Source organism: Rhizomicrobium sp. (genome assembly GCA_037200385.1).
In the GTDB taxonomy this organism is placed as follows: Bacteria; Pseudomonadota; Alphaproteobacteria; order Micropepsales; family Micropepsaceae; genus Rhizomicrobium.
Genome location: JBBCGL010000001.1, coordinates 2,896,396 through 3,004,311, shown reverse-complemented (window position 1 = coordinate 3,004,311; position 107,916 = coordinate 2,896,396). Strand labels below are relative to the sequence as shown.

Sequence of the window (107,916 nt, the reverse complement as noted above, 5' to 3'; positions counted from 1 at the left end):
GTCACGACCAGATCCGTCTCGCCGAACGACAGCTCTTCGAGCGTGAAGACCATCGGATAGTCGCAATTCGCGTCGGCGCCGCGCCACTTGCCTTCCAGCACCTGCGCCGCGATCCGGGATTCGCTGTGCTGGTGGTGATGGAACAGCCAGCCGGCGATGATCATCGTCACGACCGCGCCGCTCAATATGCCCCACGGCTTGTCGCCGCGGGCAAAGACGTTGAGGGCACCCAGGGCCATGGAGCCCGCGATCAGGAAGATGGCGGCTATCCCCGTTCCGGCCGGGCCGACCAACCCGTATATGTGGTGCAATATGTCGATCAGTTCGAACATCGCGTCCCGCCTATTCCCAGTGGAAGTCGATGGAGAACAGCACGCCGTCGAAATGGCCGTCGCCGTGGCTGTATTCGACTTCGTAGCTGTTGTGGAATTTGCCGTCGCTGCCCTCGTCCCGCAGCGACACGATCGCGCTTCCGATGGAATTCACCGGTCCGTTGTCGGCGATATAGTTGTAGGCGACGCTGGTTTTCATGCGCCAATGGTGCCCTACGGGGAAATCGACGCCTGCGACGGACAGGTTGGCGAAGGTCGCCTGGCTCTTGCCCGGACCCGGGATTGCGGTCGTCGCGGTCTCGACGCCCGTATAGGATGGCGTGTCGTCCAGGATGATCCGGACGTTCCTGTTTCCGAACGCGGGAAGATTGGCCTCTATGGCGACTTCGCCGCTTTCCACGGCGTCCGTTTCGCCGAAGGGGAAGTGATCGAATCCCAGGCGGGCCAGCGGGATGACGATGATCTCGTCCCACAGCTTGAACTCGTATCCGACCCCCAGCAGCCCGGAATAGGCCACGCCCCCCGGCTGCGAAACGGCCGAGAGTGTGCCTTCGAAATCCCAGCGGGCGTTCCGGTTCGGGTCGCATGTCGTGTAGACGCCGGCCACCGCGCCGATCTGCTGGTGGACCGCGCCGAAATCATTGAGCGCCAGTTGCGGGACGACATCCACGATATCCGGACCGTTCGTGCCGGGCGCGCAGGCGATATCGTTGTCGAGAACGCGCGCCGCCTCGGCATGAGCGGTTGCGCAGCCGAAACCGATTGCCACGCAGGCACAGGCCAGCGTCCGCCATATCGCCGTATTGTGCATGCCCTGGCCCCCGCCGCAGGGCAGCAGACTGGCATGTTAGTCAGACACAAAGCAATATTGGGGGAGGCGCGCGAAGTATTGGGGGCCAAACAGTCGCACAATAGAACAAGAAGCACTTCCGTTTCGGGCGGCTTTGCTTCGTGTGCTGCGTCCCGTCAATTGGATGAAGAGGAGACAGGTCCCGCGCTCGGCAGCTCGACCGTGGCGGCGAAGCCGCGGCCCGGCTCGCTCTCGATGCGCAGCGCGCCGCCATGCAGCTCGGCGAAGGCCTTGACCAAGGTGAGGCCGAGACCCGCGCCGTTGGTGTGGTCGGTGGTCGAGCGGCCCGCCTGCTCGAACGGTTCGATGACGCGGGCGAGATCTTCCGCCTTCACGCCCGGGCCGCTGTCGGCGATGCGCAGGCCGATCTGCGTGCCCGCCGTCGTGGCGCTGAGCCAGATGGTGCCCCCTTCCGGCGTGAACGCCACCGCATTGTCCATGAGCTGCGTGACGATCTGCTCGAAGGCGTGTTCGTCGGCCAGCGTGACCAGGCCGACAGGGGCGCCGTCCGCGTCGATCGTCAAGCCCTTGGCTCCGGCCCGTTCGGCATAGCCGTCCTTGGCGAGCCACAGCGCGCCGCCGACATCGATCCGCGCCGGCCGCGGCTCATAGCGTCCCGCCGCCAGCTTGGTGAGGTCGAGGATCTGGTTGATCAGGCGCAGCAGGTTGCGGCCTCCGGCATGGATCAGCGAGGCGTATTCGCGGACCTGCGCGGCGTCGAAGCGCTCCGCCATCTGCTCCAAGAGGTCGGAGAAGCCGATGATCGCGTTGAGCGGCGTCTTGAGCTCGTGGCTCATGGTGCGCAGCAGCGTTTTCTTGGTCGTGTCGGCCGAGGTCGCGGCGGCATCGAGGCGCCTGGTCAGATCCGCCAGATAGGACGCCTGGCTTTCGGCCCGGCTTTGGCTGTGCGCCAGCTCGGCCTTGGTCTTGACCAGCGCGGCTTCGACGCGGCGCTCGTCGGTGATGTCGGTCAGCACGGTGACGTGGCCGTCGCGCGTGCGGCGGTCGCGCACCAGATAGGCGATGCCCGAGGTCAGCTCCAGCGTCATCGCGCCGGCCGGCGAACGGTGCAGGTCGAGGCGGCGCTCGATCCAGGCCTCCGCGTCGCCTTCGATGCGCACCCGGCCGCGGCCCACGGCGTCGGCCAGCAACTCGCGGAACGAGGCGCCGCGTATGCTCTCGAGCTTGCGGCCGTGCAGCGCCGCATAGTCCCGGTTGCACACGACGAGGCGGTCGGCGTGGTCGAAGAAGGCGAAGGCGTCGGCCGACAGCTCGATGGCGCTTTCCAGCCGGCCCAGCGCGTGCCGCGCCAGCGTCACGTCGCTCCACAGCGCGATCCAGCCGCCCGCGGCGGTGCGCCGCGACTTGATCTCCAGGATGCGGCCGTCGGCGAGCGGCAGGTCGAAAGGCCGGAAGTCGCCGCTGACGAGCTGGCCGCGCCGCCGCGCCACGAAGGCTTCGACGCCGCCGCTCAAAGCGCTGTCGGCGATCTCGCCGCCGGCCGCTTCCAGCCGCACGATGTCGCCATAGCAAAGCCCGAGCAGCGCGTCGCGCTTGGGCAGCTTGCGGAACAGGTAGTCGAGATGCTGATTGGCATAGACCAGCCGCTCGCCCGCATCGTAGATCGTGATCGCGATCCGCAGGCAATCGAGTGCATCCGGCAATATGCCGGTCAGCGGCGCCTCATCGGCGACCGCGCGCACTTTCTGTGCATTCGCCAGCCCCACGGCCATTCCTTTCGACGGCCGGCAGCTTCGCGGGGGAGTCCTTGCGGATTGGTTAGACGATACCGGACTCCTCCCGAATCGCGCCATCATCGCTAACGGAAGCTGAATCGCCGCCCGCCACAGGTGTTGCCAATTAACGAATGAAGTTCCCGCGCGTTCAAGGTTCGTTAAGTTTGCCGACCCATGCTCGGCCGGCCCATGAGTCGACGAAGCCTAATGCCCGTTAACGACAAAAAGCCCGGATATGCTGGCGATGGCCGCGCGTTGCGCCGTCTCTTCATTTCCGTGCAGGCCTCCAAGGCCGCGGTGGGCTCCGTCCTCTCCTTGGTCTTCGTATCGGTCGTCGGCCGGCCGGACGCTGCGGAAGCCATCGCCATCGCCGGTTTGATGGCGCCGGCGCTGCTGGCGCTCCTCGCCTTCACGCGCCTTCCGCTGGGCTGGCTCGAATCCGCGGCGCTTGCGGTGTTCGCCTCGCTGATCGGCTATCTCGCGGCGCTGACCGGCGGCGTGCTGTCGCCGCTGGTCGTGTGGTTCGCGCTCGTCCCGGCCGAGGCCGCCCTGGCCGGTGGACGCCCGGCGGTGCTGCGGGCCGCGGTCGCGGCCGCCGCCGCGGTGCTGGTCGTGGCCGCGATCGGCGCGGTGGGGGCGCTGCCCGTCTCGCGCCTGCCGATCCCGCTTTGGGAGATGTATGCCGCCTCGGTGCTCGCCGCGGTGATCCAGGCGGCGCTGATCGCCGCCGCGGCCCAGGACCGCCAGCGCGCCGCCGACGAGGCGGCCGCCGAAGGCGCCGCGATGTACCGCTTCCTCGCCGACAACGCGATGGACCTGATCACGCGCCATTCCTCCGACGGCCGCATCCGCTTCGCCAGCCCGGCGGCGCAGGCGATCCTCGACCTGCCGCCGCAGGAGCTGATCGGCATGGCGCCGGCCAGCCTGGTGCATCCCGACGATCTCAGGATCATGCAGGCGGCGATCATGGAATCGTCCTACTACGCCCGTGCCGCTTCGGCCGAGGTGCGGATGCGGCGGCGCGACGGGTCTTATGTCTGGGTCGAGATCCGCTGCCGTCCCGCGCCGCGCGGCGCCGGGGAGGCCTCCGACATCGTCGCGGTGACGCGCGATATCTCCGAACGCAAGGCGCAGGAGCGCGAACTGATCGCGGCCCGCGACGCGGCGGAGGGCGCCAACCGCGCCAAATCGAGCTTTCTCGCGAATATGAGCCACGAGCTGCGCACGCCGCTCAACGCCATCATCGGTTTCTCCGAAGTCATGACGCGGGAGATGTTCGGCCCGGTCGGCAGCGCGAAATACCTGGAATATTCCCGGCTGATCCACGAATCCGGCAATCACCTGCTCGAGCTGATCAACTCGGTGCTCGACATGTCGAAGATCGAGGCCGGCAAGCTCGACCTGTTCGAGGAGGTCTTCGATCTCGAAGAGACCGCCGAAGCCGCGATCCGGTTCGTCAAGCTGCATGCCGAGCGCGCCGGCGTCGCCCTCAAGCTCGGCGTCGCGCCGGGCGCGCGCATGGTCTTCGCCGACAAGCGCGCCATCAAGCAGATGCTGATCAACCTGCTCACCAACGGCGTGAAGTTCACCCCGCGGGGCGGCGACGTCCGGGTACGGGCGACCCTCGACCATCGCGGCATCGAGATCGCCGTCGCCGATTCCGGCGTCGGCATCTCGGCGAAGGATCTCGAGCGTCTCGGCAGGCCCTTCGAGCAGGTCGAAGGCGAGCATGTCCGCTCCAAGGAAGGCACCGGGCTCGGCCTTGCCCTCGTCAAGGCCTTGGCCGCATTGCATGGCGGCGAGGCCACCTTGGAGTCGACGCTTGGCGAGGGCACGACGGTACGCATCCGCCTGCCCTTCGCGGCCGTCGGCGAGGACGGCGAAGCGGTCCGCTTGCGCGAAGCCAAAATCATCCCGTTCAAGGGCGCGGCCTGAGAAGCGCGAGCGCCCGTCGGGCCGCAGCGGACCGACGGCAATTTCGCCGAATTGCCGGCTTTTCCGCGGTCTTCCGTGCCGGGAACGTTGCGACAATTTGAGAGAAAAATTTAAGTTCGTGCCGGAACCCATTCTACGCTTGTTCGTTGGCCGAACGTCGCGTAGTACAAATCACGACTGCGTATCCTGCTGCGCGCTCATTGGGGCCAATGACCGACGTCAGTCACCGCAACTCGAATAGCGTCGCCCTTGCGCGTGCCGTGGCGTTTGAGATGGAATCACATCACGTAAATGCCAGCAAGGATCGCCGCGCGCGGCTGATCGCGTCGGTTGCTTCCGCGATCGTGTCGCGCACGGCCGGACTGCTCGTCCAGGTCATTGCGCTTCCCATCGTGCTCGCGGTGCTCGGCACCAGCCACTACGCCGCTTACATCCAGCTGCAGGCGTCGTTCGGCTGGTTCGGATTGCTGGGCCTCGGCATTGCCATCGCGCTGCCGCGGTTCCTCTCGGCGGCCGCGATCCACGACGACCGCCACGAGGAACGGCAGCTCGTGCTCACCACCACCGTCCTCGTGGTCCTGGTCGGCGCGCTGGCTGCAGGCGCGACGTTCGCGATCGGCATGCTGATCGGGCCGCAGCGCCTGCTGCACCTGCCGGGCGGGCTCCGCGCGGGCGAGGTCGCGAACGGGTTCGCCGCCATCGCGTTCTTCATCGGCTTGCGCTTCATGGTCTCGATCGTCACCGCCGTGCGCAGCGGCTATCAGGAATTGTCGCGCGTCTATGTCATGACGACGCTCGCCAATCTTCTCGTGATCGGCCTGGTCGTCTTCGCGTTGCCGCCGGGAAGCCCGCTCTGGCTGGTGTTCTGCTACAGCTATGCGCCGATCGTGACGTTGCTCGCGCTCGACTACGTATTGCTGCTCGTGCGGCGCCCCTATCTGGTGCGCGGCGACTGGCACCCGGTGCAGACGATGCGCCGGTTGCTGCCCGTTTCGCTCAATGCCGTGCTCAAGCAGGTGTCCTTCTTCCTGATGTCGTCCGGTGCGGTCCTGGTCCTGGGCCATATGCAATCGGCGCAGAACATCGCCGCCTTCGGGACGGTGATCACCTTGATGATGCTGGCGGCGAGCGGCTTCGCCGCGATCTATCAGCCGCTGCTGGCGGCGATGGCCAATGCGCACAGCCATGGCGACAAGCGCTGGTTCCGCAAGGCCTATTTCGGCGGCCTCGGCCTGACGGTCGCGGTCACCGGCCTCGTCGCGATCGTATGCGGCCTGGCGGGCCCCTGGCTCGCGCTCCACTGGATGCGCGCCGATCTCGGCATCACGCGCTTCTTCATCAGCGCGATGGCGCTGTATTTCATGGTCTGGATGCTGTCGGATTATCACTTCAACGTGCTGGCGGCGATGGCCAAGCTCGGCGGTCTCGGCAAGATCTATGTGCTGGAGGGCATTGCCGCGCTGCTGTGCGGCAGCCTGCTCGCACCGCGTTTCGGCATCGAGGGGATGGCCGTCGGCCTGGCGGTCGGTACCGCGGCCTTCTCGCTCTTCTATCTGCCGCTGCGCGCCTGGGCGATCATCCAGCATGACGGCTGGGTGTGGCACGCCGAAGTCGAAGCGGTTCCCCCCACGGCACCGGCCGGCGCGGGCCTCGAGAACTAGCGCCGGCAAGCGGACAGGCGCGCCGCTCTCCCCTATGATGCGCCATGCTCCCACGCCTCAAATCCGGCCTGTTCGTACGTGCCCTGATCCGCCGCGCCGAAGTCGCCGGCGCCCAGGCCTATGTCGCGCGCAAGGGGATCGAGGAGTCCGGCGCGGTGCTGCTGAAGATCAACCGTCTCGACGGCAGCATCCTTGTCCTCACCCAGGCGCGCGACGGTGCGGGCGCGCTTATCTGGGCGCGGCCGCTCGGCGACTGGACGGATGAAGAGAAGGCGCGGGGCTATCTCGAGCGCCAGATCGGCTACGATCCCGATCTGTGGATCGTGGAGATCGAGGACCGCGCCGGCCGCAGCTTCGTCGACGAACCGATCGTGTGAGGGCAGCCATGGAGGTCGTCGGGATCACCCGGTCCAAAGGTGCGCTCTGCGCCGAAATCCTCGCTGCGCTGCCGGACTGGTTCGGCAGCGCCGAAGCCAATGCCGCCTATGTCCGCGCGGTCGAGCATTTGCCGGTGTTCGCGGCGCTGGAGAATGGCGTCGCGCAAGGCTTCCTGGCCCTGAAGCGCCATACCCCGCATGCCTTCGAGATCCATGTGATGGGCGTCCGGCCGGCGCAGCATCGCCGCGGCGCAGGCCGCGCGCTGGTGCAAGGCGCGGCCGCCCATGCCGGGCAGGCCGGGGCGCGGTTTCTGACCGTGAAGACGCTCGCGCCATCCCACCCCGATCCGGCCTATGCCGAGACCCGTGCCTTCTACGAAGCGTCGGGATTCCTGGCCCTCGAGGAATTTCCGCTGCTGTGGAATCCCGAGAATCCGGCGCTGATGCTGGCCCTCGCGCTGTGATGCCGCGGGAAGAATCTTCGCGTGAATGCCGCGCGGCCGGCAGCTAATCTCCTGCGATGCGAATCTACAACATCATTGCGGGGCGCAACCGGGAACGGCTCGCCGCGCTGTCGGACGGCGTCTTCGCCTTCGCGATGACCGTGCTGGTGCTCGACATCCGCCCGCCCGCGCTGGCCGGCATCGCGGACGAGGCGGCGCTGGCGCATGCGCTGTGGCAGCTCGGCCCGCGCCTCCTGACCTTCGTGATGAGCTTTATGACCTTGGGCATCTTCTGGGTGGGGCAGCAGACCCAGCACGATGCGCTCAGCCACAGCGACCGGTCCTACACCTGGCTGCATCTGGGCTTCCTGATGGCGGTCTGCGTGCTGCCCTTCTCCACCGCGTTGCTGGCGGAGTTCATCACCTTCCGCCTCGCGCTGCTGGTCTACTGGTTCAACATCCTCGCGCTGGGCATGCTGCTCCTGGCCGGCTGGTACCGCGCCAAGGCGTTCGGCCTCGTCAGCGCCGAGGCGCCCCAGGGCGTCGACGACGCCTTCCTGAACCGCGTGCTGCGGGCCCAGGCGCTCTACGCCGTCGGCGCGGCGCTCTGCGTCTTCTCGACCTGGTGGAGCATCGCGATGATCTTCACCGTGCAGCTGATCTACGTGATCGGGCCGCGCTTCTGGCCGCTCGACCGGCTGTAGCGTCCGCGCTACTCGAAGGTCGCGGTGAAGCTGCCCTGGATGTCGGCCTTCACCGACGGCACGCAGATATGGATCCTGCCCGGGATCGCGTCGCCCTTGCGCACGCCCCATTCGACGCGGATCGAAGCGGTGGTCTCGGTGAAGCTGGTGTCGACATGCGCCGCTTCGAGTTCGATGCTCCAGCCCTGTACCTCGGGCGTGCCCTCGGCGGCCGCCGGCTGCGCGCTGATCGAGTCGATCGGCAGCACCCGGAAGGTGCGCCCGTCGGCCTTCTTGCCCAGCGGCACCAGCATGTCGACGGTCGCCTCGTTGAAGATGCCGTCGGTGATCAGCGAGAGCACGTAGCGGTCGAATTTCGCGCTGCCGACCTCCATGCCGTCCTTGGTGATGTGGACGGTCGCCTGCTTGGGCAGGAAGGGCGCCCCGTTCACGGTGCCGGAGAGCGGCTTGTCGGCGATCGGCCCGGCGCTGCAGTCGACATGCCGGGTCGGCGAGTCGGCGGCGGCGGGGCGCGCGGGCAGCAGGAGCAGCAGCGACGCCGCAAGGCCGGTTCTCAAAAATCCCATCGCGCCGGCTCCCCCAAATCGGCCGTTCGTGCTACACTACCAGCGTAGCGTCCCGCGGCATACGGCCATGAAGCACGAGCGCATCGAGGTCAATCCCGAGGTGATGATGGGCAAGCCGGTCATCAAAGGCACCCGTCTGACTGTCGAGCACATCATGCGCGAACTGGCAGGCGGAATGACGGCCGGTGAGATTCTTGATGCTCACCCGCGTCTGACCGCGACCGATGTCGAGGCCGCACGCCTGTTCGCGGATCTATATATGACGTTGCCGGCGGCCGAGTAGCCGTCTTGCGCTGGCTCGCGGACGAATGCCTGCATGCCGAAATTGTCCGCTATCTTCGCGCAAGTGGCCACGATGTGGTGTATGCGGCTGAGGTCGCGCGTCAGACATCCGATCGCGCGCTGGCTGATCAAGCGGCGGCGGACGGCCGCATACTGCTGACGGAAGACAAGGACTTCGGAGAGATCGTCTTCGCCGAACTCCGCAAGACGCTGGGCATCGTTCTGCTTCGTATCCCGCCCAGGCTCTGGGCAGTCAAATGCCGGCGACTGCAAGACGCGATCACCTCTGAAGGCGATGCCCTGTATGCGCGGTACACCGTCATAGACGAGACGCGTACGCGGTCGCAGCCGTTGCCCGGCGACTGACGGGTGCCCATGCGCCGGGCCGCCGCCCCGCCGGGCACGAAAGAGATTGCCCGCCCGCTCTGGCCCCGCTAAACCCCGCCCACCATGAGCCTCGCCCACGAAGCGGCCCGCCGCCGGACCTTCGCGATCATCTCGCACCCGGACGCCGGCAAGACCACGCTGACCGAGCACCTTTTGCTGCTCGGCGGCGCGATCCATGCCGCGGGCCGGGTCAAGGCGCGCGGCGAGGCGCGGCGCGCCAAGTCCGACTGGATGAAGATCGAGCAGGAACGCGGCATCTCCGTCACCTCCGCGGTGATGACCTTCGAGTTCGAGCACGCGGTGTTCAACCTGCTCGACACGCCGGGCCATGAGGATTTCTCGGAAGACACCTACCGCACGCTGACCGCGGCCGACAGCGCGGTGATGGTGATCGACGCCGCCAAGGGCATCGAGGCGCAGACCCGCAAGCTGTTCGAGGTCTGCCGGCTGCGCGACATCCCGATCATGACCTTCGTCAACAAGATGGACCGCGAGGCGCGCGATCCGCTGGAGCTGCTGGACGAGATCGCCGACCAGCTCCAGCTCGAATGCGCCCCGATGGTCTGGCCGGTCGGCATGGGACAGAATTTCCGCGGCACCATCGATCTGTATACGGAGAAGTTCACGCCGTTCGGCGACAACACGCTGGCGCGGCTTTCCCCGGAAGAGAAGGACAAGCTCGACGAGGACGTCGAGCTGGCGCGCGCCGGCATGCCGCGCTTCGACCACGGCACCTATCGCGAGGGCCACCAGACGCCGGTCTATTTCGGCTCGGCGCTGAAGAATTTCGGGGTGCGCGACCTGCTCTCGGCGCTGGCGAAGAACGCGCCGCCGCCCGGACCGGCGCCGACCCAGGCGCGGTCCGTCGAGCCGACCGATGCGGAAGTCACCGGTTTCGTGTTCAAGGTCCAGGCCAACATGGATCCCAACCACCGCGACCGTGTCGCCTTCCTGCGGCTCGCCTCGGGCCGCTTCCGCCGCGGGATGAAGCTCACCCAGTCGGGGACGAAGAAATCCATCGGGGTGCACAATCCGATCCTGTTCTTCGCGCAGGAGCGCGAGACGGTGGACGAGGCCTGGCCCGGCGACATCATCGGCATCCCGAACCACGGCGTGCTCCGGGTCGGCGACACGCTGTCGGAATCGGGCGAGGTGGTGTTCACCGGCATCCCGAACTTCGCGCCGGAGATCCTGCGCCGCGTCCGCCTCGCCGATCCGATGAAGCAGAAGCACCTGACGCGCGCGCTCGAGAGCCTGGCGGAAGAGGGCGTCACCCAGGTCTTCAAGCCGCAGATCGGCGCGTCCTGGATCGTCGGCGTGGTCGGGCCGCTGCAGCTCGACGTGCTCAAGTCGCGGCTCAACGCCGAATACGGCCTCGACGCCGATCTCGAGCCCGCGCCCTATGAAACGGCGCGCTGGATCGGCGGCAGCGAAGCGGAGCTGGAGAAATTCGCCGCCTCCAACCGCGGCGGCATGGCGGCGGACCGCGACGGCGCGCCGGTGTTCCTGGCCAAGAGCGCCTGGGAGGTCGGCTACGTCACCGACAAATTCCCGAACATCACCCTCGCCAAGACCCGCGAACGCCACGACGTCAACGCGGAAAAGTAAGGGTCTGCCTCGGAAGCGATCTACCGAGTTGATAGGTGGAAGTCCCGCATTCGCGCGTCTCCGCGGGCTCCGCGTGCCGATTCAGGCCTTGGTTGTTCGATCGAACCGGACCGCTCGGCCCGCGGGGTACCCATTTTGGGATGCCGGGAACCATGAGTCTGCGACCGTTCCTACCATTCCTTTACGCACGCAGCCGATACTGCCTGGGTAGAAGAACCGAGATCCATGAGGCACCACGCCGCCACGCGCAGCGCGACGTACGACACCGGCGAAGGGCCGCCCGGCCTGGACCTGTCGGTGGCGGTGTTCGATCGCGCCACGCGCCTGGCGCGCGGCCTGTTCGAGTCGGCCGACGCCTCCATCATCCTGGCGCAGGACGGCTGCCTGTGGCGCAGCCGCCACGCGGATGTCCTGCCGCCGCACGACCCCTTCATCGAGCAGGTGCTGCAGGGTGGCGCGCTGCGCTGGATCGAGGACGCGCGGCTGGACGCCACGCTGCGCGATCATCCGCTCGTCTGCGGCCCGCCCCATCTGTGCTTCACGGTCGCGGTTCCGATCCGCCTGGAGGACGGCTCGACGCCCGGCGTGCTCAGCGTCTCGGGGCGCCGGCCTCAGCCCTTCGATGCCGCCAAGGCGGCGCGGCTGGAGGACATCGCCGATTTCGTCGCCGACGAATGGCGGCGCGCCCGGGCGGTGGCGGCGCTCGCGCATTCGCTGCATGAGCGCGATCGCGCGCTCGAGCGGAGCGCGCAAACGGAATCGCGCCTGCAGATCGCGCTCGCGCTGGCCGACGTCCATGTCTGGGAGATCGATTACAAGCGGCGCGAATTGAGCAAGGCCGGGGCGGAGGACACGTTCTTCGCCGTGCCGCAGACCTTCGAGAGCCTCTCCCGGAACCTCTTTGCGACCATCGATCCGCGCGATCACGAGTCGGTGGCGGCGGCATGGCGGGATCATGTCGAGAACGGCACGCCGTTCCGGCCGGTCTACCGCATCTGCCGTCCCGACGGGGCGGAGGCCTGGGCCCAGGCGTCGATCAAGTTCTTCTTCGACGGCGACGGCCGGCCGCTGCGGATGGTCGGCGCCGTGCAGAACATCACCGCGCGCAAGCAGACCGAACGGGCGCTGATGGCGGCCAAGGAAGAGGCCGATGCCGCCAACCGCGCCAAGAGCGCGTTCCTCGCGACGATGAGCCACGAATTGCGCACGCCGCTGAACGCCATCCTGGGCTTCTCCGAGATGATCAAGGAGCAGATCGTGGGTCCGGTGCAGGATCGCTATGTCGACTATGCCAACGACATCCATGCGAGCGGGCAGCACCTGCTGGACCTGGTGAACGACGTCCTCGACATCTCCAAGCTCGAAGCCGGCAAGTTCGAGCTGCACGAATCCGAGTTCGGCCTCGGCAACATGCTGGCGGAGGTGATCGGGTCGTTCCGCGGCCTGGCGGAGGCGGCGGGCATAGCGATCCGCTCCGAATCCGCCGGTCTGCCGGCGTTGCGCGCCGACCGGCGCCTGCTGAAACAGGTCCTGCTCAACCTGATCTCCAACGCGCTGAAATTCACCGGCCGCGGCGGCGCGATAACCGTCGCCGCCGCGTCGGCGCCGGGCGCCGAGCTGGCGCTGCGCGTGTCCGACACCGGCATCGGGATGTCGCCGGACGAGATGGCGGTGGCGCTGATCCCGTTCGGGCAGGTCGAATCCAGCATCGCGCGCGAATCCAAGGGCACGGGCCTCGGCCTTCCCATCGCCAAGGCGCTCATGCAGCTGCATGGCGGCGATCTTTTCCTCGACAGCGCGCCCGGCCGCGGCACCAGCGTGACAATCACCCTGCCGGCCGCGCGCGTGCTGGAGCGGCGGGAGGCGAGCGGCGCGCTGCGATAAGCAGCGGTCCGCCGTTGGACAGCTATCCCGGCACCGTGTTCTCTATTTTTCCAGGAACGCCATCACCAGCGTCATCGTCGCCTCGGGATTCTCTTCCATGATCCAGTGGCCGCTGTCGGGAATGACGCCGCCGCTCACATTCTCCGCCACCGCGTGCAGCTCGTCGACCATGTGCAGGCCGTAGGATTTCGCCCCGCCCAGCGCCAGCACCGGCATCTTCAGCTTGCCGCCTGCCGCCAGCATCGCGCGATTGTCGATGCCGTCCTGCGGGAAGGCGACGAATTGCTCGAACGCGTCGTGGATCGCATGCGGCCTGGCATAGATCGCCGCATAGTGCCGCCGCGTCGCTTCGTCGATCCGCCGGGGATCGTCCGACAGCTCGTTCCAGAAGCGGTCGAGATAGATGCGCTCGCGGCCCGCCACCAGGCGCTCCTCGTCCGGGCCGTGGAAGTTGAAATGCCAAGTCTTGGGGTTGCTGAGCTGCGCCGCCCAATTGCCGACGCCGGGCAGCGGCGCGTCGATCACCACCCATTTGACGATGCGTTGCGGATACTGCGCCGCCAGCGCATAGCCGACCATGTTGCCGATGTCGTGGGTGACGAGATCCGCCTTCTCCACCTTCAGCGCGTCCATCACGCCGGCGATGTCGACCGCCTCGTTCTTCTTGGTATAGCCGGTGTCGGGATGCGCGGAAGATCCCATGCCGCGCAGGTCGGGCACGATCACGGTGTGGTCCTTCGCCAGCTTGATCGCGAGCGGCGCCCACATGTCGCCCGTGTCGCCGAAGCCGTGCAGCAGCACCACGGCCGGGCCGTGGCCGCCGCTGCGGACATAGAGCGTCGTGCCGTTGGTCGCGATCGTCTGCGCCTTGAAGCTCTTCGGGAACGGCGTGACCCCCGCCGCGGCCGGCAGGGCCGCCGCCAGAGCGAGAAGGATACCAAGCAGGAACCGGCGCATGCGAAATCTCCCCCCAAGTGAAATCGCCGCCATCATGACGCATGCGGGAGGGCGGACCTAGAACAATACCGCCGTGTCTTGTCAGGCCGCGGCTTCGCGGCCCGCGCCGTCATTGCGGCCGCGCCAATAGGCCACCAGGTGGCGCGCGCCGTTCTGCGGCACTGCGTCGAACAGCGCGAGCATCGCGAAATTCTCCGCCACGGAGCGCGCCGGCCCGGTCAGGATCGCCATCGCGGAGAAGGTCGGCCGGCTGATCCCCGCACCCTTGCACAGCGTCGCCAGCGCATAGGCGTCGGCGGCGATGATCGCGGCCAGGTCGGGCGGAATGCCGGTCAGGTGCGCCAGCACGGGCACGAAATCGCGCTGGCCGCGCGCCGCGCCCAGCACGGCCTGCGAGTCGACCGGCGCGACATCCGCCGCCTCGCCCTCGTCATTGCGCGACAGGATCGCCTGCTTCATGGCGGGCGAAGCGCTGGCGAAGAACGCGTTGAGCAGGCTCAAGGGGAAATCGGCGCGGCCTTCGAACCGCGCGGCGAGGGCGGCGCAGCCGGCGGTGTCGACCTCCCGCACGATCTTCTCGAGCAGCGCCTCGAAGGTTCCGCGCATCGCGGCGGGATATTGCGCCGGCCAGTCGAGCAGCAGGTCGGCGACCTCGCCGGCCAGCGCGGCGCGCTCCGCCGGACCCTGCGCGGCGAGTTCCAACAGATGGCTCAGGCGTTCTTTCGGTGTCGGCATACGGCTTTCCCCGGACGCACCCTAGCGTCCAGGAGTTAACGTTCGCCTTACCAAGAAGGCCCGCGCTCAGGGCGCGATCGTGCGCAAGGTTCCCGCGATCGCGTTCAGCAGCCGGATCAGCGCGGCGCGGTCGAACGGCCTGGACGCGCCCGGCGCGCCGGACCGGGCATAGATCAGGGTGTAGTGCACCGCGATGCAGGGCGTGCGCGACGCCATCACCACGATGTGCTCGACGGTGAACAGATCGCCCGGCTCGGCGATGGTCTGCACCGCCTCGGGCTTGTCGACGACGCGCTGCGTGACGTAGTCGGGCGGCGGATCGATCAGGAACGCCGCCGCGGTGCAGCTGTCGGCCGGTCGCGCCCGCTCCACCACCAGCGTGAGCTGGTTGCTCTGCAGGGTCGTGCCCGGCGCCAGGTCGGCGGTCGGCGACAAGGCGACGCCGTCGCGCGTATCGTCCGTTTCGCCCTGGAAGAAGCGATAGCCCTTCTCGACATAGGCCGGGTTCACCTTCCAGTCGCTCGGATAATCGATGGCGAAGCCGCGCCGGGTATCCGTATAGGTGCTCCAGCCCGGCGGCGCGGCGGCCGCGCTTCCCAGCGCGGCCAGCGCCGCGGCGATGAACCAGAGCCCGCGCATCAGTTGCCGACGATCGCCCAGGTGTCGGGATAGAAGCCGTTGAACGTCGTGCGCACCGCCACCGAATAGGCGCCCATATAGTCGAACACGATGAAATCGTTCGGTCCGATATTGGCCGGCAGCATGATCGGCCGCGGCAGCACGTCCAGCGTATCGCAGGTCGGGCCATAGACGCGGAACGGCAGGGTCGCGCCGGGCAGCGGCAGGGCGCGGCTCTTGTTGTCGAGCGTGAAGACCCGCACCGGATAATCCGCGTTCCAGCCCGGCAGCGTCAGCTCGTCGAACGAGCCATAGACGCCGTCGTTGATATAAAGCCGGTCGCCCTTGCGCAGGATCACCTGGGTGATCAGCGACAGGCCCTCGGCGATCAGGGCGCGGCCGGGCTCGCAGATCAGCGGGATCTTCGGGTTGGGCAGCGTCTCGAGCGCTTCCTTGATGGTGTCGAAATACCAGTGATAGGGCGGCACGTCGTCGCCCTGATAGGGTCCGGGAAAGCCGCCGCCGATGTCGAGCGCGGCGATCTCCACGCCCGCGATCTGCGCGGTGCGCCGCGCCATCTCGATGGCTTGCGCATAGGAGAACGGCGAGAGGCATTGCGAGCCGACATGGAAGGTGATGCAGGGCGCCGCGCCCGCCTCCTGCACCCGCTTCAGGAGGCGTGCCGCTTCGGCGGGCGTGACGCCGAACTTGCTCGACAGCTCCAGCACCGCGCCGCCCAGCGGTGTCGCGATACGCACGAAGATGCGCAGCTTCTTCGGCTGCTTGGTCTCGGCCAGCAGCTTGTCGAGCTCATAGTCGCAATCGACGACATAATCGGTGACGCCGTATTGCTCGAACGCCTTCTTGGCCGCGCCCACCGCGCGCACCGGTGCCATGAAGTGGCAATGCGCCTCCGGATAGCGGTTCTTGACGAGCTCGATCTCCGGCACCGACGCGGTGTCGAAATGGCGGATGCCGGCGGCCCACACCTGGTCGAGCACCAGCGGCGCGGGATTGGCCTTGATCGCGAACAGCGCGTCGCCGGGAAAGCCGTCGAGGAAGCGCTTCGCGGCGGCGCCGAACTTCTCCGGGAAGATGCAATAGACCGGCTCGCCCGGCTTCATCGTGGCGATGGCTTTTTCGATCGTGCCGAAGCGTGGGATCGGGTCGAGATTCACGGGTGCGTTCATGCCGGCACCTCAAAAAATTCGTCGCGGGTTCTTTGGGGCAAAGGGGGGAGGGGGTCAAGGATTATAGTGTGACGAAGCGTCGTCGCCGCTACTCGACCTTCGCTTCCAGCTTGTGCCCGTCGAGGTCGATCGCGAAGGCCGCGTAGTAGTCGGCGCCGTATTGCGGCCTTGGGCCCGGCGCGCCCGCATCGGTTCCGCCGGCAGCCAGCGCCGCGGCATGGAACGCATCGACGCTCGCGCGCGTCGGGGCCGCGAAGCACAGATGAAAACCCGCGCCCGGCGCCCGGGCATCGGCGCCCCGCCCGAACAGCGCCAGCCGGTCCTCGCCGCCCGGCGCGCCGAAGCCGCTGCCGCGCGCGTTGCGCCAGACGCACGCGAACCCCAGCGGCGCGAGCACCGCCTCATAAAAGGCGGTGGCACGGTCCAGATCGGCGACGCCGAGGGAGAGATGGGAGAGCATGATGCATGGTATCACATCCCCGTCCAATAATAGGCCGGCACCATCTGGTCGCCCGTCCGGCGGATCAGCGCGGTGAGCACGAGCGACGTCGTGCCGCCGAACACCGCGATGGCGAAGGCATAGACCGTCGCCACCACGCCCGAGCGCACATATTTCGGCAGCTGCTCGGTCAGCGTCGTCACCACCGGCGGCGTGGACAACGCGGCCCCGAACCTCAGCATGCGCGCGCTGCTCGGAAAGTCCATGTTGGCTGCCGTCCAGCTCGATGGCGAGTTTGGCGCCGTGCACCGCAAAATCGAGCGCATACCCACGGAATGGCGCCTGCCGCCGGAAGTGATACCCACGCCTGTTGAGATCACGCAGCCTCCACCACAGCAGGCCTTCGGCGTCGGTTGGCCATGCGCGGTGTCCGCGGGCACGCTCAAGATCCGCTCGTGGAATCCGTGTCCGCATCCGCCCCACCCGAAAAATGCTCCGCATTTTTCGACCTCCCCACAAGGGGGAGGTGACGATGTAGCGTGCCTGAATGGGGCCGCGGCGTGAAGAGACGCGCGCAATATCTCTTACGGTGAAATTACCGCCACCGTCGGGAAATAGCGTGTGACATGGGTAGGATCGCGGGTAAGGAGCTCCGCCCTCTCCACGGCCGCATGCGCGCCGATGAAGAAATCCGACAGCACGCCGGTCTTGACGCCGCCGCGGCGGCGATAGGCGGTGAATGCATGTCCGGCGAGGAAAAGAGCTCGTCTCGGCATCGAGACGGAAACGATCCCCAGCGCGTCAAGTGCCGCATCAAGCTCGGCCACGTTGCCATAGCTCGGCGCCAACTCGGCATAGATCACGTCGTTTATGGCGATGGCGTCGGTGCCGGCGGCCATGCGGAGCGCCGATTTGGAGCGCGGTTCCCAGGCAGGGTCCTGGGACAGAACATCGACGATGACATTGGTATCGACGAGGATCACTCGTCATCGCCTCGAAGCAGCTTCATGTACGCATCCGTCGTCAGCCCGCCGAGGTCGAAGCCCTTGCGCGCCTTGGCGAGCCGTTTCTCGAAATCGTCCTTCTTGGGCTTGCCGGCCGGACGGACAAAGGCGCGACCCGGCTCTTCCATGCCGAACTCGACCTTCGTTCCGGGGCTAAGCCCGAGGGCGTCCCGGATCCGCTTGGGGATCGTCACCTGGCCTTTGCTGGTCACGGCGCTCATTGAGTATTACCAACTGAAATGCAAGTAATACTACCACGGGTAGGCGGGGGCGCAAAGGCTTGCACGCCCTACCGCCCCGCCCTCAGCTCCCGGATCGTCTTCTTCCCGTCCGTGCTCGGCTGATAGACGTCCGTCATCTCGCTGAACGCGCGCGCAATCTGTTCGACCGTGAGGCTCGTCTCCCACGCATCGAACCCGACGCGGCGCTGGTAGTTCACCTGGTCGTAGATGAAATGCCCCACCGCGCGCACTTCACCGGTGAAGCCCAGCCGCGTGCGCAGGATGCGCGCCCAGGAGAACGCACGTCCGTCGTTGAAGGCGGGAAATTCCAGCGCCACCACCGACAGCCGGCTCACATCCGCGCCCAGGCTTTCCGGATTCTCCGCCGCCTTCAGCCGCACGCCGATCGGTGCATTGCGCGCCAGCAAGCGCTCGCGCTCGTTCCGGAAACGCGTGAGGGAGACGATGGCGCCGCCGTCCGCCGGCAGCGCCGCGTCGTCGGCCAGCGTGACGAACGCGTCCTCCGCCGCCTGCGGCACGCCCGCGGCGTCAACCCGTATGAGCGGCATACATCTGTTCCCGGTAAGCGACGTTCTTGAACGGCTCCATGCCGACGCGGCGGTAGGTGTCGAGGAAGCGCTCGCCCGGCGCGCGCAGCGTCAGGTAGAGGTCGACCACGCGCTCGACCGCGTCCGCGATCTCGTGTTCGCCGAACCCCGGCCCCAGGATGTCGCCGATGCTGGCGTCCTCGGCGCCCGAGCCGCCGAGCTGCAGCTGGTAGAACTCCACGCCCTTCTTGTCGACGCCCAATATGCCGATATGGCCCGCATGATGATGGCCGCAGGCATTGATGCAGCCGCTGATCTTGATCTTCAGCTCGCCGATCTCGTGCTGGCGCGCCAGGTCGGCGAATTTGCGCGACAGATCCTGCGCGATCGGGATCGAGCGGGCATTGGCGAGGTCGCAATAGTCGAGCCCGGGGCAGGCGATGATGTCGGTGATCAGCCCCGCATTGGGCGTCGCGAGGTCCAGCTCTTTGAGCCGCGCGAAGATCGCCGGCAGGTCCTTCTTGCGGACATGCGGCAGCACCAGGTTCTGCTCATGGCTGACGCGGATCTCCGCGATCCCGAACGCGTCCATCAGGTCGGCCAGCGCGTCCATCTGCGCCTCGCTCGCATCGCCCGGCACGCCGCCGATCGGCTTGAGGGAGATCGTCGCGATGGCGTGGCCCGGCGCGCGATGGGGATGGACATTCGTCTTCACCCAGTCGCGGAAATCCGCATCGCCGTCCGGCATCTCGTCGCTCAAAGTCTCGAAGGCCGGCGGCGCGAAATAGGCATCGATGCGCGCCAACTCCTCCGCCGGCACCGCCAGCGTCCCGCTCTTCCTGATCTCCTCGAACTCCCGCGCGACCTGCGCCTTCATCTCGTCCGGACCCAGCGCGTTGGCGAGGATCTTGATGCGCGCCTTGTACTTGTTGTCGCGCCGGCCGGACTGGTTGTAGACCCGCATGACGGCTTCGAGGAATTCGAGGATCTGCGGCTTGGGCACGAAATCGCTCACCGTATAGGCGACGTAGGGCGTGCGCCCCATCCCGCCGCCGACCAGCACGCGATAGCCGGTCTCGCCGGCATCGTTCCTGACGATCTCGACCGCCAGGTCGTGGAATTTCAGCGCCGCGCGATCCTTCGGGCTGCCGCCGACCGCGATCTTGAACTTGCGCGGCAGGAAGACGAATTCGGGATGCAGGCTCGACCATTGCCTTATGATCTCGGCCAGCGGGCGCGGGTCTTCGATCTCGTCCGCCGCGGCGCCCGCGAAATGGTCCGCCGTCACGTTGCGGATGCAATTGCCCGAGGTCTGGATCGCATGCATCTCGACGGTGGCGAGATCGGCCAGGATGTCCGGCACGTCGACCAGCTTCGGCCAGTTGAACTGGATGTTCTGCCGCGTGGTGAAATGGCCGTAGCCCTTGTCGTAGGTGCGCGCGACATGCGCCAGCATCCGCATCTGCCTGGCGCTCAGCGTGCCGTACGGCACCGCGATGCGCAGCATATAGGCGTGCAGCTGCAGATAGAGCCCGTTCATCAGCCGCAGCGGCTTGAACTCGTCCTCGGTCAGCTCGCCCTTCAGGCGGCGTTCGACCTGCCCGCGAAACTGCGCCACCCGCTCCGCCACGAACCGAGCGTCGAACTCGTCATATCTATACATTGAACTGCCCAGCCTGCTTGCCGAGGTCGCTGCGCACCGTCGGACCCGCGGCGCGGATGATCTCGCGCTCCTTCACCGGCCGGACCCTGCCGTCGACCAGCTTCACGTCGAACAGATAGGGCGACACCACGACATTGCCCGTCACGAATCCCTTCGCCGCCGCCAGCGCCGCATCGGCCTGCGCCGGATCGGCGAACACCTGCCCCTCGGCAAGCGCGAGCACCCAGCCCCCGTCCTTCCAATAAAGCACGTCCCCGTCCACCAGACGGTTCGCGGTCAGCATCTGCGGGTCCTGGACCTTTGCCATGGCCGGTAGATCACACGCCACGCCGGAAGTTTCAATGGATCACACATCGGAATTGTATAATATTGGAAACAACAATTCTTGACTGTTTAACGTATAGCCGTGTATATACACCGCATGAAGACGCGATACTTCAAATCCGGCAACAGCCAAGCTGTTCGTATCCCGGCAGAACTGGCGTTCGAGGGTGATTCCGGCGAGTTGGAGATCACGAGAGCGGGCGACGAAATCCTCATCCGCCCCGCGATCGGCAGTCTCACGGAAGCGGTGGCGCTTCTGCGCCGCCTGCCCAAGCCCTCGACGATCGAACTGCTGGAACGTACCGAGGTCCCCGAGCGCGACTGGGATTGAGCATGCCCTACATGCTCGACAGCAACACCGTCATCTACGCGCGTGACGGTTTCGAGCCCGTATTGGAGAAATTCCAGCAGTACGACGGAAGCGTCAAACTGTCGGCCATCGTGCTCGCGGAGTTGCAGCGCGGCTTCTTCAAATCCGGGCCCGAGGCCGACAGCCGGCGCGCTCGCCTCCAAGGCTTGCTCATGACCATGCCCGTCCTGGCTTTCGACGCAAACGCGGCGCGTGCTTACGGCCGGATCATCGCGGATTGCGGATGGACGCGGGGTCGCGATTTTGACCGCATGATCGCCGCGCATGCGATCTCGGCCGGCGCAACACTCGTGACGGACAACACCGCTGATTTCGCCGCCATCCCGGGCCTCACGCTCGAAAACTGGGCGACGCCCTAACCCCTTGCCTTCAGCCAATCGAGAAACGCCGTCATCACCCGGCTGGGCGCCCGGTCGCGGCGCCACACCAAGTTGATCTCCCAGGTGACGTGCTGGACCAGCGGCACCACCGCGACCCTGCTCCGGTCGAGCGTCGCGGCGACCTCGGAATCGACGAAGCCGATGCAGCGCCCGCCGGCCACCGCGCGCTGCGCAATTGGGATTTGATCGCCGCGCCGCGCCGGGCGAGACTACGTCCGGGCCGGCAGTGGTCCTGAAAATCGTGCGGCAAGCGGCCCATCCGGCCAGCAAAGTCCGCTCACCCTGCCGCGTCAAGTTCTGCGTCCGGCGCCGCCGCGCCGTCCCCTTGCCACAGGCCGTCAACGGAGAACGCCATGTCGTCCGAACGCTCGATCACGATCAAGTTGTACAATCGCACCGATTACACGCTGACGAATTACGACTGTTCGGCGACGTCCGGCTCCTCGCCCACGCCCAGCGGCTACGCCATGTCGAACGGCCAGACCCATGTCGACATTTCCGTCGCGCCCGGCGCCTCGCTGACCGTCGAGGCCAAGAACAACAGCGGCTCCTGCGCCGGCCAGTTCACGCTGAGCGACGGCAGCCATGTCAGCTTCCCCGTGACCTACAGCAATCCGAGCAGCGGCGACCCCTCCCTCGGGGTCCAGACGCCGCCGGGCTATCCCGGTTGCCAGGGCTGGAACGATTCCGATTCTTACAGCGGCAATGACATCGACGCGACGATCGACCTCTATGACGGCGCGGGCGTCTACACGCCGGAGGCCAATGGCACCGACACCTTGCGCGGCTATGTCGTGCCGCTGGCGAGCGATCCCTACGGCCAGAAGAACAACTGCCAGGACTACGTGAATGCGATGTTCCAGCCGGCGCTGCGCGGCGCCACCTTCGAGGGCCGCTTCAACCAGGGCAGCACCGCGCCCTACATGCCGGTGGACTTCTCCGGCCAGTACCTCGCGAGCGACAACACCGGCAATCTGGTTGCCGCGCTGGCCGGCGCCCTCAAGCGCTGCTGGCCCGGCCAGAGCGGCGTCGCGGTGGAGACCTCCAGCCCCGATTATCCGATCGTCGAATTCCTCGCCGACTTCCTGGTGGTGCCGGACAGCCATGACTCGACCAAGCCCGACACCAGCAAGGCGCCCTGCATCATGTATGTGCCGCAGTTCACCTATGTCAGCGCGACGAGCGAGGGGCCGAAATACCAGCTCACCGGCTATGCCAGCTATCCGTTCAACGCGGGCAGCACGACGCGCTTCAACATGGACAGCGTCGACACCTTCCTGCAGCTTCTTCTGGCGGGCGCGCATTTCGTGAACGTCCAGGCGGACAGCGACTACGACAACCAGAAGAGCTCGCCCAAGAACAACAGCCGCGACCTCTACAACCGCTTCAAGGACAACATCCCCGGCAGCTTGCAGCATCGTTGCATCGGCAATTCGCATTACACCAACACGGTCAACACCTCGGGCCTCTACTACGGCAACACCTATGGCGAATGGGCCGCGCCGGGCAGCGGCCTGGTGCAGGCGCTGCTGTTCGCCAAGACCGCCGACACCGAATGGAACACCTTCATGCAGCTCGAAGGCTGGCCGGCGGACGGCGACTGGGTGACCGGCAACGGCTCCTGGACCGGCGGCCCGCGCCACGGCGCCGACTATGCCAACTACCAGACCTCCTATTGGAACATCTCGACCTTCGGCGCCTGCCCCTACAGCGAGAAGCGCGCCACGACGATCTTCCTCTCCACCGCCCACTGGACGCCGGCGATCTGCAGCAGCACCTACATGATGCCCTATGTCGGCGCCGAGACGCTGCAGCACTGGCTGAAGACCGGGCTGGTTTCGGTCCCGTCCGGCACGCCGAGCAAGCCGTCGACGCAATAACGTCTCCCCCTCCGCCCTTCGCACCCGACGGTGCTACGGGCACCTCCCCCGCCAATGCGCTTCGCGCATGCGGGGGAGGTGGGCCGGGACTCGCGCATGGACTTGAGGGCGCCGGATCGGGCAAGGTCGCGTATCACCGTTCCGGGGAAGCCGTGTCCGACATCGCCGCCGCAGAGCCCGCGCCCATCAAGCGCCGCCATGTCGCCGCGGCGGTGATCGGCAACGCGCTCGAGTTCTACGATTTCACGACCTACGCGACCTTCGCCGCGGCCATCGGCCATGCCTTCTTCCCGATCGGCAAGGGCGGCCTGCTCGACACCGAATTCGGCAGCCTGATGCTGTCGCTGTTCACCTTCGGCGCCGGCTTCCTGCTGCGCCCGATCGGCGGCATCGTGCTCGGCCATTACGCCGACCGCGTCGGCCGCCGCCCCGCCATGCTGATCAGCTTCACGATGATGGGGCTCGCCATCCTCGCGCTGGCGCTCATCCCGTCCTATTCGGTGATCGGGCTGGCGGCGCCCATCCTGGCCGTGCTCGCGCGCCTGACCCAGGGCTTCGCGCTGGGCGGCGAGGTCGGCCCGACCACCGCCTATCTCGTCGAATCCGCGCCCGCCAAGCGGCGCGGCCTCTACGCCTCGTGGCAGAGCGCGAGCCAGAGCATCGCTTCGATGCTGGGCGGCACGGTCGGCGTGGTGCTGTCGCAGACCCTCTCGCCGCAGGTGCTCGACACCTATGGCTGGCGCATCGCCTTCCTGCTCGGCGCGCTGACCCTGCCCTTCGGCCTCTATATCCGCCGCTCGCTGCCCGAGACGCTGCATGCCTCCGACCATCTGCCCGATCCGGGATCGCGCGCCTTCCTCGACGGCATCCGCACGCATATCCGCCCCATCGTCCTGGCGCTCTTCGTCCTGATCGGCGGGACGGTCGCGACCTATGTGCTGAACTACATGACGACCTTCGCGCACACCACGCTGCATATGGGCCAGACGCAGTCCTTCTCCGCCACGCTGGTCAACGGTCTGGTCGGCCTGATCGCCTCGCTGGCGGGCGGCCTGCTGTCGGACATCTACGGCCGCCGCCTGATCATGGTGGGCAGCCGGGCGATTTTCCTCGTGCTGGTTTATCCGGTCTTCCTGATGATCGTGGACGAGCGTTCGACCTTCGCGCTCCTGTTCGGCACCGCGGTGCTCTCGATCCTGCTCAATGTCAGTTCGGGCGCCTTCTACGTCGCCTTCATCGAGGTGCTGCCCAAGCGGGTGCGCGGCGGCATCTTCGCGACCGTCTACGCCACCGCCATCGGCATCTTCGGCGGCTCGACCCAGCTTCTGATCACCTGGCTGATCAAGGTCACCGGCAATCCGATGGCGCCGTCCTGGTATCTGTTCGTCGCCAGCTTCCTCAGCCTGGTGGCGATGTATCTGATGGTCGAGAGCGCCCCCGTGCGTGTCCAGACCATTGCCGCGCCCGATCCCGGCCTGCCGCCCACCGCCTGAGTTTGCCATGACCGCCGACACCGAACACGACGCCAAGCCGCATGCCCTGAGCGCCACGCTGGGCCTCGAGAAGATCGTCGACCACGGCGAGAGCGGCCGCGCCGTCATCCACTACCGCGCCCGCATGGACCACTGCCATTCGGGCGGCATCGTGCAGGGCGGCTTCGTCACCGGCTGGATCGACGCCGCGATGGCGCATCTGGTGATGGCACAGACCAGGTTCGAATTCTCGCCCTTGAGCCTCGAGATCAAGGTGAGCTTCCTGCAATCGGCCAGTCCCGGCCTGATCGTCGCCGAAGCCTGGGCCGAGCGCCTGGGCCGCAAGACCGCCTTCCTCGAAGGCCGCATCCTGAACGACAAGGGCGAGGTCCTCGCCAAAGGCTCCTCGACCGTGCGCCTGGTGCCGATGAAGCGGCCGGGTTAGGGCATCTCAAATACAGTTGTCATCCCCGGCGAACGTCGCACGCGAAGCGCGCGACGTGAGGGAAGGGGACCCAGGCGGCAAACGCCGTCACAGTCTCTCCCGCCTGGGTCCCCTTCCCTTCGCGATGCTGCGCATCGCTCAGCCGGGGATGACAACGGTGCTTTGGACATCGCGTGTCAATCCTGCTTCTTCACCGCACTCTCGTGCCAGCGGTGCAGCAGCAGCCATTCCAGCCCCGTCATCGCGAACAGGATCGCGATGCCCAGCGTCGAGAGCAGCGCCAGGGCGGCGAACTCCTCCGCCGTATCGTTGGCGCGGCCGGCGAGCGTGATGATCCAGCCGAGCCCCAGATCGTTGCCCGAGCCCGCGACGAACTCCGCCGTCACCGCGCCGATCAGCGCCAGCCCGCCCGAGATCTTCATCGCCGCCAGCAGATAGGGCAGGGCGCTGGGCAGGCGCAGCCGCCACAGGATCTGCCAGCGCGACGCGCCATAGAGCGTCATCAGGTCGATCAGGTTGTGGTCCGCCGAGCGCAATCCGACCAGCGTGTTGGACAGGATGGTGAAGAAGGCAATGATCCAGGCCAGCACGATCAGCACCTCGTTGGTGCGCTCATAGCTGAACCAGATCAGCAGCAGGGGCGCGATCGCCACGATGGGCGTCACCTGCAGCACCACGGCATAGGGATAGAGCGCGTATTCGACGACACGGCTCTGGCTGAACAGCACCGCCATCGCCACACCCGCCAGCGTCGCCAGCACGAAGGCGAACACGGTGATCTTCACGGTGAACCACAGCGCCCCCATCAGCGTATCGAAATTGGCGAGGAACGCGGCCCAGATGTCGCTCGGCGCCGCCAGCACCAGCGGCGAGACGCCAGAAGCCCGCACCCCATACTGCCACAGCGCCAGCACCGCGATGCCGAGCAGGGCGGGAAGACCGTATTTGAGCGCCGCGTTCATGCCGGAAGCCATATTTTCTGTAGCACGAAAATAGTTGACGCCAAGGGTTTTCGTGCTACATTTACACCAGGGAATTCGAATGGGACGAGGCCAAGCGGGAGTTGAGCCTGCTGAAGCACGGTCTCGATTTCACCGAGGTGACTCATCTGGACTGGGACAACGCCATCATTCGCCCTGATCGCCGGATCGACTATGGCGAAGCGCGGTTTCAGGCTTTTGCATTGTGGGATGGCCGCCTGTTTCAGGTGACCTTCACGCCGCGCGGATCGGCCATACGCATCGTCAGCTTCCGGCCGGCCAACAGAAAAGAGAGAAAATTCTATGGAGCGTAAAAAGAACTGGCCGCCGAAATATGGCGTGCCGGACGAAGACAGCCCCGAATGGACGGAAGAAGACTTCCGCCTCGCCCGTCCCGTGCGCGAGGTGATGCCCGAGCTGATCGAGGCGGCGGCGCGGCTGCGCAAGCGGCTCGGGCGCCCGAAGCTGGAGCGGCCCAAGGAGCATGTCACGCTGCGGCTGGATCCGGTGATCGTCGATTCCTTCAAGGAGGACGGCCCTGGCTGGCAGGGGCGCATCAACGACGCGCTGCTGAAGGTCGTCAAGCGCCGCAAGCCGGCGGCGGCGAAGCGCAGCCGCGCGAAGTGACCGCCGCCGTTCATGCCGCCATCGCGCCCTTCAGCGCCGCCGACACAAGGCCCGCGTCGCGCGCGAAGTCCGGCGTCAGGCGATAGGTCTCGTCGCGCCCCGGCGGCGGCGCCAATGTCAGGTCCGCGGCGACGCGTCCCGGCCGCGGCGTCATCACCACCACCCGCGACGAGAGATACGTGCTCTCATAGACGCTGTGGGTGACGAAGATCACGGTCAGCCCGTCGTCGGCCCACAGCGCCAGCAGGTCGTCGTTGAGCGCCTGGCGCGTCAGCTCGTCCAGTGCCGCGAACGGCTCGTCCATCAGCAGCAGTTTCGGCCCGGCCGCGATGGCGCGCGCGATGGAGACGCGCATCTTCATGCCGCCCGACAGCTCGCGCGGGAAAGCCGTCTCGAAACCGCCCAGGCCGACGCGCTTCAACGCCCCGGCCGCGCGGTCGTTCGCCTCGCCGCGGTTCATACCCTTGAGGTCCAGCGGCAGCCGCGCATTGCCCAGCACGCTGCCCCAGGGCATCAGCGTCGGCTCCTGGAACACGAAGCCGGTCTCCGGCTTGCCGTTCGGAAAGTCGACCGTCCCCGCATCGGGCGTCAGAAGGCCCGCCACGATGCGCAGCGCCGTCGACTTGCCGCAGCCGCTCGGCCCGACCAGCGAGACGAACGCGCCCTCCGCGACCTCGAGATCGAGCCGCGCGATCGCCTGCGTGCCGGAGTCGAAGGTCTTGGAGATGCCGGAGAGGGCGAGGAGGGGGCTGCTCATGTCCACCTCCCCCTTTGTGGGGAGGTCGATCCAGCGTGCGAAGCACGCTGGATCGGGAGGGGGGCGGTGCTGGCCACGATGAACAGTCTCTTCATTCCGGCGGGACCCTGCTTGCCGAGTGTGCTACGCGGTCCGTGACGGCACGAAAGATCGCCTCGACGACGCCCTCGAAATTTTCCGCCAATGCCGAATTCCAAAATCGCAATGTGAGATAACCCTGGCTTTCGAGGAATGCGTCCCGCCGTGCGTCCTGTGCGTGTCTTCCGGCCAGACCGTGTTGCGAGCCGTCCAGTTCGATTGTGACCTTTGCGCTGTGTTCCACGAAATCCAGGATATAGCAGTCGAACGGCGCTTGCCGTCTGAAGTGATAGCCTTGCCGATTGAGTTCGCGCAATGCGCGCCAGAGGCGGCGCTCGGGTCCAGTGGCTTCGCGCCTGAGCTGCCGTCCCCTTGCAATCTTCTCCGGGCCAGCCGGCTTGAACATGCACCGCCCCCCACCCGGAGAAGTCGCGCGCTGGCGCGCACGCCTTCTCCGACCTCCCCACAAAGGGGGAGGTTGGACCTCACTGGAAATTCATCGGCATGCCGCGCACGAAGCGCAGGTCGTAGGCCTCGCGATAGGGCAGGGCGCGGTCGTAGAGCCGGTCCGTCACCATCGTGTCGAAGAACAGCTTCCACTTCGCATCCGTCATCGTGCCCAGCCCCAGCACGTTGGCGTCGCCCGATTGCGCGATGCCGTAGGCGCGCAGCTTGGCGATCGCCTGGCGGATCAGCGCGTCGTCCATCTCGGGGTTGTCGCGCTTGATCAGCGCATTGGCGGGGCCGGGATTGCCGTTCAGGTAGTGCAGCCAGCCGGCCTGGGTCGCCGTCACGAAGGCCTGCACCGCCTTCGGGTTGGTGTCGATCCACGTTTGCGGCACCAGCACCATGTTGGAATAGCCGGGATAGCCATTGTCGGCGAGCAGGAAGACCTGCGGCTTGAAATGCGCCTTGCTCTCGATCGTGTAGGGCTCGCTCGACAGATAGCCTTCCTGCACCGCCCCCGGATCGACCAGGAACGGCGCGAGGTTGAAGGTGTATTTGCGGATCTGGGTGTCGCTGAAACCGTACTTGGCGCGCAGCCAGGGCCACCACGCCACCGTTGCCGCGTCGGAGATCATGATCGGCTTGCCCTTGAGGTCGGCAAGCCGCTTCACGTCGGGCCGCGGATGGGTGATCAGGACCTGCGGATCCTTCTGGAAGATCGCCATCACCGCCTTGATGCGGGCATGCTGCTTGACGAGGTTGAAGGCGATGAAGCCGTTCGAGCCGATGCCGAAATCTGCCGCCCCGCCGGCCAGCATCTGCGGCACGTTCACGCTCGGCCCGCCCTCGATGATCTTCACGTCGAGCCCGGCCCTGGCATAGAGCCCCTCGGCCAGCGCTTCGTAGAACCCGCCATGCTCGGCCTGCGCCTTCCAGTCGGTGACGAACCGGATCTTCACCGGCGGCGCGGCGGCGGCGCCTTGCGCGAAAGCGAACGCGGCGAGCGCGGCGGCGGCGAATACGCGGAATGTCATCTCTGAGCCCCGATTGTCATGGTCCGCGACTGCGGGCCACCCAGGTGACGCCACGCGCGGACCGCGGCATCTTCCCTTGCCGTCCGCCAATCTTCAACGGCGTTGATACGCCTCGCACGTGACGTGCCGCCGTGCCGCGTCGATATCCGCGACATGCGCCTCGTCGTCGATCAGGGTGCGCACCAGCACCAGGCCGCGCGGCCCGGGCGCATGCGCGATCCGCCCCGGCATCGGCTTGTCCCAGTCCGGCGCCTCGATCAGCAGGTCGAGCGTCCCGTCCTTCGCCTGCCGGTCGTCGACCACATAGAAATTGTCGGTCTGCATATCGAACAGCGACACCGACCAGTAGGTGTGCGGCATCCCGTGCGCCCGCACCCACAATCCGCCGCCGGCCTCGTCGAGGTCGTAGACGCAGGTCGAATAGAGCAGGTCCGGCGACGGCCGCACCACGCCGCGCGCCGCGGCGGTCGGCCGCCGGCCATGGACCATCCGGTTCACCCCGCCGGCGCGCCCGATCGCCGTCACGGTCCGCCACATGATGAGCTGGGGCAGGTACAGCACGCTCGCGGCATGCACCGCCACGGCGACCAGCAGCGTGGCGGCGATCCATCGCCAGTGCCGCGCGACGCTCATGCGCAGCGCTCCTTGACGATGCCGGGCAGCGCGACATGCGCCGGATCGGCGGAAATCTCCGGCGCGGGATTGTAGAGCCGCAGCGACAGGCTGAAGCGTCCGTCTCCGACCGGTATCCAATTGCCCGGTGCCCGCGCCTTGCCGACCGTCACGATGAAGCCGCCATCGCTCCGCCGCACGATCGAATTGCGCGAGGCGGAATAGATCCCGGCCGGGTTGTCGATCAGGTAGTCGTCGGCGCCATAGGCGGTGATGCTCCACCATCGCGTCGGCGGGTCGCGCCCCGCGAGCGCATAGCGGCAATGCCCGTCCAGCGCCGCGCCGCTGCTGTCGGCCGTCGCGGTGTAGTAGATCGTCTCGCTGCGGTTGAGCGCCAGCAGGCCGTGCACCGCGACGGCGGCGCGCAGATAGGCCCCGCCCTGCGCCGAGCCGACGGCGAGGCTGGTGTGCCACGGCCCATCGGCGACCTCGCCGCCCATCGAGCCGCGGATCACGGTGAACCAGGTCGCCGCCAGGCCAAGCCCGGTCCCGACCACCAGCACGGCGAGGATTTTCAGCATTGTGCGCATGTCCGTGCCGCCCGACCTGCCCGCACGATAGGTCGAATCCGGTCCTTTGTCTCAAGCCGGCGTTAAGCAGCATGCGGCAGGCTGCGCCGTCGGGGAAGAGGATTGGCGATGCGCCGGTTGTTGCGGACGATCGGTATGGCCGGCCTGGCCATGCTGCTGACGGCGGTGGCGGCCAGCGCGCAGGCCCCGGCGTTCGTCTACAACACGATCCCGCCCGACGCGCCCGACATCCAGCACACCGCCATGGTCGCGGGCGATGCCGTCATCGCCTTGCAGCAGTCCGATTTCGCCGCGCTGGAATCGATGTCCGCGCGCTACCGCTCGACGCAAAGCCGCACGCCGGCCGGCGAATGGGATCTGGCCTATTTCTACCAGGCCTTCGATGTCGACCGGAGCGGCGATTTCCCCCGCGAGATCCAGGCGGCCGCGGCGCTGCAGGCCAAAGCCGAGCACTGGGCCGCGGCCTATCCCGCTTCGCCGGCGGCGCGGATCGCCGTGGCGCGGCTGATGATCGTCCAGGGCGAGCTCTGCGCCTGCGAGGCACAGCACGGCAATCGCCAGCGGGATTGGCGGCAGGCGCAGGGGCATTTCGAAGACGCGCGCCGCTATCTCATGGCGCATCGCGACGTCGCGGGCGGCGATCCCGGCTGGTATGCCGCGATGCTGCAGGTCGCGCTGGGCGAAGGCTGGACGCGCGCGGCCTACCTGCCGGTGCTCGAGGAGGGCCTCAGCCGGTTTCCCGATTACTACGACCTCTACGACGAGGCGGCGTTTTTGGACACGCCCTATCGTGGCGGCTCGGTCGACGATCTCGACGGCCTCGTGCGCCGCGCCGTCGCCGCGACGAAGGACGAGGAAGGCACCGGCGCCTATGCCCGCATCTACGGCCGGCTCGGGCGCCGCACCTATGGCAACGGCCTGGGCTTGTTCGTCGGCACCCGCGCGACCTGGGACCGGCTCGCGGCCGCTTATGGCGATCTCGTCGCCGCCCATCCCGATCCGCGGCTCTACAGCGAGTTCTTCTTCTACGCCTGCCTGGCCGGCGACCGGCCGCGCGCCGCGCAGGCCGCGGCGCAGGCCGGAGAGGCCTCGACCTTCTATCGCATCTGGCCGGTGGCGGCGGATTTCGAGCGCTGCCGCGCCTGGGCGGCGGGCACCGATGCCTCGCCCTCGCCGCTGCAGCAGGTGCCGCTGCCCGCCGGCATCATCCCGGCCGATCCCGCCGCCGCGCCGCGGCCCGCCCTGCTCGAGACCTTCGCACGCTGGCTGCTGGCCGTGCTGGAATTCCTGTTTTAGCGGCCGGACCTACTTGGAGCCTTGATCCCCCGCAGCGCCGGCCCAGCCAATAACGTGTCATGGCCGCGGGGAAAGCTCAGTTCGTATCCTGGCTGTCGCCGCCATTGCCGCCGTCGCCCTGGCTCTGGCTGCCGTCCTGCGGCACCGGGCGGCCTTCATTGTCGCGGCCGCGCCGGTTGAACAGCCAGTCCCAGAAATTGCCGTGGTCGCCGCCACGGCCGCGGCTCTCCGGCGGCGGCTGGTCCTCGCCGCGCTCGCCGCTGCCCATATAGCTGCCGCCGCCGGCTTCGTCGTCGCCGCTGCTGGAGGTGTAGACGTCGCCGCTGCCGAAGATCGTCGAATCGTCGGCCGGCGGCTGGGCCTCCGACTTGTCGAGCGGCGTCGAGGGCAGGCCCTTCTCCGCCACCGTCATCGTGGCGTGCCAGATCTGCGCCGGCAGCGAGCCGCCGGTCACCGACTTCATCGGCGTCGAATCGTCGTTGCCGACCCATACGCTCGCGACATAGTCGTGGGTGAAGCCGACGAACCAGGCGTCGTGGAAATCCTGCGTCGTGCCGGTCTTGCCGCCCGCCTCATGCCCCGCCACCGCCGCCGACATGCCGGTGCCGTGCAGCACCACGCCATAGAGCATCGCGACGAGATCGCGGTTCACATGGCTGGCGACGATGCGCTCCTCGCCCTCCGGCGGCTTGCGCGCATAGAGCAGGTGCCCGCCCGCGTCTTCGACCTGCGTGACGAAATAGGGATAGACCTTGTCGCCGCCATTGGCGAACACAGCATAGGCGCGGGTGATCTCCAGCGGCGTGACTTCCGAGGTGCCCAGCGCCAGCGAGGCGTTCTGCTCCAGCGGCGACGCGATGCCCAGCCGCTGCGCCGCGTCGACCACATTGCTCACGCCGACCTCCTGCGCGAGGTTGGCGGTGATGGTGTTGACCGAATGCGCCAGCGCATCGGCCAGCGTCATGGTGCCATAGGAGCGGCCGCCGAAATTCGTCGGGGTCCAGCCCTTGATGTCGACCGGCTCGTCGGCCCGCTGGTCCCACGGCGTCAGGCCGCTCTCCAGCGCCGCGAGATAGACGAAGGGCTTGAAGGCCGAGCCCGGCTGGCGATGCGCCTGGGTCGCCCGGTTGAAGGTGCTCTCGGTGTAGTCGGTACCGCCGACCAGCGCGACCACCGCGCCGTCGGGCTTCATCACCACCACCGCCGCCTCGCTGGCATGCACCTTGGGGCCGCTCTTGGCGATCACCCGGTTGGCGGCGGCGCGCGCCGCCTCCTGGATCTTCGGGATCAGCGTGGTGCGGACGATCAGGTCCTGGTTCGGCGCCACGCCGTCGCGGGTGGCCAGGCGCATCGCCTCGTCCGCCGCGGTGTCGAAGTAGAAATTGCGCGCATCGGCGGTCGCATGCTCGGTGATGATCGCGGGCGCCGCCTTGGCGGCATCGGCATCGGCCTGGCTGATCGCGCCGGTCTCCACCATGCTGCGCAGCACGATGGCGGCGCGCGCCTGCGCCTTGGGCAGGTCGCGGCGCGGCGAGAAGGCGGAGGGCGCGCGGGTCAGCGTCGCCAGCATCGCGGCCTCGCTGAGCGTCAGGTCCTTGGCCGATTTGTTGAAATAGACCCGCGCCGCGCCGTCCACGCCATAGGCGCCCGAGCCCAGATAGATGCGGTTGAGATAGAGTTCGAGGATCTGCTTCTTGCTCAGCGATTTCTCGAGCTTCGCGGCGTCGACCAGCTCCTCGAGCTTGCGCCCCATGGTGCGTTCCTGGCTCAGGAACACGATCTTCACGGTCTGCTGGGTGATGGTGGAGCCGCCCTGCACGGTGTGCCCGGCGCGGAAATTGGTCCACAGCGCGCGGGTCAGGCCGCGCACCGAGAAGCCGTGATGGTCGTAGAAGTCGCGGTCTTCCATCGCGATGAAGGCCGCCGGCAGATAGGCCGGCATCTCGTCCAGGCTGAGCCGCTTGCCGATGATCGCGCCGCGATGCCCGACCTCGTCGCCCGCGGCGTCGAGGAAGGCGAAGGCGATCGGCCGATTGACGGCGTAAAGATCCTTGGACATGTCCAGCGGCCCGGCGAACCAGGACAGGATCGTGGGCAGCAGCGCGAGGATCGCGAGCGGAACCGCGACCGCGGCCGTCACGATGGCGAGCAGCGGCGCGAAGAAGCGGCGCCGCTGGACGAAGAAGTCCACGAACGCCGCCAGGGCGTCGCGGATGAGATCGAGCAGGTTTCCAGCCATGGGCCGGTTTCGTCGCCCATATTTGCGGCGCAATCAAGGCTCGCGGGCCGGGACGGGATTTCGCCCTTAACGGAATGTAATGCGTCTTGCGCCAGGTGAGGGCCTGTCGGCTGCCGACCATCGCGCGCGGCGTCGTCCGAAAAATTATTTTCGAGAAACAAAATATCGTCCGCGTGATCGCGCGATCGCGTCTATCCCCACGCGCCGCGAAATTTCTCCGTGCAAATCATCGCGTTGCGAATCCGCGCGCGGGGATAAGTCGCCGGCGAAAAAATTCTGCGCGCCCCCTTGAACCGAGTCGGTCCAAATCCCAATTCACCCATATCCCAACAAGTGTGTCCGATGCCTCTCGCACCCAACCGGTCGTATGAGACCGATGTGGGCACGTCCGCGTGTCTGCTCGACCCCGACGATCCTCTGCTGAAGGAAGAAATAAATGAAGACTGGATTGATCTCGCCTATGAGCGGATTGGCCGCGAGTTCGTGCGCCAGCTCCAGCTCCAGGAACGCTCTGTCATGACGACCAACGGCGATACGCGCCTGAAGAATGTCCGTTCGCTCGATCAGCTTCAGCGCACGCTCGAACGCATCGCGCGCGGCGCTTCCGCCGCCTCTCTTCGTCGCGCCACCAAACATGCAGTCCATCCCGATGATGCCGTCAACACGCTTCAGCGCAGCCTTCTTCCGAAGCTTGAGCGAGCCGCAGATGAGCGCGATCATCGAGACGTTGAAGCCGGATGAGGCACAAGCCGCCCTTGCCAGCTGGCTATTCAATGCCCGCGACGAACAGCTCGTACCCGGAGGCGATTGGCGCATCTGGCTGTTCCTCGGCGGTCGCGGAACGGGCAAGACCCGCTCTGGCGCCGAATGGATCGCAGACGGTGTGCGGCGAAAGACGATGCACCGCATCGGCCTCATCGGCGCCACCTTCAACGACGCGCGGGCGGTGATGATCGAGGGCGTCTCCGGCCTCAAGGCGGTCAGCCCGGGCGCGGCGTTCGAGCCCTCGAACCGCCGCCTCACCTGGGCCAATGGCGCGGTCGCCACCGTGCTCTCGGCCGATGAATCCGACGGCATCCGCGGCCACCAGTTCGATACGATCTGGGCGGACGAATTCGCCAAATGGGCCGACCCTCAGGGGGCGCTCGACATGGCCCTGATGAGCCTGCGCCTCGGACGGGATCCGCGCATGATGATCAGCACCACGCCGCGCAACATCGCGGCGCTCAAGACCCTGATGGCCTCGCCCGACGTGACGGTCACCCGCGGCCGGACCGCCGCCAACGCGGCCAATCTCGCGCCCGGCTTCCTCGAGACGATGCAGCGCCGCTATGGCGGCTCGCGCCTCGGCCGCCAGGAGCTCGACGCCGAGCTGATCGAGGACAACGACGCCGCGCTGTGGCGCCGCGCCTGGATCGAGGCGGCGCGGGTGAAGGCCGCCCCGCCGCTCGACCATGTCGTGGTGGCGGTCGATCCGCCGGCCTCGTCGACCGGCGACGAATGCGGCATCGTGGTCGCGGGCCGCGACGGCGCGGGCGACGCCTATGTGCTGGCCGACCTGTCGTCCGGCGGCCTGACGCCCGGCGCCTGGGCGGCGCGGGTCGCCGACGCCTATGAGCAGCATGAGGCCGACGCGGTGATCGCCGAAGCCAATCAGGGCGGCGACATGGTGAAGGCGGTGCTGCTGGAGGCGGCGCGCGACCTGCCGGTGACGCTGGTCCATGCCAGCCGCGGCAAGAAGACCCGCGCGACGCCGTTCGCCGCGCTCTACGAGGCCGGCCGCGTGCATCACGTCGGCGCCCAGCCGGAGCTGGAGGACCAGATGTGCCAATACGACGGACGCGGCGACAGCCCCGATCGCATGGACGCACTGGTCTGGGCGCTCGCACACCTCTTCCCGCCGGTGCGGCGGGCGACGCCGAAGATCCGGACTCTTTGATTGACGCGTAAAATCACGATTGTCATCCCTTTCCCTTCGCGATCCTGACGGATCGCTCAGCCGGGGATGACGGCTTTGCTTGAACCCAACATCGCGAGTCACCCCCATGTTCGAATTCCTCAACCGGCGCCGTCAGGTGCCGGAACGAAAATCCGCGCCGCTCATCGCGCTGTCGCTCGGCGGGCGCGCCCGCTGGGCGCCGCGCACCTATCAGAGCCTGGCGCGCGAAGGCGTGCTCGCCAACGCCATCGTCTATCGCTGCGTGCGGATGATCGCCGAGAGCGCCGCGTCCGTGCCGTTCCTGCTCTATGACGGCGCCGCCGAGCGCACCGCCCATCCGTTGCTCGATCTCCTGGCGCGGCCCAATCCGGAGGAGGATGGCAGCGCCTTCTTCATCCGCTGGTATTCCTTCCTGCAATGCGCCGGCAATGCCTATATGGAGGCGGCGCTGGCGGGCGGCGAGATCCGCGCGCTCTACACGCTGCGGCCCGACCGCATGTGTGTGGTGCCGGGGCCGCGCGGCTGGCCCGCCGCCTATGACTACACGGTCGACGGCCGCACCACGCGCATCGCGCGCGACGGCGCCTTCCTGCCGGTGCTGCATGCGACGCTGTTCCATCCGCTCGACGACCATTACGGCCTCTCGCCGCTCGAAGCCTGCGCCAACGCGATCGAGGTCCACAATGCCGGCGCCGCCTGGACCAAGGCGCTGCTCGACAATGCGGCGCGGCCCTCCGGCGCGCTGGTCTATCGCGGCCCCGACGGCGCCCCCGGCCTCACCGACGAGCAGTTCGCGCGCCTCAAGCGCGAGCTCGAAGACGCTTATCAAGGCGCGGGCAATGCCGGCCGCCCGATGGTCCTCGAAGGTGGTCTCGACTGGAAGAGCATGAGCTACACGCCCGCCGACATGGACTTCTCGACGACGCGCGACGTCGCGGCGCGCGAGATCGCGCTGGCCTTCGGCGTGCCGCCGATGCTGCTCGGCATCCCGGGCGACAACACCTATTCCAACTATCGCGAGGCGAACCTGTCCTTCTGGCGCCAGACCGTGCTGCCGCTCGCCGGCCGCACCGCCGCGGCGCTGACCCGCTGGCTCGCCCCCCGCTTCGAAGGCCGCGCCTTGCGCCTCGCGATCGATGCCGATGCGGTCGACGCGCTGGCGATCGAGCGCGAGAGCATCTGGGATCGCCTCAACGCCGCGACCTTCCTCACCACCGACGAGAAGCGCGCCGCCGCCGGCTATGGTCCCGCGGCGCCGGGAGACCTGCCGTGAGCCTCTTCGCCGAGCATTTCCCGCCCGCGCTGGAACGCAGATTCCCCGCCGCCCTCGTGGCGGCGTTCCTGCTGCAGACGGCCGGCGCGCTGGTCTGGGCCGGCTCCGCCGCCGACCGCATCGCGACGCTCGAGCGCACCCTCGGCCGCGACCAGGCCGCGATCGAGCGCGTCGCCGTTCTGGAAGAGCAGGTCACGGAGATCCGCGCCGCGCTGGCCCGGATCGAGGACAAGCTGGACAAGAGCGAATAGCGAATTGGCGAATAGGGCGCACCCTACTCGCTACTCGCTATTCGCTACTCGCTCCCCAAAGAGATACCGCACATGCCCGTCATCCAACACGTGAGGCCCCGCCTCGCGCGCAAGAACACGCCTGCGCTGCTCGAAGCGCTCGGTCCCGACGAGTTCGAAGGCTATGCCTCGCTCTTCCACGTGGCCGACGGGGCGGGCGACATCGTCGCCCCCGGGGCGTTCGCCCGCTCGCTGCGCAGCCGTCCGCCGGCCCGCGTCCGCATGCTCTACCAGCACTTCGCGCATGAGCCGATCGGCGTGTGGGAGACGATCCGCGAGGATTCGCGCGGCCTCCATGTCCGCGGCCGCCTCGCGGTCGAGGTCGAACGCGCCCGCGAGGTGCGCGAGCTGATCGCGCAAGGCGCGCTGGACGGATTGTCGATCGGCTTCCGCACCCTGCGCGCCCGGCGCGACGCCGCCCGCGGCACGCGCCTGCTGCAGGAGATCGAGCTCTGGGAGATCTCGGTCGTGACCTTCCCGCTGCTGCAAGGCAGCGCGGTGACGGGCATCGGGACGAAGAGCGGCGATGCTGCGGGGCTGAAGCGCGCAGCACAAGCGTGCCGCGCGACAAACACGGTTGTCATCCCCGGCGAGCCTCGCGCGCCTGGCGCGCGAGGCGAGGGAGGGGGACCCAGGTCCCGCCACGTCGCGCGCGTTGCGGCGCCTGGGTCCCCTTCCCCTCGCGATCCTGACGGATCGCTCGGCCGGGGATGACAAGTGTGTTTTCACGTTCAACAGGAGACAACGACAATGGACTACGAAACCAAAGCGGCCTCGCCCGAGGTCAAGGACGCGTTCGACGACTTCCTGCGCGCCTTCGAAAGCTTCAAGGACGCCAATGACGAGCGTCTCGCCGCGCTCGAGCGCCGCTCCGGCGACGTCGTGAGCGACGAGAAGGTCGCGCGCATCGACAAGGCGCTGGACGAGCAGAAGCGCGCCCTCGACGCGCTGCTGCTCGAGACCACCCGGCCGGCGCTGTCGCCGGAGCGCAAATCGGCCGTCACCGACCGTGATGCGCTCGAACGCAAGCAGGCCTTCGACCGCTATGTCCGCAAGGGCGACGCGGGCGCGCTCGACGCCTTCGAGCTGAAATCGGCGTTCTCGGCCGGCTCGCCCGGCGACGGCGGCTACACCGTGCCGCTGGAGATCGAGCAGACCATCGACCGCGTGCTGGCCAAGGCCTCGCCGATCCGCGCCCTGGCGACGGTCCGCCAGATCGGCGGCAACGTCTATCGCAAGCCGATCGCCACCGCCGGCGCCGCCACCGGCTGGGTCGCCGAGACCGCGTCGCGGCCGCAGACCGACACGCCGACGCTCAGCGTGATCGATTTCCCCGCGATGGAGCTCTACGCCATGCCGGCCGCGACCGCGACGCTGCTCGACGACAGCCAGGTCGATATCGAGCGCTGGCTGGCCGACGAGGTCCAGGTCGTGTTCGCCGAGCAGGAAGGCGCCGCCTTCGTGAACGGCAACGGCACGACCCAGCCCAAGGGCTTCCTGTCGGAGACCATCGTCGCCGATGCGAGCTGGGTCTGGACCAAGCTCGGCTATGTCGCGTCCGGCGCCGACGGCGCCTTCGCCGCGTCCAATCCGACCGACGCGCTGGTGACGCTGGCCTATGCGCCCAAGCAGGCCTATCGCGCCAACGGCGCCTGGGTGATGAACCGCAAGACCGAAAGCGCGATCCGCAAGTTCAAGGATTCGACGGGCAACTACATCTGGCAGCCCGGCAGCGCCGCCGGCCAGCCGCCCACGCTGCTCGGCTATCCGGTGGCGGAGGCGGAGGACATGCCGGACATCGGCTCGGGGACCTATTCCATCGCCTTCGGCGATTTCGCCCGCGGTTATCTAATCGTCGACCGCATCGGCATCCGCACCCTGCGCGACCCCTACAGCGCCAAGCCCTATGTGCTGTTCTACACGACCAAGCGCGTCGGCGGCGGCGTGCAGAACTACGAAGCGATCAAGCTGATGAAGTTCAGCGCGTCGTAGCCGAAGCCAAGCTTCCTTGTCATCCCCGGCGAGCCTCGGACGCGCAGCGTGCGAGGCGAGGGAAGGGGACCCAGGCGTTGCAGACCGATAGGTCCCGCAGGCCTGGGTCCCCTTCCCCGCGCGATGCTCACGCATCGCTCGGCCGGGGATGACAATGGGGATGAAGGTCGATCTTTGCGACAACTTCGCCAACGGACATTCTCCATGCCCCTCTCCCTCACCGCGCCGCCCGCGCAGGAGCCCGTCACGCTCGCCCGGGCCAAGGCGCATCTCAAGGTCGACACCGCCGACGACGATGCGCTGATCGGCGCGCTCATCACCGCGGCGCGGGCGCGCGCCGAATGGCACACCGGCCGCGCCCTGGTCACCCAGGGCTGGACGCTGCATCTCGACGCCTGGCCGTGCAGCGGCATCGTCGAGATCCCGTTGCCGCCGCTGCAAGGCGTGAGCGCGGTCACGCTCTATGCCCGCGACGACACGCCGTCGGTGCTCGACCTCGCGCGCTACACGGTCGATGCGGCGAGCGCGCCCGCGCGTCTCGCGCTCACCGCGGCGCCGCCGGCCGGTCTGCGGCCGCTGAATGGCATCGCCATCGCCTTCACCGCGGGCTATGGCGACGCCGACGCGGTGCCGGCGCTGCTCCAGGAAGCGATCCTCGCATTGGTGACGTTCCTCTACGAGAACCGCGGCGAAGCGCCCGCCGAGCTGCCGCCTGCCTGTCTGGCGCTCCTCGCGCCGTTCCGGGTTTTGAAACTGTAGCGCCGCCGCACCGGTCATCCCTTCACCTCCCCCTCGCGGGGAGGTCGGTGAAAGACGAAAAATGCTCCGTACTCTCAACCAGCGCGCGACGCTGCTCGCGCACACGCTGACGCCCGATGGCGGCGGCGGCTTCGCCGAATCCTGGGACGCCTTCGCGACGGTGTGGATCGGCCTTGCGCCGCTCGGCGCCGGCGACGCGCTCAACGCCGACCGCCTCGAGTCCAAGGTGCGCCACCGCATCACGCTGCGCCGCCGCGGCGATCTCGCCGCCGGCCAGCGCGTGCAGTTCGGGGCGCGCCTGTTCCGCGTCCATGGCCTGCTCGATGCCGGCCCGCGCACCGCCTATGTCGCACTGCTTTGCGAGGAACTGACATGAGCGCCGCGAGCTGGGCCTTGCAGCAGGCGATCTTCGCCACCCTCGCCACCGACAGCGCGGTGCTGGAGGCGGTGGGCGATCCGCCGCGCATCTTCGACGCGGTGCCGCGGGGCGCTGCCTTTCCCTACATCGTGATCGGCGACGACAGGGAGAGCGACTGGTCGACCGCGACCGAGCCCGGCTCGGCGCATGCCCTGACGGTCCACATCTGGTCGCGCGCCGCCGGCCGCCGCGAGACGCGCCTGGCCGCGCAGGCGGTGATTGACGCGTTGAACGGTGCGGCGCTCGCGATCGACGGCCAGACCCTGATCGACCTGCGCTGGCTGGAAGCGGAGTCGGTGCGCGAGAGCGACGGCGAGACCGTGCACGCGCAATTGCGCTTCCAGGCGCTGCTCGAGCCTGACGCCTGATTTTCCTCCCCCGTGGTTACGGGGGAGGGGGACCATCGCGAAGCGATGGTGGAGGGGGCAGCCACCGGGCCGGCCCCCTCCGCCTCGCTTTCGCTCGGCACCTCCCCCGTAACCACGGGGGGGGGGAAACAGATGAAAGGAAATCCCCATGTCCGCCCAAAAAGGCAAAGACCTGCTCATCAAGCTCGGCGACGGCGCCTCGCCCGAGGCTTTCGCCACCGTCGCCGGCCTGCGCGCCACGACGCTGGCCTTCAACGCCCAGAGCGTCGACGTCACCAACGCCGATTCCGCCGACCAGTGGCGCGAGCTGCTGGCCGGCGGCGGCGTGAAGTCCGCCAGCCTCTCCGGCTCCGGCGTGTTCAAGGATGCGGCCTCCGACGCGGCGCTGCGCAGCGCCTTTTTCGCGCAGGCGATCGGGAATTTCCAAGTGGTGATTCCGAGCTTCGGCACCGTCACCGGCCCGTTCAAGCTCACGGCGCTGCAATATGACGGGCCCTATGACGGCGAGCTCAAGCTGTCGCTCTCGCTCGCCTCGGCCGGGGCGCTGGTGTTCGCGGCGCTTTAGGGTCTGTCGTGACCGGTTTGAATCACGACTGTCATCCCGGCCAAGCGATGCGTCGGCGTCGCGCGGAGCCGGGACCCATCGCGCAAGCGTCTCGATGGCCCCCGTTTTGCTCCGACTCGAACGCCTGAATGCGTCATCGCCCGCTTGTCCGGGCGATGACGCATAGGAATGAATCGAGCCTATCCAAATCAAATCCGGGAAATCGAAAAACGATGCTCACCAACCGCATCCGCGGCGAAGTCGCGCTCGACGCCGGCGGCCGCTCCTACCGCCTGCTGCTCACCCTCGGCGCGCTCGCCGAGATCGAGGACGGCCTCGGCCTCGCCAACTTGTCCGAGATCGGCGTGCGGCTGAAGACGATCCGCGCCGGCGACCTCGCCGTGGTCGTGGCGGCGCTGTTGCGCGGCGGCGGCCACGACCTGGCGCCGGCCGATGTCTTGCGCCTGCCTTGCGATCTCGGCGTGCTGGTCGCCGCCGTCACGTCCGCCTTCGATGCCGCCGGCCTCGCTCCATCTGCGCCACGCGACGGGGACGCCGCACCCGTCCCTTTCGCTGGAGCGACTGGCTGAGCTTCGGCCTCGGCCGCCTGCGCCTGTCGCCCCCCGTGTTCTGGTCGCTCTCCTTGCCCGAATGGCGCGCCCTCGCGGCGCCGCCGCGCGGGCCCCAGCCGCTGGCCCGTGCCGAGCTCCAAACCCTGCTCCTGCAACATCCGGATTGAACCGCCATGACCGATACGCCGCTCAGCCAGAGCCTCGACGCCGCGGGCCAGGCGCTCTCCGCCTTTGTCGGCGGGCCGGTGCATGACGCAACCTCGGCGATCGAGACCGCGGTGACGCGCAGCTTCTCCTCGGTGGAGAACACCATCGCGCGTGCCGTGCTCTCGGGCAAAACCTCCATGGACACGCTGGTCAGCGCCATCCTCTCCGACTTCGACCGCATCGCCACCACGCAATTCCTGGTCAAGCCGATCGAGAGCGTGCTGAGCCAGATTGCGGGCGCGATCCTGCCGGTCGGCGGGGCGCGCGCCGCCGGCGGGCCGGTCGATGCCGGCACGCCTTATCTCGTCGGCGAGCAGGGGCCGGAACTGTTCGTGCCCGGCGCCGCCGGCAGCATCGCGCCCAACAGCGCGCTGCAGGGCAGCAGCATCACGCTCAACGTCCAGACCCCCGACGCGCAGAGCTTCCTGAAATCGCAATCCCAGGTCGCCGCCATGCTCAGCCGCGCCCTGGCGCGCGGGCAGAGGAATCTTTGATGAGATCGTCGCCAAGACACAGGTCCGCCTCCCCCACGCGTGCGAAGCACGCTGGTGGGGGAGGTGCCCGTAGCACCGTCAGGTGCGAAGGGCGGAGGGGGAAATAAATGGCCTTCCACGAAATCCGCTTCCCCACCGCGCTCGCCTTCCACGCCACGGGCGGGCCCGAGCGCAAGACCGAGATCGTCACGCTGGGCTCCGGCTTCGAGGAGCGCAACGCGGTCTGGGCCAATTCGCGGCGCCGCTACGACGCGGGCTATGGCGTCAAATCGCTCGACGACCTGCATGCCGTGATCGCCTTCTTCGAGGCGCGGCTCGGTCGGCTGAACGGCTTCCGCTTCAAGGACTGGAGCGATTTCAAATCCTGCGCCCCGGGCCAGACCGTCTCGCCGCTCGACCAGCCGCTCGGCACGGGCAACGGCCACGCCACGGCGTTCCCGCTCATAAAGGTCTACAGTTCGGGCCCGTCGAGCTGGACGCGCGCCATCGCCAAGCCCGTTGCGGGCACGCTGCGCGTCGCCGCCAACGGCACCGAGCTGCAGGATGGTTTCACGCTCGACGCGACGATAGGCGTGGTGACGTTCGCGGCGGCGCCCGCGAGCGGCGCCATGCTCACCGCCGGCTTCGAGTTCGATACGCCGGTGCGGTTCGACACCGACCAGCTCGCGATCAACCTCGCCAATTTCACCGCCGGCGAACTCCCCAGCATCCCGCTGGTGGAGATCAGGCTGTAGCGAGACCGGCTCGCTCCTTTTCCTCCCCCGTGGTTACGGGGGAGGGAAACATTCGCGTCTGCCCTTTCGCATCGAGTCCACATCCCATGAAACCTCTCCCATCCGGCCTGCAGGCCCATCTCTCCTCCGGCGCTACCACGCTGTGCTGGTGCTGGAAGCTCATCCGCCGCGACGGTGCGCTGCAGGGCTTCACCGACCATGATTGCGCGCTCGGCTTCGACGGCTTGTCCTATGAGCCCGCCACCGGCTTCACCGCCAGCGAGGTGCAGTCGACGCTCGGCCTCGCGGTCGACAACCTCACCGTCCTGGGGGCGCTCAGCGCCGCCACGCTCAACGAGGCCGACCTTGCCGCCGGTCTCTACGACGACGCGGCGATCGAGATCTGGCGCGTGAACTGGGGGGCGCCGGAGCAGCGCGTGCTGATGCGCAAGGGCAGCCTCGGCGAGGTCAAGCGCGGCAAGACCGACTTCAGCGCCGAGATCCGCGGCCTGGCGCATCGCCTGAACCAGCCGGTGGGCCGGGTCTACGGCTATGGCTGCGACGCCGATCTCGGCGATGGGCGCTGCGGCAAGGACATTTCGTCTTCCGCCTTCGCCGCTTCCGCCGCGGTGGCGCGCGTCATCGACAACCGCCGCTTCGCCGTCACGGGGCTCGATGCCTATGCGAACGGCTGGTTCAGCCAGGGCAAGCTCACCTTCACCGGCGGCGCCAATGCCGGCCGCGCCATGGAGGTCAAGCGCCATGCCGCCGGTTCGATCGAGCTGTGGCAGGCGATGAGCGCGCCGGTCGCGCCCGGCGATACCTTCACCGTGACGGCGGGCTGCGACAAGCAATTTGCGACCTGCCGCGACCGCTTCGCCAACAGCGTCAATTTCCGCGGCTTCCCCTACATGCCGGGCAATGACGCAGTGCTGGCGTCGCCCACGCAGACCCAGCCGATGGATGGAGGCAGCCGCTATGGAAACTGACATCGTGCAGCTCGCGCGCGGCTGGCTCGGCACGCCCTATGTCCACCAGGCGAGCGTGAAAGGCGCCGGCTGCGACTGCCTCGGCCTGCTGCGCGGCGTGTGGCGCGAGCGGCATGGCGCCGAACCCGAAGCGCCGCCGCCCTATTCGCCCGACTGGGCCGAAGCCGATCCGCGCGAGACATTATATACGGCGCTGGCGCGACACCTGCGGCCGGTGCCGCTGCGCGACATCGCGCCCGGCGACGTCGCGCTGTTCCGCATGGTGCCGCGCGGCCCCGCCAAGCATTGCGGCCTGGTGGCGGAGCAGGGCGGCGCGCTCACCCTGATCCATGCGCGTCAGAACCGCCGCGTCTCGGAAGAGCCCTTCACGTCCGCCTGGCGCCGCAAGCTGGCCTACGCCTTTCGGATCTGAATTTCGCATGCACCTCTCCCTTGCGGAGAGGTCGAAGGATATCCCATGGCTTCCCTCGTCCTCGGTGTCGTCGGCTCCGGGCTCGGCGCATCGCTGTTCGGCTCGGGTCTGTCGCTGTTCGGCGTCACGCTGAGCGGGGCGCAGATCGGCGGCGCGATCGGCGCCTATCTCGGCACCCAGATCGACGCCGCCATCGCGCCCGGCAAGCATGTCGACGGTCCGCGCCTGGGCGACACGCAATTGCAGGCCTCCAGCGAAGGCGCGCCGATCCCGCGCCTCTATGGCCGCGTCCGCATCGCGGGCCAGGTGATCTGGGCCAGCCGCTACCGCGAGACCGCCACCACCGGCAGCACCGGCGGCGGCAAGGGCCTCGGCGGCCCCGGCGTGAGCGAGACCGACTACAGCTATGCGATCTCCTTCGCGGTCGGGCTCTGCGCCGGCGCCACCCGCCTCGGCCGCGTCTGGGCCGACGGCAACCTGGTCGACATCTCCGCCTTCACCACGCGCTTCCATGCGGGCAGTGAGACCCAGGCGCCCGATCCCCTGATCGCCGACATTGAAGGCGCCGCCAACGCGCCCGCCTTCCGCGGCCTCGCCTATGTCGTGTTCGAGGACCTGCCGCTGGCGCAATTCGGCAACCGCATCCCGCAATTGCAGTTCGAAATCTTCCGCACCCTGGGCGACGGCGATCCGGGCGCGCTCGAGAACCGGCTCTCCGGCGTGGCGCTGATCCCCGGCGCCGGCGAGTTCGTCTACGACTCGACGATCGTGAGCGACGATGACGGCGAAGGCACCACGACGCCGCTGAACGCGCACAATGCCTCGGGCACCGCCGACATCGACGCGTCGCTGGACGAGCTCACCGCGCTGGCGCCCAATCTCGGCGCCGTGTCGCTGGTGACGGGCTGGTTCGGCGACGACCTGCGCGCCGGCAGCTGCACGATCCGCCCCGGCGTCGAGCTCGCCGCCAAGACGACGACGCCGGACAGCTGGCGCGTCGACGGCCTCGCCCGCGCCGACGCGCATCTCGTCTCGCAGCGCGACGGCCGCCCCGCCTATGGCGGCACGCCGTCCGACGCCTCCATCGTGCGCGCGATCGGCAATCTCAAGGCGCGGGGCCTGCGCGTGATGTTCTGTCCGTTCCTGTTCCTGGACCTTCCGCCCGGCAATGCGCGCACCGATCCCTATACCGGCGCCGCGTCGCAGCCCGCCTTCCCCTGGCGCGGCCGCATCACCTGCGCGCCGGCGCCGGGCGTCGCCGGCTCGCCCGACCAGACCGCGGCCGCCGCCACGCAGGTGAGCGCATTCTTCGGCAGCGCGAACGCGGCGGACTTCGCCGTCGACGGCGCGACCGTCGCCTGGCGCGGCGGCGGCGATTGGGGCTATCGCCGCATGGTGCTGCATTATGCGCTGCTGTGCGCCGCGGCCGGTGGCGTCGACGCCTTCCTGGTCGGCTCCGAACTGCGCGGCCTGACGCAATTGCGCGACAGCGCCACGCATTATCCCGCCGTCGCCGCGCTGAAGACGCTCGCGGCCGATGTCCGCGCCATCCTCGGACCGGGCACCAGGCTCGGCTATGCCGCCGATTGGAGCGAATATGCCGGCCACCAGACGGGCGGCGGCGGACTGATCTTCAACCTCGATCCGCTGTGGTCGGATCCGGACATCGATTTCGTCGGGATCGACAATTACCTGCCGCTGGCCGATTGGCGCGACGGCACCGCGCAGCTGGACTACGACCCGGCAGGCCCGACGAACCTCTACGACCGCGCCTATCTCGCCTCGAACATCCGCGGCGGCGAGGACTATGACTGGTACTACGCCTCGGATGCCGACCGTGCGGCACAGACCCGCACGCCGGTCACCGACGGCCTCGGCAAGCCCTGGGTGTGGCGCGCCAAGGATCTGTGGAGCTGGTGGAGCAACCCGCATCACGACCGCCCCGGCGGGACGGAAAGCGCGACGCCGACCGGCTGGACGCCCGGCGGCAAGCCCCTTTGGTTCACCGAATTGGGATGTCCGGCGGTCGACAAGGGCGCCAACCAGCCCAACGTGTTCTTCGATCCGAAATCGGCGGAGAGCGCACTGCCCTGGTACTCGAACGGCGAGCGCGACGATCTCATCCAGCGCCGCTTCCTAGAAGCGCATCTCGCCTTCTGGAGCGATCCCGCCAACAATCCCGCCGCGTCGCTCTACGCCGGCCGCATGGTCGACACCGCGAACATCTATGTCTGGTGCTGGGACGCGCGGCCCTATCCGTTCTTCCCGGCGCGCAGCGATGTGTGGGGCGACGCCGCGAACTGGCGCCTCGGCCATTGGCTGAACGGCCGGCTCGGCGCGGTGCCGCTCGCGCCGCTGGTGGACGACGTCTGCGCCGCCTCGAACTTCACGCAGGCCGACACCACGGCCCTCACCGGCCTCGTCACGGGTTTCGCGGTCACCGACACGATGAGCGCGCGCGACGCGCTGACGCCGCTCTCGGTCGCCTTCCACTTCGACGCGGTGGAGAGCGCCGGCGCGATCCGCTTCGTGCCGCGCGGCCAGGCCGTGGCGGCCGCGCTGGGCGAGGACGATCTCGCGCTGCCCGACGGCGACGACGCTGGCCTCGGCGTCGCGCTGACGCGGGCACAGGAGACCGACCTGCCCAACGTCTCGCGCATCGCCTATCTCGATCCCGATGCCGATTATCGCCAAGCCGGCGTCGAGGCCCGCCGCCTCGTCACGCGCTCCGACCGCGTCGCGACTTCTTCGCTGCCGCTGGTGATGGACCAGGGCCAGGCGACCGGCATCGCGCAACGCCTGCTGCAGGACGCCTGGGTGATGCGCGAGAGCGCGAGCTTCGCGCTGCCGCCCTCGCATCTGGCGCGCGACGTCACCGACGAGGTCGTGCTGACGCTGGGCGGCCGCGACCATCGCCTGCGCCTGACGCAGATCGACGATGCGGGCGCCCGCAAGATCGAGGCGGTGGCGACCGATCCGTCGATCTACGAGCCGCTCACCGGGCCATCGCGTGCGCCGGGCCAGGCGCAGAGTCTCGCGCTGCCGGGCCGGGCGCTGGCCGTCTTCATGGATTTGCCGCTGCTCACGGGGAACGAGACGCCCTGGGCGCCGACCGCCGCGGCCTATGCCGCGCCCTGGCCGGGCAGCGTCCAGGTGCTCAAGAGCGCAAGCGAGTCCAATTACGCGCTCAGCCGGACGCTCGCCAAGCCGGCCACGCTCGGCCGCACGACGGCGGATTTCTGGTCGGGGCCGCTCTGGCGCTGGGACACCGTCAACGCGCTGCGCATCCGGCTCGGCGCCGGTACGCTCGCATCGCAAGACGATCTCGCCGTGCTCGGCGGCGCCAATGCGCTCGCGGTGCAGAACGCCGATGGCGGCTGGGAGATCGTGCAATTCGCCGCCGCGACGCTGACCGCGCCGAACGAATGGACGCTGACCCGCCTGCTGCGCGGCCAGGCCGGCAGCGAAGGCGCGATGCGCGATCCCCTGCCGGCCGGCGCGCGCGTCGTGCTGCTCGACGGCACGCCGCAGCAGCTCGACCTCAAGCAGAACGAGGCGACCTTGCCCTTCCACTACGCCTGGGGTCCGCCGAACAAGCCGCTCTCCGATGCGAGCTGGCAGACCGCGACGGCGCAATTCGCCGGCATCGGCCAGCGCCCGCTCTCGCCGGTGCATCTGGCCGTGCAAGGACAGGGCGGCGACCTGCTGCTCAGCTGGATCCGGCGCACCCGCTTGGGCGGCGACAATTGGGATCAGACCGAGGTGCCGCTGGCCGAGGAGAGCGAGGCCTATGACGTCGAGATCCTCGATGCCGCCGGTGCGGTGATCCGCTCCGTCACGGCGAACCCGGCGCCAAGCTACCTCTACACCGCCGCGCAGATCGCGACGGACTTCCCCGGCGGTCTGCCGAGCCCGTTCCGCTTCACCGTCTACCAGCGCTCCGCCGCCTTCGGCCGCGGCGCGGGCGCGACAATTCTCTTCACCTGAAACACCGTTGTCATCCCTTCCCCTCGCGATGCATACGCATCGCTCGGCCGGGGATGACAAGCGGTGCTCTGCAAGGAGCGCACCCATGTCCGACACCACACCCCGCACCGCCCTGCCGCTGCTCGCCGCGGCGCAGGCGCAGAAGCACGTCACCCACAACGAAGCATTGCTCCAGATGGATGCGCTGCTCTTCGCCCGCTTCCTCGACCGCGATCTTGGCAGCCCGCCCGCGACGCCCGCCGACGGCGACACCTATCTCGTCGCAGCGGGCGGCGCCGGCGCCTGGACGGGCCAGGACGGGAAGATCGCCTTCGCCGCCGATGGCGGCTGGCGCTTCTATGCGCCTTTCACCGGCCTTGCCGCCTATGTGGTCGACGAGAGCAGGCTGATCGTCTTCACCGGTGCCGCCTGGGCCGACTATGCGAGCATCCTGTCGCTGCAGAACGTGCCGCTGCTCGGCGTGAACACCACGGCGGATGCGACGAACAAGCTGGCGACGAAATCCGCCGCCCTGCTGTTCGACAATGCCGGCAACGGCGTGCAGGCCAAGCTCAACAAGCATGCGAGCGGCGACACCGCCTCGCTGCTCTGCCAGACGAACTATTCCGGCCGCGCCGAGCTCGGCCTGTGCGGCGACGACGACCTGCATGTGAAGGTCTCGCCCGACGGGGCCGCCTGGTTCGAAGGCCTCAGGATCGCGCGCGGCAACGGCCTCGTGACCCTGGCCGGCGATCCCACCGCGCCGCTGCACGCCGCGACCCGGCAATATGTCGACGGCCTCGCCAAGGGCTGGACCGCCGGCTCGCTGCTGTTCGGCAACGGCGCGGGCGCGATCGCGCAGGACAATGCCAGGCTGTTCTGGGACGACGTCAATTTCCGCCTCGGCATCGGCAGCGCGTCGCCCACCGCGGCGCTCACCGTCAATCCCAGCGGCACCGCGCCGCCCGCCGTCTTCGCCGCCAGCGCGCTGCACATCGTCGGCACCAACGGCGCCAGCGGCGGCCGCGCCGTCTGCTGGGATGCCAGCGGCACCTTCCCGGTGCTCAAGATGCGGCGGACCAACGGCACCTACGCGTCGCCGGCCGCCGTCGCCCAGGACCAGACACTCGCGAACTGGACGGCGGAGGGCCATGACGGCACGGGGTTCGCGGCCACCGCCACCGGCGCGATCGCCTTCAATGCAGCGGAGAATTTCACCCCGGCGGCACACGGCACCTACTTCATCGTGCAGACCGCCGCGGCAGGCAGCACCTTCCTCGTCGAAGCCTTCCGCGTCTGGGACGACAAGCGCCTGCAGGCCGGCGGCGCCTATGTCGATCTGTCCTATTCCTATCAGACGCCGGCGACCGGTTTCGCGATCACCATCGCGAATGCGACCGGCCGGCTGCTGCTCAATCCCGCGGGCACGCTCGCGGCCGGCGCGATCACCATGCCGGCGGCGCCCAAGGATGGGCAGATCGTGACGCTCGCCTCGACCCAGACGGTCACCGCGCTCACCCACTCGCCCAACGCCGGCCAGTCCATCGCCGGCGCGCTCACCACGCTCGCCGCCAATACGCCGGCGTCCTTCCTCTATGTCGCAAGCGTCGCCAAGTGGCTGCGCACCTGACGAATCCCAAAGGAGAACTCGCATGCTCAACGGATACAAGACCTACATCACCGGCGCGCTGGCCGTGCTCGGCGCCGTCGGCGGCTGGCTCGACGGCGATCTTGGCCTCGTCGCCGCGCTCAATCTCGCGGTCCCGGCGCTGCTCGCGATGACCGTGCGCCACGGCGTCGCCACGGCGGGGCGCTGAGCGATGCGCCGCCTCGCCCTCACGCTCGCGGCCGCGCTCAGCCTCGCACCGCTCGCCGCCTGTTCGACGCTTTCGCCGGATGCCGCGCAGACCGCGCCACAGGCTCTCGCCGACGCCGAGAAGGCGCTGACGCTGGCGCATCTCGCCTATCAGGGGATTGGCGTCGCGTTGAAGGATGCGGCCGCGAGCGGCGCGCTGCATGGCGCCGATGCCGCCACGGCCAGGACGCTCTACGATCAGGCCGGCGCGATCCTCGACGTGGCCGACCAGGCCGATGCGGCCGCCAATGCGCAAGGCGTTCTCGACGCGGTGGCCGCCGCCGCCGCGCTCATCGTCCAGCTCCACGCCCTCGTCCCGAACTAGGAGAGCCGCATGTCCGTCACGCTGATGATCCAGATCCTCGAAGCGCTCGCCGCCACCGTCGCCGAGCTGACGCCGCTGGTCGGCCAGGGCCAGGCGGTGCTGTCGCAAAGCGACGGCGCCGCGATCCGCGCGGCGCTCGCCAAGGCCCAGGCCGCGACCGCGGCGCTGCGTCCCCAGGTCGACGCCGCGCTGGCGGCTGCCGCTACTTGATGGCGCGCGCCGCGAGCGAGGTGCCGGTGGCGAACATGCCGCCCAGATTCTGCATGGGCCCCAGCGGCTGCACGTCGCCGCGCACGATCCGCACATTGGGCTCGCCCGAGAGCAGCTTGTGCGTCACGCGGCCGTTCTGCACCAGGACCAGCACCTGCGCCGTCCAGCCGGTTTCCGTGGTGGTGCGCGAGAAGCCGAAGAGGTCGAGGAACAGGCTGCCGCTGCGCTGATAGGCATGATGCTCGACCTTGAACACATAACCCTCGCAGGCCGAGCGCGCCATGATGCAGTCCTGCACCGCCGGATCGAGCTTGTCGAACGCCATCGAGCTGTTCGGCATGAAGTGCTCGACGATCTCCAGATAGGAAAGCACCGCCACGTTCGGCGTGTGCTGCGCGTCGAAGCCCAGCCCCGCCAGGTCGCTCACCGAAGCCTGGCGCAGCGCGATGCGGTCGAATGCGTCGTTGACCGATTTGTAGGATTCGAAGCTGGAATCGCCGATCTCGCTCTGGCTCGGCAGGAGAAGCCCGCCGCAGCCGCCGAGCGCCATGCACAGACCGCACGCGCCCATCCAGCGCGCCACAACATCCCAACGCATATTATCGCCCCCAACAAAGCGCGGGTTATATCGTCCCGCTTTGTTACACCCAGGCAAGCTTACGCATAAAATCGGACGGAATCGAAGCACGAAGATTTATTGGTAAATTTCGCGGAACCTGCGGCGACGATTTTGTGACGGCGAATCCGATAGTGCTGCAGGGATTTGCTTCGCGGGTGGTCCGAGTTCCGGAACTTGCTCCGGTATCGTGCGCACCGTGCCGATCGCGGCGCGGCATTTGCAGGGATTGCCGGTCAACCGCTTCAATGTTGGACGGATGCGCATGCAACTCGTCAAAAGGCTCGTTTCCCGCGCCCTGTTCCAGGTCATCGGCTTCCGTCCCGCGCCGGTCGCGGCCGCGGTCTGGGACAAGGAATACGCCGCCGGGCATTGGGACTTCCTGGGCGAGATGGGCAGCCTGGGTGGCCTCGTCTCGGTGCTCGGCTATTGCCAGTTCCTCGGTCCCGCCAGCATCCTCGATGTCGGCTGCGGCGCCGGACTGCTGGCGAAAAAGCTGAAAGTACTGCCCTACAAATCCTATCTCGGCATCGACCTTTCGCCGCAGGCGGTCGCCCAGGCGCAGGACGAAGCCGACGCGCGCACCGCCTTCGCGGTGTCGGGGGCGGAGGATTTCCAGTCCGATCGCCGTTTCGACGTGATCATATTCAGCCAGATCCTTAACTACATTCCGCAGCCCGACGCGCTCCTGTCGCGCTACGCCAAATTCCTGACGCCGCAGGGCCGCATCATCGTCTCGCTCTACGATTCGGGCCGCAACCGCGCCGCCTGGAGCCTGATCGAAAGGCCGATGCAGGTCGAAGACATGATGACGGTCAGCCAAGGCGACGGCATGACGACGACGAAGGTGCTCAAACTGAGAATCTAAGTTGGCTGTTCCGGTGGGACCGGTTGTTGGCCGACCTGCAATATAGCGGACGAGAGAGGCGGCAGGAATCGTGGATAAATGGAGCTCCGCCCAGCACCGCTGCAAACGCGCCAAAGAAGTCGCTTGCAACATACTGATACTGTTAAGTAATCGAGTAGATACGGACGTCGGTTGTCTTGGCGGCGGTTATCGCTGTGGTTGACCCCTTCGCCTTGGCACCCTATAAAGCCGTGCTTACTTCTTCTTCCGGCGCCACCAGCGGTAGCGTCGCTTTAGGCGCTGAGGGCACGGTTCTTAAAGGGTTAGGAGCCAATGTCTCTCAGGCACGTTTCCGCTGCCAGGAGCAGCATCCAATGACGATACTCGCAACCCGCCTTGTGAATCGTATTTTGCGTGCAGTGACCGGCGCACGTCGGGGCGGCGAGCCCATCGACGTGTCTCGCCAAGCCGCGGCTCGATTTTCGCGCGGCAATGTTGCAGTTCAGTTCAACGCGTTTGTAGCCGAAGAGGCGTTCGAAAAAGAACGATCTGAGGTCGTGGCGATTACGCTGCCGCGGTAGATTTTGGCCGCAATCCGGGCGGGGGCTCATGAATCAATACTCCGCCCGGTTGGCGGCGCTTGCGAAACTGTGGAATCGCGTCGAGAAGCGCGTCAAAGAAGTCGAGCACTTTCGGGGCGAGGCGCTTGTTCCGGCCATCAATGAAATGCGGTACGCCGGGCGCCGGCTGGCCGACGCGTTGACACTCATGGTGGCCGAGGTTCCACAGGCCGACGATCCAGCTCAGATCGACGAGCACTTGATCATCGCCAAAAGCTATCTCATCAATGCCGATCACGATGTCACCGATTCCATCTGCTTCGTTGTAATTCGACAGGTTGACGGCGTAATTCGCCAACACGGGCGCGACGAAATCGCTAAGCACTACCCCGACTTCTGGAACGTCTATCCTGCGGTTCTCGAATCCCAAAAAATCATTCAGGGAAGCCGCGAGGAACGGCAGAAGCGGGCCGTGGAGTATGAAAAACTCGCAGATGACTACATCCCCAAGCTAACCGCCTTGTATGACGTTTTGGTGCGTACCAAAGAGCTGGCCCTCGCGGATTCTTCCGAAAAGCTCAACGCTCTCTCGCAGCGGGTCGATCTCGTCACGGTCATCACAATTGGAGGATTTGTTGTGGCGGCACTCGCCCTTCTGTTTTCTGTCTTTGGATGGATATGGAGTTGGTCCGCCGTCTACAATTGGTTTCATTGAGCTCTAGCAAACCGTAGGGATGGCGGTTGCCGGTTTGTGGACAGCGGCGTTCGCAAGTCGGTAGCGATCCATGCTGGAGAAGCTGTTCCCGCGCAACCTTGCGCCGCGCCGCCCGGCCCGCGCATCATGCGGTCCCGCTATTCGAGAACACCGCCATGAACGTCAGCGAAGCGCTCGCCACGCGCAAATCCATCCGCGCCTTCCGTGCCGATCCGGTGCCGCGTGCCGTCATCGAGGAGATCCTGCTCAAGGCCGCGCGCGCCCCGTCCGGCGGCAATCTGCAGCCGTGGAAGATCCATGTTCTGACCGGCGCCGCGCGCGACGAGCTGGTGCGCCGCACAAAGGCGCGCATGGCGGTCCATCCGCGCGGCGGCGTGCCCGAGTACCACATCTATCCGCCGGAGCTCACCGAGCCCTACAGGACGCGCCGCTTCACGGTCGGCGAGCAGATGTACGCCACCATCGGCATCCCGCGCGAGGACAAGGCCGCGCGCCTGATGCAGTTCGTGCGCAACTGGGACTTCTTCGGCGCGCCCGCCGGCCTGATCGTCTCCATCGACCGCCAGATGCAGCAGGGCCAGTGGGCCGATCTCGGCATGTTCCTGCAGTCGGTCATGCTGCTGGCGCGTGAGCACGGCCTGCACACCTGCGCGCAGGAGGCCTGGGCGCCGTTCCACGAGGTGATCCGCGACTATCTCGCCGTGCCCGCCAATGAGATGATCTTCTGCGGCATGGCGATCGGTCACGCCGACGAGGCCGCGCCGATCAACAGCCTGGTGTCGGAGCGCGCCCCGCTCGCCGAATGGGCCGTGTTCCGCGAAACCGCGTGACGGTGCCGCGCATATGAGAAACCCGCGCTGGATTTCTCCAGCGCGGGCTCTCGCTTGAACTACGGCTCCTACGGGGAGGGGCATACCGCGGAACCGCGCCTCAAGGTCTTCTCGTCCGCCTCAGAAGCGGATGAAGCCGATGTACCCGCCCGTATGCGGGTTCACTTCGACGAATTTGACGTGGCCGAAGCGGTCGAACGACTTGACGACATAGTGGCCGCGCACGAAGTACGGCGTGCCCACATAGCGGATGTGACGGGCGCGCAGCGTGTTGAAGACCACGCGGTGCTCGACCACGCGGCGCTCGACGCGCTCGACCCGGTGGCGGCCGCGGCCGTCGTCATGGCGGTCGAAGCCGTGGCCGAACGGCGCGGCATCGGCGGCGCCGATGCCGGCAACGGACAGGATGGTGGCCGCAGCCGCAGCCGTCAGGATCTTCTTGAGGTTCATCTTGGTCTCCTTCTGGCCGTCTCGGCCGGTTGACGGAACCGGTCCGTTCGTCTGGACCTCGTTTCCATGTGGCGTAAGATGACCCTCTCCGGCTGAACCAACTCTGGACGCGGTGTTCATTCGAGGTTCATGTCGCACGCCTTAGATAGAACGATGCGTTCCCGGCTGTTCCTCGCTGTTTTCCCGTTGTTTCTGGCGCTCGCCGCGCCGGCTTTGGCGCGCGGCACGCTGGACAGCATCCTGCCGGGAATCCGCGCCGGCCATCCCGGCCGCCTCTCCGACGCCGAGCCCTGGACCGATTCCGACGGCGGCGTGCACTACCGCATCAAGTGGCTGACGCCCGAAGGCCGCGTCCTCTATTTCGACGCCGATGCGCGCACCGGCCGTTATTCCAATGCCGGCGGCGACAATGGCGGTGCATGGCGCAGCGGACGCCGCGGCCGCGACGAAGACGGCCAGAGCGACAACGACCGCGGCCGGCGCAGCCGCTGGAACGACGACGGCCGCGACAGCGACTGGCGCCGGGACGGACAGGACAATGACAATGACAATGACAATAACCGTGGCGGCTGGCATCGCGGCGGCGGCGACTGGCCGGGCCGCGACAGCGGTCGCGGTGGCGGGCGCGGCGGCCTGGGCGGCGGTTGGCACGGCGGCGGCCGCTCCGGCGGCCATCATCACGGCGGCAACTGACCATGCGCATTCTGCTCGTTGAAGACGACAAGGACCTGCAGCGGCTTCTGAAGAAGGCGCTGAGCGATTCCGGCTACGCCGTCGACACGGCGGCGGACGGCGAGGAAGGCCATTTCCTCGGCGACACCGAACCCTATGACGCGGTGATCCTCGATCTCGGCCTGCCCAAGATGGACGGCGTGCGCGTGCTGGAGAAATGGCGCAAGGACGGCAAGACCATGCCGGTCCTGATCCTCACCGCGCGCGACCGCTGGAGCGACAAGGTCGCGGGCTTCGACGCCGGCGCCGACGACTATCTCGCCAAGCCGTTCATCACCGAGGAGCTTCTCGCCCGCGTCCGGGCGCTCTTGCGCCGCGCCGCCGGCCTCGCCACCAGCGAGATCGAGATCGGGCCGCTGCGCATCGACACCCGCGCCAGCCGCGTGACGGTGAACGGCAACCCGGTGAAGCTGACGAGCCTCGAATACCGGCTGCTGTCCTACCTGGCGCATCACAAGGGCAAGGTGGTCAGCCGCACCGAGCTGGTCGAGCATCTCTACGACCAGGATTTCGACCGCGACTCCAACACCATCGAGGTGTTCGTCGGCCGGCTGCGCAAGAAGCTCGACACCGATCTCATCCAGACCGTGCGCGGCCTCGGCTATTGCCTGGACGAAAAGCCGGCAGGATAGAGGGGCGTCGCAATCACTTGCGGCCGGCTGCGATGGCCGCGTCGTGCTGGGTTTCGAAGCGCTGATAGGCGCCCAGGGCACTCTCGAATCCCTGGGTCGACACCGGCAGATAGATCGGCTTGCCGTCGAGGCCGGCGAACAGCAGGCGCGTCGCCGTCGCCGCCTTGAAGCTTGCGGCAAGGCCGTCGTCGAATGCGATCCTGGCGAGACAGCCCTGGTCGCCGCAGAGCGCGAAGGGAAAGACGGAGGGTTGTGCCTTCGGGCCGCCGAAATCGAAGGCGATGCCCGGCTCCAGCAGCACGTTGAAGGGCAGGGTCACATACAGCATATGGCGGTAGAGCAGCAGTCGCGCGATCGGCTGCCCGTTGGCCGTGCTCCGGATCTCCTGCTGCATCGCGCAGGAGGCCAGCGTGTCGGCCATTGCGGGACAGGAGACGCTCCAATCGAAATACTGCCGCGTCGTCGGCACATCGTCGGGATTGGCGGCGGTCGGCTTGGCGCCTGCCGGCGCAGCCATCATCGCGATCGCGGCCGCCGCCATCATGCGCCGGCGTCGCTGCGCGCGCATCAATTCTCCTTGATCGCGAAGGCCATGACCATCCGCCCGATGGGCGGCATCGCCGTCTGGCTCAGCAGCAGCTCGAGGCTGCCGTCTTCGCTGCCGCTCTCCGACATCGCGGTCATCCCGGGCGGGAGCGGCCGGCCGGCATGCGCGGGATCGATCTTCTTCAGGTCGACCTGCTTCACGACGTCGTCGATGAAGCCCGGCTCCTGCGGCCCGAAGAACTCGGTGGCGCACATCCGCATGGTCTTGCCGCGCGGGACGTTCGGCCGGTCGTCCGGGCCGGAGGCGGCGAACAGGATCACGGGCCGGCCGGCGACCGTCAGGCGCCAGGCGCCGGCGATCGTCCCGCCGCCGGGCGGGGTCGGCAGCCGGTCGATGGCCGGCCAGTGATTCAGGGCGGCGATATGCTTGATCCGCGCCGCGTCGCTTTCGGTGCGATAACAGACGTTGAGGAAGATATCCGCGACCTTGGCCGTGCCCCGGCTCGCTTCCGCCAGGCTTTCATCGGATTTCGAACAGGAGCTCAGGCCGGCGGTGCCGACGACGAGCGCCAGGATTGCGGCCGGACCGCGCCAGGCGCCGCCCGTCAGATGCTTCGTCATGGCCGGAAAATCCTTCTGATCGGACATCGCTCGCGCCGCGCGGCCATGCCAAGGCGCCATCTTGGCGGTATGCTCGTCCCGCGCAAGACGCATAGTCTGTTCCCGCTTCGCCTTCAAAGGATTTTCGTGTCCCGCCTTCGCTCCATCGCCGATCGCTTGCGCCTCAACTCGCTGTCCGGCCGCCTCATCGCCGCCGCGGCGGTGTGGACCTTGCTGGCGCTCATCGGCGGCGGCCTCATCCTCTCCAATGCGTTCCGCACGTCGGTGGAGGGCGATTTCGACTCCGACCTGCGCGACGACCTCGACGCCCTGGTCGCCGCCGCCGGCCATGACCGGAGCGGCGAGATCCAGCTCGACGAGCACTATCTGAGCGAAGCCTTCCAGCGCGCCTATTCGGGCGCCTATTGGCAGATCGACCCGGTCGGCAAGGGCAAGATGCTGTTCTCCCATTCGCTGCTCGACCACACGCTGGCCTTCGCCGATTCCACGCCGCAGAAGGACGGCTTCGTCGCCGGCCATGGCGATGGCCCGGACGGCCAGCATCTGCGCATCCTCGCCCGCCGCATCGAGTTTCCGATCACCGCCACCGCCAAGACCGACGACAGCCGCGCCTACATGCTGTTCGTCGCCTCCGACATGAAGGATCTCGATGCGCGCATCGCCGAGTTCAACGGCACGCTGATCTGGTCCTTCGCCATCCTGGGCGCGGGCCTGATCGCGGCGGTCTTCATCCAGGTGCGTGTCGGCCTGCAGCCGCTGCGCCGGGTGACGCTCGCCCTGCACCGCATCCGCGACGGCAGCGCCCGCCGCCTCGAGGGCAGCTTCCCGTCCGAGATCGCGCCGCTGGCCCTGGAGCTCAACAGCCTGATCGAGCATTCCGCCGAGGTCGTCGGCCGTGCCCGCTCCTATGTCTCCAACCTCGCGCATTTCCTGAAGACGCCGCTGACGGTGCTGCAGAGCGAGGCGGCGGCGCAGCCCGGCCCGCTGGCCGATGCCGTGAACCGCCAGGTTCTCGCCATGCGCCGCCAGGTCGACCATTATCTCGCCCGCGCCCGCGCCGCTGGCGCGCTCGACGTCCTGGGCAACCGCACGCCGGTCGCCTCCGTGCTCGACGATCTCGCGCGCACCTTGCGCCGCATCCACCGCGACCGCGCCATCGCCATCGAGGTCGCTTGTCCGCCCGGCCTCGCCTTCAAGGGCGAGCGCCAGGATCTCGAAGAGATGGCGGGCAACCTGATCGACAATGGCTGCAAATGGGCCCGCTCGAAGGTCCGGATCGGCGCCGTGCCCGCCGGCTCGGTCTTCACGCTCGTCATCGAAGACGACGGTCCCGGCCTGACGCCGGAAGAGCGCGACCTGGTCGGCGAGCGCGGCGAACGCCTCGACGAAAGCGTCCCCGGCACCGGCCTCGGCCTCGCCATCGTCCGCGATGTGGCCAAGCTCTATGGTGGCAGCCTCGAACTCGGTCCCTCGGCGCTGGGCGGACTGGGCGCCAGGCTGTCGCTGCCCGCGATCGCCTGAGAGGCCGCCAGCCTGCGGTTAATATACGGGCGATAAACGGTTGACGCCCAGAAACATCGCATTAACCGAGGATCGCTATACCTGATGGGTCTGTCGGCCCATCCTTGCGGCTGGGCGGGCGCTGGGATCGCAATGCTGACGCCGGAACGCACTGGACTTCTGAAGTCCTTCTTGGGCGGCTTGCCCGAGCAGATCGCTGCGCGCCTTGCGCAGGCGGTGGAAGTCGACCGGCTGGTCGACGGCAAGTCGCTGCCCCATGAGATGATCCTTGAAGGCCTGCGTCCCGCGCTGCGCCGTGCCGCCGGCGCCGAGCGCACGCCGACGCCGCTGCGCGCCTTTTGCCTGCCCTTCGAAGATCTCTTCACGCTCCTGCCGCGCAAGGCCAAGCAGAAAGGCGCCATCGCCCGCGGCAGCGTCATGCCCGTCTGGGCCTGGATCAGCCAGAGCCTCGCGCCGGAGCAGACCCGCGACTACATCCGCGACTTCCGGGCGCTGACCTTGGCCGGCAAGCATGTCGAAGCCCGCAACCGGGCCGCCGCATTCTGGACCGTGGCCGCGACGACGGTGGCCGCGCGACTGTCCGACGAGAAGGCGGCGCGAAACGCGCTCGGCTCGGCCCAGGTCGTCGCCGATGCGGCCGAGATGGCACTGCTGCTCGGCGTCGCCGCCGATGTGGTCGAGATCCACGACATCCTTCCCAAGCCCGTTCCCACGCTGACCGAGGAGATGCTGTGGTCGCTGCGCCGGGTCTATGACCGGCTGATCGCGAACACGCCCGATGCCGCGCCTTACGTCGCCGTGCTGGCGATGCATCGTCTGGTGCGGCCTTGGGAGGCGCTCAAGCTGCCGCTGCTGGTGTCGCGCCAGACGCAGGACACGCTGATCGCATCGACCGACATGGGCATGGTCGGCGAAATCCTGTTCGACGACATCGAAGCCTATGCCAAGGCGGTGCGCGAGGCGCAGCATCCGGCGTTCGATGGCCGGGCATTGCTCGACAATCTCTCGCGCTTCACCACCCTGTCCTCGGGCATCGTCAAGGGCATCGAGATGCGCCGCGACGGCAAGTGGGGCCAGCGCCTGATGAAGGATCGTGCCGCGCTGGCCGCGACGATGGACGGCTTCATGGAGCGCGCGCCCAAGGAACTGGCGGCGGCGCTGCCGCTGCAGCGCGGCGCCGGCCCGAAATACCCCGACTTCTCGCGGCCCGTCGATCCCGAGAAGCAGGAGCGCGCGGTGCGCTATGCGCGGCTCGTCGCGGGCAGCCGGCCGCTCGCCGCCGCCGCGAGCTTCGCCGCGACGCAGAAGAAGGCCGAAGAGGAAATGTGTCAGGCGCTGCGCAGCTATAACGAAGACGTGGTCAAGGAACTGCGCACCGCGCAAGGGCCGCGGCGGGACGTGGCGGAAAGCCAGTTCGAACTGGTCTGCGCCCTGACGGCGTGCCTTTTCAGCGAAGAGGAAGCCGAATTCCTCCGCCGCCGCGGCAAGGCCGCGCAACAGGCGGCGGCGTAGACGGCGAGCAACGAACACACCGAAAACGGTCTCACACGCCGCCTTCGGTCTTCAAGGCCGCGATCTCCAGCGCCGAGAAGCCGAGCTCGCGCAGCACCTCGTCGGTGTGCTCGCCCAGCATGGGTGGCCGGGTCCGCACCGTGCCCGGCGTGCCGTGCAGCTTGACCGGCGTCGCCGCGACCTTCGCGGCGCCGAGGCCCGGAAAGTCGACGTCCACGAAGAAGTCGCCGCCCGCGACATGGGCGTCGTCCAGCGTCTGGCGCGGCCGGTAGACCGGTCCCGCCGGCACGCGCGCGCCCTCGAAGGCGGCGATCGCCTCGGCGCTGCTCCGCGCCGCGACCCAGGCGCCGACGCGTTCGGAGATGATCGCTCCATGATCGCCCCGCGCCTTGTCGGAGGCGAAGCGCGGATCCTCGAGCCATTCGGGCGCCCCGATCAGCCTGGCGGCGCGGCGGAACAGCGGATCGCCGTTCACCGCCACCGTGATCCAGCCGTCCTTCGTCTTGTAGATGTCCGATGGCCCGGCGGTCTGGCTGCGGTTGAGCGACGGCACGCGTCCGATCTTGAGCGCGTCCTCCTCGATCAGCGTCGGCGAGAAGAAGGTGAGCGCGGTGCGCAGCAGGGCGCCTTCGACCAGTTGTCCGCGCCCGGTCGTCTCGCGCGCCCGCAGCGCCGCGGCGACACCCAGTGCCAGCAGCGACGCCGTCCCGAAATCCACCCAGGGCGCCGCCGAGCGCACGGGCTGTTCCTCGGCGCCGGAGAAATAGGCCGCACCCGACATCGCCTGCGCCACGCCGTCGAACCCGACGCGCCCGGCATAGGGGCCGTCGAGTCCGAAGGCGGTGCCGACCGCGAGGATGGCGCGCGGGTTGATCGCCGACACGGAGTCCCAGTCGAGTCCCATCGCCTTCAGCGTCTCCGCCGGCAGGTTGGCGACCACGACGTCGGCGCTGCGCACCAGCCGCCGCACGACCTCGCGGCCGGCCTCGCTCATCGGATCGCAGGTGAGGCTGCGCTTGTTGCGGTTCATCTGCAGGAACATCGCGCCCTCGCGCGGCGTGCCGTCCGCGTTCTCGCCCAGGGGCACCAGGGTGCGGTCCTCGCGGCCCTCGCGCTTCTCGACCCGGATCACGTCGGCGCCGAGGTCGCCGAGCAGCGCCGCGCAATAGGGCCCTGCGATATAGCGCCCGAAATCGGCGACCCGGATCCCGTCGAAAGGTCCGGCAAAGGCTTCGGCCACGGCATGGCTCCGTCAGGAATGCGCGCCGACTATATCCCGCGCGCGCGAAATTGCATGGGTGCCGCAGCCGTGCCAAAGGAAGGCGCTACCGCTCCGGGACCTGTCATGCCGCCGAAACACAATCCGCTGAAACTCAATCCGCTGCAGCTGCGCACCCTCACCTTGCTCCAGGCGATCGCCGCCACGCCGGGCGGAGCGGCCGGCTTGCCGAACGGCGAGGTGCGCATCGGGCAATTCCCCAACGCGCATGGCGATCATTTCCATCTCGGCGAGGCGGTCGTCGCGGGCAAGGACGCGACGGGCCTCTACAACGAGGCGGTGTGGAACGCGCTGACCCGCAAGGGCCTGGCGCGCGCCGACTATCCGCGCGAGATGGTCCTCACCGCCGCGGGCCTCGCCTATGAGACCGGCATGGCCGGCGAGATCCTGAAGCGCGGCTCGCACTAGGATCTGGGCTCAATTGCCCTGAGTCATTCAAAGGCTTGTCATGGCCCGCCGGAGAGCGGGCCATCCCGTTGGTGCGCTCGTGCTTCGACGATTGTGGCGGCGTCACCTGGATGGCCCGCTTTTGCCGGCCATGACAGTGACACTGCGAATCCCAATTGAGTCCAGACCCCCTGGGCGCGCCAGCGCTCAGTCGACTTTCTTCATGACGCCGAACGGCTTGGCGAACAGCGCCTGGCCCGCCGGGCTGGAGAGGAATTTGTCGAGAGTGCGGGAATCCGCTGTAATGGTCGCGTCGTCGGTGCCGGCCTTGCCGGCCGAACCCGCGATCTTGTGGGCGCGGATCGCCGCCTTGGTCGCATCCTCGTCCATCATCGCGAGCGACAGCACGCCCTTTGCATCGAAGCGATAGAGGATCGGGACGGTACCGGGCGGCTGCTCGCTCTCCCGCTTGCCGGCCGTCTCCAGCAGGCGTGCGTTCAAGAAGCCGAACCGGCCGTACCGTGCACTGCTGACGGTCGCGACGACCAGGTCGCCTGCCTCGCCATGCGCGGGCACCACGGCCACGACGAAGCGGTCGTCGCCCTCGGGCAGGAAGTGGAAATACGTCCCGCCGCGATCGTCGGCCAGCGGCAGCGTGCGCCATGTGCCGGTGAGCGCCGGATCGTTCCGCAGCCCGGCCGTGGTCCCGACCGGCCGGCTGGTGGTCGGCGGATAGCAGCCGGCCAGTATCAGCGCCGCGCACAAGGCGAGAGCCGTCCGCAATCCCGTCATGGCGTGATCCCCTCGATTTCCCGCGATCTTCCGCGGCAAATTGGGCGGAAGCGGGGCGCCCGTTTGGAGGGCGCGCTGCCGCCCCTTATAAACCGTGCGCCATGACTCCCAAGAAGCGCCGCCGCCTCGCCTTCGCTGCCGCCCTCGTTCTCGCGAGCGGCGCGGTGGTCGCGCTGGTGCTGTTCGCGCTGCGCGACAACGTCCTGTATTTCTACAGCCCGAGCGACGTCTTCGCGAAGCACGTCCAGACCGGCGTCGCCTTCCGCATCGGTGGCCTGGTTGCGCCGCACAGCGTCAGCCATGGCGCCGGCGCCGATATCCGCTTCACGGTCACCGATGGCAAGTCCGCCATCCCCGTGACCTATCGCGGCGTTCTGCCGGCGTTGTTTCGCGAAGGACAGGGTGTCGTCGCGCTCGGCGCCCTCGATCCTGCGGGCACCTTCGCTGCGAGCGAAGTCCTCGCCAAGCACGACGAACGCTACATGCCGCCCGAGGTTGTCGATGCGCTCAAGCGCTCCGGGCGCTGGAAGGAAGGCCGATGACGGGCGAGATCGGCCTCCTCGCGCTCTGCCTCGCGCTTGCGCTGGCGGTCGTGCAAGCCGTCAGCGGCCTTGCTGGTGCGCGCGCCGATGCGGCCCTGGCGCGCAGCACTGCGTCGGCGACCGCGACGGGGCTCTTCGTTTTCGTCGCGCTGTCCTTCGGGGCGCTGGTCTATGCCGCGGTCACTGACGATTTCTCGATCCAGAACGTCGCCAACAATTCGCACACCCTCAAGCCGCTGATCTACAAGATCTCCGGCGTCTGGGGGAACCACGAAGGCTCGATGCTGCTCTGGGTTCTGGTGCTGAGCATCTACTCCGCCGCCGTCGCCGTCCTGCGCCGCGGCACGGAGCGGCTCACCAGTGCCGCCCTCGGCGTGCAGGGCCTGATCGCGGCGGCGTTCATCCTGTTCATTCTCTTCACCTCGAACCCGTTCGTGCGTCTCGACCCCGCGCCGTTCGAAGGCGCCGGACTCAATCCGCTGTTGCAGGATTTCGGCCTCGCGGTGCATCCGCCGATGCTCTACACGGGCTATGTCGGACTCTCCGCCGCCTTTTCCTACGCTGCCGCGGCGCTGATCGCGAAGGAGCGGGACTGGGCCCGCGCCGCGCGGCCCTTCATGCTCGCGGCCTGGATCGCGCTGACGCTCGGCATCGCGCTGGGCAGCTGGTGGGCCTATTACGAACTCGGCTGGGGCGGCTTCTGGTTCTGGGATCCGGTCGAGAACGCGTCGCTGATGCCTTGGCTGATCGCCACCGCATTGCTGCACTCCGCGCTCGCGACCGAGCGGACGGGCGCCTTCCGCTCCTGGTCGCTGCTGCTCGCCATCGCGGGCTTCTCGCTCAGCCTGATCGGCACCTTCCTGGTGCGCTCCGGCGTGCTGAGCTCGGTCCATTCCTTCGCCAGCGATCCCACGCGCGGCCTCTATATCCTGATCCTGATCTTCGTCGCGATCGGCGGCGCGCTCGCGCTCTTCGCCTGGCGGGCGCCGGGACTCGAGGAAGGCACCTCCTTCGAGCCGGTCAGCCGCGAGACGACGCTTCTGCTCAACAACGTCTTCCTCACCGCGGCGGCGGCCACCGTGTTCATCGGCACGCTCTATCCGCTGGTGCTGGATTCGCTGACCGGCACCAAGCTCTCGGTCGGGCCGCCGTTTTTCGCGATCACCTTCTCGCCGATCTTCGGCGCGCTGTTGCTGCTGGTTCCGTTCGGGCCGCGGCTCGGCTGGCACAAGGGCGACTGGCGTGAGGCGCTGAGGACGCTGGCACCGGCCTTCGGCATCGCCGTGGTCGCGATGCTCGCGATCCTTCTGTTCACCGCGCCCCATACCCTGACCGGCGCCGCCATGTTCGGCCTTGCCGCCTGGCTTCTGATATCGAGCGTCATCGATCTTCGCCGCCGCCGCTGGCTGACCGCGAGCGCGCTGGCCTCATCGCTTGCCCATGCCGGCCTCGCGGTGACGCTGATCGGCATCGCCGGCACCACGCTGTGGCGCAGCGAAGCGCTCGAGGTCCTGCATTTCGGCGAGAGCATGACCATCGCGGGCTACGATCTGCGGCTCGACGGCGTCGTCGGTGCCACCGGGCCGAACTTCCGGGCCGCCCGCGCCAACGTCACCGTCTCGCGCAACGGCCGCACGCTCGCGGTCATGCATCCCGAGCGCCGCCTGTTCCCGGCGGAGCGCCAGGAGACCGTCGAGACCGCGATCCGCACCACCATCTTCACCGATCTCTATCTCGCGCTGGGCGACCGCCGCGACGACACGACCTGGACGTTGCGTGCCTACGTCAATCCGCTGGCGCCGTTCATCTGGCTGGGCGCGGTGGTGATGGCGCTGGGCGGCTTCGCATCCTTGTGGTCGCGGCTGCGCAAGACGCGCGCGATCCCCGCTGCCGCGGCGGTGCCGGCCGAATGAAACGGCTTCTCGCGCCGCTACTGGTCCTGCTGCTGGGCGTCGCCGCCGTCGCGGCCCCGGTGCCGGGCACGCTGCCCGATCCGGCGCAGGAGGCCCGCGCCCGCGCCCTGCAGGCGGAACTCCGCTGCATGGTGTGCCAGGGCGAGTCGATCGCCGAGTCCAACGCGCCGCTCGCCTCCGACCTGCGCGCCCTGGTCCGGGCCCATATCCGCGCCGGCGAAAGCGACGACCAGATCAAGCAATACCTCGTCGCCCGCTATGGCGACGTGATCCTCATGCGCCCGCCCTTCGACGCCGCCACCTACGCCTTATGGCTGACACCTTTTGTCGTCTTGATACTGGCGAGCGGCGTCGCCATTTCCGTGGTGGTCAGAGCCCGGAAACCGCCATACGGCGAGGCCTGACGGAACGTTCCGATCACGTCCGCGCGAGAATCCCGAGTACAACGGCTGTGTTACGGCCTATTAATGTTTCGGAATGAATTTGGTAAGATTGGCGTAGTACTTGGCCCCTGACCGCGCTGCCATCGCAGGTCCCTTGGAGAGCTTTTGATGTCCGACCCCAAACCCAGCATCTTCCAACGCCATCGCCGCACCCTGACTTTGGGCACCGCCGCCGCCGTCGTGCTCGTCGGGCTCAGCGCTTTTGCCTTCGTGCCCGGCGTCCGTCCCGTCTCCGATGTCCAGGAACGGCAGATCGCCGCCGCCGAGCCGACCCGCGGCACGCCGCCCCGCATGCTCGAGAACGGCGCGCCGTTCAGCTTCGCCGACCTGGTCGAGCGGGTCAGCCCGGCCGTCGTCACCATCACCGCCGAGACGATGGAGACCGCACCCGTCGTCGCCGACATTCCGGCGCCGTTCCGCGATTTCTTCAACAACCAGGGCCAGGGCGGTCAAGGCCGCGCCCCGCACAAGGCGATCTCCGCCGGCTCGGGCTTCATCATCGACCGCTCCGGCCTGGTCGTGACCAACAACCATGTCATCGACAATTCCCACAAGATCACCGTGAAGCTGCCCGACGGCCGCAGCTTCGAGGCCAAGCTGATCGGCAGCGATCCGCTGACCGATATCGCCTTGCTCAAGATCAAGAGCGACAAGGCGCTCCCCACCGTCGAGTTCGGCGACGACCGCCAGGTCCGCGTCGGCGACTGGGTCGTCGCGGTCGGCAATCCCTTCGGCCTCTCCAACTCGGTCACCGCCGGCATCGTGTCCTCGCTCGGCCGCGACATCGGAAACGGTCCGTATACCGACTTCATCCAGATCGACGCGCCGATCAACCGCGGCAATTCCGGCGGCCCGACCTTCGACCTGCGCGGTCAAGTCATCGGCATGAACTCGATGATCTACTCGCCGTCGGGCGGCAGCGTCGGCATCGGCTTCGCCATCCCGGCCTCGACCATCCACGACGTGATCGCGCAGCTTCAGGCCCATGGCCATGTCGAGCGCGGCTATCTCGGCGTGAACATCCAGGCGATCACGCCGGAGATCGCGACCGCGCTCAACATCACCAGTCCCAAGGGTGCGATCGTCGCCGAGGTCGTGCCCGGCGGGCCGGCCGCCGCCGCGGGCTTCCAGCAGGGCGACGTCGTGATCGCGCTCAACGGCCGCACGGTCGAGGACAATCGCGACCTGACCCGCCACATCGCCTCGCTTCCCGCCGGGGTGAATGCGAGCTTCACCGTGCTGCGCAACGGCGACATGAAGACCATCACGGCCAAGATCGGCAATCGTCCGGACCAGCGCGTCGCCTCGAACGATCCCGACGATCGCGACGGCGCGCAGACCATGGGCGGCGGCGGCAGCGCGACGCTGCAGGCGATGGGTCTCGGACTCTCGGCGGTGACGCCGGAAGCGCGCCGCAACTTCAATATCGACCAGGCCATCGACGGCGTCCTCGTCACCCGGGTCGATCCGGACAGCGACGCCGGCGACAAGGGCATCCAGCCCGGCGACGTCGTGCTCTCCGTCGCGAACAAGCCGGTACATTCGCCCAAAGACATGCTGGCGCAGATCGCGGCGGCGCGCTCGGCGGGGCATCACAGCATTCTGCTCCTGGTCGCCACCCAGGGCGGCACCCGCTTCGTCGCGGTCGACGTCGGACAAAGTTGAGTTACCCGAGTACCGGGGCGCGCGGGCAACCGTGCGTCCTGGCCCCCGCGCCGGTGGTGGTGGCCCCATCCCCCCCGTTGCTGCCGCCGGCGCGGACCCATTCATGAGTGCAGGAGGGATGAGTGCGCATTCTCGTCGTCGAAGACGATCTCGAAGCCCAACGCTATCTCGTCAACGGGCTGAAGGAAGCGGGCCATGTCGTGGACGACGCGGCGGATGGCGAGACCGGCCTCACGCTCGCGCTGTCGCGCCCCTATGACGTGGCGATCATCGACCGCATGCTGCCCAAGGTCGACGGCCTCAAGGTCGTCGCCGACATGCGCGAGCATGCCAACACGACGCCGGTGCTGTTCCTCAGCGCGCTCTCGGAAGTCGACGACCGCGTGAAAGGGCTCAAGGCCGGCGGCGACGATTACCTGACCAAGCCCTATGCCTTCGTGGAGCTTCTCGCGCGCATCGACGCGCTGATGCGCCGCCGCTCGCCGCAATCGGTGAAGACCCGGCTCCAGGTCGGCGATCTCGAGCTCGATCTGCTCACCCGCACCGCGCAGCGCGCCGGTTCGGCCATCGACCTGCAGCCGCGCGAATTCCGCCTGCTCGAATATCTGATGCGCCATGCCAGCCAGGTCGTGACCCGGACCATGCTGCTGGAAAGCGTGTGGGAATATCACTTCGATCCGCAGACCAACGTGATCGACGTGCACATCTCGCGCCTGCGCGCCAAGATCGACAAGGGCTTCGACACCGCGCTGCTGCACACCGTGCGCGGCGCCGGCTACATGATCCGCGCGGCGCGAGCGACATGATCCGTGCGCGCCCCTGACATCCTACGGACGCAGGCCTACCGCATCGTTCTCGTCTATGTCGCGGTCTTCGCCGTCTCGGTGACGGCGCTCCTGGCCTTCACCTATTGGAACACCAAGCGGGCGCTCGACGCACAGACCGATCAGATCATCGAGGCCGAGATCACCGGCCTGTCGGAGCAATATCAGCAGCTCGGCCTGCGCGGCCTCGCCGAGGTCGTGGTCAGCCGCTCGGCGCATGGCGGCTCCGGCCTCTATCTCCTCGCCAACCGCTTCCGCCAGCCCATCGTCGGCAATCTCGATGCCTGGCCGGCCAAGAAGGAAGGCCCCGACAACTTCGTCGAGTTCGACTACCAGCGCCGGGTCGAGAACGCGCTCGAGACCCGCAAGGCCCGCGGCCGCGCCTTCCTCCTGCCCGGCGGTTTCAATCTCCTCGTCGCCCAGGACGTGCATGAGCGCTATTTGACCGAGCGGCTTTTCACCACCACGCTGCCCTGGACCGTCGGCCTCGTGCTCCTGCTCGGCCTGATCGGCGGCGCCCTGATGAGCCGCAACATGCTGGCGCGTCTCGACTCCATCAACCGCACCTCGGCGGAGATCATCGATGGCGACTTGTCGCGCCGCGTGCCGGTCGGCGCCTCGCATGACGAGTTCGATGCCCTGGCGGAGAACCTGAACGCCATGCTCGACCGCATCGAGCGGCTGATGAAAGGCGTGCGCGAGGTCACCGACTCCGTCGCACACGATCTGCGCACCCCGCTCAACCGCCTGCGCAACCGGCTCGAGGCGACGCTGCGCCATCTCGATCCCGGCAGCGACCAGGCCGGCGAGATCGAGGCCGCGGTTGCCGAGACCGATCAGCTCATCACCACCTTCAACGCGCTGCTCCTGATCGCCGAGGCCGATGCCGGCGTGACGCGCGGCGAGATGGTGCCGATCGACCTCGCTCCGATCGCGGAGGACATGGCCGAGCTCTACGCGCCGCTGGCGGAGGAGAAGGGCGTCAGCCTCAGCATCACGCCCGCCGGCGCGACGATGATCGACGGCAACCGCAGCCTGATCAGCCAGGCCCTCGCCAATCTCGTGGACAACGCGATCAAATACACCCCGTCCGGCGGCAGCGTGACGGTGACCGCCTTGGAGACGCCCCAGGGCGTCGAACTGCGCGTCGCCGACAGCGGACCGGGCATCCCGCCGCAAGAGCGTCTGCGCGTGGTGGAGCGGTTCGTTCGTCTCGAAGCCAGCCGCAACTCGCCTGGCACCGGCTTGGGACTGAGCCTTGTCGCCGCGGTCGCCCGCCTTCATGACGCGCGGCTCCTCCTCGAGGACAACAAGCCCGGCCTGCGGGCCGTGATCCGCTTTCCCAGGCCGGCGCCCCGGGTGCGCTGACAATGACCTCCCCACACGGAGGAGGTAATGAAGCGGCGATGCGTTAGACTGCCTTCCATGTTCACCGCCGCCGATCTTCCCAAACCTTTCGACCCCGCCCGCGCCGCGCGCACTTTCGATACGCTGGCCGAGCGGGGCTTCGCGCCCGACGCCGCGGCGCGCCCTGTCCTCGCCGCGATCTTCGGCAACAGCCCGTTCCTGGCCCGTCTGGCCATCCGCGAGCACGCCATGTTGCCCATGCTGCTGGCCGACGGCGCCGATCCGGCAGTCGCCGCCGCCATCGAGCATGCGCTCGCCGCCGCCGATGCCGAAACCGAGGCCGAGGCCAAGGCGCGCCTGCGCGTCGCCAAGCGCCGCGCGGCGCTGGCCATCGCGATGGCCGACATCGCAGGCCTGTGGCCGCTCGAGCGGGTCACGCGCGCCCTCACCGAATTCGCCGATGCGAGCGTGAAGGGCGCCCTGCGCTTCGTCCTGCGCGAAGCCTTCCCACGCGCGGGTCTCGCCGAGCGCGACGGCGCGGCGCTCGAGGCCGAGACCGGGCTCACCGTCCTCGCCATGGGAAAGTATGGCGCCTTCGAGCTCAACTATTCTTCGGACATCGATCTGGTGGTCTTCTACGACCCGGTCCGCTTTCCCTTCCGCAAGCGCGACGACCTGCGCGGCGCTGCCGTCGATCTCGTGCGTGGCGTGGTCCGGCTGCTGACCGATATCACCGCCGACGGCTATGTCTTCCGCGTCGACCTGCGGCTGCGTCCCGATGCCGGCGCGACCCAGGTGGCGATCTCTACCGACGCGGCGGAATCCTACTATGAAGGCATGGGCCAGAACTGGGAGCGCGCCGCCTTCATCAAGGCCCGCGCCTGCGCCGGCGATCCCGCAGTCGGCGCACGATTCCTCGAGGCGATCGAGCCGTTCATCTGGCGGCGCAATCTCGACTACGCGGCGATCGAGGACATCCACTCCATAAAGCGGCAGATCCATGCGCATGGCGGTCACGGGGCCATCGCGGTGGCCGGCCACAACATCAAGCTGGGGCGCGGCGGCATCCGCGAGATCGAGTTCTTCGCCCAGACGCAGCAGCTCATCCTCGGCGGCCGCCTGCCGGAGTTGCGCCAGCGGGCGACGGTTGCGGCGCTGGATGCGCTGTGCGCCCGCGGCCTCGTCACGGAATCCACCACCGATGATTTGAAAGCCGCCTACCGCTTCCTGCGCACGCTGGAACACCGCCTCCAGATGATCGAGGATGAACAGACCCATTCGATTCCGAAGACGGAGGACGGCATCGCGCACATCGCCTGCTTCATGGGCTATTGCGACGCCGAGGCGTTCGGCGCGGCGCTCGTGGCGCAGCTTGAGATCGTGCAGGGCCACTACGCCCGCCTGTTCGAGCGCGAGCAGGAGCTGACGGCTTCGGAAGGCAACCTCGTCTTCACCGGTGTGGAAGAAGACCCGGGCACGATCCACACGCTCCAGGCGATGGGCTTCCGCACCGCGGCGCATGTCTCGGCCGCGATCCGCGGCTGGCATCACGGCCGGATCCGCGCCACCCGCAGCGCCCGCGCCCGCGAGCTGCTCACCAAGCTTGTACCGGCGCTGCTTCCGGCGCTGGCCGCGACCGCCGATCCCGATGCGGCCTTCGCGCAGTTCGACCGTTTCCTCACCAACCTTCCGGCCGGGGTGCAATTGTTCTCGCAGTTTCTGGCGCGGCCGGACTTCCTGCGGCTCATCGCGACCATCGCCGGTTCGGCGCCGCGCCTCGCGCAGCATCTGGCGCGGGCTCCGGCGACGCTCGACGCCCTGATAGACGTGGACTTCCTGCAGACGCTGCCGAGCCGGGCGGCGCTGGACGCGGCCCTCGGCCGGCAGCTCGACGACGCGCGCGACTATGAAGCGGCGCTGGATGCGGCGCGCCGCTTCGCCAAGGAGCAGGTCTTCCGCGTCGGTGTCCAGATCATCGAAGGCGTCGCCAAGCCGGATCAGGCCGGTCCCGCGCTCGCCAATATCGCCGAGGCGGTGATCGCGGGACTTCTCGCTGTGGTCGAAGCGGAACTTGCCGAGACTGCTGGCCGCATCCCGGGCGCGCAATTCGCGGTCATCGCCATGGGCAAGCTCGGCGGTCGCGAGATGACGGCCGGTTCCGATCTCGACCTGATCTTCGTCTACGATGTGCCGGCACATGCCGAGACGAGCGACGGCGCCAGGCCGCTTCCGGTCACCGTCTATTATGCCCGTCTCGCACAGCGCCTGATTGCCGCGCTCACGGTGCATACCGCCGCCGGTGCGCTGTACGAGGTCGACATGCGCCTGCGCCCGACCGGCAACAAAGGTCCCGCCGCCGTCAGCCTTGCGTCGTTCGCGCGCTATCACGCGGAAGAGTCATGGACCTGGGAGCGCATGGCGCTGACCCGCGCGCGGGTCATCGCGGGCCCTGCCGCGCTCGCGAGGGAGGTCGAGGCCGTGATCCGCGCGACGCTGACGGCAAAATCCGATCCGGCGAAGCTCGTCGCCGACGCCCGGGACATGCGCGACAAGCTCGCGCAGCAATTCCCCGGCCGCAATCCCTGGGACCTGAAATTCGCGGCCGGCGGCTTGGTCGATATCGAGTTCGTCGCCCAGACATTGCAGTTGGTCGCCGCCGATGCCGCTGTTCTCGACACGGGCACAATCGCGGCGCTGCGCAAGCTCCAAGCCGTCGGCATGCTGGTGCCGGACCATGCGCAGGTTCTGGTCGAAGCGGCCACGCTCGAGAACGCCCTCACCCAGGTCCTGCGTATCGCGGTGGACGGGACATTGGAGCCCGAGCATGCGACGCCGGGGCTCAAGGCGCTTCTGGCGCGCGCCGGCGATGCGACGGCGTTCGATGCGCTCGAACGCCGCCTCGGCGCTCTTCAAAGGCGTGTGCGCGAAATCCGTTCAGCCATATTGTGAAGCGGAGGTGGCGAATTCGGACGGCACCACGTCGAACGCGATGCTGATCCGCTCCTCATCCGCCCCCAGCGGCACCGTACCGTGGAAGAAATAGCCCGGCATCAGGACCAGGCATCCGGCCGTCGGCGACACCATGCGCTCGGGCCAGGCGTCGCCGATCGCGTACCGTGAGGGCGGGCCGACGCGCAGCCAGCCGCGCGGACCGTCCAGTGAGGCTTTTGGCTGCGACACATAGTAAACCCCGCTCAGCCAGGCATGCGGATGAACATGCGTCTCGAAGTGGCCGTCGGATCTCGCCACCACGCCCCAGCCGCGCAGGAAGAACCGTTCCGGCCGTGCCCGCAGGAAGGGATGCGTGTCGTCTGCCGGCAGCGCCGCGACATAGCGCTCGACCGCCCGCGTGGCAGCGGATGTGAAGGCACGCGCCGCCGGCCGTTCGGACGCCGTAAGCCCATTGTGGAACCATGCATTGCCGGTGTTGCGCGCATTGGGATCGGTGTATTCGAGCTTGGAGCGCACATCCGCCGCCAGCGCCTCGCGAAACGCCGCATCGCCATATCCCTCCGGCGGCGCCATCGGCGCGACCCGGAGAAATCGTTCATAGTCGACCAGACGCCGCGTTTCTTCGGGCCGTCCCAGCAGCGCCTCGCAGACCGCCAGCGCCGCGATCACCGGCGCATACCCCATGCCGCGTGCGACAAGCGCGGCCGCGCGCGCATGGACCTTCTCGACGCTGTCGCGCGGCGCGTTATCGGCCAGCGACCCCAGCAGCAATCCGCGCAGCGGCGTCTCCGCATAGGACGCGCGGAACAGCGCTGCGAATTCGTCGTATTCTCCGGCGTCCGCCAGCGTGTCGGCAAGCTGGGTGCGCAGCGCGACGGATGCGGGCTGCTGCGCCGCCGCGTGCCGCAGCAGCGCCAGCCGGGCCTGGACATGCGATGCGAACCGTCCCGTCATGGCGGCAGCACCACGACGGCGTCGTCGCGCCAGGACAAGTGCACCGTCTCGCCCACCGCATGGCCATGTCCGGCGCCGGCGTTCTGCGTCGCGACCAACACGGGCTCGGCGCGCCCGGGTAACGCAACCGCGTAATGCGTGCGCTCGCCCAGATAGGCCGCCGATGCGATCGTGCCTGCCACGCCATCCGATCCCAACACGATTTTCTCCGGCCGCAAGGCCACCAGCACCCTCGTTCCGGCCGCGCCGCCGGCCACGCGCACGCGCCCAAGCGGCGGCGTCTCGATCGCGCCGTCGGCGCCGACCACGCCATCGAAGAAATTCATCTGTCCGATGAAGTCCGCCACCTCGCGGCAGTTCGGCGCCTCATAGAGCGCGCGCGGACCCGCCACCTGCAGGATACGCCCGCCCGACATCACCGCGATGCGGTCCGACATCGACAGCGCCTCTTCCTGGTCGTGCGTGACGAAGACGAAAGTGATGCCGACGCGCTTCTGCAGCTGCCGCAGCTCGACCTGCATCGCCTCGCGCAGCCGCTTGTCCAGCGCGCCCAGCGGCTCGTCCAGCAGCAGGACCTTGGGCCGGCAGATGAGCGCCCGCGCCAGCGCGACGCGCTGCCGCTGTCCGCCCGACAACTGGTCGGCGCGCCGGTCGCCGAAGCCCTCCAGCTTGATCATCGCGAGCGCCTCGCCGACCCGGCGCCTTATATCGGACCGCGGCAGGCGTTCGCGGCGCAGGCCATAGGCGATGTTGTCGAATACGTTGAGGTGCGGAAAGATCGCGTAGGACTGGAACACCATGTTCGACGGGCGGCGGTTGGGCGGCATGTCGGTGATCCGCTCGCCGTCCACATAGATCTCGCCGGCGCTCGGATATTCGAACCCGGCGATCATGCGCAGCAGCGTCGTCTTCCCGCAGCCGCTTGGGCCGAGCAGGGAAAAGAACTCGCCGCGCGCGATGCCGAGCTCCGCATGATCGACCGCCGTGACGCCGCCGAACCGCTTGCTCACGCCCGCGATGTGGAGAAAGCCGCCGTCGCTCATGCCCCCACCATCCTGTGGCGATCCTTCAGGCCGAAGCCGCGCACCCATTCGGCGAACACCACCAGCAACGCGGTCGACACGAGGATCACGGCGCCCAGCGCCAGCACCGCCGGCAGCCGGTCGGGAAAGCGCAGCTGGCCCCAGATATAGATCGGCAGCGTCACCTCGTTGCCGCTGAGGAAATAGGCGATCAGGAACTCGTCGAACGACACGATGAAGGTGAGCAGCAGGCTCGACACGATGCCGGGCAGGGCGAGGGGGAACGTGACGCGCCAGAACGTCATCCAACCGCTCTCGCCCAGATCCAGCGACGCCTCCTCCAGGCTCTTGTCGAAGCCCTCGAAGCGCGACATCAGGACGGTGATCGCGAACGGCACGCAGATCAGGACATGTCCCGCCGCGACCGTCAGCAGGGAGAGCGGGATCGCCGCCAGGTTCAGCAGGATCAGCAGCGAGATGCCCAGCACGATGTCCGGGATGAACAGCGGCAGGGACGAGAAGGCGAGCAGCGCGCCGCCGCCCGGCACGCGATAGCGCGTGAGCGCCTTGGCCGCCAGCAGCCCGAGCACGGTCGCCAGCAAGGCGGTGACCGCGGCGACCTCGAGACTGTTGCCCAGGGCGTGCAGCATCGCACTGTCGCCGAGCATGTCGCGGTACCATTGGGTCGTGAAGCCGCTCAGCGGAAAGGCGATGAACACCGAATTGTTGAAGGAGAACAGGGGCAGGAAGAGAACGGGCAGATAGAGGAATGCGAGGTAGAGCACCGCATAGGCCAGCAGGCCGCCGCGCCCTGGTCGCCCGCGCATCAGCGGATCCTCGCTGCGGCAGCGCGGACCGCCGTTACGAACAGCAGGGTGATCACGCCGACCGCCGCCATGCTCGCCATCGCCAGCGCCGCGCCCAGCGGCCAATTGCCGATCTTGTCGAACTGCACCTCGATCACATTCGCGATCATCGTGCCGTCCGCGCCGCCGACCAATGCGGGCGTCACATAATCGCCCGTGGTCGGCACGAAGATCAGCACCGCGGCGCCGACCACGCCCGGCAGCGACAGCGGCAGGGTGATGCGCAAGAAGCGCCGCAGCGGCCCGTCGCCCAGATCCGCGGCGGCGTCCAGCAGCGAGCGGTCGATCTTCTCCAGGCTGACATAGATCGGCAGGATGGCGAACGCCGCCCACGCATGCGCCAGCGTCACGACGACCGCCGTCGGATTGTAGAGCAGGAACTCCAGCGGCTGGTGGATCAGGCCCAGGCTCATCAGCCCGGAATTGATGACGCCGTTGTATCCGAGGATCACCTTCCAGGCGAAGACGCGCAGCAGATAGCTGGTCCAGAATGGGATGGTCAGAAGGATCAGCCAGACGAACTTCGCGCGCTCGACCCGGAACGCGACGAAATAGGCCATCGGATAGGCCAGCGCCACCGTGACCAGCGTCACCAGCGCCGAGATCGCGATGGAGCGATAGAACAGCGCGCGATAGGTGCTGCGTCCCAGGCTGGTGGCGTATTGCGCCAGCGTCGGCTGGGTGTTCAGCGCATAGCCGTCCTGGCTCCAGAAGCTGTAGAGCGCGAGAAGCGCCATCGGCGCCGCCAGGGCCACCAGCATGATCGCCATGGTCGGCGACAGCAGGACGAACCCGCGCAGGCCTTCCGAACGGCGATAGACATGCGCGAAGCGTGCCCCCCAAGCCCCCGCTGCTGCTTCCATCCGTCCGCGCTCCCTGCCGCACCGTGTTGTAGCAAGCCGGACCTTCGCCGCACACCCTTTCGCGGGCCTGCCCGGCACGATACGGTCCGGCGCTCCGCCATGGGCTGCCCATGAACGTCCACGTCCTCGATGCCGGCAAGATCGTCGCGACCGTCGCCAAGCTGCACGCCCGCATCGCCGAGCGCTTTCCCGGCTCCGGCCTCGCCCTGGTCGCCGCCGACCTCACCGCCACGGCGCGCGAGACGGCGTCGCGGGTGGCCACCCTCAGCCGTCCGCATGTCGCCCTGCGCGCGCTGGCGGCGATCGCGATCCTGGCCGGCCTGGCCGCCCAGATCTATGTCGCCCGCCTGGTCGACTGGGCCGACGTCATCCGCCGTTCCGACGCGGTCGGGATCAGCCAGGGGCTCGATGCCGCCGTCAATCTCCTGTTGCTGGCCTTTGCGGCGATCTGGTTCGTCCTGACGCTGGAGCAGCGCTGGAAGCGTCGTGCCGTGCTGCGCCGCCTGTTCGAGCTGCGCTCCTTCGCCCATGTCGTCGACATGCATCAGCTGACCAAGGATCCGACGATCGTCCTGGCCTCCGGCCCCGCCACCCCATCCTCCCCCGCGCGGCGGATGAGCGAGTTCGAGCTCTCGCGCTATCTCGACTACTGCGCCGAGATGCTGGCGCTGATCGCCAAGCTCGCCGCGCTCTATGCCGGACGGATTCAGGATCCGGCGGTGATCGGGGCGGTGAACGAGGTCGAGGCGCTGACCTCCGATCTCGGCCGCAAGATCTGGCAGAAGATCATGATCATCTCCCGGCTCGAGGACCGTTCGGCGACGCCCGCGCCATGAGCGCAGGCGGCATGTGTTCCAGGGTCTTCCACCGGAGGGCGCATCTCTCCTAGCCTGTGTCGATGACCGAAAAATCTTCCCCGCTACCCCTGCCGCATCTGCTCCTGGCCTTTGCCATCGTCGCGGTGTGGGGAACGAATTTCGCGGTGATCAAGATCGCGCTGGGGCACATGCCGCCGCTGCTCTTCGCGACGCTGCGTTTCATCCTCGCCTTCCTGCCTGCGGCGTTCTTCCTGAAGCGTCCGGCCGTTCCCCTGGCGCATCTGGCGGCCTATGGCGTTCTGATCGGCGCCGGGCAGTTCGGGCTGCTGTATATCGCGATGGAGCACAGCATCTCGCCCGGTCTCGCCTCGCTGGTGGTCCAGGTGCAGGTCTTCTTCACCATCGGCCTCGCCATGGCTTTCGCGAAGGAGCGCATCCGGCCGTTCCAGATCGCGGCGCTGGCGCTCGCCGCGGCGGGCCTGGGCATCATTGTCGCGCATGGCGGCTCCGATGCCACGCCGCTCGGCCTCGGTCTGACGCTTGTCGCCGCGCTATGCTGGGCGGCCGGAAACCTGATTGCCCGCGCCAGCCCGCAGGTGAGCATGCTCGCCTATGTGGTGTGGTCGAGCCTGTTCGCGGTGCCGCCGCTCCTCGCCCTGTCGCTCCTGTTCGAAGGCTGGCCGGCGATCGAGACGGGGCTTCGCTCCGCCGGCGCGGCGACCTGGGCTGCGGTGCTCTACCAGTCCATCGGCAACACGCTGTTCGGCTATGGCAGTTGGGCCTATCTGCTGTCGCGCTATCCGGCCGCCACCGTCACGCCCTTCGCCCTTCTCGTGCCGGTGTTCGGCATGGGGACGTCGGCCCTGGTGATGGGCGAGCCATTGCCGTCCTGGAAGCTCGGCGCGGCCGCGCTGGTGCTGGGCGGCCTTGCCGTCAATCTCGCCTGGCCGCGGCTTCGCCTGGTGTTTGCGGCGCCGAACGTTTAGTCGGCCGCGACCGGCGCGCCGCCCGAACTCATCGACCGCCGCGCCAGCCACACCACGGCGATCATCGCGATGCTGAGCCAGCCCGAGAGCCAGAACAGATCGTCGGCCGCCAGCAGATAGGCCTGCTGCGCCACCGTCCGCGCCAGCAGGGTGTAGGACTGCAGGTCGGTGAAGCCGAAACCGTGCAGATGCGCCATCGCCTGCTGCATCGCCGGTTCGTAGGCCGAGGAATGATCGGAGAGCCGGCTCTGGTGCAGCGCCTCGCGCCGGTCCCACATCGTGGTCGTGATCGAGGCCGCGAAGCCGCCCGCCGTGATGCGGGTGAAGTTGGAGATGCCGGAGGCCGACGGAATCCGCTCGGGCCGGATGCCGTCGAGCGAGATCGTGAGCATGGATACGAAGAAGGTGCTCATCGCGATGCCCTGCACCATCAGCGGCCAGACGAAGTCCCAGAACCCGGCATCCTGGGTGTAGCCGGCGCGCATGAAATAGGAGACGGCGAAGGCGACGAAGGAGATCGTCGCCATGATCCGCGCATCGATCCGCGCCATGAAGCGCGCCGCGATGGGCGTCAGGAGGACGGCGACCACGCCGCTGGGGGCCGCAACCAGGCCCGCCCAGGTCGCGGTATAGCCGACATTGGTCTGCAGCCACAGCGGCAGGAGAAGGACATTGGCGAAGAACACCGCATAGCCGAGGCAGAACGCCACCGTGCCCAGCGCGAAGTTGCGGTGCTTGAACAGGGACAAGTCGACCACGGGGTGCTCGTCGGTCGTTTCCCAGATCACCCAGGCGAAGAAGCCGACGACCGCGACGACGGCTTCGATCACGATCATCGGCGACGAGAACCAGTCTGCGTCCTTGCCGGTGTCGAGCATGATCTGCATGGAGCCGACCCAGATCGCGAGCAGCGCCAGTCCGACCTTGTCGATCGGCAGCTTGCGCGTCGGCGTCTCGCGCGATTTGAGATTCGTCCAGCACAGGAAGGCGCAGAGCAGGCCGATCGGTACGTTGATCAGGAAGATCCAGCTCCAATGGATATTGTCGGAGATGTAGCCGCCCAGGATCGGGCCGAGGATCGGCGCGACGAGCGTCGTGATCGACCAGATGCCCAGCGCGGTCGCGCGCTTGTCCGACGGGAAGATCGAGATCAGCAGCGCCTGCGAGCCGGGGATCATCGGACCCGACACCGCGCCCTGCAGGATGCGGAAGAAGATCAGCGCATTCAGGCTCCAGGCGATGCCGCAGAGGAAGGACGCGATCGTGAAGGCGAGCACCGCCACCACGAACGTCCGCACCACGCCGAAGCGGCCCATCAGCCAGCCGGTCAGCGGCACCGCGATGCCGTTCGACACGGCGAAGGAGGTGATCACCCAGGTGCCCTGGTCGGTCGATGCGCCCAGATTGCCCGCGATCGTCGGCAGCGAGACGTTCGCGATCGTCGTGTCCAGCACCTGCATGAAGGTGCCCAGCGCCAGCGCCACCGCTGTGACGGCGAGCGCCATGCCGGCGAGAGGCCTTGGCAATGCGGCGCCGGGCGCGCTCATGGCTCAGCCGCCGTTCTGCTGCAGGATGCGCTTGATGAGCGCGTCGGCTTTGGGGCCGCCCTCGTCGCCGGGATCGCCCTGCATCGAGCGCAGCGCGCGCGACGACCCGACCGCCGGGCCGGAGGTGTCCGAAATGTCGACGCTCACATCGACCGAAAGGCCGACGCGCAGCGGATGCTCCCGCAATTCCTTCGGGTCGAGCGCGATGCGGACCGGCACGCGCTGCACGATCTTGATCCAGTTGCCGGAGGCGTTCTGCGGCGGCAGCAAGGCGAAGGCGCTGCCGCTGCCGGCGCCGAGGCCGACGACCTTGCCGTGATAGGTCACGCCGCCGCCATAGAGGTCGGCGGTGACCTCGACCGGCTGGCCGAGCCGCATGTCCCTGAGCTGGCCTTCCTTGAAGTTCGCGTCGATCCACACGCTGTCCAGCGGCACCACCGCCATCAGCGGCGTGCCCGGCGCGATCTGCTGGCCGATCTGCGCGGTGCGTTGCGCGATCACGCCGTCGACCGGGGAATAGAGCTTCATATGGCCGTAGATGATCGCGGCCTGGCGCAGCTGGGCGATGGCGGCCAGCACGTCGGGATTGTTCTGCACATCGGTTCCGTTGACCGAGGCTTCGGCCTGCGCCAGGCCGCTTTGCGCGACCGCGAGATTGGCATTCGCGGATGTCACCAGGTCGCGGGCATGGCTGAGCTCCTCATGCGACACGGCATTGCCGGCCGAGGCGCGGCGGCCATAGTCGCCCTGCGCCTGGACAAGGCCGATGCGCGCCGCTTCGAGCTGGGCACGTCCCTGGTTCACTTTGAGGAATTCGCTGCGCACCATCCGCACCGTTCGCGCCAGATTGGCGGCGGCCGCGTCCAGCGCGACCTTCGCCTTGTCCGGGTCCAGATCGATCAGCAGCTGTCCGCGCCGCACCGTCTGGGTGTTGTCCGCATAGAGATTCAGGATCGTGCCGTTCTCGCGGCTGGTGATCGCGACGACGTCGCCGCCGACATAGGCGTCGTCCGTGCCCTCGAAATGGCTCGCATAGAAAAACCAGTAGAGGCCATAGCCGAGCAGTCCCACGACCACGACGACGGCGAGGATGGTGAGCAGGTTGCGGCGGGAGTCGGTGCGATGCCGGCCGACGGGCGTTGCGTCACTCATGGGCATTGTCCTGAAGGTTGGAAATTGCGTCCGCGGTATGGCTCTCCGGCACGTAGCCGCCGCCGACCGCCATCAGCAGCGTCACGCGCGCCGACGCGGTGTCGGCGACCAGCGCTGCCGATTGGCGACGGGAGCGGATCAGCAGATCTTCGGCGTCCAGCACGTTGAGTTGCGGGCTGAGCCCGCTGCGATAGCGCCGGGCCGCGAGGTCGAAGGCCGATTGGGCCGAGGCCAGCGCGATGCGCTGCTCGCCCGCCTGCTCCTGCAGGGTGCGCAGGTCGGTCAACGCATCGGCGGTCTGCCGGATCGACGTCACGACCGACTGGTTGTAATCGGCGACTGCTTCGTCGAGCTGCGCCGTGGCGCCGGCGTAATTGGCGTCCAGGGTTCCGGCGTCGAAGATCGGCAGATGGATCGCGGCGCCCGCGCCGTACTGCACCGACGAGCCGGAGAACAGCGGTCCCAGACCCAGCGCCGCCGAGCCGGCCAGCGCGATCAGGTTGATGTCGGGGTAATAGGCCTTGCGCGCGACCTCGCGGCCCTGGAACGCCGCCTCGATCCGCGCCTGGGCGGCGGCGATGTCGGGACGCCGCGCCAGAAGATCGGCCGGCAGCGTCGCCGGCAGCGCCAGCGCCGCCGCGTTCAGATGCGGCCGCGCGACGTCATAGGCATCGGCGCCGCGGCCGATCAGGGCCGCGATCTGATGCACCGCGAGTTCGCGGTTGGCCTTTGCCAGGATCAGCTCCTCGCGCGCCGAAGCCAGCAGCGAACGGGTCTGCTCCTCGGCCGCGCTGGCGTCGAGACCGGCCTTCACGCGTCCGGCCGTCAGCGACAGCACGCCCTCCTGGCGCGTCACCGCCTCTTGTGCGACGTCGAGCAGGAGATAGGCGCGATCGAGCGCGATATAGGCCTGGGTCACGCTGCCGGCGAGCACGAGCCGCGCCGCGGTGGCATCCAGCGCCGCGGCATGGGCCGTGGCGCGGGCGCGATCGATCTCCGCCTGCTGCTTGCCGAAAAAGTCGAGCGACCAGTTCAGGTTGGCCTGCAGCGTGCCGACCCATTGCGTCGATCCGCCATAGGGCGGTGGAATGATGTAGGTCTTGCTGAGGTGCTCGCGCACCACGTTTCCGTCGGCCGAGACCTGCGGATAGGTCGCCGCACGGCTGGCGGACAGTTGCGACTGCGCGGCGCGCACGCGCGCCAGCGCCGCCGCCAGCGTCGGGCTGCCCTTGAGCGCCGCGTCGACCAGCGCGTCCAACTGCGGATCGCCGAACGCCGTCCACCATGTATCCGACACGAGCGGGGCAGGCGCGGCGCCCAGGCCCAGCGTTGCCGGCTTCAGCGCGATCTGGCTCGGCGTCGTCGACGGCGTATCGACACAGCCGGCCAGCAACGCGCCGGCGAGCACCAGGGCGATCATGCGCGTCATTGTGCGGCCTCCCGCTTCTTGGGTCCGGCGACCGGCGTCGCCTCGAGGGCATCCATCAGCTTGGTCATCAGCGCGATCAGCGATGTCGCTTCGGCATGGCTGAAATCGTCCAGCACGTCGTTCCAGAAATCGGTGATGCGCGGCATCAACTCGGCGGCGATGGCCACGCCTTCCGCCGTCAGTTTCAGGTCGACGACCCTGCGGTCGTCCGTGTTCCGGGTGCGTGTCAGCAAGCCGCGCTTTTCCAGCTGGTCCACCAGCCGGGTCGTGGCGCCGGTGTCGTGATCGAGATGCCGCGCAATCCCCGCGCACGTCGTGGCGATGCCGTCGCGCAGCGCCATCAGCGTGACCCAGTGCGAAAAGGTGAACTCCGCATCGGCGAAAAGGGCCTCGGCCCGCGGCATGGTCAGATTGTGCAGGCGGCGAATGAGATAGCCGAGCGACTTGCGTCCCTCGAACGTCTCGGCCCGGTAATAGGGCTTGGCCATGCATCCCTCATCGATTGTTGCTCGACCAATAACTGCTCAGGCAGTATTGTCAAGGAACCGTCGCAGAAAGTTGACGACCGTTTCGGCAAACTTCCTGGAAGAATGGTGGCGAAGCCGCCATAAGCCCCTAAACGGTTCGATGGCGTCCCAGGTCTGCAAAGCGTCGCGCAGTGTCCTATATTACGAACAAGACCAGGCTGGCGCCGTGAGCCACATCCGGGAGACAGACATGACCAGGACATTCGGCGCGAAATCCACGACCGATGAGGTTCTCGAGGGAATCGACCTCCGCGGCAGGCGTGTGCTGGTGACGGGCGCGTCGGCGGGCCTGGGCGTGGAGACCGCCCGGGTTCTGGCGGCGCACGGCGCGACCGTGGTGGGCGCGGCCCGCGATCTCGAAAAGGCGCAGCGGGCGACGGAGATCGTGCGCAAGGACGCGGCGCAGGGCGGCAGTCTCGCGCTGGTCGAGCTCGACCTGGCATCGCTCCGGAGCGTGCGCGCCTGTGCCGATGCGCTGGTCAAAGCGGGCAAGCCGTTCGACGTCGTGATCTGCAACGCGGGCGTCATGGCATGTCCGAAGGGCAAGACGGCGGATGGCTTCGAGACGCAGTTCGGCACCAATCATCTGGGCCATTTCGTGCTGGTGAACCGGATCGTCTCGCTGCTTCACGGCGGCTCGCGGCTGGTCAACCTGTCGTCGGCGGGACATCGCTTCTCCGATGTCGATCTGGACGATCCCGGTTTCGAGCACACGCCCTACACCGAGTTCGGCGCCTATGGCCGCTCCAAGACGGCGAACATCCTGTTCGCGGTGGAGTTCGACCGGCGGCACAAGGCCGAAGGCATCCGCGCGACCGCCGTGCATCCCGGCGGCATCCAGACCGAGCTTGGGCGCCACATGACGCCGGAACTCGTCCAGAGCATGATCAAGAGCATCGACGACGGCAACAAATCGGCGGGCGCGCCCGCGTTCGAATGGAAGACGATCCCGCAAGGCGCCGCCACGACGGTGTGGAGCGGCTTCGTCGCGCCGGCCGACGAGGTCGGCGGCAAATATTGCGAGGACTGCCATGTCGCGCAGTTGCAGGAGAACCCGCAGGCACGCGGTGGCGTGCGCGGCTATGCGCTCGATGCCGAACACGCCAAGGCCTTGTGGGCCAAGAGCGAAGAGATGGTGGGGGAGCGCTTCTAGCTGGAGCGGGCGCCGCTTCCACATGACCTGCCGACCGAAGGCAAAATGAAGGGCCGCCCTCGCGGCCCTCATCACAACCACCTGAATTTGCAGAAAAACCTGGAGCGGGCGAGGCGAATCGAACGCCCGACCCTAACCTTGGCAAGGTTGGAATATCTTTATTCTTGCCAATACCCCTAAATTCCGCGATACTACAAACTGTACTAAATTCAGTAAGTTAACTCGATGTTGGCATACCGTAGGTTTCTGCAGGGTGCCGCTGAGTTCCCGCAAATTGCTTACCCTATGCTTACCTTGGAGGGCGGATGGTCAAGCTAACAAAACGTGCCGTGAACGACATAAAGCCGTCCCAGACTGATCAGGTGGTCTTTGATGAGGAACTGGCGGGCTTTGGCGTCCGGGTAAAGCCGTCGGGTGCAAGGTCGTGGCTGATCCAGTACCGCAACAAGCATGGCCGAAGTCGCCGTTACACCATCGGCGCCTTCTCGAAGTTCACGCCCAAGGAGGCCCGCAAGAAGGCCACCAGACTGTTTGTTGCGATTTCTGACGGGGCCGATCCCGCGCATGAGCGGGGAGCGGCGAGAACGGCCGTGACTGTTGCCCAGCTCTGCGACGAATATCTAGCGGCCGGCAAGGGGCGCATTAAAGCCAGCACGTTGCTGATGGATGCAAGCCGGGTCGAACGCCACGTAAAGCCGCTTTTGGGCAGCCGTGCCGTCGCCAGTCTCACGCATGCGGACATGGAAAAATTCCTGCGCGACGTGATGGCTGGAAAGAGCGTCGCGCCGCGTCCAAAGTCTGCCGACATTAACAAGACAAAGCGTCCCAAAGGTGGCGTGGCCAAGGGCGGTCCCGGCGTGGCCTCGCGGACGTTAGGCATGCTGGGCACGATCCTGGAGCGCGCTGTTCGCGATGGCGCTCTTGCGAAGAATCCCGTGCGGGGAATCAAGCGACCCAAGGACCAAGCGGCAGCACCTCCATTTTCGTTCGAAAAGGTCAAAGCCTTGGGCAATGCCATGCGCGCGGCGGCCAACGAAGATGAGAACGTCAAAGGTCTTGCTGCGATCCGCTTGCTCTTGCTCACTGGCTTTCGCCGCATGGAGGCGCTGACACTTAAGTGGGGTATGATTGACGTAGGCGCGCGTTGCACGCGGTTCGATGACACCAAAAGTGGAAAGCAGGTTCGGGCGTTAGGCCGTAGCGCGCTTGCTCACTTGGCTAGTGTGAAGCCCGACGGCGCGAAGTCCGATGACTTTGTTTTTGCCACGGCATCCAAGGCCGGGCACCTAGTCGGTCTACCTCATATATGGAAGCGCACCGCTGAGCGCGCCAAGCTGGAAGGCGTGACTCTTCACGGGTTACGCCATTGGTTCGCCAGCGCGGCGACCGAATTGGGCTATTCCGACCTAATTATCGGCGCACTGCTCGGTCATGCGAAGCGGGGAATCACGGGCCGCTATGCGACTGCACCTGATCCCGCGCTAATCGCCGCCGCCGACCGTATCGCGGTGTCGCTCGCCAACGCGCTCGATGGCACCGATGAAGTGGGGACCGTGCTCCGTTTCGGATAGCGGCGCCCAGATACCGCTCGCTGCTACCGGATCGTGCCACCGAACTCCAACGACCTTGACATGGCGACAAATTTCGCTCTTACATTGGCGCGGTACTTCGATGTACTACGGTGCTAGAAGGTGCCGTCCGCTTCCGGTGTAGCGCGCTTAGGCAAGAACACCCTTCGTCCCAAAGGAACGTGGACGCTACCGAAGTTCTCGGAAGAACGCTCCAAACCCAGTCGTTCAACGTGGAGCACGCGGCAATCTGCGCGCTGCTCTGGGGAGTGTTCCAATGCCTGAATTTCCTAAATCAAAGCTGCATGCTGTGCAGCTTCTCGATCCGACCGCGGCGGGCGACTATGTTGGCCTTCGTCCCCAACACCTCGCAAAACTTCGCTGCTTTGGCGGTGGCCCTCGATTTCTCAAACTTGGTCGGAAGGTCCGGTATCACCCGAGCGACCTGGATACCTGGCTCGACGCCCATAAACACGCCAGCACGGCAGAATACGCCGATGTCTGACATAGGCCAGACGGCGCCGAGCGCCGCACAGGGAGATGGCTTCCGCGCACTTTCAAAGTCGGGAGCACGCTGTGAGTAAATCCAAGCTCAAGCAATTGGAACAGCTCCAGCGGGTGCTTTGGTTGACCGGCGGACCTGATTACCAAGCGGCGGTGCTCAAGGACAAAACCGAAAGGCATGCGCAGCTCATGCGGCTCATCAATGGGCAGTTCGCGGTCGTAGTGGATGGACCGCGCGCCGGAGAAATCGTTTCGATAGCGACCGGAAGATGTGTCGGCTGGAGAAGAATTGACGTTCTTGCCTTCAAAAAGGCGGGGCGGCCGTTTGCGCGCCGCTGGCTGCTTGATTCGGAGCGTCGCGAGCTTACCAACAGAGAACTCAATTTCGTTGTCGGCAGCGTTGGAGCACTCCATGCGCGCCGGCGATCACTGGAATGACGTGTCATGGTTGCACTGACCCAAGCCGTGGCCCGCGCGCCGGCATCCGCGCGCCAAGCCAATGAACCTCCTTACAGGCGGGTGGCGCGTGAATATCTCATTGCACGCGGGATCACGCTTAAGCAATTTGAGATTGCCGGTGGTGATATTGTGCCGAGCGCTCGCGCGATCGATCCGATCTTTCCGCGCGGTCCTGCTCTCGTTTTTCGGTTCTTCGATCCGAATACCGGCGAACCGATGATGTTCACCGATGAACGAGGGTGCGCTTGCGCGTTCCAGCGAGTTCGACCCTTGGGACCCCAATCGCCAGGGGCGCCAAAATTCCTGCAACCACGCAACAGTGGCGTGCGCGTCTACTTCGCCCCGCACCCCGCGGTGGATTGGGCGGCCGTTCTCGCTGATCCCGGCGTCGATTTGGTTCTGACAGAAGGTGAAACACGCTCGCTTGCTGGCGCGATATGCGATCACGACATGCCGATCCCCGTTGTGTCCATCACGGGCGTGGATTGCGGACAACTGGAGGGGAGACTCCATCCTGACCTCGCCGCCGTTGTGCTGAAGGGCCGACGAATTTTCTTTGCGTTCGATTCGGATGTAACCCATAAGCCAGAAGCGCGCGCGGCAACAGACAGACTCGCGATGCTCTTGCTTGCCGAAGGTGCCAGGATCTACGAGGTAGCAATTCCACATACGGCAGAGGGCCGGAAGCAGGGATTGGATGACTTCCTCGCTGCCCACGGCGCAAGGTCCTTCGTTGCGCTTCTCAGTTCACCCGAAACGCGTCCGGTGAAGGGCCTCGACACTTTCGAGGCGCCGGTGACGCTCGCGCAATTGCTGGATACGCCGTATCCGCCCACGGAGTGGGTATGGGATCAGTTCGTGCTCAAAGGTGAAGTAAACTTGCTGTTCGGAGATGGAGGCTCAGGCAAATCACTGCTCGCGCTTCATGTCGCGCTGGCAGCCGCCGCGGGCAAGCTCCTTTTTGGCAAGGCGACCATGCAGACGCCGGTGCTCGCTCTCTTTGCCGAAGATGGCCCTGCGCAGGTGCAAATGCGGGCGAAGGCAATCCTGAGCGAAGGTCATGTGAACACGCTTCCCATATTGCCCATGAAGCTATGGTGCCAGCCAGCGGGAGAAGTACTGCTCGCACGAGTTGACGACAATGGCAGCGTGACCGAGTTACCTCGCCTCCACGCTTTGCGTGCTGAGCTGGCGTCATGCGGCGCGCCGGCCTTCGTGATACTCGATAGCCTGGCGGACCTATTTGCGATGAATGAAAGCCTGCGGCTCCCGGTCAACGCGGCGCTAAAGCAGGTGCTCGGCGGTCTTTGTCGTGATTACCGGGCGACCGTCCTAGTTCTCGCCCATCCGTCGAAAGCGTCGATGCAGGACGGCTCGCATTACAGCGGCTCGACCGCCTTCAACAACGCTGTGCGGCAACGCCTCACACTGGAAATTACCGGGCGCGAGGCTGGCGACCCTATAGATGGTTCTCCGCCGCGCCGCCTCTCGGTCGCCAAGAGCAATTATGGGGCGCAAGCAGAAAAGCGACTTTGGTTTTGCGGTAGCACAATCATGGATTTGCCCCCGCCGCAGCCGGCCGACGGTCTAGGCGCCGCGTTCCACCGGGCATGCATTGAGGGCGCGAAGGACGCCGCGCGTAAGCACATGGCTTGCAACAAGCAGCACATCAACGAAGGTGTCATGAAGCAGGCGATCAAGGTCTTAGGCCGGCGTCCGTCGAAACAAGACGTGCGCCGGGAATTGGAGTTGGCCGTTGACGCGGGTGAATTGCGCTTCGTGGAGGGCGGAAACAGGCGGACAGCTGGGTTCTATCCGCCCGATGAAAATGAAGCGATAGCGCTTGCCGTTGCAGCCAAGAACTCCGTTGCTCAGAGCGACGGGTAGGTGCGCCAACGGGACCATCGCAACAGCAAGAGCCAATGTCGAAAAGCACGTCGAAAACGTGTCGAAAGTTATGTCGAAAGCAACGTCGAAACTTGGTCGAAACGCAGTCGAAAACACGGTGGGGGGTGTCCCCCACACCCCCACGTGCCTTCGGCTCGCTTTGGGCTCGCCTGGCACACGCCGTGTTGTCAATCAGTAGAGGCAGACATGCGCAAAGTGCTCACAATCGCTAACCTTTCCGAGCCCCGCGAACGTGCGTTCGTGGCGGCCATCTTCGAGATGGGCGGCCCGCAGTATGCCGCCGAAGCTGCTTTGCGAGCCGGGTATGCCGAGACCTTGGAAAGCGCGGCAGATGCCGCCGCGTTCCTCATGGGATCGCCACGCATCTCCAAGGCCATCGTTGGGGAAATCAAGGCTCGTTTCGATTTGGCCGCGCTGGCGGCGTTCAGCACCCTTTTGGAAATCTGTGCTGACCATCACGCACCGTCGAACGCTCGCATCTCCGCCGCACAAGAAATTTTGAATCGCTCGTCGCTAGGCCCCACCCCAACCCGGTCCATGACTATGACGGCACATGTCGGGATTGAAGAACTACTCGCGAGGCTGGATGCCCAGGAGCGAGCCACCGACATCGAAGTGGTCGGAATGGAAGTCACGGCGACGGCCGACGGTGAAGAATAGCGAAGCGAGCATGCAAATAGCGCGCCTGACAGTCTCTCAGGGGGTAGCTTTGGAATGCCAACTTTTGGGACCCTCTCGCTCGCTGGCGACACGAGTGGTCCACGCAGAAATGTGGAGCCTGTCATCTAGCCCGTGGAATTTCGCGCGGTGCCCATGCCGCACTCGCGCCGCCACGCGTATATGGCTGCCCTGTCCCCATTCACATACGCTTCACGCGCCAGCCCACACGCTCGCAAACACGTTGCGTAGGTTCCATCTAGCTGCTTTTGGAATTGCCCCCAGAACTCGCGTTCTTGCAAGCGAACCCCATCCACTTCGTTCTTTTTTGGGTCGTATTTGTCCAAGATGGCTACCTGCTCCTCACAGCGCTGGGCTGCAACGCGCTCTTGCACATGGGACCGCTGTGAGGCCTCTTGTGGCCACCCCGCAGTCGCTCCACACAAAGCAAGCGCGGCGACTACAGTCCCGATTGCCTTCCTAGCTAGCGGCCGGCCGCTGCCAAGCGTAGCAAGTATCAGTGCCATCGCCTCGCCCTCTCAATCGCGTCTCCGCGACACCCTGACCCTGAAAAGGGACCCCCCACCCCACCGGGGATACACCTTCGATAAAAAGAACCATGTGGCGCCGCAAGATCGATACTCGCGATAGTGGCGGAATCGAACTTTGCGCACCGACAAGCGATCACCGGGGTCAATGTCTCTTGCCAGACCGCCAATCATCGAAGCTCTGAAACGGCTGCTCGACAGAAACGACCGGCTGCAATGTATCGTTCGACGGTGGGCTGCTCTGCTGCGCGGGCACCAAAGTCTCCGGCACTTGTGGCATGGCTGTTGATGCCACGCTGGGCTGCTCGCCGGGTTTCTCCTTCACCCAGCCGCGCCGCATCATGCAGGCAGCGGCATAATTGGCCTGCGCACGAACCGCAGCAGAGCGAGCAAAACCTGCCTGCATCAGGAGGTAAGCGTTGGCGCCGGCTTGGGCCGCATCACCGCCTCCACTAACTGTGCCGCTGTAATAGCCATTTTGCACCTGACCGCTCGGGCCATACGAAGTGGTGGTTCCGCTCACCGTGTATCCGCTCGGCGCGGTCGTGGAGATCGCTGGCAGGTCAGGCAGCGGAATCGCACGCATCGCGGTTGCTGTGCATTCTGCCGAGTCGATGGCGCGCTGGCGATCTGCGAGGCCTGGCGCAAGGCTAGGGTTGTCCCACGTGTACCTTGGGGCGCAGCCCGCAAGGAGTAGCGCAGCCATCAGATGAGAAATGCGCATGAAGGCCTCCGAGCAGCCATGGTCGCCACTGGCGGCGATTTAACGCCATGCGGGTAAACACTTTGTTGCTTTAAAGCGGTTGCCGTAAAAGCAACATTGTTTCTCCGTTCCCGGATGGACCTCCGGGGCGTATTCGCAGCGAACCTCCGCCGTCTGCGGCACGCAAACGGGCTGTCGCAAGAAGCACTTGCCGACGCAGCCGCGATCAACCGGACCTACGTTTCAAAGCTGGAAACTGGCGCGACCTATGCCGGGCTTGAGATAATTGGCAAGCTGGCTGATGTCTTTGGGGTAGAGGCGGTGGAATTGCTGAAACAAACACCCAGACGCGCACGGTCCAAGTGACGGCTTGAGGCCGATGGCAGGCCCTTCGGTGCTAGTATCCGAGCGGCCCGCCACAATCCGCTAAGCCATCCCTGAGATGAAATTGCTCCGGCCGCTTACCCAGTGCTTACCTTGGGGCAAAAGGCTTCGCCGGTTGCCCAGCGAACTTTCGAAATAAGATATTGATTTTTCTTAAAAAAACCTGGAGCGGGCGAACGGATTCGAACCGTCGACCCTAACCTTGGCAAGGTTATGCTCTACCCCTGAGCTACGCCCGCGATCCAAGTTGGGCGGCGGTTATGGCCTAGCCGGGCGCCGGATTCAAGCCGGTTTGTGCCGCGTTGCCCCAGCCCGCCCGCGATCACCTTAATTAACATATCGGGCCCAAACCGGGAGCCGGGTGCGCCGGAGGCGCCGCCGGGCCGCGTTCAACCGGCATAGGGAAGGTCCGGTTCATGTCGATTGCAGGAGTGATCGCCGCCAATCGCTTCGGTTTGGGCGCCCGGCCAGCGGAGGTGGCCGCCATCTCCTCCGATCCCAAAGGCTGGCTGATGGCTCAGCTCGCGCCCGAGACGGAACTTCCGGTACCTCTGCGCGCCTTGCCGTCCACCGTCGACGACATGAGCGCCTTCTTCAAATGGCTCCGCCAGATCGCGACCGAAGCGAAGGCACAGGGCATGGATCCGTATGCGCAGACGCCGCCGGGGGGCGTTGCGCCGGCGGCCGGCGGCATGTCCCGCGACAACGGCTTCAGCATCGAGCGCGAATACGTGAAGGCCTTCCTGCCGCGTTACGCCACGGCGGTGAAGGCCCGCTTCGACGCCGCCGTCGCGACCGACCGGCCGTTCTTCGAGCGCCTGGTGCATTTCTGGAGCAATCATTTCGTCGTCTCCGGCGCCAAGGCCGGCGCCATCACGATGCCGCCATCCTTCGAGCGCGATGCGATCCGTCCCCATGTGACGGGCCGTTTCGCCGACATGCTGCTGGCCTCATCCCGGCATCCGGCGATGCTGTTCTATCTCGACAATTACCGCTCGGTCGGTCCGAACTCGAAGGTGGGACGGGATCCGTCGCTGCGCGCGCCCAGGACGCCGCAGGCCTTTGCCGTGCCGCAGAAGGCCGGGCTCAACGAGAATTTCGCGCGCGAGATCCTGGAGCTGCAGACGCTCGGCGTGCGCAGCGGCTACGACCAGGCCGACGTCACCAGCTTCGCGCGCGTTCTCACCGGCTGGACCATTGCCGCGCCGCCCCGCGTGCCGCTCTACAAGCTGGTGCTGCAGGGCCGGCTCAACGCCCGGGGCCTCTTCGAGTTCGACGACGAGGGGCATGAACCGGGACCGCAGACGATCATGGGAAAGGTTTATGGCCAAAGCGGCGTCGACCAGGGCGAGGCGGTGCTGAACGACCTTGCGAGGCGCCCCGCGACAGCGCATTTCATCGCGACCAAGCTCGCGCGCCATTTCATCGCCGACGATCCGCCGCCCGCCGCCGTGGCGCGGCTGGCGGAGGCTTTCGTAAAGAGCGATGGCGATCTGAAAGAGGTTTGTGCCGCCCTGGTGCAGAGTCCGGAGGGCTTCGACCCGGTACCGCGAAAATTCAAGACGCCCGAAGAGTACATGATCTCCGCGGCGCGGGCCTTGCCGGCGTTTCAGGCCGACGCCACGTCGCTGCTCCGCGCCTTCGGCAGCATGGGGCAGACGCCCTATCGGCCGCCGGGTCCGGACGGCTGGCCCGATGTCGAGGCCGAGTGGCTGGGCGCGGACGCCATCTGGAAGCGCTTCGAATGGGCCGGCCAGACGGCGCAGCGCGTCGCCTCGACGACGATGAATCCCATCGCATTGGGGAAGGATTTGTTCGGACCCCAGTTTTCGCCCGCGACGGAACAGGCGACCGCCCGCGCCCAAAGCCCCGCCCAGGGCCTGACCTTGCTGCTCGCCAGCGCCGAATTCCAGAGGAGATGAGCATGGTCACGCGCCGGCAGGGTTTGGGCCTTCTCGGCGCCGGCCTCGCGGTGGCCGGCTTGCCGCGTGCCGCCTTCGCCGCGCCCGAAACGGACAAGCGCTTCGTCGTCGTCCTGCTGCGCGGCGCGATGGACGGCCTGTCCGCTGTACCGGCCACGGGCGATCCCGATTTCGCGCGTGCGCGCAACGGCCTGGCCCGGGGCGACACCCTTAAGCTCGATTCGACGTTCGGCCTGCATCCCAATCTTGGCGCCATGAAGCGCCTCTATGATTCCGGCGAGCTGCTGGTCGTTCACGCGGTGGCGACGCCCTACCGCGACCGTTCGCATTTCGACGGCCAGAACCTGCTGGAGAACGGTGCCGAGCAGCCTTACGGCCTCGACACCGGCTGGCTCAATCGCGTGCTGGCGCGGTTGCCGGGATCGGGCAAGCCGCTGGGCATCGCCCTCGATGCGCATATGCCGCTGATGCTGCGCGGTCCGGCGGCCGTCACGTCCTGGGCGCCGTCGCTGCTGCCGCCGCCGGACGGCGACACGGCGGATCGGCTCGCGGCGCTCTATGGCGAGACCGACGCCGGCCTGGCACGAAACTTCACCGCCGCGCGCGGCGCAAACGGCATGGCCATGGGCGGCGGCGGACCGGGCGGCGGAGCCTTTCCCGGCTTGATGTCGGCCGCCGCGAAATTCCTTGCGGCGCCGGACGGCGCGCGCGTGGCGATGATCGAGATATCGGGATGGGATACGCATGTGAACCAGGCCGGACCCTACAGCCCGCTTTCGACGAACCTGCTCGCGCTGGACCGCGGGCTAGACGCGTTGAAAGCCGGACTCGGCGCCGCATGGCGGAACACGGCCGTCATCGTCGTCAGCGAGTTCGGGCGCACCGTGGCGATGAACGGCACCCAGGGAACCGACCACGGCACGGCGGGCGCGGTATTCGTGGCGGGCGGTGCGGTGAAGGGCGGACGCGTGTTGGCGGACTGGCCCGGCCTCCGGCCGGCCGATCTGTATCAGGGGCGCGACCTGAAACCGACGACCGACTTCCGCGCCATCGCGAGCGGCGTGCTGCGCGATCACCTGGGATTGCGGGCGCCGCAATGGGCTATGGTTTTCCCGTCGTCCTCGCCGCTCAAGCCGCGCGACGGGCTTATTCGCGCCTGAATTTCGGCTCGCGCTTGTCGGCGAAGGCCGCAAGCGCCTCCTTGTGGTCGGCGCTTCGGCTGAGCACCGCAAGCTCCTTGTCGTTCACCGCCGCCGCCTCCTGCGGCGACAGGCTCGGGGCGAGCGATGCCGTGCGCTTCACCGCCTCGACCGAAAGCGGGGCGCGGCTCGCAATGCGCTCGGCAAGCTTGACGGCCTCGGCCAGCAACGCATCCGGTGCGTGCACCGCAGTCACCAGTCCGAATGCCAGCGCCGCGGCGGCGTCATGCGGCAGGCCCGTCAGCAGCATATGCTTGGCGCGCGCGACGCCGATCAGCCGCGGCAGGCGATAGACCGATGCCATCAGGCCGACATTGACGCCCGAGCAGACGAAGTTCGCCGCCGTCGATGCAAGGCGGATGTCGCAGGTGCTCGCCAGCTCCAGTCCGCCGCCGAGGCAGTGGCCGTTCACCGCGGCAATGACCGGCAGGCGGAAGCCCTCGATCCGCTCCAGCACCCGCCCGAATTCGCCGAAATGCGCGCTGCTCTGCGACCTTTGCGCCGCGGCCTGTTCCTTCAGGTCGTCGCCGCTGCAGAAGGCGCGGCCGCGTCCCGTCAGGACGATGACGCGAATATTCCCGTCCGCATCGATCGCATCGAGCCGCGCCTGCAGTTCCGCCCGCGGACCGCGCCCCAGCGCGTTCATCGGCGGATTGTCGATCTCCAGCAGCGCGACATGTGCTGCAGGTGTGCTGAAATGGATCCGGCTCACTTCGCCCATTGCGCGAGCCAGTCGGCCAGGTCCTGCGGCGTCATGTGGCGTGCATCTTCAAGCGCGGATATATGGCCGGCATCGACCAGCGTCTTGCCGTCGGGCTCGACGATCAGGATCGCCGGAACGCCGCCCGAAAGATTCGCGCCGAAGCGCGCCGGAATCTGCAGGTTCTTGTTCTCGCGCCCGATATCGACGCTCACGACCTCGTAATGCGCCGCGACGAACCGCTTGACCTCGGGCAGCTGCATGATGTTCGCGAGCACGACGCAGTCGCCGCACCAATTGCCGCCGAGATCGATCAGCACCCGCTTGCCGCCATGCCGCGCCCGCGCAAACGCCGCTGCCACATCCTTTTCGGCGTCGGCGTTGACGTCGTAAGGCTCGCGAATGACGACGGGAAGCTCCGCGATGCTTGCCAGCCCGACCTTCGGCGCGGGAACGGCGGACGCGGCTGTCGCGTACAACGCGCTCGCGATCACCGCCCATGCGAGCGTTTTCATGCCGCCAGTCCCCGTCCTTCGAGCAGCGCGTCGATCTCGGGATCGCGGCCGCGGAAAAGCCGGTAGGCATCGGCGAAATCGCGCGTGCCGCCGGCGGAATAGATATAGTCGTGCAAGCGCTTGGCCGTCGCGGGATCGAACGGATCCGTCGTCTCCGTGAAGGCCCGGAAACCGTCGGCGTCCAGCACCTCCGACCACATATAGGAATAGTACCCCGCCGAATATCCGTCGCCGCTGAAGATGTGGAGGAAGTGCGGGCTCGCATGCCGCATCGCGATTTCCTTCGGCATGCCGATCTTGTCCAGCGCCGCCTTCTGGAAGGCCGCGGCATCCAGCGCCCCGGGATTCTCCAGCCCATGATATTCCATGTCCACAAAGGCCGAGGCGAGGAATTCCACCGTTGCAAAGCCCTGGTTGAAATTTCGCGCCGCGTTGAGTTTCTCCAGGAGAGCCTTCGGGATCGGTCGTCCGGTCTCGGCGTGCACGGCGAAGCGCTCGAGCGTCTCGGGCACGTCCAGCCAATGTTCGAAGATCTGCGACGGCAGCTCGACGAAATCGGTCGCGACATTGGTTCCGGAGAGGCGCGGGAACCGCACTTGGCTCAACAAGCCGTGCAGGGCATGCCCGAATTCGTGGAACAGGGTCTCGGCTTCTTCGAAGGAGAGCAGCGCGGGCTCGCCCTTGGGGAAATTGCAGGTGTTGACGATCAGCGGCGTGACCGGCGCGCCGAGATTCTCCTGATCGCGGAACGAACTCATCCAGGCGCCGCCGCGCTTGGAGCTGCGCGCGAAATAATCGCCGTAGAATAGGCCGACATGCGCGCCGTTGCGCGTCACGTTCCACACCCGCACATCGGGATGGTAGACGGGAACGTCCTTGCGCTCCTCGAAATCGAGGCCGAACAGGCGGTGCGCGGTGTGGAAGGCTGCCGCGATCATCTTCTCGAGCTGGAAATAGGGCATGATCTCGGCCTCATCGAGGTCATAGCGCTCCTTGCGCAGCTTCTCCGCATAGTAGCGCCAGTCCCAGGCCGCGAGCGGGAAGTTGCCGCCTTCGCGCGAGATCAGGTCCTGCAAGTCGTCGCGCTCTTCCAGGGCCCGCCGCCGCGCCGGCGCCCAGACTTGCTCGAGGAGCGCCCGCGCGTTCGCCGGCGTCTTGGCCATGGTGTCGGCCAGCTTGTAGTCCGCGAAGGTCTGGTAGCCGAGCAGCTTCGCGCGCTCGGCGCGCAGACGCACCATTTCGCCGATCAACCTGCCGTTGTTGTGCGGGTTGGGATTGTCCCCGCGCGATACCCAGGCGCGGAACAACTTCTCCCGCAATTCTCGGTTGTCCGCGAAGCTCAGGATCGGTTCCACGCTCGAGCGCGATGTCGTCACCGCATAAGGCGCATCGAGGCCACGCTCCCGTGCCGTCTCGGCCGCCGCGTCGCGCGCGAAGTCCGGCACGCCGGCCAAGTCGCTCGCGGCCAGCGGCAGGACATAAGCCTGTTCGTCGGCGAGGACGTTTTGCGTAAAAGCCGTTCCCAGCGTCGCCAATTCTTCGACGATGGCAGCCAGCCGCATCTTGGCCGCCCCCTCCAGCTTCGCGCCGGCCCGCACGAAATCGAGGTGATAGCGGTCGAGCACACGCAGGCTCTCCGCATCGAGGCCGAGCGCGGCGCGCTTGCCGTACAGCGAATCGATCCGCGCAAACAGCTCTTTATTCAAGTAGACGTCGTTCCAATGCTTCGCCAGCACGGGCGCCATGTCGCGCTCTATGGCCTGAAGCGCGTCGTTGGTGTGCGACGCCGCAAGATTGCCGAACACCGCCTCGACCTTGCGGAGCAGCCTGCCGCTGTCTTCGAGCGCGATGATCGTATTGGCGAAATCGGGCACCGCCGGATCGCCGGCGATGGCGGCGATCTCGCTGGCATGCTCGGCCAGTGCCCGGTCATAGGCGGGGCGGAAATGCTCGGGCGCAATGCGATCGAAGGGCGGTGCGCCGAACGGCGCGGTCCAAGTCTCGAAGAACGGGTTTGAACTCATAGGCTCGCTGTCTGTTGGAGGGCCCCCATCCTAGCAAGCGTTCAACGCCCGGCAACCACCGCAAATCGGCGTGCAGATCCGCGCCTTTTTGGAGGGTGGCGCCGATTGCGCCCTATTTCAGTTCGAACACGACCGACACGGTCGCCGTGACGCTCAGTTCGCCCGCCGCGGTGGGCGTCGGCGGAGCGCTTGCCCCGGCCCTGAATGCCATCACCCGGTACATCGGAGCCGGCATCTCCGCCGCGCCTTCCTGGATCGACACGATGCTGCCCAGGGTCACGCCCGCCGCATGCGCATAGGTCTGGGCCCGCTTCACCGCATCGGCGACGGCCGCTTCGCGCGCCGTGGCTTGCAGCGCCGACGGATCCTTGATCCCATAGCTGACCGAATTGATCTGATTGGCGCCCGCGCCAACCAGCGCATCGAGGGCCGGACCGAGCTTGTCCGCATCGTCGAGCGTCACATCGACCTGATTCGAGACCTGGTAACCTGTGATCCGCTGCGCCCCGCCGGCCGGGCCGTACTGCGGCTCGACCGAGAAGTTCGACGTTTGGACCGCCCGCGGCGGTACGCCCAGGCGCCCGAGCGCATCGAAGACCGCCGTCATCTTCCGCGCATTCTGGGCCAGTGCCGCGCTGGCGGTCGGCGCTGTGGTCGCGACGCCGGCCGACATCCGGGCCTCGGTCGGGGCGCCGCTCGCCGCGCCCATGCCCGAAACGGCAATCGTACGCGCCGCCGATATGTCCGCGGCGCCGGCGGCGCCCGATACCGCGACGACCACGATGGCGCTCAGGCTCATGGCGGCGACAAAGCGGCCAAACCGGAAAAATCTCATGGCGCGATCCTTTTGGAATATCCGTCGCGACTTTCGCGCGCCGGCACGGCGAAACTGAGGCGGCGGACCGCGAGACCGGATTCACAAGCCCGCGCTCAGCCCGTTTCCGCCCTCGCGGCTTCCTGCTATGCACCGGGCGGAGGGCCTGTAGCTCAGTTGGTTAGAGCTGACCGCTCATAACGGTCTGGTCGCAGGTTCGAGTCCTGCCGGGCCCACCAGTCTTTTGAATTATTTGCAGAATCTACTTTTTCGATGTCGCCACCAGACAGGCACGAGAAAGGTACGTGAAGCTCCGAAATTACGATTTCCGCGAAACCGCTCATTGTAGAGAATAGAAATTTTAGGCCTGACCGTATCGAACGTTGAGCAGCCTAGCCGCGCCGCGGGCTCGTCCACTCCGATCCACTCCGACCGATGCAAAAAGGGACGCTCGCGGATCGACTTCGCGTCGCTGTCGAATTTTCCGGTCTCGTGGTTGGTAGTCCTCGATCGCTTCCGCCGAGACTCGGCGGATCGCCGGCGCAAATGCTGAGTTGCTACCTGGCCCATCAACCGTCATTGCGATCAAGAGCCTCTTCGCGGAACCGCAGCGAAGGTGAATTCCGGTCCATGGCGCCTCACGCTATCCAGTTCTGACCGCCATATCTCGCCGCCGAAGCCCTATTTTGGAATCCAATAGTCAGGACCGATGCCGTCTTTTTGTTCGTCGAGCGCTTTGGTGAGGTCGTGCAGCACCGTCACGGCCGGCCATGGCCGCATCATCACCGTCAAGTCGTGAACCTCCTCCCGATCAAGCCATCCTCGCCGTCCACCAGGATGGTACAGGCCTGCCGCGTGTCCGCGCACTCATGGAGATATTCGATGGGGCCGGCGATACGCACAGCATGACCGATGATGGACAGCACCTGCTGCGCGCCCGCGACCGGTTTGGTCAGCATCGGCGCGAGGATCTCCGCGTCCGGCGAGAGCAGCTTGACCAGATCGTTCCGACTGGCTCCGTCTTCGACCGCCTTGCGGAACGGATGCTTGCGCATCGTCATTCTCCTGATTGTTGGGCCGGGTAATCCCACATGTCGGGCGGCAGAAGATCGGCCGTGGCAGCGCGCTGCTTTTCCCGGAAGATCGCCAGTGCCGGAAACGGACGGTAGGCAACGGTGCGCTCGATCAGCTTGCCGTCCGGTCCATCGGTCAGCAGCTCAAGGCTCTCGAATTCGTGGCCTTCGATCGTCCCTTGCCATCGCAGGAAGGTCGTGCGGTCGTCGATCTTGCGCTCGAGCACATAGGTTCCGGGGCTGTCGCGGTTTTGCGCAGAAGCCGCCATGGTTTTGGCGACCGCGTCGCGTCCGACGATCGCCCGCGTGAGGAGCGGGCTGTGCATGACGACCTCCGCTGCCAGCAGTTCGGCGAATTTCTCGGCCGTGGCATGACCGGATTCGCGCAAGGCTCGTATGGGATGCATGACGGCGCTCCTATTTTGCGGCGGGGGGCACCGGCACTGCGATGTCGGACGCCATGCGCCATCCGTCGGCGGTACGGACCCAGTTCACGATCATCAGGAACGGCTTGGGGACGGGCGTCTGGCCCGCGTAGGCCACGGAGATCTTCAGCGGCGCGTAGGTCAGGGCGACATCGCGACTGAGGCCGACTGTCCTGACACGCGCATAGTCGGGCGCCATCGCGAACGTGCCGGCATATAGATCGGCGAAGTGCTGCATAACGACATCGGCGCCCCAGAAGCCGGCCCAGTTGCCCTCGGCCGGTGTCGCGGTCTTGGCGACAAAGAGCGTGTCGGGCGACTCCCAGACCATGCGCCGCACGGCGGTGAGATCGTGCCGGTTCTCGGCATCGATCAGAGTGCGATAGAGCCCGTCGATCTCGCGCAGGGTTACTGTGTCGAGTGGCGCGGCGGACGCCGATAGCGGCGCCGCAGACAGGATGCCGGCGATCAGGACAAAGCGCATGCGCATGAATGCGTCTCCCGAGTTCATAACTGGAAGGATGCCGGGCAGGTGCGGATCAACCAATTATACGGGCGTCTTCGAATTCATACGCCGGTATGAACGGGAAGCGTGAAGCGGAAGCATGCGCCCCCGTTGGCGGCGTTTTCGGCTTCGATCCGTCCGCCATGCGCCTCGACGATGGATTGGCAGATCGCAAGCCCGATCCCCATTCCGCCGCCCTTCGTCGTGAAGAAGCTCTGGAACAGTTGTGGCATGTGCTCCGCCGCGATGCCTGGCCCTGTGTCCGTGACCTCCGCGCAGATCGTCCGTTCGTCTTTGCTAAAGGTCCGGATCGTGAGGCGGTGCCGCTCGCTGTCCGTCATGGCATGCATCGCATTGACGGCAAGATTGGCGAACACCTGTTGCAGCTGGACGCGGTCGCCAACCACGTCCGGCAGATCGGCCGCCAGTTGCAATATCGCTTCGACGTTCTGGCGCCGCAGCTCAGGCTGGAGGAACAGCATGACGTCTTCCACGACGCCGTTCAGTCCCAATGGCTCCTGCTCGGGCTGGCCGCGCGTCGCCATGCTGCGGATGCGCCGGATGATGTCCGCGGCGCGGTGGGCGTCCGACACCGTCCGGGTTGAAAGGGCGCGAAGCTCAGTCAGGTCTGGTTCCGGCCGGCTCAGCCAGCGCAGCGCCGCCTCGCCATTCGTGAGGATCGCGCCGAGCGGCTGGTTCACCTCGTGCGCAATGGAGGCCGTGAGCTCGCCCAGCATCGAGACCCGCGCAGCGTGCGCGAATTCGGCCTGGACTTTCGCGAGCATCGCCTGCGCCTGCACCCGATCGCTGATGTCGACGAGGCAGCTCAAGCCGATGGCTTTTTCGTCGAAGGCCTCCGGAAAGAACGCAACATAGAGGACGTCGCGGATCTGTCCGTCAAACGTCCGGATCTTCATCTCCGACTCGAAACGCGACGCCCCGGAATAGCGCGCGGCCATCGATTGACGGATGAGTCCGCCGGACTCGCTCCACAGCCGGGCCGCCGGCCCGATAAGCTCCGCCTCGTCCTTGGCGCTGAACAGCTCCGCCGCCCGCCGGTTCGCCTCGACCACGCGGATCGAGTTCGCCGCATAGTCGTAAAACCCGGGATGAGCATCGAAATAGCCGAGCAGATCGTCGACCCCGTCCGCTTTCATCTTGGCGAACACGCCGCCAAGTTCGGTGCGATCGAGCTGGACCATCGCGACGGGCAGGAAATGGAACAGGCGGCGATAGCGGCGCTCGCTGGTCTCCAGCGCGGTCTTCGCCTTCTTGTCGGCGGAGATGTCGATGATGCCGATCAGCAGCTTGCCCCGCGCCAGCATCTCCGGCGGGAAACAGGCGGTAAACCAGACGTCGAATTCGCGCCCGTCGATGGAGGATAGCCGGGTCTCGGTCGCGTAGTGCGGCTTTCCGGCGATGGCGGCGAGCACGCTCTCAGCATAGACATGCTGGCTTTCCGGCGGCCAATAGGGTTCCAGGCTCGCGAGCATCTCCTCCTTGTCGCCGCGGCCGAGCAATTGGACGCTCTGGTCGTTGATGTCGATGACGCGGGTCGCGCGGATCATGTCTCGCACGAAGGCGGGATTGTCGGCGAAATAGCGCTTCAGGTCGTGACCGTCGCGCATAAGGCGCTGCACCATCGCGCCGACGGGCGTGAAGTCGAGCTCCCAGAACGAGACCGCCATGGCCTGAAACACATTGTAGTAGCGATGCTCGGCGCGATTCAGCGCATCCTCGATTCGCCGCTGCGCCGAGACGTCGATGCCGGTCTCGACGATGTCTCCCTCGCGCCGCACGCATTTGACCTGCACCGTGATCAGCACGCCGTCGGCCCTTCGCCGCACGACGTCGCCTTCCCACGGGCCGTCGCGGAGCGCCGCTTCCATCGGTGCGATCGTTTCGCGCCGCGTTTTCAGCAGGTCATGGATCGGCCGCCCTTCTGCGTCGCCGTGCGCCCAGCCGTAAAGCGCCTCGGACGCCTTATTCCAGGCGCGGACGATTCCGTCGGAAGAGCGAATGATCACGCTCTCCTGCACGAGGTCGAGAAGATCTCCCGCAGTCCCCATGATGTCTCCGCTGTCCGGCACGCTCAGGCAATTTGCGCCTTTTTGAGACAGGCGAGAAGAGTATCGGCGTTGAAGGGCTTTTTGAGAAGGCACACGGCGCCGCTTGCACGGGCTTGGGCATGTATGCGCGGTTCGGAGCGCGCGGTGATGAGAATGACGGGGGCCGGGTTCGGCCTGCTGTCCAGCCGGTGCTTCAACTCGATGCCGGACAGTCCGGGCATCTGGATGTCCGTGATGATGCAGCAGCAGCCGTCATCGCCTCCGTTCGCGAGGAAGTCTTCGGCCGACATGAAGGTGCGGGCCGAGAAGCCGAAGGAACGCACCAATCCCTCCAGCGCCAAGCGCATGGACTCATCGTCGTCTATGATGCAGATCGCAGGAGTGCTCAACGACCCATCCTCAATCCTGCAACCCAAGGGCGTCCACCATCCGCACCAGATCGGTCAAGGTGCTGGCCTTCATCTTGCGCATCGCCGAGCCGCGGTGGATCTTGACCGTGATCTCCGACAGACCAAGCTCGCCGGCGACCTGTTTGTTCATCTTGCCGGTGGTCACCAGCCGCATCACCTGCCGCTCGCGCGGCGAAAGCGTGTCGAAGCGGGCGCGGAGCGATGCGATCTCGCTGCCCGCAGCCTTCTGCGCGCGGTCCCGGGCCACGGCCGCCGATATGGCATCGAGCATGTCCTGCTCGCGAAACGGCTTGATGAGGAAGTCGACCGCGCCGGCTTTCATCGCGCGCACGGACATCGGCACGTCGCCATGCCCCGTCATCAGGATCACCGGCAAGGTGATGCCGCGCCGCTCGAGCTGTGCCTGGAAATCCAGGCCGCTTATTCCGGGCAGCCGGACGTCGAGTACCAGGCAGCCGGGCAGGTCGGGCATTTTCGCGCCCAGGAAGGAATCGACGGAGTCGTAGGGCCGCGTCTTCAGCCCGACCGACCGCAGCAGGCTGTCGAGCGCTGCGCGCATCGATTCATCATCGTCGATGATGTGAATGACGGCCGGTTCGGTCATGCAGGACACTATGCCGGCGCCTTTCGGCCTCGCAAGAGGGACGCTAATTCGCATGGCGCGATGCCTCCTGGAACATGCCGTTCGGATTGGCGGATGTTTCGGGTATGGGCTGGATGACGTCCCAGTGCTCGACCACCTTTCCGTTCTCCAACCGTCTCCGCCGCAGGATCGAGCCTCGCGCGCGGCCCCCGCCCGCGCTATTGCACACAGGGGTTGAGGCTTCATACTGCCGTATGATTGCGGGCCGGCGGCCGGGCCGCCCTAATGAAAACGCGAACCCTCGGTGAGACGCCATGCGAATGCTTGTGGTCGGTGCCGGCGCGACGGGCGGCTATTTCGGCGGACGGCTTGCGCAAGCCGGTCGCGACGTCACCTTCCTCGTGCGGCCGGCGCGCGCCGCGCAACTGGCAGACCGCGGCCTCGAGATACTGAGCCCGGACGGCAACAGCGTTGTGCGGCCCGCCATCGTCACGGCGGCGGAGCTCAAACAGACCTACGACGCCGTGCTGGTCACGGTGAAGGCGTTCGCGCTCGACGCAGCGATGGACGATTTCGCGCCGGCCGTCGGCGAAGAGACGGCGATCCTTCCCGTCCTCAATGGGATGAAGCACATGGACGCGTTGGTGGCGCGGTTCGGTGGCCACACCGTCGCCGGCTGCGCTTGCAAGATCGCGGCGCAGGTGGATCGGGAAGGGCGCATCGTCCAGCTCGCGCCGCTGCCGAAAGACACCGCCTATGGCGAAATGGACGGCAGGGCAACGCCGCGCATGCGGGCGCTCGATGCGTTTATGCAGGGCGCTGGGTTCAGCGCTAGCCTCTCGCCTACCATCGCGCGCGAGATGTGGGAGAAATGGATCCTGCTCGCCGCGCTCGGCGGCATCACGAGCCTGATGCGCGGGACCATCGGCGAGATCGTCGCCGCGTCTGGCGGTGCGGCTTTCATCGCGGCTTTCTTGGATGAAGTGGTGTCGGTCGTGAATGCGGTCGGCGTCGCTCCGTCGAAGCCATTCCTGGATATGGCCAAGGCAACGCTCACTGCCAAGGGCTCGTCGATGACCTCGTCGATGTATCGCGACCTGCAAGCTGGAAACCGCATCGAGGCCGACCAGATCGTCGGCGATCTCCTGGCGCGGGGACATAAAGCCGGACTCGCGCTGCCGCTGATCGCGACCGCCTATGCGCATCTGAGCGTCTATCAGGCCCGGGCTCAGACCAAGGTATAGTCGCGCCATCGCGCGATGGCGTGCGAAGATGCAGTCAGAGGTGACCCCATGACCGACCGCCGCACGCGTATCTTATTGCAGACTACTATTCCGCCGACGGCCGACGACTGGTCCATCGCGCGTTTCTCGCGGCTCGGAAAGCTGTTGCGCGACCAGCCTGCTTTCGAGGTTGTCATGCGCGACCGAGATCCGATGGGCGCGCCGGACAGCATCCTGTCGACCCTCGACAAAAGCGAGTTCGACGAGCTGTGGCTTTTCGCCGTCGACACCGGCGACGGTCTGACGGTCGAGGACTGCGAAGCGATCTCGCGCTTCCGCCGTGCCGGCAAGGGATTGCTCGTCACGCGCGATCACATGGATCTCGGATCGTCCGTGTGCAGCCTCGCGGGTGTCGGGCTGGCGCATCATTTTCATTCGCACAACCTGGATCCCGACGAAACCGCGCACCAGATCGACGATCCTTACTCCACCAACATCTCCTGGCCGAACTACCACTCTGGCGCCAATGGCGATTTCCAGGAGATCGAGGTGCTTGCGCCCACGCATCCTTTGCTTGCGACAAGGACGGGGCAGCTGCACTATCTGCCGGCCCATCCGCACGAAGGTGCGGTCGGCGCACCAGCGGGCGAGAACGCCCGCATCATCGCGCGTGGCAAGAGCAAGGTGAGCGGCCGGCCCTTCAACATCGCCGTCGCCTTCGAGCCCGGCGTATCCGGCGGCCCCGCCATCGCGCAGAGCACCTTCCACCACTTCGCCGATTACAACTGGGATCCGCGCGACGGTGCGCCCAGTTTCGTCGATGAGCCGCCCGGCGACGCGATATTGCGCACGCCGCAAGCCATTGCCGACACGCAGGCCTATGCGTTGAATGCCGCCTACTGGCTGGCAGGCCGCACTCATCCGAGTGTATAAGCCCACAAACCGCTTGTCTGATACGTGATCGGACGTCGCCGCCTTAGCCTCTGTTGCGCAATCGCTTCTGAGAGGCAACCATGAAAGTCCTGTTCATCATCTCCAGCTCGGAAACCGCGTTCTGGCTTTCCGAAGTCACTCACCCCTATTGGCACTTCGTCGAACGTGGCATCGCGGTCGACTTCGCAAGCCCGGCCGGCGGCCAGGTCGTCTACGATCCCTACAGCGACCCCTACTTCAAGAACACGACCGAGCCGGACGACCTTGTGAGCAAGGGCTTCCTCTCCGACAAGGCGCTGGTTGAGAAGCTCGCCCACACAAAGAAGCTCAGCGAGGTCGACCTCGACCAGTATGACGCCGTCCATGTCGCGGGCGGCCGCGGCGCGACCTTCGATCTCTATCCAAACCCCGACGTCACGCGCGCGCTTGAGCATTTCTGGGCCAAGAACCAGGTGGTTGGTGCGATCTGCCACGGCGCCATCGCGCTCGGCAACGTCCCGGCGCGCATCCGCGGCCGCAAGACGACAGGTTACACGCTCGAAGGCGACCAGACGCTGCAGCGCATGTTCGGCCCAAGTTTCCTGATCCCGCACTATCCGCAGACGGTGCTGGAAGAGGCCGGCTCGCATTACGCCCGCGTTGCGCCCGACGATCCCTATGTGATCCAGGATGGACGGCTGATCACCGGCCAGAACCAGCAATCGGCGTCGGAATATGCTCTGACGTTCGTCCACATGCTGACCGGGCACGACCCCGTGCTGGGAGCGTGACGATGCTGTTCCATGTCGTCATGACGGTCCGCATCCCGCGCGACGTGGACTCGGCCATGGTCAAGGACCTCGGCGAGCGCGAACATGTTCGCGCCGCCGAGCTCCAGCGCCAAGGCACGTGGCTTCATCTATGGCGCGTCGTCGGCAAGTTCTCGAATGTCAGCATCTTCCGCGTCACCGATCCGGCGGAGATGCACGCGATCCTCGAATCGCTGCCGTTCCATCCCTTCATGGACGCGGAGGTGACGGCGCTGTGCCGGCATCCTGGCGCGCTCGCCGACGAGGACTAGCGCCCTCCAGACCCAAGCAAAAAGACCGGCCTCCGAGCCGGTCTTTTCATGCCGAGATCGTCAGCTCGCGATGATCGAGCTCTTCCTCCAGCGTGTGGAACGCCAGATCGCCGATCGCGCGCCTGCCATGCGCGCCGGGACGGCTTCGAACACGGTCATCGGCGCTAGCCGCGCGCAAACACCGAATTCCACGCCGCGGAATCGGTGTACTGCTGGAATCGCTTCAGGCGTCCATCGACGACAGTCCAGACATGGACGAACGGTGCCGACATCTTGCGCCCGGACTGCCGCGCTGTCCCGGCATAGGTGCCGAAGGACACGACGCGGTCGCCCTCCGAGACGAAGTCGTGCGGCGTGGTCGCGAAGTCCGCGAAGTCGCGGCCCAACGGCTGGAACAGCCCGGCCACCACGGCGTCGACGCCGCGCATTGTGCCGGCGTAGTACGGCGTGTTGGGCGCCTCCGTCCATTCGATATCCGCATCCAGCAACGCCAGCGCCGCTGCGGCGTCGCCCGATCCCAGCAGCGTATAGAACCGCTGCACCACGTCCAAAGCGTCCGACATCGCATCCTCCATCCGTTCGCCGGAAGTCTAAGAGGCAATGATGCGACGCGCGCCTATCCTCATGTATGAGACGCGCAGACCCCGGTCTGATGTCCCCGCGCGGCGCGCGCTGCGAAGGTCTCCGCGACACCACGAACGGAGACACCAAGATGAAAACCGCCAAGGAACTGATGCTCGGTTATATCGCTGGCACCGCGCAACAGTCGGGCGAACTGTTCGCTGCGGACGGTACGCTCGAACTGCCCTATCTCGCCTCGCTCGGCATGCCGCCGGTGATCAAGGGACCAGCCGAGATCACCAAGTTCCTCACCTTCCTGCACGGGACGCTTTATCCCGGCTTCGTGTTCACGCAGGTGAAGATCCATATCGACACGCCCGACCAGGTGTTCGCCGAATACCACATCGACAACAAGTCGGGTATCTCCGGCAAGGCGGTCAAGCAGCAGTTCTTCGGCCATCTCACCGCGAAGAACGGCAAGATCGCTCAGCTGGTCGAGGCGATCGATGTGATCGTCGCCGCCGATGCGATCTTCCCGAACGGCCTCGCCGACGTGCTGGCGAAGCGGAAATAGCCATGACCCTCACGCTCGACACCGCCGACGCGCTCGTCCGCGTGGCGCGGAAGAAGGCCGAGGCTACCGGCGTCGCCGTCTGCGTGGCGGTGCTGGACCAGGGCGGCCATCTCACGGCGTTCGCGCGGATGGACCGCGCTTGGCTCGGCGCGCTCGACGTGTCGATCCGCAAAGCGAAGTCGTCCGTCCTCTTCGAAGCGGAGACCCAGATGATCTGGGAGGTCTGCAAGCCCGGTGCGCAAGCGCATGGGCTCGAGCAGACCAATGGAGGCCTCGTGACCTTCGCGGGCGGCATCCCGCTCAAGGGTCCCGACGGACTTGTGGTCGGCGCCATCGGCGTCTCGGGCGGCGAGGTCGCGCAAGACTATGTGGTCGCGCAGGCGGGCGCCGCGGCTTTCGCCGCCTGGCAAAAAGGAGAACGAACATGACATCGACTATCTTGATGACGGGCGCCGGCTCGGGCTTCGGCGAAGGCGCGGCGATCGGGCTGGCGGAGCAGGGCCACACGGTCATCGCGGCGGCGCAGACCTGGCCGCAGGTCACGGCCCTGCGCAA

The 107,916-nt window shown here is 67.0% G+C and carries 121 protein-coding genes, 2 tRNA genes and 1 pseudogene (2 of these 124 cut by a window edge); 73 read left to right on the top strand and 51 right to left on the bottom strand.

The features are described from left to right. The 3 genes from WDM91_14200 to WDM91_14190 all read right to left on the bottom strand — a co-directional run. Positions 1–332, bottom strand: partial view of a hypothetical protein gene (locus tag WDM91_14200; GenBank protein MEI9995743.1) — the 5' portion only. 172 nt of this gene lie to the left of the window's left edge; 332 of the gene's 504 nt are visible here — the first part of the coding sequence; the start codon lies at positions 330–332; the stop codon falls past the left edge of the window. 10 nt (positions 333–342) lie between these two features. After that, positions 343–1,143, bottom strand: coding sequence for a hypothetical protein (locus WDM91_14195; GenBank protein MEI9995742.1), 801 nt, complete (start codon positions 1,141–1,143; stop codon positions 343–345). A 155-nt stretch (positions 1,144–1,298) separates the two neighbouring features. Further along, positions 1,299–2,909 carry a PAS-domain containing protein gene (locus WDM91_14190; protein ID MEI9995741.1) on the bottom strand — a complete coding sequence of 537 codons (1,611 nt, stop codon included), beginning with the start codon at positions 2,907–2,909 and terminating at the stop codon, positions 1,299–1,301. 264 nt (positions 2,910–3,173) lie between these two features. Here WDM91_14190 and WDM91_14185 point away from each other — a divergent pair, with 264 nt between their 5' ends. The 5 genes from WDM91_14185 to WDM91_14165 all read left to right on the top strand — a co-directional run bounded on the left by WDM91_14185 (position 3,174) and on the right by WDM91_14165 (position 8,038). Next, positions 3,174–4,853 (top strand): PAS domain-containing sensor histidine kinase, encoded by a 1,680-nt coding sequence (locus WDM91_14185; GenBank protein ID MEI9995740.1) that lies wholly within the window; start codon positions 3,174–3,176, stop codon positions 4,851–4,853. 272 nt (positions 4,854–5,125) lie between these two features. Continuing rightward, a complete protein-coding gene (locus WDM91_14180; protein MEI9995739.1) occupies positions 5,126–6,514 on the top strand; it encodes a hypothetical protein in 1,389 nt (462 codons plus the stop codon). A 44-nt stretch (positions 6,515–6,558) separates the two neighbouring features. Beyond that, positions 6,559–6,891 carry a DUF1491 family protein gene (locus WDM91_14175; protein MEI9995738.1) on the top strand — a complete coding sequence of 111 codons (333 nt, stop codon included), beginning with the start codon at positions 6,559–6,561 and terminating at the stop codon, positions 6,889–6,891. An 8-nt stretch (positions 6,892–6,899) separates the two neighbouring features. Continuing rightward, entirely contained in the window at positions 6,900–7,355 is a 456-nt protein-coding gene (locus WDM91_14170; GenBank protein MEI9995737.1) for a GNAT family N-acetyltransferase, read from the top strand. A gap of 56 nt (positions 7,356–7,411) precedes the next feature. Continuing rightward, positions 7,412–8,038 carry a TMEM175 family protein gene (locus WDM91_14165; GenBank protein ID MEI9995736.1) on the top strand — a complete coding sequence of 209 codons (627 nt, stop codon included), beginning with the start codon at positions 7,412–7,414 and terminating at the stop codon, positions 8,036–8,038. An 8-nt stretch (positions 8,039–8,046) separates the two neighbouring features. Here WDM91_14165 and WDM91_14160 read toward each other — a convergent pair whose 3' ends face one another. Continuing rightward, positions 8,047–8,604: a hypothetical protein gene (locus WDM91_14160; GenBank protein ID MEI9995735.1), complete on the bottom strand. Its 558-nt coding sequence runs from the start codon at positions 8,602–8,604 to the stop codon at positions 8,047–8,049. Between the two features lie 67 nt (positions 8,605–8,671). Between WDM91_14160 and WDM91_14155 the strand changes: the two genes are divergently transcribed. The 4 genes from WDM91_14155 (at position 8,672) to WDM91_14140 (ending at position 12,765) form a co-directional block, all read left to right on the top strand. Beyond that, positions 8,672–8,887 carry a DUF433 domain-containing protein gene (locus WDM91_14155; GenBank protein MEI9995734.1) on the top strand — a complete coding sequence of 72 codons (216 nt, stop codon included), beginning with the start codon at positions 8,672–8,674 and terminating at the stop codon, positions 8,885–8,887. A 5-nt stretch (positions 8,888–8,892) separates the two neighbouring features. Then, complete coding sequence (locus tag WDM91_14150) at positions 8,893–9,252, top strand: DUF5615 family PIN-like protein (GenBank protein ID MEI9995733.1); 360 nt, start codon at positions 8,893–8,895, stop codon at positions 9,250–9,252. 84 nt (positions 9,253–9,336) lie between these two features. Continuing rightward, entirely contained in the window at positions 9,337–10,881 is a 1,545-nt protein-coding gene (locus WDM91_14145) for a peptide chain release factor 3 (GenBank protein ID MEI9995732.1), read from the top strand. 225 nt (positions 10,882–11,106) lie between these two features. Then, the gene (locus WDM91_14140) at positions 11,107–12,765 is read left to right on the top strand and encodes an ATP-binding protein (protein ID MEI9995731.1); all 1,659 of its coding nucleotides are present in this window, start codon (positions 11,107–11,109) and stop codon (positions 12,763–12,765) included. Positions 12,766–12,807: 42 nt separating this feature from the next. On the opposite strand, the gene WDM91_14135 is transcribed toward WDM91_14140, so the two are convergent. The 6 genes from WDM91_14135 to WDM91_14110 all read right to left on the bottom strand — a co-directional run bounded on the left by WDM91_14135 (position 12,808) and on the right by WDM91_14110 (position 16,946). Beyond that, positions 12,808–13,722: an alpha/beta hydrolase gene (locus tag WDM91_14135; GenBank protein ID MEI9995730.1), complete on the bottom strand. Its 915-nt coding sequence runs from the start codon at positions 13,720–13,722 to the stop codon at positions 12,808–12,810. Between the two features lie 81 nt (positions 13,723–13,803). After that, complete coding sequence (locus WDM91_14130; protein ID MEI9995729.1) at positions 13,804–14,457, bottom strand: hypothetical protein; 654 nt, start codon at positions 14,455–14,457, stop codon at positions 13,804–13,806. Between the two features lie 66 nt (positions 14,458–14,523). After that, entirely contained in the window at positions 14,524–15,096 is a 573-nt protein-coding gene (locus WDM91_14125) for a hypothetical protein (protein ID MEI9995728.1), read from the bottom strand. Further along, positions 15,096–16,265 carry a hypothetical protein gene (locus tag WDM91_14120; GenBank protein MEI9995727.1) on the bottom strand — a complete coding sequence of 390 codons (1,170 nt, stop codon included), beginning with the start codon at positions 16,263–16,265 and terminating at the stop codon, positions 15,096–15,098. The genes WDM91_14125 and WDM91_14120 overlap by 1 nt, the downstream gene beginning before the upstream one ends. A gap of 88 nt (positions 16,266–16,353) precedes the next feature. Further along, positions 16,354–16,725: a VOC family protein gene (locus WDM91_14115; GenBank protein MEI9995726.1), complete on the bottom strand. Its 372-nt coding sequence runs from the start codon at positions 16,723–16,725 to the stop codon at positions 16,354–16,356. Between the two features lie 11 nt (positions 16,726–16,736). After that, complete coding sequence (locus WDM91_14110) at positions 16,737–16,946, bottom strand: hypothetical protein (GenBank protein MEI9995725.1); 210 nt, start codon at positions 16,944–16,946, stop codon at positions 16,737–16,739. Between WDM91_14110 and WDM91_14105 the strand changes: the two genes are divergently transcribed. Further along, positions 16,945–17,268 (top strand): hypothetical protein, encoded by a 324-nt coding sequence (locus WDM91_14105; GenBank protein ID MEI9995724.1) that lies wholly within the window; start codon positions 16,945–16,947, stop codon positions 17,266–17,268. The two genes, WDM91_14110 and WDM91_14105, sit on opposite strands and share 2 nt — an antisense overlap. A 20-nt stretch (positions 17,269–17,288) precedes the next feature. On the opposite strand, the gene WDM91_14100 is transcribed toward WDM91_14105, so the two are convergent. The 5 genes from WDM91_14100 to WDM91_14080 all read right to left on the bottom strand — a co-directional run bounded on the left by WDM91_14100 (position 17,289) and on the right by WDM91_14080 (position 20,447). Next, on the bottom strand, positions 17,289–17,687 hold the full coding sequence (locus tag WDM91_14100) for a type II toxin-antitoxin system VapC family toxin (protein ID MEI9995723.1): 399 nt from the start codon (positions 17,685–17,687) through the stop codon (positions 17,289–17,291). Continuing rightward, complete coding sequence (locus WDM91_14095) at positions 17,684–17,929, bottom strand: AbrB/MazE/SpoVT family DNA-binding domain-containing protein (protein ID MEI9995722.1); 246 nt, start codon at positions 17,927–17,929, stop codon at positions 17,684–17,686. The genes WDM91_14100 and WDM91_14095 overlap by 4 nt, the downstream gene beginning before the upstream one ends. A 68-nt stretch (positions 17,930–17,997) precedes the next feature. Beyond that, complete coding sequence (locus WDM91_14090; GenBank protein ID MEI9995721.1) at positions 17,998–18,498, bottom strand: DUF934 domain-containing protein; 501 nt, start codon at positions 18,496–18,498, stop codon at positions 17,998–18,000. After that, positions 18,479–20,140, bottom strand: coding sequence for a nitrite/sulfite reductase (locus WDM91_14085; protein MEI9995720.1), 1,662 nt, complete (start codon positions 20,138–20,140; stop codon positions 18,479–18,481). Before WDM91_14085 ends, WDM91_14090 begins: the two co-directional genes overlap by 20 nt. Then, a complete protein-coding gene (locus tag WDM91_14080; GenBank protein ID MEI9995719.1) occupies positions 20,133–20,447 on the bottom strand; it encodes a DUF2849 domain-containing protein in 315 nt (104 codons plus the stop codon). Before WDM91_14080 ends, WDM91_14085 begins: the two co-directional genes overlap by 8 nt. A gap of 114 nt (positions 20,448–20,561) precedes the next feature. Between WDM91_14080 and WDM91_14075 the strand changes: the two genes are divergently transcribed. After that, positions 20,562–20,795, top strand: a complete 234-nt coding sequence (locus WDM91_14075) for an AbrB/MazE/SpoVT family DNA-binding domain-containing protein (protein ID MEI9995718.1) — start codon at positions 20,562–20,564, stop codon at positions 20,793–20,795. A gap of 11 nt (positions 20,796–20,806) precedes the next feature. Beyond that, positions 20,807–21,193 carry a type II toxin-antitoxin system VapC family toxin gene (locus tag WDM91_14070; protein ID MEI9995717.1) on the top strand — a complete coding sequence of 129 codons (387 nt, stop codon included), beginning with the start codon at positions 20,807–20,809 and terminating at the stop codon, positions 21,191–21,193. Here the strand turns inward: WDM91_14070 and WDM91_14065 are convergent. After that, positions 21,190–21,405 (bottom strand): annotated as a pseudogene (locus tag WDM91_14065) (LysR family transcriptional regulator substrate-binding protein). The gene WDM91_14070 and the pseudogene WDM91_14065 sit on opposite strands and share 4 nt — an antisense overlap. A gap of 162 nt (positions 21,406–21,567) precedes the next feature. On the opposite strand from WDM91_14065, the gene WDM91_14060 reads away from it, so the two are divergent. From WDM91_14060 to WDM91_14050, 3 genes are all read left to right on the top strand, one after another. Further along, positions 21,568–23,094, top strand: a complete 1,527-nt coding sequence (locus WDM91_14060; GenBank protein ID MEI9995716.1) for a hypothetical protein — start codon at positions 21,568–21,570, stop codon at positions 23,092–23,094. 152 nt (positions 23,095–23,246) lie between these two features. Then, complete coding sequence (locus WDM91_14055; protein MEI9995715.1) at positions 23,247–24,587, top strand: MFS transporter; 1,341 nt, start codon at positions 23,247–23,249, stop codon at positions 24,585–24,587. 7 nt (positions 24,588–24,594) lie between these two features. After that, the gene (locus WDM91_14050) at positions 24,595–25,011 is read left to right on the top strand and encodes a PaaI family thioesterase (protein ID MEI9995714.1); all 417 of its coding nucleotides are present in this window, start codon (positions 24,595–24,597) and stop codon (positions 25,009–25,011) included. A 176-nt stretch (positions 25,012–25,187) separates the two neighbouring features. Here WDM91_14050 and WDM91_14045 read toward each other — a convergent pair whose 3' ends face one another. Beyond that, positions 25,188–25,973 (bottom strand): ABC transporter permease, encoded by a 786-nt coding sequence (locus tag WDM91_14045; GenBank protein ID MEI9995713.1) that lies wholly within the window; start codon positions 25,971–25,973, stop codon positions 25,188–25,190. A gap of 59 nt (positions 25,974–26,032) precedes the next feature. Here WDM91_14045 and WDM91_14040 point away from each other — a divergent pair, with 59 nt between their 5' ends. Both WDM91_14040 and WDM91_14035 read left to right on the top strand, forming a co-directional pair. Next, positions 26,033–26,305 carry a BrnT family toxin gene (locus tag WDM91_14040; protein ID MEI9995712.1) on the top strand — a complete coding sequence of 91 codons (273 nt, stop codon included), beginning with the start codon at positions 26,033–26,035 and terminating at the stop codon, positions 26,303–26,305. Next, positions 26,295–26,618 carry a BrnA antitoxin family protein gene (locus tag WDM91_14035; protein MEI9995711.1) on the top strand — a complete coding sequence of 108 codons (324 nt, stop codon included), beginning with the start codon at positions 26,295–26,297 and terminating at the stop codon, positions 26,616–26,618. The genes WDM91_14040 and WDM91_14035 overlap by 11 nt, the downstream gene beginning before the upstream one ends. A 10-nt stretch (positions 26,619–26,628) precedes the next feature. Here the strand turns inward: WDM91_14035 and WDM91_14030 are convergent, their stop codons facing one another. From WDM91_14030 to WDM91_14010, 5 genes are all read right to left on the bottom strand, one after another. Then, positions 26,629–27,375: an ABC transporter ATP-binding protein gene (locus WDM91_14030; protein MEI9995710.1), complete on the bottom strand. Its 747-nt coding sequence runs from the start codon at positions 27,373–27,375 to the stop codon at positions 26,629–26,631. Between the two features lie 91 nt (positions 27,376–27,466). After that, positions 27,467–27,859, bottom strand: a complete 393-nt coding sequence (locus tag WDM91_14025; protein ID MEI9995709.1) for a DUF559 domain-containing protein — start codon at positions 27,857–27,859, stop codon at positions 27,467–27,469. A 79-nt stretch (positions 27,860–27,938) separates the two neighbouring features. Beyond that, complete coding sequence (locus tag WDM91_14020; GenBank protein MEI9995708.1) at positions 27,939–28,934, bottom strand: ABC transporter substrate-binding protein; 996 nt, start codon at positions 28,932–28,934, stop codon at positions 27,939–27,941. A 93-nt stretch (positions 28,935–29,027) separates the two neighbouring features. Next, on the bottom strand, positions 29,028–29,567 hold the full coding sequence (locus WDM91_14015) for a DUF1254 domain-containing protein (GenBank protein MEI9995707.1): 540 nt from the start codon (positions 29,565–29,567) through the stop codon (positions 29,028–29,030). Continuing rightward, entirely contained in the window at positions 29,564–30,136 is a 573-nt protein-coding gene (locus tag WDM91_14010; GenBank protein MEI9995706.1) for a DUF1214 domain-containing protein, read from the bottom strand. The genes WDM91_14015 and WDM91_14010 overlap by 4 nt, the downstream gene beginning before the upstream one ends. A 108-nt stretch (positions 30,137–30,244) precedes the next feature. Between WDM91_14010 and WDM91_14005 the strand changes: the two genes are divergently transcribed. Beyond that, positions 30,245–31,432: a hypothetical protein gene (locus tag WDM91_14005; GenBank protein ID MEI9995705.1), complete on the top strand. Its 1,188-nt coding sequence runs from the start codon at positions 30,245–30,247 to the stop codon at positions 31,430–31,432. Between the two features lie 76 nt (positions 31,433–31,508). On the opposite strand, the gene WDM91_14000 is transcribed toward WDM91_14005, so the two are convergent. Then, positions 31,509–33,671 (bottom strand): PBP1A family penicillin-binding protein, encoded by a 2,163-nt coding sequence (locus WDM91_14000; protein MEI9995704.1) that lies wholly within the window; start codon positions 33,669–33,671, stop codon positions 31,509–31,511. Positions 33,672–34,049: 378 nt separating this feature from the next. Here WDM91_14000 and WDM91_13995 point away from each other — a divergent pair, with 378 nt between their 5' ends. The 20 genes from WDM91_13995 to WDM91_13900 all read left to right on the top strand — a co-directional run bounded on the left by WDM91_13995 (position 34,050) and on the right by WDM91_13900 (position 50,997). Next, entirely contained in the window at positions 34,050–34,412 is a 363-nt protein-coding gene (locus WDM91_13995) for a hypothetical protein (protein ID MEI9995703.1), read from the top strand. After that, on the top strand, positions 34,378–35,610 hold the full coding sequence (locus tag WDM91_13990) for a terminase family protein (GenBank protein ID MEI9995702.1): 1,233 nt from the start codon (positions 34,378–34,380) through the stop codon (positions 35,608–35,610). Before WDM91_13995 ends, WDM91_13990 begins: the two co-directional genes overlap by 35 nt. A gap of 106 nt (positions 35,611–35,716) precedes the next feature. Continuing rightward, a complete protein-coding gene (locus WDM91_13985) occupies positions 35,717–36,883 on the top strand; it encodes a phage portal protein (protein MEI9995701.1) in 1,167 nt (388 codons plus the stop codon). Next, positions 36,880–37,134, top strand: a complete 255-nt coding sequence (locus WDM91_13980; GenBank protein MEI9995700.1) for a hypothetical protein — start codon at positions 36,880–36,882, stop codon at positions 37,132–37,134. The genes WDM91_13985 and WDM91_13980 overlap by 4 nt, the downstream gene beginning before the upstream one ends. A gap of 72 nt (positions 37,135–37,206) precedes the next feature. Then, positions 37,207–37,887, top strand: a complete 681-nt coding sequence (locus tag WDM91_13975; protein MEI9995699.1) for an HK97 family phage prohead protease — start codon at positions 37,207–37,209, stop codon at positions 37,885–37,887. Between the two features lie 36 nt (positions 37,888–37,923). Beyond that, positions 37,924–39,165, top strand: a complete 1,242-nt coding sequence (locus WDM91_13970; GenBank protein MEI9995698.1) for a phage major capsid protein — start codon at positions 37,924–37,926, stop codon at positions 39,163–39,165. Positions 39,166–39,369: 204 nt separating this feature from the next. Beyond that, positions 39,370–39,924: a head-tail connector protein gene (locus WDM91_13965; GenBank protein ID MEI9995697.1), complete on the top strand. Its 555-nt coding sequence runs from the start codon at positions 39,370–39,372 to the stop codon at positions 39,922–39,924. Between the two features lie 61 nt (positions 39,925–39,985). Continuing rightward, positions 39,986–40,300 (top strand): phage head closure protein, encoded by a 315-nt coding sequence (locus WDM91_13960; protein MEI9995696.1) that lies wholly within the window; start codon positions 39,986–39,988, stop codon positions 40,298–40,300. Beyond that, positions 40,297–40,710, top strand: a complete 414-nt coding sequence (locus WDM91_13955) for a DUF3168 domain-containing protein (GenBank protein ID MEI9995695.1) — start codon at positions 40,297–40,299, stop codon at positions 40,708–40,710. The genes WDM91_13960 and WDM91_13955 overlap by 4 nt, the downstream gene beginning before the upstream one ends. A 148-nt stretch (positions 40,711–40,858) precedes the next feature. Next, the gene (locus tag WDM91_13950; GenBank protein ID MEI9995694.1) at positions 40,859–41,275 is read left to right on the top strand and encodes a phage major tail protein, TP901-1 family; all 417 of its coding nucleotides are present in this window, start codon (positions 40,859–40,861) and stop codon (positions 41,273–41,275) included. Positions 41,276–41,487: 212 nt separating this feature from the next. After that, the gene (locus WDM91_13945; protein MEI9995693.1) at positions 41,488–41,844 is read left to right on the top strand and encodes a GTA-gp10 family protein; all 357 of its coding nucleotides are present in this window, start codon (positions 41,488–41,490) and stop codon (positions 41,842–41,844) included. A 155-nt stretch (positions 41,845–41,999) separates the two neighbouring features. Beyond that, complete coding sequence (locus WDM91_13940) at positions 42,000–42,527, top strand: phage tail tape measure C-terminal domain-containing protein (GenBank protein ID MEI9995692.1); 528 nt, start codon at positions 42,000–42,002, stop codon at positions 42,525–42,527. A 107-nt stretch (positions 42,528–42,634) separates the two neighbouring features. Next, entirely contained in the window at positions 42,635–43,261 is a 627-nt protein-coding gene (locus WDM91_13935) for a DUF2460 domain-containing protein (GenBank protein ID MEI9995691.1), read from the top strand. Positions 43,262–43,347: 86 nt separating this feature from the next. After that, entirely contained in the window at positions 43,348–44,229 is an 882-nt protein-coding gene (locus tag WDM91_13930) for a DUF2163 domain-containing protein (GenBank protein MEI9995690.1), read from the top strand. Further along, on the top strand, positions 44,219–44,641 hold the full coding sequence (locus WDM91_13925; protein ID MEI9995689.1) for a hypothetical protein: 423 nt from the start codon (positions 44,219–44,221) through the stop codon (positions 44,639–44,641). Before WDM91_13930 ends, WDM91_13925 begins: the two co-directional genes overlap by 11 nt. A gap of 45 nt (positions 44,642–44,686) precedes the next feature. Continuing rightward, positions 44,687–48,628 carry a glycoside hydrolase/phage tail family protein gene (locus tag WDM91_13920; GenBank protein MEI9995688.1) on the top strand — a complete coding sequence of 1,314 codons (3,942 nt, stop codon included), beginning with the start codon at positions 44,687–44,689 and terminating at the stop codon, positions 48,626–48,628. An 85-nt stretch (positions 48,629–48,713) separates the two neighbouring features. Next, positions 48,714–50,237 (top strand): DUF2793 domain-containing protein, encoded by a 1,524-nt coding sequence (locus WDM91_13915; protein MEI9995687.1) that lies wholly within the window; start codon positions 48,714–48,716, stop codon positions 50,235–50,237. A gap of 22 nt (positions 50,238–50,259) precedes the next feature. Next, the gene (locus WDM91_13910) at positions 50,260–50,424 is read left to right on the top strand and encodes a hypothetical protein (GenBank protein ID MEI9995686.1); all 165 of its coding nucleotides are present in this window, start codon (positions 50,260–50,262) and stop codon (positions 50,422–50,424) included. A gap of 3 nt (positions 50,425–50,427) precedes the next feature. Continuing rightward, entirely contained in the window at positions 50,428–50,787 is a 360-nt protein-coding gene (locus WDM91_13905) for a hypothetical protein (protein MEI9995685.1), read from the top strand. A gap of 9 nt (positions 50,788–50,796) precedes the next feature. After that, positions 50,797–50,997, top strand: a complete 201-nt coding sequence (locus tag WDM91_13900; protein ID MEI9995684.1) for a hypothetical protein — start codon at positions 50,797–50,799, stop codon at positions 50,995–50,997. On the opposite strand, the gene WDM91_13895 is transcribed toward WDM91_13900, so the two are convergent. Next, positions 50,990–51,595, bottom strand: a complete 606-nt coding sequence (locus WDM91_13895; protein ID MEI9995683.1) for a hypothetical protein — start codon at positions 51,593–51,595, stop codon at positions 50,990–50,992. The genes WDM91_13900 and WDM91_13895 overlap by 8 nt on opposite strands. A 283-nt stretch (positions 51,596–51,878) precedes the next feature. Here WDM91_13895 and WDM91_13890 point away from each other — a divergent pair, with 283 nt between their 5' ends. The 4 genes from WDM91_13890 (at position 51,879) to WDM91_13875 (ending at position 54,565) form a co-directional block, all read left to right on the top strand. After that, positions 51,879–52,481 (top strand): methyltransferase domain-containing protein, encoded by a 603-nt coding sequence (locus WDM91_13890; GenBank protein ID MEI9995682.1) that lies wholly within the window; start codon positions 51,879–51,881, stop codon positions 52,479–52,481. A 176-nt stretch (positions 52,482–52,657) separates the two neighbouring features. Beyond that, the gene (locus WDM91_13885) at positions 52,658–53,041 is read left to right on the top strand and encodes a hypothetical protein (protein ID MEI9995681.1); all 384 of its coding nucleotides are present in this window, start codon (positions 52,658–52,660) and stop codon (positions 53,039–53,041) included. A gap of 28 nt (positions 53,042–53,069) precedes the next feature. Next, on the top strand, positions 53,070–53,735 hold the full coding sequence (locus tag WDM91_13880; GenBank protein ID MEI9995680.1) for a hypothetical protein: 666 nt from the start codon (positions 53,070–53,072) through the stop codon (positions 53,733–53,735). Positions 53,736–53,890: 155 nt separating this feature from the next. After that, complete coding sequence (locus WDM91_13875) at positions 53,891–54,565, top strand: nitroreductase (protein MEI9995679.1); 675 nt, start codon at positions 53,891–53,893, stop codon at positions 54,563–54,565. Positions 54,566–54,685: 120 nt separating this feature from the next. On the opposite strand, the gene WDM91_13870 is transcribed toward WDM91_13875, so the two are convergent. Continuing rightward, positions 54,686–55,015, bottom strand: coding sequence for a hypothetical protein (locus tag WDM91_13870; GenBank protein MEI9995678.1), 330 nt, complete (start codon positions 55,013–55,015; stop codon positions 54,686–54,688). A gap of 153 nt (positions 55,016–55,168) precedes the next feature. On the opposite strand from WDM91_13870, the gene WDM91_13865 reads away from it, so the two are divergent. Both WDM91_13865 and WDM91_13860 read left to right on the top strand, forming a co-directional pair. After that, a complete protein-coding gene (locus tag WDM91_13865) occupies positions 55,169–55,708 on the top strand; it encodes a hypothetical protein (GenBank protein ID MEI9995677.1) in 540 nt (179 codons plus the stop codon). Between the two features lie 2 nt (positions 55,709–55,710). Beyond that, entirely contained in the window at positions 55,711–56,379 is a 669-nt protein-coding gene (locus WDM91_13860; protein ID MEI9995676.1) for a response regulator transcription factor, read from the top strand. Between the two features lie 13 nt (positions 56,380–56,392). Here WDM91_13860 and WDM91_13855 read toward each other — a convergent pair whose 3' ends face one another. Next, positions 56,393–56,947: an invasion associated locus B family protein gene (locus tag WDM91_13855; protein ID MEI9995675.1), complete on the bottom strand. Its 555-nt coding sequence runs from the start codon at positions 56,945–56,947 to the stop codon at positions 56,393–56,395. Continuing rightward, positions 56,947–57,639, bottom strand: a complete 693-nt coding sequence (locus tag WDM91_13850; GenBank protein MEI9995674.1) for a hypothetical protein — start codon at positions 57,637–57,639, stop codon at positions 56,947–56,949. The genes WDM91_13855 and WDM91_13850 overlap by 1 nt, the downstream gene beginning before the upstream one ends. A gap of 33 nt (positions 57,640–57,672) precedes the next feature. Between WDM91_13850 and WDM91_13845 the strand changes: the two genes are divergently transcribed. Both WDM91_13845 and WDM91_13840 read left to right on the top strand, forming a co-directional pair. Beyond that, complete coding sequence (locus WDM91_13845; protein ID MEI9995673.1) at positions 57,673–59,067, top strand: sensor histidine kinase; 1,395 nt, start codon at positions 57,673–57,675, stop codon at positions 59,065–59,067. A 171-nt stretch (positions 59,068–59,238) separates the two neighbouring features. Beyond that, positions 59,239–60,579 (top strand): hypothetical protein, encoded by a 1,341-nt coding sequence (locus tag WDM91_13840; protein MEI9995672.1) that lies wholly within the window; start codon positions 59,239–59,241, stop codon positions 60,577–60,579. 31 nt (positions 60,580–60,610) lie between these two features. On the opposite strand, the gene WDM91_13835 is transcribed toward WDM91_13840, so the two are convergent. Then, positions 60,611–61,819, bottom strand: a complete 1,209-nt coding sequence (locus WDM91_13835; GenBank protein ID MEI9995671.1) for a CoA transferase — start codon at positions 61,817–61,819, stop codon at positions 60,611–60,613. A gap of 105 nt (positions 61,820–61,924) precedes the next feature. Here WDM91_13835 and WDM91_13830 point away from each other — a divergent pair, with 105 nt between their 5' ends. After that, a complete protein-coding gene (locus WDM91_13830) occupies positions 61,925–62,266 on the top strand; it encodes a hypothetical protein (protein MEI9995670.1) in 342 nt (113 codons plus the stop codon). A gap of 186 nt (positions 62,267–62,452) precedes the next feature. Here the strand turns inward: WDM91_13830 and WDM91_13825 are convergent, their stop codons facing one another. Further along, positions 62,453–63,037, bottom strand: a complete 585-nt coding sequence (locus tag WDM91_13825) for a hypothetical protein (GenBank protein ID MEI9995669.1) — start codon at positions 63,035–63,037, stop codon at positions 62,453–62,455. A gap of 101 nt (positions 63,038–63,138) precedes the next feature. On the opposite strand from WDM91_13825, the gene ccmE reads away from it, so the two are divergent. The 7 genes from ccmE to WDM91_13790 all read left to right on the top strand — a co-directional run bounded on the left by ccmE (position 63,139) and on the right by WDM91_13790 (position 72,720). Next, a complete protein-coding gene (ccmE, locus tag WDM91_13820) occupies positions 63,139–63,579 on the top strand; it encodes a cytochrome c maturation protein CcmE (GenBank protein MEI9995668.1) in 441 nt (146 codons plus the stop codon). Continuing rightward, entirely contained in the window at positions 63,576–65,492 is a 1,917-nt protein-coding gene (locus tag WDM91_13815; GenBank protein MEI9995667.1) for a heme lyase CcmF/NrfE family subunit, read from the top strand. Before ccmE ends, WDM91_13815 begins: the two co-directional genes overlap by 4 nt. Then, positions 65,489–65,896, top strand: a complete 408-nt coding sequence (locus WDM91_13810) for a cytochrome c-type biogenesis protein (protein MEI9995666.1) — start codon at positions 65,489–65,491, stop codon at positions 65,894–65,896. The genes WDM91_13815 and WDM91_13810 overlap by 4 nt, the downstream gene beginning before the upstream one ends. A gap of 147 nt (positions 65,897–66,043) precedes the next feature. Continuing rightward, a complete protein-coding gene (locus tag WDM91_13805; GenBank protein MEI9995665.1) occupies positions 66,044–67,600 on the top strand; it encodes a Do family serine endopeptidase in 1,557 nt (518 codons plus the stop codon). A gap of 122 nt (positions 67,601–67,722) precedes the next feature. After that, on the top strand, positions 67,723–68,406 hold the full coding sequence (locus tag WDM91_13800; protein ID MEI9995664.1) for a response regulator transcription factor: 684 nt from the start codon (positions 67,723–67,725) through the stop codon (positions 68,404–68,406). 3 nt (positions 68,407–68,409) lie between these two features. After that, complete coding sequence (locus tag WDM91_13795) at positions 68,410–69,792, top strand: HAMP domain-containing sensor histidine kinase (protein MEI9995663.1); 1,383 nt, start codon at positions 68,410–68,412, stop codon at positions 69,790–69,792. Between the two features lie 57 nt (positions 69,793–69,849). Next, positions 69,850–72,720, top strand: a complete 2,871-nt coding sequence (locus tag WDM91_13790; GenBank protein MEI9995662.1) for a bifunctional [glutamine synthetase] adenylyltransferase/[glutamine synthetase]-adenylyl-L-tyrosine phosphorylase — start codon at positions 69,850–69,852, stop codon at positions 72,718–72,720. On the opposite strand, the gene WDM91_13785 is transcribed toward WDM91_13790, so the two are convergent. Genes WDM91_13785 through WDM91_13770 form a run of 4 tightly spaced genes read right to left on the bottom strand, consistent with a single transcriptional unit; the run spans position 72,706 to position 76,428 of the window. Beyond that, positions 72,706–73,677, bottom strand: coding sequence for a putative 2OG-Fe(II) oxygenase (locus tag WDM91_13785; protein ID MEI9995661.1), 972 nt, complete (start codon positions 73,675–73,677; stop codon positions 72,706–72,708). The genes WDM91_13790 and WDM91_13785 overlap by 15 nt on opposite strands. Then, a complete protein-coding gene (locus WDM91_13780) occupies positions 73,674–74,720 on the bottom strand; it encodes an ABC transporter ATP-binding protein (GenBank protein ID MEI9995660.1) in 1,047 nt (348 codons plus the stop codon). The genes WDM91_13785 and WDM91_13780 overlap by 4 nt, the downstream gene beginning before the upstream one ends. Continuing rightward, on the bottom strand, positions 74,717–75,526 hold the full coding sequence (locus WDM91_13775) for an ABC transporter permease (GenBank protein MEI9995659.1): 810 nt from the start codon (positions 75,524–75,526) through the stop codon (positions 74,717–74,719). Before WDM91_13775 ends, WDM91_13780 begins: the two co-directional genes overlap by 4 nt. Beyond that, positions 75,526–76,428 carry an ABC transporter permease gene (locus WDM91_13770; GenBank protein MEI9995658.1) on the bottom strand — a complete coding sequence of 301 codons (903 nt, stop codon included), beginning with the start codon at positions 76,426–76,428 and terminating at the stop codon, positions 75,526–75,528. Before WDM91_13770 ends, WDM91_13775 begins: the two co-directional genes overlap by 1 nt. A 110-nt stretch (positions 76,429–76,538) precedes the next feature. Here WDM91_13770 and WDM91_13765 point away from each other — a divergent pair, with 110 nt between their 5' ends. Both WDM91_13765 and WDM91_13760 read left to right on the top strand, forming a co-directional pair. Continuing rightward, a complete protein-coding gene (locus WDM91_13765; protein ID MEI9995657.1) occupies positions 76,539–77,264 on the top strand; it encodes a hypothetical protein in 726 nt (241 codons plus the stop codon). Positions 77,265–77,326: 62 nt separating this feature from the next. After that, positions 77,327–78,232: an EamA family transporter gene (locus WDM91_13760; GenBank protein MEI9995656.1), complete on the top strand. Its 906-nt coding sequence runs from the start codon at positions 77,327–77,329 to the stop codon at positions 78,230–78,232. On the opposite strand, the gene WDM91_13755 is transcribed toward WDM91_13760, so the two are convergent. Genes WDM91_13755 through WDM91_13740 form a run of 4 tightly spaced genes read right to left on the bottom strand, consistent with a single transcriptional unit; the run spans position 78,229 to position 82,848 of the window. After that, entirely contained in the window at positions 78,229–79,779 is a 1,551-nt protein-coding gene (locus WDM91_13755) for a DHA2 family efflux MFS transporter permease subunit (protein MEI9995655.1), read from the bottom strand. The genes WDM91_13760 and WDM91_13755 overlap by 4 nt on opposite strands. Positions 79,780–79,782: 3 nt before the next feature. Further along, positions 79,783–80,931, bottom strand: a complete 1,149-nt coding sequence (locus tag WDM91_13750; GenBank protein MEI9995654.1) for an efflux RND transporter periplasmic adaptor subunit — start codon at positions 80,929–80,931, stop codon at positions 79,783–79,785. Continuing rightward, on the bottom strand, positions 80,924–82,360 hold the full coding sequence (locus tag WDM91_13745) for an efflux transporter outer membrane subunit (GenBank protein MEI9995653.1): 1,437 nt from the start codon (positions 82,358–82,360) through the stop codon (positions 80,924–80,926). The genes WDM91_13750 and WDM91_13745 overlap by 8 nt, the downstream gene beginning before the upstream one ends. Continuing rightward, complete coding sequence (locus tag WDM91_13740) at positions 82,357–82,848, bottom strand: MarR family transcriptional regulator (GenBank protein ID MEI9995652.1); 492 nt, start codon at positions 82,846–82,848, stop codon at positions 82,357–82,359. The genes WDM91_13745 and WDM91_13740 overlap by 4 nt, the downstream gene beginning before the upstream one ends. A gap of 229 nt (positions 82,849–83,077) precedes the next feature. On the opposite strand from WDM91_13740, the gene WDM91_13735 reads away from it, so the two are divergent. The 6 genes from WDM91_13735 (at position 83,078) to WDM91_13710 (ending at position 89,139) form a co-directional block, all read left to right on the top strand. After that, entirely contained in the window at positions 83,078–84,040 is a 963-nt protein-coding gene (locus tag WDM91_13735; protein ID MEI9995651.1) for an SDR family NAD(P)-dependent oxidoreductase, read from the top strand. A 305-nt stretch (positions 84,041–84,345) separates the two neighbouring features. After that, positions 84,346–85,611 (top strand): tyrosine-type recombinase/integrase, encoded by a 1,266-nt coding sequence (locus WDM91_13730; protein ID MEI9995650.1) that lies wholly within the window; start codon positions 84,346–84,348, stop codon positions 85,609–85,611. Between the two features lie 274 nt (positions 85,612–85,885). Further along, positions 85,886–86,113: a DNA-binding protein gene (locus WDM91_13725; GenBank protein ID MEI9995649.1), complete on the top strand. Its 228-nt coding sequence runs from the start codon at positions 85,886–85,888 to the stop codon at positions 86,111–86,113. A 71-nt stretch (positions 86,114–86,184) separates the two neighbouring features. Beyond that, a complete protein-coding gene (locus WDM91_13720) occupies positions 86,185–86,550 on the top strand; it encodes a hypothetical protein (protein MEI9995648.1) in 366 nt (121 codons plus the stop codon). A 6-nt stretch (positions 86,551–86,556) separates the two neighbouring features. Then, a complete protein-coding gene (locus WDM91_13715; GenBank protein ID MEI9995647.1) occupies positions 86,557–88,458 on the top strand; it encodes an AAA family ATPase in 1,902 nt (633 codons plus the stop codon). 207 nt (positions 88,459–88,665) lie between these two features. Next, positions 88,666–89,139, top strand: a complete 474-nt coding sequence (locus WDM91_13710; protein MEI9995646.1) for a hypothetical protein — start codon at positions 88,666–88,668, stop codon at positions 89,137–89,139. 690 nt (positions 89,140–89,829) lie between these two features. Here WDM91_13710 and WDM91_13705 read toward each other — a convergent pair. Beyond that, complete coding sequence (locus WDM91_13705) at positions 89,830–90,408, bottom strand: hypothetical protein (protein ID MEI9995645.1); 579 nt, start codon at positions 90,406–90,408, stop codon at positions 89,830–89,832. A 114-nt stretch (positions 90,409–90,522) separates the two neighbouring features. On the opposite strand from WDM91_13705, the gene WDM91_13700 reads away from it, so the two are divergent. Then, on the top strand, positions 90,523–90,753 hold the full coding sequence (locus WDM91_13700) for a helix-turn-helix transcriptional regulator (GenBank protein MEI9995644.1): 231 nt from the start codon (positions 90,523–90,525) through the stop codon (positions 90,751–90,753). 182 nt (positions 90,754–90,935) lie between these two features. On the opposite strand, the gene WDM91_13695 is transcribed toward WDM91_13700, so the two are convergent. Continuing rightward, positions 90,936–91,010: transfer RNA gene (locus WDM91_13695), tRNA-Gly, on the bottom strand. Between the two features lie 177 nt (positions 91,011–91,187). Here WDM91_13695 and WDM91_13690 point away from each other — a divergent pair. Both WDM91_13690 and WDM91_13685 read left to right on the top strand, forming a co-directional pair. Further along, positions 91,188–92,693, top strand: a complete 1,506-nt coding sequence (locus tag WDM91_13690; GenBank protein ID MEI9995643.1) for a DUF1800 domain-containing protein — start codon at positions 91,188–91,190, stop codon at positions 92,691–92,693. 2 nt (positions 92,694–92,695) lie between these two features. Then, positions 92,696–93,853: a DUF1501 domain-containing protein gene (locus tag WDM91_13685; protein ID MEI9995642.1), complete on the top strand. Its 1,158-nt coding sequence runs from the start codon at positions 92,696–92,698 to the stop codon at positions 93,851–93,853. On the opposite strand, the gene WDM91_13680 is transcribed toward WDM91_13685, so the two are convergent. From WDM91_13680 to WDM91_13665, 4 genes are all read right to left on the bottom strand, one after another. Beyond that, the gene (locus tag WDM91_13680; protein ID MEI9995641.1) at positions 93,840–94,613 is read right to left on the bottom strand and encodes an enoyl-CoA hydratase-related protein; all 774 of its coding nucleotides are present in this window, start codon (positions 94,611–94,613) and stop codon (positions 93,840–93,842) included. The genes WDM91_13685 and WDM91_13680 overlap by 14 nt on opposite strands. Then, positions 94,601–95,107: a thioredoxin family protein gene (locus tag WDM91_13675; GenBank protein MEI9995640.1), complete on the bottom strand. Its 507-nt coding sequence runs from the start codon at positions 95,105–95,107 to the stop codon at positions 94,601–94,603. The genes WDM91_13680 and WDM91_13675 overlap by 13 nt, the downstream gene beginning before the upstream one ends. Next, on the bottom strand, positions 95,104–97,131 hold the full coding sequence (locus WDM91_13670; GenBank protein ID MEI9995639.1) for a M3 family metallopeptidase: 2,028 nt from the start codon (positions 97,129–97,131) through the stop codon (positions 95,104–95,106). The genes WDM91_13675 and WDM91_13670 overlap by 4 nt, the downstream gene beginning before the upstream one ends. A gap of 112 nt (positions 97,132–97,243) precedes the next feature. Beyond that, a complete protein-coding gene (locus tag WDM91_13665; protein ID MEI9995638.1) occupies positions 97,244–97,966 on the bottom strand; it encodes an SIMPL domain-containing protein in 723 nt (240 codons plus the stop codon). 141 nt (positions 97,967–98,107) lie between these two features. Between WDM91_13665 and WDM91_13660 the strand changes: the two genes are divergently transcribed. After that, positions 98,108–98,184: transfer RNA gene (locus tag WDM91_13660), tRNA-Ile, on the top strand. Positions 98,185–98,733: 549 nt separating this feature from the next. Here the strand turns inward: WDM91_13660 and WDM91_13655 are convergent. The 6 genes from WDM91_13655 to WDM91_13630 form a co-directional block, all read right to left on the bottom strand. After that, complete coding sequence (locus WDM91_13655) at positions 98,734–99,000, bottom strand: hypothetical protein (protein MEI9995637.1); 267 nt, start codon at positions 98,998–99,000, stop codon at positions 98,734–98,736. 2 nt (positions 99,001–99,002) lie between these two features. After that, a complete protein-coding gene (locus WDM91_13650; protein ID MEI9995636.1) occupies positions 99,003–99,407 on the bottom strand; it encodes a hypothetical protein in 405 nt (134 codons plus the stop codon). A 28-nt stretch (positions 99,408–99,435) separates the two neighbouring features. Continuing rightward, positions 99,436–99,933 carry a hypothetical protein gene (locus tag WDM91_13645; GenBank protein ID MEI9995635.1) on the bottom strand — a complete coding sequence of 166 codons (498 nt, stop codon included), beginning with the start codon at positions 99,931–99,933 and terminating at the stop codon, positions 99,436–99,438. 77 nt (positions 99,934–100,010) lie between these two features. Next, on the bottom strand, positions 100,011–102,017 hold the full coding sequence (locus WDM91_13640) for an ATP-binding protein (GenBank protein ID MEI9995634.1): 2,007 nt from the start codon (positions 102,015–102,017) through the stop codon (positions 100,011–100,013). A gap of 23 nt (positions 102,018–102,040) precedes the next feature. After that, a complete protein-coding gene (locus WDM91_13635; GenBank protein ID MEI9995633.1) occupies positions 102,041–102,406 on the bottom strand; it encodes a response regulator in 366 nt (121 codons plus the stop codon). A 10-nt stretch (positions 102,407–102,416) separates the two neighbouring features. Next, the gene (locus WDM91_13630; GenBank protein MEI9995632.1) at positions 102,417–103,031 is read right to left on the bottom strand and encodes a response regulator transcription factor; all 615 of its coding nucleotides are present in this window, start codon (positions 103,029–103,031) and stop codon (positions 102,417–102,419) included. 293 nt (positions 103,032–103,324) lie between these two features. On the opposite strand from WDM91_13630, the gene WDM91_13625 reads away from it, so the two are divergent. The 4 genes from WDM91_13625 to WDM91_13610 all read left to right on the top strand — a co-directional run bounded on the left by WDM91_13625 (position 103,325) and on the right by WDM91_13610 (position 106,226). Beyond that, positions 103,325–104,254: a ketopantoate reductase family protein gene (locus WDM91_13625; protein MEI9995631.1), complete on the top strand. Its 930-nt coding sequence runs from the start codon at positions 103,325–103,327 to the stop codon at positions 104,252–104,254. A gap of 48 nt (positions 104,255–104,302) precedes the next feature. Beyond that, the gene (locus WDM91_13620) at positions 104,303–105,166 is read left to right on the top strand and encodes a hypothetical protein (protein MEI9995630.1); all 864 of its coding nucleotides are present in this window, start codon (positions 104,303–104,305) and stop codon (positions 105,164–105,166) included. An 80-nt stretch (positions 105,167–105,246) separates the two neighbouring features. Next, positions 105,247–105,936: a type 1 glutamine amidotransferase domain-containing protein gene (locus WDM91_13615; GenBank protein MEI9995629.1), complete on the top strand. Its 690-nt coding sequence runs from the start codon at positions 105,247–105,249 to the stop codon at positions 105,934–105,936. Positions 105,937–105,938: 2 nt separating this feature from the next. After that, on the top strand, positions 105,939–106,226 hold the full coding sequence (locus tag WDM91_13610; protein ID MEI9995628.1) for a muconolactone Delta-isomerase family protein: 288 nt from the start codon (positions 105,939–105,941) through the stop codon (positions 106,224–106,226). Positions 106,227–106,272: 46 nt separating this feature from the next. Here the strand turns inward: WDM91_13610 and WDM91_13605 are convergent, their stop codons facing one another. Next, positions 106,273–106,404, bottom strand: coding sequence for a hypothetical protein (locus WDM91_13605; protein ID MEI9995627.1), 132 nt, complete (start codon positions 106,402–106,404; stop codon positions 106,273–106,275). Continuing rightward, entirely contained in the window at positions 106,391–106,789 is a 399-nt protein-coding gene (locus WDM91_13600) for a nuclear transport factor 2 family protein (protein ID MEI9995626.1), read from the bottom strand. The genes WDM91_13605 and WDM91_13600 overlap by 14 nt, the downstream gene beginning before the upstream one ends. Positions 106,790–106,938: 149 nt before the next feature. Between WDM91_13600 and WDM91_13595 the strand changes: the two genes are divergently transcribed. The 3 genes in view from WDM91_13595 to WDM91_13585 are tightly spaced (at most 2 nt apart) and all read left to right on the top strand, a layout consistent with a single transcriptional unit that may run on beyond the window. Continuing rightward, positions 106,939–107,361: a nuclear transport factor 2 family protein gene (locus WDM91_13595; GenBank protein MEI9995625.1), complete on the top strand. Its 423-nt coding sequence runs from the start codon at positions 106,939–106,941 to the stop codon at positions 107,359–107,361. A gap of 2 nt (positions 107,362–107,363) precedes the next feature. Then, positions 107,364–107,789, top strand: coding sequence for a heme-binding protein (locus WDM91_13590; GenBank protein MEI9995624.1), 426 nt, complete (start codon positions 107,364–107,366; stop codon positions 107,787–107,789). Beyond that, positions 107,786–107,916, top strand: partial view of an SDR family oxidoreductase gene (locus WDM91_13585; protein MEI9995623.1) — the 5' end (the start) only. Its footprint extends 667 nt past the window's final position; 131 of the gene's 798 nt are visible here — the first part of the coding sequence; it begins with the start codon at positions 107,786–107,788; its stop codon lies beyond the right edge, outside the window. The genes WDM91_13590 and WDM91_13585 overlap by 4 nt, the downstream gene beginning before the upstream one ends.

Coding starts and splice junctions, on each gene's coding strand:
- WDM91_13855 (MEI9995675.1), bottom strand. CDS start 56,947: ATGCGCGCGCAGCGACGCCGGCGCATGATGGCGGCGGCCGCGATCGCG.
- WDM91_13625 (MEI9995631.1), top strand. CDS start 103,325: ATGCGAATGCTTGTGGTCGGTGCCGGCGCGACGGGCGGCTATTTCGGC.
- WDM91_13875 (MEI9995679.1), top strand. CDS start 53,891: ATGAACGTCAGCGAAGCGCTCGCCACGCGCAAATCCATCCGCGCCTTC.
- WDM91_13955 (MEI9995695.1), top strand. CDS start 40,297: ATGAGCGCCGCGAGCTGGGCCTTGCAGCAGGCGATCTTCGCCACCCTC.
- WDM91_14130 (MEI9995729.1), bottom strand. CDS start 14,457: ATGCCGACACCGAAAGAACGCCTGAGCCATCTGTTGGAACTCGCCGCG.
- WDM91_13920 (MEI9995688.1), top strand. CDS start 44,687: ATGGCTTCCCTCGTCCTCGGTGTCGTCGGCTCCGGGCTCGGCGCATCG.
- WDM91_14195 (MEI9995742.1), bottom strand. CDS start 1,143: ATGCACAATACGGCGATATGGCGGACGCTGGCCTGTGCCTGCGTGGCA.
- WDM91_13640 (MEI9995634.1), bottom strand. CDS start 102,017: ATGGGGACTGCGGGAGATCTTCTCGACCTCGTGCAGGAGAGCGTGATC.
- WDM91_14020 (MEI9995708.1), bottom strand. CDS start 28,934: ATGACATTCCGCGTATTCGCCGCCGCCGCGCTCGCCGCGTTCGCTTTC.
- WDM91_13975 (MEI9995699.1), top strand. CDS start 37,207: ATGCCCGTCATCCAACACGTGAGGCCCCGCCTCGCGCGCAAGAACACG.
- WDM91_13935 (MEI9995691.1), top strand. CDS start 42,635: ATGGCCTTCCACGAAATCCGCTTCCCCACCGCGCTCGCCTTCCACGCC.
- WDM91_14145 (MEI9995732.1), top strand. CDS start 9,337: ATGAGCCTCGCCCACGAAGCGGCCCGCCGCCGGACCTTCGCGATCATC.
- WDM91_13710 (MEI9995646.1), top strand. CDS start 88,666: ATGCGCAAAGTGCTCACAATCGCTAACCTTTCCGAGCCCCGCGAACGT.
- WDM91_13970 (MEI9995698.1), top strand. CDS start 37,924: ATGGACTACGAAACCAAAGCGGCCTCGCCCGAGGTCAAGGACGCGTTC.
- WDM91_13990 (MEI9995702.1), top strand. CDS start 34,378: ATGAGCGCGATCATCGAGACGTTGAAGCCGGATGAGGCACAAGCCGCC.
- WDM91_13670 (MEI9995639.1), bottom strand. CDS start 97,131: ATGAGTTCAAACCCGTTCTTCGAGACTTGGACCGCGCCGTTCGGCGCA.
- WDM91_13675 (MEI9995640.1), bottom strand. CDS start 95,107: ATGAAAACGCTCGCATGGGCGGTGATCGCGAGCGCGTTGTACGCGACA.
- WDM91_13630 (MEI9995632.1), bottom strand. CDS start 103,031: ATGACCGAACCGGCCGTCATTCACATCATCGACGATGATGAATCGATG.
- WDM91_13940 (MEI9995692.1), top strand. CDS start 42,000: ATGACCGATACGCCGCTCAGCCAGAGCCTCGACGCCGCGGGCCAGGCG.
- WDM91_13730 (MEI9995650.1), top strand. CDS start 84,346: ATGGTCAAGCTAACAAAACGTGCCGTGAACGACATAAAGCCGTCCCAG.
- WDM91_13745 (MEI9995653.1), bottom strand. CDS start 82,360: ATGACGCGCATGATCGCCCTGGTGCTCGCCGGCGCGTTGCTGGCCGGC.
- WDM91_14175 (MEI9995738.1), top strand. CDS start 6,559: ATGCTCCCACGCCTCAAATCCGGCCTGTTCGTACGTGCCCTGATCCGC.
- WDM91_13685 (MEI9995642.1), top strand. CDS start 92,696: ATGGTCACGCGCCGGCAGGGTTTGGGCCTTCTCGGCGCCGGCCTCGCG.
- WDM91_13760 (MEI9995656.1), top strand. CDS start 77,327: ATGACCGAAAAATCTTCCCCGCTACCCCTGCCGCATCTGCTCCTGGCC.
- WDM91_13805 (MEI9995665.1), top strand. CDS start 66,044: ATGTCCGACCCCAAACCCAGCATCTTCCAACGCCATCGCCGCACCCTG.
- WDM91_13870 (MEI9995678.1), bottom strand. CDS start 55,015: ATGAACCTCAAGAAGATCCTGACGGCTGCGGCTGCGGCCACCATCCTG.
- WDM91_14015 (MEI9995707.1), bottom strand. CDS start 29,567: ATGAGCGTCGCGCGGCACTGGCGATGGATCGCCGCCACGCTGCTGGTC.
- WDM91_13960 (MEI9995696.1), top strand. CDS start 39,986: ATGCTCCGTACTCTCAACCAGCGCGCGACGCTGCTCGCGCACACGCTG.
- WDM91_14155 (MEI9995734.1), top strand. CDS start 8,672: ATGAAGCACGAGCGCATCGAGGTCAATCCCGAGGTGATGATGGGCAAG.
- WDM91_14125 (MEI9995728.1), bottom strand. CDS start 15,096: ATGCGCGGGCTCTGGTTCATCGCCGCGGCGCTGGCCGCGCTGGGAAGC.
- WDM91_14115 (MEI9995726.1), bottom strand. CDS start 16,725: ATGCTCTCCCATCTCTCCCTCGGCGTCGCCGATCTGGACCGTGCCACC.
- WDM91_13910 (MEI9995686.1), top strand. CDS start 50,260: ATGCTCAACGGATACAAGACCTACATCACCGGCGCGCTGGCCGTGCTC.
- WDM91_14105 (MEI9995724.1), top strand. CDS start 16,945: ATGCGCGCGCTGCTCGGAAAGTCCATGTTGGCTGCCGTCCAGCTCGAT.
- WDM91_13950 (MEI9995694.1), top strand. CDS start 40,859: ATGTCCGCCCAAAAAGGCAAAGACCTGCTCATCAAGCTCGGCGACGGC.
- WDM91_13690 (MEI9995643.1), top strand. CDS start 91,188: ATGTCGATTGCAGGAGTGATCGCCGCCAATCGCTTCGGTTTGGGCGCC.
- WDM91_13850 (MEI9995674.1), bottom strand. CDS start 57,639: ATGCGTCTTGCGCGGGACGAGCATACCGCCAAGATGGCGCCTTGGCAT.
- WDM91_13595 (MEI9995625.1), top strand. CDS start 106,939: ATGAAAACCGCCAAGGAACTGATGCTCGGTTATATCGCTGGCACCGCG.
- WDM91_13880 (MEI9995680.1), top strand. CDS start 53,070: ATGAATCAATACTCCGCCCGGTTGGCGGCGCTTGCGAAACTGTGGAAT.
- WDM91_14135 (MEI9995730.1), bottom strand. CDS start 13,722: ATGCGCCGGTTCCTGCTTGGTATCCTTCTCGCTCTGGCGGCGGCCCTG.
- WDM91_13830 (MEI9995670.1), top strand. CDS start 61,925: ATGCCGCCGAAACACAATCCGCTGAAACTCAATCCGCTGCAGCTGCGC.
- WDM91_14045 (MEI9995713.1), bottom strand. CDS start 25,973: ATGAACGCGGCGCTCAAATACGGTCTTCCCGCCCTGCTCGGCATCGCG.
- WDM91_13755 (MEI9995655.1), bottom strand. CDS start 79,779: ATGAGCGCGCCCGGCGCCGCATTGCCAAGGCCTCTCGCCGGCATGGCG.
- WDM91_13945 (MEI9995693.1), top strand. CDS start 41,488: ATGCTCACCAACCGCATCCGCGGCGAAGTCGCGCTCGACGCCGGCGGC.
- WDM91_13790 (MEI9995662.1), top strand. CDS start 69,850: ATGTTCACCGCCGCCGATCTTCCCAAACCTTTCGACCCCGCCCGCGCC.
- WDM91_13905 (MEI9995685.1), top strand. CDS start 50,428: ATGCGCCGCCTCGCCCTCACGCTCGCGGCCGCGCTCAGCCTCGCACCG.
- WDM91_14010 (MEI9995706.1), bottom strand. CDS start 30,136: ATGCGCACAATGCTGAAAATCCTCGCCGTGCTGGTGGTCGGGACCGGG.
- WDM91_14070 (MEI9995717.1), top strand. CDS start 20,807: ATGCTCGACAGCAACACCGTCATCTACGCGCGTGACGGTTTCGAGCCC.
- WDM91_13740 (MEI9995652.1), bottom strand. CDS start 82,848: ATGGCCAAGCCCTATTACCGGGCCGAGACGTTCGAGGGACGCAAGTCG.
- WDM91_13770 (MEI9995658.1), bottom strand. CDS start 76,428: ATGGAAGCAGCAGCGGGGGCTTGGGGGGCACGCTTCGCGCATGTCTAT.
- WDM91_14085 (MEI9995720.1), bottom strand. CDS start 20,140: ATGTATAGATATGACGAGTTCGACGCTCGGTTCGTGGCGGAGCGGGTG.
- WDM91_13615 (MEI9995629.1), top strand. CDS start 105,247: ATGAAAGTCCTGTTCATCATCTCCAGCTCGGAAACCGCGTTCTGGCTT.
- WDM91_13750 (MEI9995654.1), bottom strand. CDS start 80,931: ATGAGTGACGCAACGCCCGTCGGCCGGCATCGCACCGACTCCCGCCGC.
- WDM91_14030 (MEI9995710.1), bottom strand. CDS start 27,375: ATGAGCAGCCCCCTCCTCGCCCTCTCCGGCATCTCCAAGACCTTCGAC.
- WDM91_13810 (MEI9995666.1), top strand. CDS start 65,489: ATGAAACGGCTTCTCGCGCCGCTACTGGTCCTGCTGCTGGGCGTCGCC.
- WDM91_13860 (MEI9995676.1), top strand. CDS start 55,711: ATGCGCATTCTGCTCGTTGAAGACGACAAGGACCTGCAGCGGCTTCTG.
- WDM91_14080 (MEI9995719.1), bottom strand. CDS start 20,447: ATGGCAAAGGTCCAGGACCCGCAGATGCTGACCGCGAACCGTCTGGTG.
- WDM91_14025 (MEI9995709.1), bottom strand. CDS start 27,859: ATGTTCAAGCCGGCTGGCCCGGAGAAGATTGCAAGGGGACGGCAGCTC.
- ccmE (MEI9995668.1), top strand. CDS start 63,139: ATGACTCCCAAGAAGCGCCGCCGCCTCGCCTTCGCTGCCGCCCTCGTT.
- WDM91_13890 (MEI9995682.1), top strand. CDS start 51,879: ATGCAACTCGTCAAAAGGCTCGTTTCCCGCGCCCTGTTCCAGGTCATC.
- WDM91_13765 (MEI9995657.1), top strand. CDS start 76,539: ATGAACGTCCACGTCCTCGATGCCGGCAAGATCGTCGCGACCGTCGCC.
- WDM91_13590 (MEI9995624.1), top strand. CDS start 107,364: ATGACCCTCACGCTCGACACCGCCGACGCGCTCGTCCGCGTGGCGCGG.
- WDM91_13655 (MEI9995637.1), bottom strand. CDS start 99,000: ATGCGCAAGCATCCGTTCCGCAAGGCGGTCGAAGACGGAGCCAGTCGG.
- WDM91_13815 (MEI9995667.1), top strand. CDS start 63,576: ATGACGGGCGAGATCGGCCTCCTCGCGCTCTGCCTCGCGCTTGCGCTG.
- WDM91_13645 (MEI9995635.1), bottom strand. CDS start 99,933: ATGCGCATGCGCTTTGTCCTGATCGCCGGCATCCTGTCTGCGGCGCCG.
- WDM91_14050 (MEI9995714.1), top strand. CDS start 24,595: ATGACCGCCGACACCGAACACGACGCCAAGCCGCATGCCCTGAGCGCC.
- WDM91_14110 (MEI9995725.1), bottom strand. CDS start 16,946: ATGCTGAGGTTCGGGGCCGCGTTGTCCACGCCGCCGGTGGTGACGACG.
- WDM91_13665 (MEI9995638.1), bottom strand. CDS start 97,966: ATGAGATTTTTCCGGTTTGGCCGCTTTGTCGCCGCCATGAGCCTGAGC.
- WDM91_14180 (MEI9995739.1), top strand. CDS start 5,126: ATGGAATCACATCACGTAAATGCCAGCAAGGATCGCCGCGCGCGGCTG.
- WDM91_13865 (MEI9995677.1), top strand. CDS start 55,169: ATGCGTTCCCGGCTGTTCCTCGCTGTTTTCCCGTTGTTTCTGGCGCTC.
- WDM91_13715 (MEI9995647.1), top strand. CDS start 86,557: ATGGTTGCACTGACCCAAGCCGTGGCCCGCGCGCCGGCATCCGCGCGC.
- WDM91_14140 (MEI9995731.1), top strand. CDS start 11,107: ATGAGGCACCACGCCGCCACGCGCAGCGCGACGTACGACACCGGCGAA.
- WDM91_13780 (MEI9995660.1), bottom strand. CDS start 74,720: ATGAGCGACGGCGGCTTTCTCCACATCGCGGGCGTGAGCAAGCGGTTC.
- WDM91_14035 (MEI9995711.1), top strand. CDS start 26,295: ATGGAGCGTAAAAAGAACTGGCCGCCGAAATATGGCGTGCCGGACGAA.
- WDM91_14060 (MEI9995716.1), top strand. CDS start 21,568: ATGTCGTCCGAACGCTCGATCACGATCAAGTTGTACAATCGCACCGAT.
- WDM91_13915 (MEI9995687.1), top strand. CDS start 48,714: ATGTCCGACACCACACCCCGCACCGCCCTGCCGCTGCTCGCCGCGGCG.
- WDM91_13930 (MEI9995690.1), top strand. CDS start 43,348: ATGAAACCTCTCCCATCCGGCCTGCAGGCCCATCTCTCCTCCGGCGCT.
- WDM91_13925 (MEI9995689.1), top strand. CDS start 44,219: ATGGAAACTGACATCGTGCAGCTCGCGCGCGGCTGGCTCGGCACGCCC.
- WDM91_14120 (MEI9995727.1), bottom strand. CDS start 16,265: ATGAACGCACCCGTGAATCTCGACCCGATCCCACGCTTCGGCACGATC.
- WDM91_14170 (MEI9995737.1), top strand. CDS start 6,900: ATGGAGGTCGTCGGGATCACCCGGTCCAAAGGTGCGCTCTGCGCCGAA.
- WDM91_13965 (MEI9995697.1), top strand. CDS start 39,370: ATGCCCCTCTCCCTCACCGCGCCGCCCGCGCAGGAGCCCGTCACGCTC.
- WDM91_14005 (MEI9995705.1), top strand. CDS start 30,245: ATGCGCCGGTTGTTGCGGACGATCGGTATGGCCGGCCTGGCCATGCTG.
- WDM91_13735 (MEI9995651.1), top strand. CDS start 83,078: ATGACCAGGACATTCGGCGCGAAATCCACGACCGATGAGGTTCTCGAG.
- WDM91_13825 (MEI9995669.1), bottom strand. CDS start 63,037: ATGACGGGATTGCGGACGGCTCTCGCCTTGTGCGCGGCGCTGATACTG.
- WDM91_13895 (MEI9995683.1), bottom strand. CDS start 51,595: ATGCGTTGGGATGTTGTGGCGCGCTGGATGGGCGCGTGCGGTCTGTGC.
- WDM91_13680 (MEI9995641.1), bottom strand. CDS start 94,613: ATGGGCGAAGTGAGCCGGATCCATTTCAGCACACCTGCAGCACATGTC.
- WDM91_13775 (MEI9995659.1), bottom strand. CDS start 75,526: ATGCGCGGGCGACCAGGGCGCGGCGGCCTGCTGGCCTATGCGGTGCTC.
- WDM91_13900 (MEI9995684.1), top strand. CDS start 50,797: ATGTCCGTCACGCTGATGATCCAGATCCTCGAAGCGCTCGCCGCCACC.
- WDM91_13700 (MEI9995644.1), top strand. CDS start 90,523: ATGGACCTCCGGGGCGTATTCGCAGCGAACCTCCGCCGTCTGCGGCAC.
- WDM91_13985 (MEI9995701.1), top strand. CDS start 35,717: ATGTTCGAATTCCTCAACCGGCGCCGTCAGGTGCCGGAACGAAAATCC.
- WDM91_13610 (MEI9995628.1), top strand. CDS start 105,939: ATGCTGTTCCATGTCGTCATGACGGTCCGCATCCCGCGCGACGTGGAC.
- WDM91_13705 (MEI9995645.1), bottom strand. CDS start 90,408: ATGCGCATTTCTCATCTGATGGCTGCGCTACTCCTTGCGGGCTGCGCC.
- WDM91_13600 (MEI9995626.1), bottom strand. CDS start 106,789: ATGTCGGACGCTTTGGACGTGGTGCAGCGGTTCTATACGCTGCTGGGA.
- WDM91_13785 (MEI9995661.1), bottom strand. CDS start 73,677: ATGACGGGACGGTTCGCATCGCATGTCCAGGCCCGGCTGGCGCTGCTG.
- WDM91_14075 (MEI9995718.1), top strand. CDS start 20,562: ATGAAGACGCGATACTTCAAATCCGGCAACAGCCAAGCTGTTCGTATC.
- WDM91_14095 (MEI9995722.1), bottom strand. CDS start 17,929: ATGAGCGCCGTGACCAGCAAAGGCCAGGTGACGATCCCCAAGCGGATC.
- WDM91_14160 (MEI9995735.1), bottom strand. CDS start 8,604: ATGGGATTTTTGAGAACCGGCCTTGCGGCGTCGCTGCTGCTCCTGCTG.
- WDM91_13620 (MEI9995630.1), top strand. CDS start 104,303: ATGACCGACCGCCGCACGCGTATCTTATTGCAGACTACTATTCCGCCG.
- WDM91_14165 (MEI9995736.1), top strand. CDS start 7,412: ATGCGAATCTACAACATCATTGCGGGGCGCAACCGGGAACGGCTCGCC.
- WDM91_14090 (MEI9995721.1), bottom strand. CDS start 18,498: ATGCCGCTCATACGGGTTGACGCCGCGGGCGTGCCGCAGGCGGCGGAG.
- WDM91_13725 (MEI9995649.1), top strand. CDS start 85,886: ATGCCTGAATTTCCTAAATCAAAGCTGCATGCTGTGCAGCTTCTCGAT.
- WDM91_14000 (MEI9995704.1), bottom strand. CDS start 33,671: ATGGCTGGAAACCTGCTCGATCTCATCCGCGACGCCCTGGCGGCGTTC.